Source organism: Paenibacillus suaedae (assembly GCF_032337355.1).
In the GTDB taxonomy this organism is placed as follows: Bacteria; Bacillota; Bacilli; order Paenibacillales; family Paenibacillaceae; genus Paenibacillus_B; species Paenibacillus_B suaedae.
In genome coordinates, this window is record NZ_JAVYAA010000003.1 from 519,042 (window position 1) to 634,384 (window position 115,343).

The 115,343-nt window shown below is 45.3% G+C and carries 97 protein-coding genes and 1 riboswitch (2 of these 98 cut by a window edge); of the genes, 63 read left to right on the forward strand and 34 right to left on the reverse strand.

What is annotated here, in order from left to right:
* Together ade and RQP50_RS15640 are read right to left on the reverse strand one after the other, a co-directional pair.
* On the reverse strand, positions 1 to 587 hold the beginning of the coding sequence (gene ade / locus RQP50_RS15635) for an adenine deaminase (RefSeq protein WP_072729523.1). The gene continues 1,165 nt to the left of window position 1, outside the view; only the first 587 of its 1,752 coding nucleotides appear in the window; it begins with the start codon at positions 585 to 587; its stop codon lies off the left edge, out of view.
* A gap of 162 nt (positions 588 to 749) precedes the next feature.
* Positions 750 to 851, reverse strand: a riboswitch (purine riboswitch).
* Between the two features lie 247 nt (positions 852 to 1,098).
* Positions 1,099 to 1,497 (reverse strand): hypothetical protein, encoded by a 399-nt coding sequence (locus RQP50_RS15640; protein ID WP_072729522.1) that lies wholly within the window; start codon positions 1,495 to 1,497, stop codon positions 1,099 to 1,101.
* Between the two features lie 505 nt (positions 1,498 to 2,002).
* Here RQP50_RS15640 and RQP50_RS15645 point away from each other — a divergent pair.
* Positions 2,003 to 2,329 (forward strand): hypothetical protein, encoded by a 327-nt coding sequence (locus RQP50_RS15645; protein WP_315745970.1) that lies wholly within the window; start codon positions 2,003 to 2,005, stop codon positions 2,327 to 2,329.
* Between the two features lie 140 nt (positions 2,330 to 2,469).
* Here the strand turns inward: RQP50_RS15645 and RQP50_RS15650 are convergent, their stop codons facing one another.
* Positions 2,470 to 2,787 (reverse strand): DUF4870 domain-containing protein, encoded by a 318-nt coding sequence (locus RQP50_RS15650; RefSeq protein ID WP_072729521.1) that lies wholly within the window; start codon positions 2,785 to 2,787, stop codon positions 2,470 to 2,472.
* 554 nt (positions 2,788 to 3,341) lie between these two features.
* A complete protein-coding gene (gene clpP / locus RQP50_RS15655; RefSeq protein ID WP_315745971.1) occupies positions 3,342 to 3,920 on the reverse strand; it encodes an ATP-dependent Clp endopeptidase proteolytic subunit ClpP in 579 nt (192 codons plus the stop codon).
* 240 nt (positions 3,921 to 4,160) lie between these two features.
* Here clpP and RQP50_RS15660 point away from each other — a divergent pair, with 240 nt between their 5' ends.
* Together RQP50_RS15660 and RQP50_RS15665 are read left to right on the forward strand one after the other, a co-directional pair.
* The gene (locus RQP50_RS15660; RefSeq protein ID WP_072729518.1) at positions 4,161 to 4,898 is read left to right on the forward strand and encodes an RNA polymerase sigma factor; all 738 of its coding nucleotides are present in this window, start codon (positions 4,161 to 4,163) and stop codon (positions 4,896 to 4,898) included.
* Between the two features lie 327 nt (positions 4,899 to 5,225).
* A complete protein-coding gene (locus tag RQP50_RS15665; RefSeq protein WP_315745972.1) occupies positions 5,226 to 6,200 on the forward strand; it encodes a phosphotransferase enzyme family protein in 975 nt (324 codons plus the stop codon).
* Positions 6,201 to 6,340: 140 nt separating this feature from the next.
* Here the strand turns inward: RQP50_RS15665 and RQP50_RS15670 are convergent, their stop codons facing one another.
* Positions 6,341 to 7,339: a stalk domain-containing protein gene (locus RQP50_RS15670; RefSeq protein ID WP_315745973.1), complete on the reverse strand. Its 999-nt coding sequence runs from the start codon at positions 7,337 to 7,339 to the stop codon at positions 6,341 to 6,343.
* A 288-nt stretch (positions 7,340 to 7,627) separates the two neighbouring features.
* On the opposite strand from RQP50_RS15670, the gene RQP50_RS15675 reads away from it, so the two are divergent.
* The 5 genes from RQP50_RS15675 (at position 7,628) to RQP50_RS15695 (ending at position 12,511) form a co-directional block, all read left to right on the forward strand.
* On the forward strand, positions 7,628 to 8,398 hold the full coding sequence (locus RQP50_RS15675) for an ANT(4')-I family aminoglycoside nucleotidyltransferase (RefSeq protein ID WP_315745974.1): 771 nt from the start codon (positions 7,628 to 7,630) through the stop codon (positions 8,396 to 8,398).
* A gap of 292 nt (positions 8,399 to 8,690) precedes the next feature.
* The gene (locus RQP50_RS15680) at positions 8,691 to 9,041 is read left to right on the forward strand and encodes a hypothetical protein (protein WP_072729515.1); all 351 of its coding nucleotides are present in this window, start codon (positions 8,691 to 8,693) and stop codon (positions 9,039 to 9,041) included.
* Positions 8,996 to 9,811: a membrane protein insertase YidC gene (gene yidC, locus RQP50_RS15685; RefSeq protein WP_072729514.1), complete on the forward strand. Its 816-nt coding sequence runs from the start codon at positions 8,996 to 8,998 to the stop codon at positions 9,809 to 9,811. The genes RQP50_RS15680 and yidC overlap by 46 nt, the downstream gene beginning before the upstream one ends.
* Before the next feature lie 108 nt (positions 9,812 to 9,919).
* Positions 9,920 to 10,849 (forward strand): aminoglycoside phosphotransferase family protein, encoded by a 930-nt coding sequence (locus tag RQP50_RS15690; RefSeq protein WP_072729513.1) that lies wholly within the window; start codon positions 9,920 to 9,922, stop codon positions 10,847 to 10,849.
* A 207-nt stretch (positions 10,850 to 11,056) separates the two neighbouring features.
* Positions 11,057 to 12,511, forward strand: a complete 1,455-nt coding sequence (locus tag RQP50_RS15695) for an Msr family ABC-F type ribosomal protection protein (RefSeq protein ID WP_315745975.1) — start codon at positions 11,057 to 11,059, stop codon at positions 12,509 to 12,511.
* 128 nt (positions 12,512 to 12,639) lie between these two features.
* Here the strand turns inward: RQP50_RS15695 and RQP50_RS15700 are convergent, their stop codons facing one another.
* From RQP50_RS15700 to RQP50_RS15710, 3 genes are all read right to left on the reverse strand, one after another.
* Positions 12,640 to 12,954: a DMT family transporter gene (locus RQP50_RS15700; protein ID WP_065291783.1), complete on the reverse strand. Its 315-nt coding sequence runs from the start codon at positions 12,952 to 12,954 to the stop codon at positions 12,640 to 12,642.
* A 2-nt stretch (positions 12,955 to 12,956) separates the two neighbouring features.
* Positions 12,957 to 13,304 carry a DMT family transporter gene (locus tag RQP50_RS15705; protein ID WP_394358401.1) on the reverse strand — a complete coding sequence of 116 codons (348 nt, stop codon included), beginning with the start codon at positions 13,302 to 13,304 and terminating at the stop codon, positions 12,957 to 12,959.
* 65 nt (positions 13,305 to 13,369) lie between these two features.
* Entirely contained in the window at positions 13,370 to 13,951 is a 582-nt protein-coding gene (locus RQP50_RS15710) for a TetR family transcriptional regulator (protein WP_315746154.1), read from the reverse strand.
* Between the two features lie 249 nt (positions 13,952 to 14,200).
* On the opposite strand from RQP50_RS15710, the gene RQP50_RS15715 reads away from it, so the two are divergent.
* Positions 14,201 to 15,757 (forward strand): ABC-F family ATP-binding cassette domain-containing protein, encoded by a 1,557-nt coding sequence (locus RQP50_RS15715; protein WP_028532775.1) that lies wholly within the window; start codon positions 14,201 to 14,203, stop codon positions 15,755 to 15,757.
* Positions 15,758 to 15,891: 134 nt separating this feature from the next.
* On the opposite strand, the gene RQP50_RS15720 is transcribed toward RQP50_RS15715, so the two are convergent.
* Together RQP50_RS15720 and RQP50_RS15725 are read right to left on the reverse strand one after the other, a co-directional pair.
* On the reverse strand, positions 15,892 to 17,136 hold the full coding sequence (locus RQP50_RS15720; protein WP_315745976.1) for a glycoside hydrolase family 19 protein: 1,245 nt from the start codon (positions 17,134 to 17,136) through the stop codon (positions 15,892 to 15,894).
* 283 nt (positions 17,137 to 17,419) lie between these two features.
* Positions 17,420 to 17,782: a class I SAM-dependent methyltransferase gene (locus RQP50_RS15725; RefSeq protein ID WP_315745977.1), complete on the reverse strand. Its 363-nt coding sequence runs from the start codon at positions 17,780 to 17,782 to the stop codon at positions 17,420 to 17,422.
* Positions 17,783 to 18,231: 449 nt separating this feature from the next.
* Here RQP50_RS15725 and RQP50_RS15730 point away from each other — a divergent pair, with 449 nt between their 5' ends.
* Positions 18,232 to 19,683, forward strand: coding sequence for a 4-hydroxyphenylacetate 3-hydroxylase family protein (locus tag RQP50_RS15730; RefSeq protein WP_315745978.1), 1,452 nt, complete (start codon positions 18,232 to 18,234; stop codon positions 19,681 to 19,683).
* A gap of 80 nt (positions 19,684 to 19,763) precedes the next feature.
* Here the strand turns inward: RQP50_RS15730 and RQP50_RS15735 are convergent, their stop codons facing one another.
* On the reverse strand, positions 19,764 to 20,159 hold the full coding sequence (locus RQP50_RS15735) for a carboxymuconolactone decarboxylase family protein (RefSeq protein WP_072729506.1): 396 nt from the start codon (positions 20,157 to 20,159) through the stop codon (positions 19,764 to 19,766).
* Between the two features lie 41 nt (positions 20,160 to 20,200).
* Positions 20,201 to 21,403, reverse strand: a complete 1,203-nt coding sequence (locus RQP50_RS15740; protein WP_315745979.1) for an MFS transporter — start codon at positions 21,401 to 21,403, stop codon at positions 20,201 to 20,203.
* Between the two features lie 133 nt (positions 21,404 to 21,536).
* On the opposite strand from RQP50_RS15740, the gene RQP50_RS15745 reads away from it, so the two are divergent.
* A complete protein-coding gene (locus RQP50_RS15745) occupies positions 21,537 to 22,418 on the forward strand; it encodes a helix-turn-helix transcriptional regulator (protein WP_315745980.1) in 882 nt (293 codons plus the stop codon).
* A 111-nt stretch (positions 22,419 to 22,529) separates the two neighbouring features.
* Positions 22,530 to 23,702 (forward strand): hypothetical protein, encoded by a 1,173-nt coding sequence (locus RQP50_RS15750; RefSeq protein ID WP_315745981.1) that lies wholly within the window; start codon positions 22,530 to 22,532, stop codon positions 23,700 to 23,702.
* A 173-nt stretch (positions 23,703 to 23,875) separates the two neighbouring features.
* On the opposite strand, the gene RQP50_RS15755 is transcribed toward RQP50_RS15750, so the two are convergent.
* Both RQP50_RS15755 and RQP50_RS15760 read right to left on the reverse strand, forming a co-directional pair.
* Positions 23,876 to 25,084, reverse strand: a complete 1,209-nt coding sequence (locus tag RQP50_RS15755; RefSeq protein WP_315745982.1) for an MFS transporter — start codon at positions 25,082 to 25,084, stop codon at positions 23,876 to 23,878.
* A 61-nt stretch (positions 25,085 to 25,145) separates the two neighbouring features.
* Positions 25,146 to 25,595: a MarR family winged helix-turn-helix transcriptional regulator gene (locus RQP50_RS15760; RefSeq protein WP_072729502.1), complete on the reverse strand. Its 450-nt coding sequence runs from the start codon at positions 25,593 to 25,595 to the stop codon at positions 25,146 to 25,148.
* Between the two features lie 440 nt (positions 25,596 to 26,035).
* Here RQP50_RS15760 and RQP50_RS15765 point away from each other — a divergent pair, with 440 nt between their 5' ends.
* The 3 genes from RQP50_RS15765 to RQP50_RS15775 all read left to right on the forward strand — a co-directional run bounded on the left by RQP50_RS15765 (position 26,036) and on the right by RQP50_RS15775 (position 27,658).
* Positions 26,036 to 26,302, forward strand: a complete 267-nt coding sequence (locus RQP50_RS15765; RefSeq protein ID WP_315745983.1) for a CD3324 family protein — start codon at positions 26,036 to 26,038, stop codon at positions 26,300 to 26,302.
* A gap of 201 nt (positions 26,303 to 26,503) precedes the next feature.
* A complete protein-coding gene (locus RQP50_RS15770; RefSeq protein ID WP_315745984.1) occupies positions 26,504 to 26,893 on the forward strand; it encodes a GNAT family N-acetyltransferase in 390 nt (129 codons plus the stop codon).
* Positions 26,894 to 27,127: 234 nt separating this feature from the next.
* The gene (locus RQP50_RS15775) at positions 27,128 to 27,658 is read left to right on the forward strand and encodes a GNAT family N-acetyltransferase (protein WP_315745985.1); all 531 of its coding nucleotides are present in this window, start codon (positions 27,128 to 27,130) and stop codon (positions 27,656 to 27,658) included.
* 196 nt (positions 27,659 to 27,854) lie between these two features.
* Here the strand turns inward: RQP50_RS15775 and RQP50_RS15780 are convergent, their stop codons facing one another.
* A complete protein-coding gene (locus tag RQP50_RS15780; protein WP_315745986.1) occupies positions 27,855 to 28,040 on the reverse strand; it encodes a small acid-soluble spore protein H in 186 nt (61 codons plus the stop codon).
* A gap of 78 nt (positions 28,041 to 28,118) precedes the next feature.
* A complete protein-coding gene (locus RQP50_RS15785) occupies positions 28,119 to 28,433 on the reverse strand; it encodes a DUF1904 family protein (RefSeq protein WP_315745987.1) in 315 nt (104 codons plus the stop codon).
* Between the two features lie 316 nt (positions 28,434 to 28,749).
* Here RQP50_RS15785 and RQP50_RS15790 point away from each other — a divergent pair, with 316 nt between their 5' ends.
* On the forward strand, positions 28,750 to 29,352 hold the full coding sequence (locus RQP50_RS15790; RefSeq protein ID WP_315745988.1) for an HD domain-containing protein: 603 nt from the start codon (positions 28,750 to 28,752) through the stop codon (positions 29,350 to 29,352).
* A gap of 320 nt (positions 29,353 to 29,672) precedes the next feature.
* On the opposite strand, the gene RQP50_RS15795 is transcribed toward RQP50_RS15790, so the two are convergent.
* The gene (locus RQP50_RS15795; protein WP_072729498.1) at positions 29,673 to 31,217 is read right to left on the reverse strand and encodes a flavocytochrome c; all 1,545 of its coding nucleotides are present in this window, start codon (positions 31,215 to 31,217) and stop codon (positions 29,673 to 29,675) included.
* 260 nt (positions 31,218 to 31,477) lie between these two features.
* Between RQP50_RS15795 and RQP50_RS15800 the strand changes: the two genes are divergently transcribed.
* Positions 31,478 to 32,302, forward strand: a complete 825-nt coding sequence (locus tag RQP50_RS15800) for a MerR family transcriptional regulator (RefSeq protein WP_315745989.1) — start codon at positions 31,478 to 31,480, stop codon at positions 32,300 to 32,302.
* 73 nt (positions 32,303 to 32,375) lie between these two features.
* Positions 32,376 to 33,398 carry a serine hydrolase domain-containing protein gene (locus RQP50_RS15805; protein ID WP_072729496.1) on the forward strand — a complete coding sequence of 341 codons (1,023 nt, stop codon included), beginning with the start codon at positions 32,376 to 32,378 and terminating at the stop codon, positions 33,396 to 33,398.
* A 13-nt stretch (positions 33,399 to 33,411) separates the two neighbouring features.
* Here the strand turns inward: RQP50_RS15805 and RQP50_RS15810 are convergent, their stop codons facing one another.
* The gene (locus tag RQP50_RS15810; protein WP_072729495.1) at positions 33,412 to 34,209 is read right to left on the reverse strand and encodes a DUF2935 domain-containing protein; all 798 of its coding nucleotides are present in this window, start codon (positions 34,207 to 34,209) and stop codon (positions 33,412 to 33,414) included.
* A gap of 328 nt (positions 34,210 to 34,537) precedes the next feature.
* On the opposite strand from RQP50_RS15810, the gene RQP50_RS15815 reads away from it, so the two are divergent.
* From RQP50_RS15815 to RQP50_RS15850, 8 genes are all read left to right on the forward strand, one after another.
* Positions 34,538 to 35,665 (forward strand): NAD(P)/FAD-dependent oxidoreductase, encoded by a 1,128-nt coding sequence (locus tag RQP50_RS15815; RefSeq protein ID WP_315745990.1) that lies wholly within the window; start codon positions 34,538 to 34,540, stop codon positions 35,663 to 35,665.
* A gap of 275 nt (positions 35,666 to 35,940) precedes the next feature.
* Positions 35,941 to 36,903, forward strand: a complete 963-nt coding sequence (locus tag RQP50_RS15820; RefSeq protein ID WP_072729493.1) for a hypothetical protein — start codon at positions 35,941 to 35,943, stop codon at positions 36,901 to 36,903.
* Positions 36,904 to 37,258: 355 nt separating this feature from the next.
* The gene (locus RQP50_RS15825) at positions 37,259 to 37,765 is read left to right on the forward strand and encodes a sigma-70 family RNA polymerase sigma factor (RefSeq protein ID WP_072729492.1); all 507 of its coding nucleotides are present in this window, start codon (positions 37,259 to 37,261) and stop codon (positions 37,763 to 37,765) included.
* On the forward strand, positions 37,762 to 38,631 hold the full coding sequence (locus tag RQP50_RS15830; protein ID WP_315745991.1) for an RsiV family protein: 870 nt from the start codon (positions 37,762 to 37,764) through the stop codon (positions 38,629 to 38,631). The genes RQP50_RS15825 and RQP50_RS15830 overlap by 4 nt, the downstream gene beginning before the upstream one ends.
* A gap of 325 nt (positions 38,632 to 38,956) precedes the next feature.
* The gene (locus RQP50_RS15835) at positions 38,957 to 41,341 is read left to right on the forward strand and encodes a polyprenyl synthetase family protein (protein WP_315745992.1); all 2,385 of its coding nucleotides are present in this window, start codon (positions 38,957 to 38,959) and stop codon (positions 41,339 to 41,341) included.
* Between the two features lie 232 nt (positions 41,342 to 41,573).
* Entirely contained in the window at positions 41,574 to 43,754 is a 2,181-nt protein-coding gene (locus RQP50_RS15840) for an MMPL family transporter (protein ID WP_315745993.1), read from the forward strand.
* A 457-nt stretch (positions 43,755 to 44,211) separates the two neighbouring features.
* Entirely contained in the window at positions 44,212 to 45,147 is a 936-nt protein-coding gene (locus RQP50_RS15845) for a sensor histidine kinase (protein ID WP_315745994.1), read from the forward strand.
* On the forward strand, positions 45,144 to 45,794 hold the full coding sequence (locus tag RQP50_RS15850; protein ID WP_315745995.1) for a response regulator transcription factor: 651 nt from the start codon (positions 45,144 to 45,146) through the stop codon (positions 45,792 to 45,794). The genes RQP50_RS15845 and RQP50_RS15850 overlap by 4 nt, the downstream gene beginning before the upstream one ends.
* Positions 45,795 to 46,023: 229 nt before the next feature.
* Here RQP50_RS15850 and RQP50_RS15855 read toward each other — a convergent pair whose 3' ends face one another.
* Positions 46,024 to 47,256: a cytochrome P450 gene (locus RQP50_RS15855; protein ID WP_315745996.1), complete on the reverse strand. Its 1,233-nt coding sequence runs from the start codon at positions 47,254 to 47,256 to the stop codon at positions 46,024 to 46,026.
* A gap of 153 nt (positions 47,257 to 47,409) precedes the next feature.
* Positions 47,410 to 48,894, reverse strand: coding sequence for a DHA2 family efflux MFS transporter permease subunit (locus RQP50_RS15860; RefSeq protein ID WP_315746155.1), 1,485 nt, complete (start codon positions 48,892 to 48,894; stop codon positions 47,410 to 47,412).
* A 240-nt stretch (positions 48,895 to 49,134) separates the two neighbouring features.
* Between RQP50_RS15860 and RQP50_RS15865 the strand changes: the two genes are divergently transcribed.
* The gene (locus RQP50_RS15865; RefSeq protein ID WP_315745997.1) at positions 49,135 to 49,725 is read left to right on the forward strand and encodes a TetR/AcrR family transcriptional regulator; all 591 of its coding nucleotides are present in this window, start codon (positions 49,135 to 49,137) and stop codon (positions 49,723 to 49,725) included.
* Positions 49,726 to 50,243: 518 nt separating this feature from the next.
* Here RQP50_RS15865 and RQP50_RS15870 read toward each other — a convergent pair.
* The gene (locus tag RQP50_RS15870; RefSeq protein ID WP_072729483.1) at positions 50,244 to 50,453 is read right to left on the reverse strand and encodes a hypothetical protein; all 210 of its coding nucleotides are present in this window, start codon (positions 50,451 to 50,453) and stop codon (positions 50,244 to 50,246) included.
* A gap of 101 nt (positions 50,454 to 50,554) precedes the next feature.
* Between RQP50_RS15870 and RQP50_RS15875 the strand changes: the two genes are divergently transcribed.
* The 4 genes from RQP50_RS15875 (at position 50,555) to RQP50_RS15890 (ending at position 56,577) form a co-directional block, all read left to right on the forward strand.
* Positions 50,555 to 52,510 (forward strand): putative thiazole-containing bacteriocin maturation protein, encoded by a 1,956-nt coding sequence (locus RQP50_RS15875; RefSeq protein ID WP_315745998.1) that lies wholly within the window; start codon positions 50,555 to 50,557, stop codon positions 52,508 to 52,510.
* On the forward strand, positions 52,507 to 54,456 hold the full coding sequence (locus tag RQP50_RS15880) for a TOMM precursor leader peptide-binding protein (RefSeq protein ID WP_315745999.1): 1,950 nt from the start codon (positions 52,507 to 52,509) through the stop codon (positions 54,454 to 54,456). The genes RQP50_RS15875 and RQP50_RS15880 overlap by 4 nt, the downstream gene beginning before the upstream one ends.
* A 43-nt stretch (positions 54,457 to 54,499) precedes the next feature.
* Positions 54,500 to 56,092 (forward strand): SagB family peptide dehydrogenase, encoded by a 1,593-nt coding sequence (locus RQP50_RS15885; RefSeq protein ID WP_315746000.1) that lies wholly within the window; start codon positions 54,500 to 54,502, stop codon positions 56,090 to 56,092.
* A 338-nt stretch (positions 56,093 to 56,430) separates the two neighbouring features.
* A complete protein-coding gene (locus RQP50_RS15890; RefSeq protein WP_174808331.1) occupies positions 56,431 to 56,577 on the forward strand; it encodes a hypothetical protein in 147 nt (48 codons plus the stop codon).
* Positions 56,578 to 57,189: 612 nt separating this feature from the next.
* Here the strand turns inward: RQP50_RS15890 and RQP50_RS15895 are convergent.
* Positions 57,190 to 59,100 (reverse strand): N-acetylmuramoyl-L-alanine amidase, encoded by a 1,911-nt coding sequence (locus RQP50_RS15895; RefSeq protein WP_315746001.1) that lies wholly within the window; start codon positions 59,098 to 59,100, stop codon positions 57,190 to 57,192.
* Positions 59,101 to 59,512: 412 nt separating this feature from the next.
* Between RQP50_RS15895 and RQP50_RS15900 the strand changes: the two genes are divergently transcribed.
* Genes RQP50_RS15900 through RQP50_RS15920 form a run of 5 tightly spaced genes read left to right on the forward strand, consistent with a single transcriptional unit; the run spans position 59,513 to position 62,966 of the window.
* Positions 59,513 to 59,929 carry a GntR family transcriptional regulator gene (locus RQP50_RS15900; RefSeq protein WP_315746002.1) on the forward strand — a complete coding sequence of 139 codons (417 nt, stop codon included), beginning with the start codon at positions 59,513 to 59,515 and terminating at the stop codon, positions 59,927 to 59,929.
* The gene (locus RQP50_RS15905; RefSeq protein WP_315746003.1) at positions 59,929 to 60,618 is read left to right on the forward strand and encodes an ABC transporter ATP-binding protein; all 690 of its coding nucleotides are present in this window, start codon (positions 59,929 to 59,931) and stop codon (positions 60,616 to 60,618) included. The genes RQP50_RS15900 and RQP50_RS15905 overlap by 1 nt, the downstream gene beginning before the upstream one ends.
* Positions 60,615 to 61,433: a hypothetical protein gene (locus tag RQP50_RS15910; protein ID WP_315746004.1), complete on the forward strand. Its 819-nt coding sequence runs from the start codon at positions 60,615 to 60,617 to the stop codon at positions 61,431 to 61,433. The genes RQP50_RS15905 and RQP50_RS15910 overlap by 4 nt, the downstream gene beginning before the upstream one ends.
* A 13-nt stretch (positions 61,434 to 61,446) precedes the next feature.
* A complete protein-coding gene (locus RQP50_RS15915) occupies positions 61,447 to 62,682 on the forward strand; it encodes a hypothetical protein (RefSeq protein WP_315746005.1) in 1,236 nt (411 codons plus the stop codon).
* 17 nt (positions 62,683 to 62,699) lie between these two features.
* The gene (locus RQP50_RS15920; RefSeq protein ID WP_315746006.1) at positions 62,700 to 62,966 is read left to right on the forward strand and encodes a hypothetical protein; all 267 of its coding nucleotides are present in this window, start codon (positions 62,700 to 62,702) and stop codon (positions 62,964 to 62,966) included.
* Between the two features lie 362 nt (positions 62,967 to 63,328).
* On the opposite strand, the gene RQP50_RS15925 is transcribed toward RQP50_RS15920, so the two are convergent.
* Positions 63,329 to 64,318 carry a serine hydrolase domain-containing protein gene (locus RQP50_RS15925; protein WP_315746007.1) on the reverse strand — a complete coding sequence of 330 codons (990 nt, stop codon included), beginning with the start codon at positions 64,316 to 64,318 and terminating at the stop codon, positions 63,329 to 63,331.
* 218 nt (positions 64,319 to 64,536) lie between these two features.
* Between RQP50_RS15925 and RQP50_RS15930 the strand changes: the two genes are divergently transcribed.
* The 7 genes from RQP50_RS15930 to RQP50_RS15960 all read left to right on the forward strand — a co-directional run bounded on the left by RQP50_RS15930 (position 64,537) and on the right by RQP50_RS15960 (position 70,393).
* Complete coding sequence (locus tag RQP50_RS15930) at positions 64,537 to 64,980, forward strand: MarR family winged helix-turn-helix transcriptional regulator (RefSeq protein ID WP_315746009.1); 444 nt, start codon at positions 64,537 to 64,539, stop codon at positions 64,978 to 64,980.
* A gap of 307 nt (positions 64,981 to 65,287) precedes the next feature.
* The gene (locus tag RQP50_RS15935; RefSeq protein WP_315746010.1) at positions 65,288 to 66,862 is read left to right on the forward strand and encodes a sigma-70 family RNA polymerase sigma factor; all 1,575 of its coding nucleotides are present in this window, start codon (positions 65,288 to 65,290) and stop codon (positions 66,860 to 66,862) included.
* Between the two features lie 392 nt (positions 66,863 to 67,254).
* Entirely contained in the window at positions 67,255 to 67,638 is a 384-nt protein-coding gene (locus RQP50_RS15940; protein ID WP_315746156.1) for a GntR family transcriptional regulator, read from the forward strand.
* Positions 67,635 to 68,501 (forward strand): ABC transporter ATP-binding protein, encoded by an 867-nt coding sequence (locus RQP50_RS15945; protein ID WP_315746011.1) that lies wholly within the window; start codon positions 67,635 to 67,637, stop codon positions 68,499 to 68,501. Before RQP50_RS15940 ends, RQP50_RS15945 begins: the two co-directional genes overlap by 4 nt.
* Positions 68,494 to 69,120, forward strand: a complete 627-nt coding sequence (locus tag RQP50_RS15950; RefSeq protein ID WP_315746012.1) for an ABC-2 transporter permease — start codon at positions 68,494 to 68,496, stop codon at positions 69,118 to 69,120. Before RQP50_RS15945 ends, RQP50_RS15950 begins: the two co-directional genes overlap by 8 nt.
* A gap of 55 nt (positions 69,121 to 69,175) precedes the next feature.
* Positions 69,176 to 69,466 carry a YfzA family protein gene (locus tag RQP50_RS15955; RefSeq protein ID WP_315746013.1) on the forward strand — a complete coding sequence of 97 codons (291 nt, stop codon included), beginning with the start codon at positions 69,176 to 69,178 and terminating at the stop codon, positions 69,464 to 69,466.
* Between the two features lie 60 nt (positions 69,467 to 69,526).
* Entirely contained in the window at positions 69,527 to 70,393 is an 867-nt protein-coding gene (locus RQP50_RS15960) for a CPBP family intramembrane glutamic endopeptidase (protein WP_315746014.1), read from the forward strand.
* 120 nt (positions 70,394 to 70,513) lie between these two features.
* Here the strand turns inward: RQP50_RS15960 and RQP50_RS15965 are convergent, their stop codons facing one another.
* The 3 genes from RQP50_RS15965 to RQP50_RS15975 form a co-directional block, all read right to left on the reverse strand.
* Positions 70,514 to 71,653, reverse strand: a complete 1,140-nt coding sequence (locus tag RQP50_RS15965) for a hypothetical protein (RefSeq protein ID WP_315746015.1) — start codon at positions 71,651 to 71,653, stop codon at positions 70,514 to 70,516.
* A 288-nt stretch (positions 71,654 to 71,941) separates the two neighbouring features.
* Positions 71,942 to 77,383 carry a non-ribosomal peptide synthetase gene (locus RQP50_RS15970; RefSeq protein WP_315746016.1) on the reverse strand — a complete coding sequence of 1,814 codons (5,442 nt, stop codon included), beginning with the start codon at positions 77,381 to 77,383 and terminating at the stop codon, positions 71,942 to 71,944.
* Positions 77,380 to 87,330: a non-ribosomal peptide synthetase/type I polyketide synthase gene (locus RQP50_RS15975; RefSeq protein WP_315746017.1), complete on the reverse strand. Its 9,951-nt coding sequence runs from the start codon at positions 87,328 to 87,330 to the stop codon at positions 77,380 to 77,382. Before RQP50_RS15975 ends, RQP50_RS15970 begins: the two co-directional genes overlap by 4 nt.
* Before the next feature lie 315 nt (positions 87,331 to 87,645).
* Here RQP50_RS15975 and RQP50_RS15980 point away from each other — a divergent pair, with 315 nt between their 5' ends.
* From RQP50_RS15980 to RQP50_RS15995, 4 genes are all read left to right on the forward strand, one after another.
* Positions 87,646 to 88,329, forward strand: a complete 684-nt coding sequence (locus RQP50_RS15980; RefSeq protein WP_072729461.1) for a response regulator transcription factor — start codon at positions 87,646 to 87,648, stop codon at positions 88,327 to 88,329.
* Positions 88,330 to 89,331, forward strand: coding sequence for a sensor histidine kinase (locus RQP50_RS15985; protein ID WP_072729460.1), 1,002 nt, complete (start codon positions 88,330 to 88,332; stop codon positions 89,329 to 89,331).
* A 94-nt stretch (positions 89,332 to 89,425) separates the two neighbouring features.
* On the forward strand, positions 89,426 to 90,109 hold the full coding sequence (locus RQP50_RS15990; protein WP_072729459.1) for an ABC transporter ATP-binding protein: 684 nt from the start codon (positions 89,426 to 89,428) through the stop codon (positions 90,107 to 90,109).
* Entirely contained in the window at positions 90,106 to 92,697 is a 2,592-nt protein-coding gene (locus tag RQP50_RS15995; RefSeq protein WP_072729458.1) for an ABC transporter permease, read from the forward strand. Before RQP50_RS15990 ends, RQP50_RS15995 begins: the two co-directional genes overlap by 4 nt.
* An 87-nt stretch (positions 92,698 to 92,784) precedes the next feature.
* On the opposite strand, the gene RQP50_RS16000 is transcribed toward RQP50_RS15995, so the two are convergent.
* Positions 92,785 to 94,125: a lytic polysaccharide monooxygenase gene (locus tag RQP50_RS16000; protein ID WP_227774670.1), complete on the reverse strand. Its 1,341-nt coding sequence runs from the start codon at positions 94,123 to 94,125 to the stop codon at positions 92,785 to 92,787.
* A gap of 860 nt (positions 94,126 to 94,985) precedes the next feature.
* Between RQP50_RS16000 and RQP50_RS16005 the strand changes: the two genes are divergently transcribed.
* Together RQP50_RS16005 and RQP50_RS16010 are read left to right on the forward strand one after the other, a co-directional pair.
* Positions 94,986 to 95,801, forward strand: coding sequence for a lipase family protein (locus tag RQP50_RS16005; RefSeq protein ID WP_315746018.1), 816 nt, complete (start codon positions 94,986 to 94,988; stop codon positions 95,799 to 95,801).
* 36 nt (positions 95,802 to 95,837) lie between these two features.
* Entirely contained in the window at positions 95,838 to 96,689 is an 852-nt protein-coding gene (locus tag RQP50_RS16010; protein WP_315746019.1) for a lipase family protein, read from the forward strand.
* Between the two features lie 575 nt (positions 96,690 to 97,264).
* Here the strand turns inward: RQP50_RS16010 and RQP50_RS16015 are convergent.
* From RQP50_RS16015 to RQP50_RS16025, 3 genes are read right to left on the reverse strand one after another with little or no spacing between them, the layout of a single operon-like run.
* The gene (locus tag RQP50_RS16015; protein ID WP_315746020.1) at positions 97,265 to 98,272 is read right to left on the reverse strand and encodes an alpha/beta hydrolase family protein; all 1,008 of its coding nucleotides are present in this window, start codon (positions 98,270 to 98,272) and stop codon (positions 97,265 to 97,267) included.
* Positions 98,273 to 98,297: 25 nt separating this feature from the next.
* Positions 98,298 to 98,936 carry a GNAT family N-acetyltransferase gene (locus tag RQP50_RS16020; protein ID WP_315746021.1) on the reverse strand — a complete coding sequence of 213 codons (639 nt, stop codon included), beginning with the start codon at positions 98,934 to 98,936 and terminating at the stop codon, positions 98,298 to 98,300.
* Positions 98,911 to 99,723, reverse strand: coding sequence for a MerR family transcriptional regulator (locus RQP50_RS16025; protein ID WP_315746022.1), 813 nt, complete (start codon positions 99,721 to 99,723; stop codon positions 98,911 to 98,913). Before RQP50_RS16025 ends, RQP50_RS16020 begins: the two co-directional genes overlap by 26 nt.
* Before the next feature lie 376 nt (positions 99,724 to 100,099).
* Here RQP50_RS16025 and RQP50_RS16030 point away from each other — a divergent pair, with 376 nt between their 5' ends.
* From RQP50_RS16030 to RQP50_RS16055, 6 genes are all read left to right on the forward strand, one after another.
* Positions 100,100 to 100,774, forward strand: a complete 675-nt coding sequence (locus RQP50_RS16030; protein WP_072729635.1) for a hypothetical protein — start codon at positions 100,100 to 100,102, stop codon at positions 100,772 to 100,774.
* Between the two features lie 61 nt (positions 100,775 to 100,835).
* On the forward strand, positions 100,836 to 101,195 hold the full coding sequence (locus RQP50_RS16035) for a hypothetical protein (protein WP_072729452.1): 360 nt from the start codon (positions 100,836 to 100,838) through the stop codon (positions 101,193 to 101,195).
* A 50-nt stretch (positions 101,196 to 101,245) separates the two neighbouring features.
* On the forward strand, positions 101,246 to 102,541 hold the full coding sequence (locus tag RQP50_RS16040) for a DUF1963 domain-containing protein (protein WP_315746023.1): 1,296 nt from the start codon (positions 101,246 to 101,248) through the stop codon (positions 102,539 to 102,541).
* A gap of 49 nt (positions 102,542 to 102,590) precedes the next feature.
* The gene (locus RQP50_RS16045; protein ID WP_315746024.1) at positions 102,591 to 104,258 is read left to right on the forward strand and encodes a DUF6138 family protein; all 1,668 of its coding nucleotides are present in this window, start codon (positions 102,591 to 102,593) and stop codon (positions 104,256 to 104,258) included.
* 114 nt (positions 104,259 to 104,372) lie between these two features.
* Positions 104,373 to 104,813: a DMP19 family protein gene (locus tag RQP50_RS16050; protein WP_315746025.1), complete on the forward strand. Its 441-nt coding sequence runs from the start codon at positions 104,373 to 104,375 to the stop codon at positions 104,811 to 104,813.
* Between the two features lie 17 nt (positions 104,814 to 104,830).
* On the forward strand, positions 104,831 to 105,391 hold the full coding sequence (locus tag RQP50_RS16055; RefSeq protein ID WP_315746026.1) for an SMI1/KNR4 family protein: 561 nt from the start codon (positions 104,831 to 104,833) through the stop codon (positions 105,389 to 105,391).
* A gap of 205 nt (positions 105,392 to 105,596) precedes the next feature.
* Here RQP50_RS16055 and RQP50_RS16060 read toward each other — a convergent pair whose 3' ends face one another.
* Entirely contained in the window at positions 105,597 to 106,979 is a 1,383-nt protein-coding gene (locus RQP50_RS16060; RefSeq protein WP_315746027.1) for an SMI1/KNR4 family protein, read from the reverse strand.
* 264 nt (positions 106,980 to 107,243) lie between these two features.
* On the reverse strand, positions 107,244 to 107,675 hold the full coding sequence (locus RQP50_RS16065) for a MarR family winged helix-turn-helix transcriptional regulator (protein ID WP_315746028.1): 432 nt from the start codon (positions 107,673 to 107,675) through the stop codon (positions 107,244 to 107,246).
* Between the two features lie 230 nt (positions 107,676 to 107,905).
* On the opposite strand from RQP50_RS16065, the gene RQP50_RS16070 reads away from it, so the two are divergent.
* On the forward strand, positions 107,906 to 108,544 hold the full coding sequence (locus tag RQP50_RS16070; RefSeq protein ID WP_072729447.1) for a nitroreductase family protein: 639 nt from the start codon (positions 107,906 to 107,908) through the stop codon (positions 108,542 to 108,544).
* A gap of 49 nt (positions 108,545 to 108,593) precedes the next feature.
* The gene (locus tag RQP50_RS16075; protein WP_072729446.1) at positions 108,594 to 108,890 is read left to right on the forward strand and encodes a putative quinol monooxygenase; all 297 of its coding nucleotides are present in this window, start codon (positions 108,594 to 108,596) and stop codon (positions 108,888 to 108,890) included.
* 182 nt (positions 108,891 to 109,072) lie between these two features.
* Here RQP50_RS16075 and RQP50_RS16080 read toward each other — a convergent pair whose 3' ends face one another.
* Entirely contained in the window at positions 109,073 to 109,636 is a 564-nt protein-coding gene (locus tag RQP50_RS16080; protein ID WP_072729445.1) for an SMI1/KNR4 family protein, read from the reverse strand.
* Positions 109,637 to 109,730: 94 nt separating this feature from the next.
* Positions 109,731 to 110,171 carry an Lrp/AsnC family transcriptional regulator gene (locus RQP50_RS16085; protein WP_072729444.1) on the reverse strand — a complete coding sequence of 147 codons (441 nt, stop codon included), beginning with the start codon at positions 110,169 to 110,171 and terminating at the stop codon, positions 109,731 to 109,733.
* A 140-nt stretch (positions 110,172 to 110,311) separates the two neighbouring features.
* On the opposite strand from RQP50_RS16085, the gene RQP50_RS16090 reads away from it, so the two are divergent.
* From RQP50_RS16090 to RQP50_RS16115, 6 genes are all read left to right on the forward strand, one after another.
* Positions 110,312 to 110,893 carry a DJ-1/PfpI family protein gene (locus RQP50_RS16090; RefSeq protein ID WP_315746029.1) on the forward strand — a complete coding sequence of 194 codons (582 nt, stop codon included), beginning with the start codon at positions 110,312 to 110,314 and terminating at the stop codon, positions 110,891 to 110,893.
* Positions 110,894 to 111,051: 158 nt separating this feature from the next.
* Positions 111,052 to 111,819: a GNAT family N-acetyltransferase gene (locus RQP50_RS16095; RefSeq protein ID WP_315746030.1), complete on the forward strand. Its 768-nt coding sequence runs from the start codon at positions 111,052 to 111,054 to the stop codon at positions 111,817 to 111,819.
* Between the two features lie 114 nt (positions 111,820 to 111,933).
* On the forward strand, positions 111,934 to 112,224 hold the full coding sequence (locus RQP50_RS16100; protein WP_315746031.1) for a hypothetical protein: 291 nt from the start codon (positions 111,934 to 111,936) through the stop codon (positions 112,222 to 112,224).
* A 234-nt stretch (positions 112,225 to 112,458) separates the two neighbouring features.
* Complete coding sequence (locus RQP50_RS16105; protein ID WP_072729441.1) at positions 112,459 to 113,022, forward strand: sigma-70 family RNA polymerase sigma factor; 564 nt, start codon at positions 112,459 to 112,461, stop codon at positions 113,020 to 113,022.
* Complete coding sequence (locus RQP50_RS16110) at positions 112,988 to 114,277, forward strand: DUF4179 domain-containing protein (RefSeq protein ID WP_072729440.1); 1,290 nt, start codon at positions 112,988 to 112,990, stop codon at positions 114,275 to 114,277. Before RQP50_RS16105 ends, RQP50_RS16110 begins: the two co-directional genes overlap by 35 nt.
* A 271-nt stretch (positions 114,278 to 114,548) precedes the next feature.
* Positions 114,549 to 115,343, forward strand: the 5' portion of a protein-coding gene (locus RQP50_RS16115; protein WP_315746032.1) for an MFS transporter. The gene runs 693 nt beyond the window's last position; only the first 795 of its 1,488 coding nucleotides appear in the window; its start codon is at positions 114,549 to 114,551; its stop codon lies off the right edge, out of view.

Sequence of the window (115,343 nt, forward strand, 5' to 3'; positions counted from 1 at the left end):
TGCCGATGCGATGATAACAACTTGTCCACCATATCCGCATCACCACGGCGTACAGAAGGGTAATCCATCACTTCCGCTAATCCTAGGACGCGTGGGTGAGTGTAGAAGGGTTCCAGACTGGCAGCATCCAGCTTCGCTCCGGCATGCTCGAATGGCGTACAAGGGACACACGATGGGAGCATGACAAAGACGTCCAGCGGCAGATTTTCAGAGGCATCGAGCATATATTGAATGCCATCCGCTCCCGCAACATTTGCAATCTCGTGGGGATCTGTAATGACCGTCGTAACTCCATGCGGAAGTACAACACGAGCGAATTCGGATGGCGTAACCATAGCAGATTCAATGTGAACGTGCGTATCGATGAAAGAGGGTGCAATATAGCGGCCTCTCGCATCGATGACGCGATCTCCTTCATAGCTGCCGCCAATTCCTACGATAATGCCATCTACAATCGCGACATCACCTTCCATAATTTCTAGATTGAAGACGTCAACGATCTTTCCGTTCGTGATGACAAGATCAGCAGACTTCATTCTGCCCGCTGCGGCAATTCGATTGTTCCAATGCTGCTTGCTCCAATTCATTCGAAATCACATTCCTTTTCTCGTTGTATGAATAGTGTGGGGATAAAGCACCCATATAAATACAAAAAAACTTTAGTTCTGATAACTAAAGTTTGACGGTAAGGAGCAAGAACAGCCTGTCCATGATAGATAGAAGAGTTAGCGCTCAATCCGATCCCACATAGCAAGCATTCTTTTCCTCGTAGTCAAACTGTTTACGGCAGCTCGGTAGAGACGATTGGACCATATTTCCAAAGTTATACGAAGAAGTATACGGTTGTAATTCTCTACATTGTATAGGGCGCCATTATTCCCGTCAACCCGGGAGCTTGTTCCTAGCAGATCAATTGTTTGTAATAAGAGGAAGAGAAAACAACAGGAATGAAGAGCAATATAGGTTAAAGAGGAAATGAGTGATGAAACCATAATTGTAAGGCCATATGGCAAATGGGGAAGTAGAAGAACAGAGGTAGTGAGAATCCCTCTGTTCGTTAGTTGTGAAATCATACATTACCATCGTGATATTACAATTCTAATCCTTCAAAGCATATAGCTGCTGTTGATTCACTGGTGACGTAATTACTGCTCCCGCATAGAAATTCAATAATGCCATCATATCTTGCGTACTTTGACTGGAATTGCTGGATAGATTGTTAACCGGCTGTTGAGCTACAGACGACTCAGCATTGCTAATGAATTCACCAAAAGTCTGTTTTGTTTCGCCTAACAATACTTTGCTGCCGTCTGGTCTGACGAGATATTGCCGAATATAGCCGTCTTCACGGGCCGTTACGAGTTTGCCCTTTTTATTCTCTTTTTCATCGGATTCCTGCTTTTGAATTTCCTTCATTGTGTCCGCAAATAACGGCTCAGATTGTGGCTTGGATCGCTTCGCGGCAGGCGGGATTCGATAATAAGATTCAATACGCATCTATGTAACCCTCCATTTTGTATGTTATTAGTAATTTGCTTTCATGTTATCTATCGGAAAATAACAGCTTATTGCTTAATAATTTTGAAAAAAGAATAATGAAGTTATGTCTTGAACCTGGGCAGCACATACAAAACAGGCGTATTTCACCTCTATTTCTAGCTGCTTGACCGCGTCATCTTTCATTATCATTTCATATAATTGTAATGATAGGGGGGGTAATTTTGTGTAATCATGGGTTTGAAGATGACCACTGCAACAGCTCGATGGAAATATTGCAAAGTACTGCTGATATGGCATTCCGTGTTCCTGTATTTTTAAGCCATCCTAGTACACTAAATAATACACAGTTGAGATTTTTAAGTCGCTTAATTACAGAGATTCAGAACGCGCTTCTCTATCCTCGTACGCTGCCCGATACAGAACAGTACCCGGAGAAAACCTTAACGAGTGTACGCCGTATGATCCTATCCAGCTACGGTTTAATTTGCAGCAGGTGTTCGCAATGTATACGCAGACCAATACTGGCTCACAACCACCAGCGCCGTCTTGGGAGGGAGCACCGTTCTTGCAAATTGAACCTTCTATGGCGTATCTATACGGATTGCCTATGCTGTTGATTAAGGAAAAGGGAGTAAACAGTATCGGAATCTGGAATCCCTTAGTTCAACCTTATTTTATTATCGAATGGGATTCGACGAAGCCGCTCAATGATTTCTTCGGAACTGTAGAATGGAAAGAGTTGTTCCAGAACTGGGTCGCTAGGGTTAGAAATGGTTATTTCATACAGACTGAGCCTTCATTCCAATATGAATGTCGGGAAAATCTGTAGAGAATTAAGGAAAATCTATCATTTGAATATAAATAGGATACGCCACAAAAAGTACCTCTATCCCATTTCGAAAGAGGTACCTTTGTGTAGCGTATATAATTTCAAGTCATGCAGGGCATAAGAATCTGATTCGAAATGAATTAAGAATTGATAACCTGAATCCCTTTGATAATATTCCATACAAAGTAGTACACGCTTATCGCTCCGCATACACAAAATGCGATAATTGCACCGATTCCCCATGCGACGCCAATGTCGCGTACACTAACCCCAATTAAGCCAAACAACATTACCGCAATAATGACCGCGATACTTGGAATAAGGTGAGTCCATAGCGCACGTTTGGCATGGCTTCTTGTTACCGAATCTCCAACAATCCAGGCTAATACAGGGAATAAGATAGGCGCAAAGAGAACGCTCCAGTACGAAAATGCCGATATTACTTTATTTTCTTTCATTTATGTTCACCTCTAGTAGTTATTGTTCTTGTCTTGTTCTGATACATAAATCATACAATAAGAACTTGGCTCTACCTATCGATCAAGCTTTCAATATCATTACGAATTTGTAAGCCTGGGGCAAGTTTCATCATTCGATTCGCCTCGTAGTCCATCCGTTGACTGCTTACATGCATGATTCCTATAATAAGTTCAAGAGAATTCATTTCCAACGAAACTTGTCCATCGCGCTTATGAGACGCATCGCCATGCGATAAAAGGTGGGGAAGAGCTTCATCTGAGAAGCATCGAGGTTGACATGTGGCCTGCCCGGGGATGGGTATCCGATTGTCGGGTATCACGATTCTATGAAGGGGCTGTATCTTGCCGTCATGCATTCCGCCATCATATTAGCTTCGCTTATCAGCTGACTCGCTGCTAAGGAAATTATTGATAAAGTGCAATTGCAGGAATTACAAGCATGTCGATTGGCTAGATTTAATAAAGAAAGCAGATCATAAGCGATCAAGCTGACTAATGCACTTGGATAGCAGCTTGATCGCTCATGTCACGTACTACTTGAGTATCTTGTCAATAATCCCATATTCAAGCGCTTCTTCTGCAGTCATAAAGTAGTCGCGATCCATGTCTTTCTCAATTCGTTCGGCGGGCTGACAAGTATGGCCAGCCATTAATTGCACAAGTCTCTCGCGCATCTTGAGAATGCGTTTGGCGCTGATGGCAATGTCGCTTGCCTGTCCTTGAGCGCCTCCATGGGGTTGGTGAATCATGATTTCGCTATTGGGTAGTGCAAAGCGCTTGCCCTTGGCTCCTGCTAACAGCAGAATCGAGCCATAGGAGGCGGCTAATCCTGTACAGATGGTATGAACCTGCGGCTTAATGTATTGCATTGTGTCATAGATGCCAAATCCTGCAGTGACCGAGCCTCCTGGACTATTGATGTACATATAAATGTCTTTGTCTGAATCCTCCGCTGCAAGAAGAAGGAGCTGCGCAACAACACTATTGGCCAGACTATCATTAATTTCAGAACCGACAAAAACAATTCGATCCTTCAGCAATCGGGAATAGATGTCGTAGGAGCGTTCGCCTCGACTCGTTTGCTCAACAACATATGGGATATAGTTGGACATGGTAATACCTCCTCTGTTTTTCCACTGTGGAATATCCAGAAAACGAATGGATCGCAGCAGAAGATACGGTTCAGAGGACAAAAGTTTTTTTCACAAGGTTGCGTAACGCAATGCATGCTTCATTCGTTTACTGATAAGAAGATAAACCATAATTGCCGCCATGAATGATTCATGTTAGGCATGAAGAAGGCTGATGAAGTGAAAGCGAGAACGAGCGAATGAAGGAGTTGACTGTGAAGGATGACCAATCTAGATCAAGTGCAGAGCGTCGAACAACCTAATCTGAAGCAGTTGAACGACGTACTGAACAGATATTGCCTCTCTCTTACACATTCCAAATGGGATTCTGAGGATCTCGTACAGGATACGTGGGTCAAGATTCTAGCCCGTGACAAGGAGATAGAACACAACAACCCTGAAGCGCTGCTGCTGCGTACGGCTAAGAACGCTTGGATTGACCAAGTGCGCCGAAGACATCGATTGGATCAAATTCTGGTAAAGCAGCAGCTTCAATCTCAAGAACACAATAATCCTATACAGGAGAATAGTACAATTGACATCGAAGCCGCCTTCCAATATATGATGACACACTTGTCTCCTCTGCAAAGAACCGTCCTCCTTATGCGCAGCGTACTCGGGTATTCTGTTGCTGACACTGCAAATAAGCTGAAGACAACGGAAGGGGCGGTGAAGGCTGCATATCATCGAGCACGGAAGGTGCTGCTTGATGTGAAGGAAGATGAATACATGGAAGAAGCGGCCCTGCCAGACAATGTGGAAGCTCAAAGCCACATACGGGCACTCGCTATTGCATTTGTCAATGGAGAAGTCAATGAGGTATTGAGACTTGTGCAGGGAGAACAGGATCTCGTTCCTGTATTAAATATGTACTCTAGGTCGAATCAGATGCGTTATAAACAGAAGCAGCGGGATTATAAGCAGATGTTCCACCATTTCGAAGCCTTACTAGCTGCATAAAGTATGCTCGTATGGAGCAATGCAGCATGCTGTTTCTGGATAATCTGTGAATCGCTTAGCCCGCCTCATGCATACACGTCGATATGGGCAAACGTCTTCAGCATGTGACACGTAACATGGAGCTGAGGGCGCTTGCCCGATTCTCCTTTATGAAAAGGTGAGAAGGGGAGCAATTTAGCTAGTTTAAGCGAGCAATAATAATGATAACCGTGCTATAAACATCTTTGGATTTTCATAGTGTTGTAGACAATCCCAACATTAGGAAGTAGACTGCTTATATAGTATTTTGGACATGTCTACTTATTCATCGATGAGAGGAAATTGAAGATGACAGATGAACAATTACATCACATTCTACACTGTTTTCGCTTCCATAAGCCTGAAATCACTTTCCTGAGGCATAATGAGAATCGGACATATAAAGTGAGCGACGCTGACGGCAGCACTTATGTCCTGCGTGTTCATCAGCCGTTTAAAGAAAGTATGACAGGCTTGCAACATACTTATGAAGGCTTGCTGGGTGAACTGCTCATGCTGGAAGCCTTGGCGAAGGAGAGCAGCCTGCTGGTACAGTCGCCGCTGCGCAATCGAGATGGGGAATTGATTACTGTCATCGAACATGAAGGGCAGCGTTTGAACTGTTCGGTACTAACGTGGCTGGACGGTAGGGATCTTCAGAAGGAGGACGTTCAGAAGCCAGAATTGGTCAGGCTGCTCGGATCTCAAGTTGTTGAACTCCATGAATTTTACCGTCAGTATCCGCGCGATCGGGTAAAGAATCGACCAGAGCAAGGGATTGCATATAATGTTGGCTTGATTTCAACAATACATAAAGGGTTGGAACTCGGTTTATTTGTGCCTTCAGATGTCGCGATCATCGAGAAATGCATTCATCTTATCAACGATAAACTTGAGCAATTCGGAACCGAGGATAGATGGGGACTTATTCACGGTGATTTAGGTTTTGGTAATATGATTATCTCTCCTGAAGGACAATTAAGCTTCATTGACTTCGGATTCTTTGGCCCGGGATACGATTGGACAGACATCGCCATGGGGGCGATGATGGCTCCCGCAGCACACAGAGACATATTCCTAGAGGGATATTACGGAACTGCGAACATAGATGCGGACGAGCTTGTTCTCATCGAAGGCATGATGCTGATTTCGATTATCGGATATTATGCGTTTCAAATGGGGAATGAGTCTGTACATAATTGGATGCGGGAGAAAATGCCTAAACTTTGTGTAGATCATTTTGTGCCATTCCTAGCAGGAGAGCGAATATTTTATCAGGTATAGGAGTAGGTAAGAAAGGCGTAAAACAACTAAATCTTGAAGCAATGACAATAGCTAGATACGATAGCTAAAAGCACCTCCATCCTAAGATAAATACGTGAAGATGGAGGTGCTTTTGTGTTTTGTTGCATATCTACAACTAATTAGTCAGCCGGCACAAGAATAGCATCAGGCGTCAACATAATGTTGCTCTTTGGCTCTTCCATTTTGCCGATCGCAATTAAATATTCTTCGACCAGCTTTTCCGATTCAACCGAATGGATCATTAACCAATCGGCATATAAGTCACCGAACTTCGAATACAGCCAGTTCGACGTATATTGATTACTGAATTCCGAGAAGATGGTGTAAATTTCCTTGACTGTGTTCGTTCTTTTTCGTCCTTTATCATCAACCCATTGTACTTTCTTTTTCAAATCAATCTTGCGAATATCTACTGTATGTGCCGATAGGATTTTACCGTCATACGTATAGTAAATCTCGAAAGACCCTTCATATGGATGACCTTTCAGCTTGCGCCAGCCTTTGAACTCTCCATTGCCCGCGACATCGTACATTTTCGTCTTCTTGGTCTTTGCTTTTTTAGGAGGGTTTTTCACGGAATCAGGTATGGAGCCAATATAAGCCGTTACCGTATTAGCATCATACTTGTACTCCAACTTCAGCAATTGAGCGACACTGCGGAAGGGGATATAGGTTCTTCCGTTATAGGTCATGCGTGTCCCATTAATTTGAGTACCTTGAACGTAAACCTGTACTGCGTTCAATTCTGCTTCTATAGAGCGTTGACCCTTTTTCTCTGTCGCCTCCACTTTCTTTTCGCTTGCCGTTTGGTCTTGACGCCATTCTTCAATTTCTCGATCCGATTCAATATCTCGTGGAAGTTCGCCTAGATAGAAGATATTCATTTTGGAGTGATAATTTAATGGAATCTTAAAGACGTCACTCATTGTCCGAAGGGAAGCATAGGGGGCTCCCTCAATCTGTATAATATTCTGAGTTACTAAGTAGCCATTTACCTTCACCCGTGTTTGATTCATATCGACTTTCACTTTAGCCGTGTCGGCTGCGTATACAGATAGAGGCATAAGCAGAAGCACTACTGCAATCAGCGCAGCTATCGGCTTTTTCATCCTTACCATAGATCATCAACCTTCCAAGTTTAAGAAATATATTACAATCTGATAGTAGGGGAACTAGGTCGAAAAAACCAGTATGAAATTGGTAATTATGTCACGTCGAGTCCTTATATTTTTCTTAGAGGATTGATAAGATAGAGGAAGATCATTTATTTCATGAAAATCAATAAGAGTAAGAGGAGGAGGAGCTCCTATGCACGCGAAGAAAGTCCCCCGTTAAGCCCGAGGCCCTCCATTCATGAATCTGTATCCACTCATTCCAATTACACAAACTAAGGGAGAGATACACAAATGACCATGAATGGACCAGTTGAAATTTCAAGACAAGAAAGACTGGCAACCTGTTGTGAACTTGCCGACCGCTTGCAGAAGGTTTATGGTGAGCAAATTATTGCAATCGGAGTGTACGGCTCCGTATCCCGAGGCACGGACGGTCCTTATTCGGACATTGAGATGTTCTGTGTGCTGAAGAACGCAGATGAAGAGGTAGACTTCAGTTACGAATGGTCATCCGGGCCTTGGAAGGCCGAAGTGAATGTACGAAGTGCAAGTGTGGTTCTGAACGATGCCGCCACAGTGGAAGGGGACTGGCCATTAACACACGGGCCGTTTTTCTCACCACTAAGCCTCTATGATCCGGATGGATTTTTTTCTAAGCTGAAGGAAGCGGCACAATTACCCTCAAGTGTGGATTTCTCGAATGCAATTCATGAAGTGCTCGTGGGAGAAATGTATGAATTCATTGGAAAGCTCCGGAATGCAAATCGAACCGGCACACAAAGCTATCTTCCTTACTTAGCTATGCAATTTGCCAAGTACGGCGCCATGTTAATCGGTCTTCACAATCGGAAGCTGTATTCGACAGGAGCTAGGGTACTTCCAGAATCATTGGAGCTGCCAGAGCGCCCAGATGGCTATGACGCGGTCGCCAATATGGTCATGTCTGGTCAGTTGTCTGAACCGGATCGAATTATTGATACGTGCGAACAGTTCTGGAATGGACTCGTCTCATGGGCTGAAGAGCATGGTTACAAGATTCATTCGGAACGTATTCCATTCTAAGAACTCTTGGCGGCGTTACATGGCGATTGATGACCTGATCATCAAATCACAATATGCACTTCATGTACACAAGCTCTGCTCTAAGCAGGGCTTTTTTTATAATTCAACAGGTGGTAAGCAAATGTACCGTGATAATTCGATCATAAAAAGAAGATGATTCCGCCTGTTTTTGAGATTCATACTCGTTTTCGGGTTTGAATCCAACTGTTCGATTTTTCCTATAAATGAAACTTGTCTCACCATTTGAGATATGTGATACTATTGTTAACTGCAAAAAAGGGAGGTGAATGCATTGCTGTTGGAACTCCAGGATCTGATGTCTTCTGATTTGATTCCGTATTTTATCTCGATCGGTCTAATATGCTCACTGACGTATGCTTACGTTGCACATCTGTATGTCGCAGTCGATCGCTTCTTAGTCCCTGCATACAGAGGCCGAGTCGCGATTGTTCCTCATCAGGAACGGATCGTCGGTCGGACAGAGATACATCACTGGCTAACCAGAAGCGTGAAGCGAAAAGAAGCGCCGGATGGAGATTCAGGAGACTGCCGTTCCTTGATTGGAATCAGAACGTTACCCAATCAAGGAGGACGATTATGGAGCAGTTCAATGTATTCACCTACAAGCGAAAGTTCATTCTAATCGGGGCACTGGTGCTCCTAGTGCTATTAAGCGGATGCGGGGTAAGCGGGCCTAATGCGACCGTTGATGCTAATACGCCAGGCTTTTTTAATCATTACATTGTGTATCCGTTTGTGTATCTGATTCAACATTTTGCGGCATTTTTCGGTGGAAGCTATGGCCTGGCATTGATTTTGCTCACGCTGCTCGTACGATTAGCGCTGATGCCGCTCATGATGAGACAGTATCGCAATCAGCAGAAGATGAAACAGAAGATGGACGTATTGCAGCCTGAGTTGAAGCTTCTTCAAGATGCATATAAGGATAAGAAGGATGCGGAATCAAAAGCAAAGATGCAGCAAGAGATGATGCAATTGTATCAGAAGCATCAGGTGAATCCGCTGGCAATGGGCTGCTTGCCGCTGCTTATTCAGCTGCCTATCTTGTCCGGATTGTATTATGCCATTAAGTTCACACCGGAAGTAGCTGCACACTCGTTCCTATGGTTCCAGCTCGGACGACCAGACGTTGTGCTCCCACTGCTCGTTGGGATCATCTACTTCTTTCAATATAAGGCTACACAAATCGGCATGGATCCGATGCAGAGCAAGCAGTTTGCATTTATGGGATACTTGTCTCCCATTATGATGACCGTGTTTTCCCTGACCACTCCCGCAGTCATACCGATGTATTGGTGTGTAGGCGGCGTGTTCGTTATTTTGCAAACACTGCTTGCGAAGAAGTTGTATCGGACGAAGATAGAACCAGCCGCAACCGTTAGCAACAATTAAAAAGCGTAACAACAAAGCAATCAAAGCTGTCCTGAATGAATTCGTGGGGCAGCTTTTTATCTACTTGAAAATGGATAAAGAGGTATTTAGACAATGGAGGGAATGGGTATGGAGTACCAATCTAGCATATTTACGCAGGAGCAAATCGAAACTATCGTGAAGCGATTTGGAAATACATTTTATGAACAGATGCTGCGCCATCTCGATGATTATGCCGAGAAGTGGTCGTTGTCCTCATTGCAGCTAATCCCATCCTTTTCTGCAAACATAGTGTTCACTTGCTATTCGGATCAGGTTGGGCATGCGGTATTGAAAATAGGAGAACCATCAGAAACGATATGGACGGAAGTTTCAACGATGCGTCTATATAATGGTCAGCGATTCTGTAAGGTGTACGAGGCGGATATTGAAAATGGCGTTATTCTTCTTGAGCTTCTTCAGCCGGGTACTCCGTTACGCGACGAGCAATCCTTACAACGGAGATTAGACATATTCTGTTCCTTATATTCGAATCTACATATCGCGGCTGTTGAGGCGGAAAAGTTCCCAACCTATATCGGTTGGGTTGAGCGGATAACAGATTACATGAACCAGCGCAACGATTGCCCTGAATTATCTAGACATATGCAGCGTGCAAGAGATATTTGCTTGTCCATTGCTTCATCCTATTCGCAAAATCTGCTGCTGCACGGCGATCTTCATCATGATAATATGCTGCTCAGCAGCGATGGGGAATACGTGATCATCGACCCGAAGGGTGTGATCGGTGATCCTATATTCGATATTCCTCGATTTATTTTAAATGAGTTCGACAACGAAATAACTTCAGCATGCTATGAGAAGATAGATGGTATCATGATCACGCTGGCACGCAGGCTATCGATTCCGCATCCTATGATTAGGAAGTGCTTATATGTAGAAACGGCAATGGGAATGTGTTGGTGTGTAGAAGACGGTTCGACACCTGAGGAATATACTGCCCTTGTCCAAAAAGTAGCCTTTGCCGAGGCAATCATGAACGAGCAAGGTACCTGGTAAGAATGATTGATGCAGCGAACCAACTGCTATATGATTGAAATGGAGTCAAATAGGCTCCCATGCTTTTACGCGAGGCAGGAGGGAAGATACATGCAGTTTTTATTGTTCTATTAATACGGGCTTCTTCTTAACCAGATAGAAGCTCGTATCGTAACCATTCCTATGGCTATCGATACGAAATGATGATATTTCGGAGGTAGCAAATAGATGGAACATATTTGTTTTGAACTCGAAAACGTCGAAGTGACGTATTTAGATAAAGAGATACTCAAGATTGCCCGGTTAGCTGTACATCAGTTTGACCGCATTGGCATCGTTGGCAAGAACGGGGCAGGGAAGAACACGCTTCTGAGGTTGATTGCAGGTACTGTTCAACCCACGAGCGGGAACGTGAAGCGGCATGTCGAGTATGGCTTGTTTGAGCAAATGGAGGCGCCTGCAGATGCTGAAGCAGATCCAGCGTTACTAGGCAGATTGGCGGTTCCGAATCGTACTGAGGGTTTAAGCGGCGGGGAGCAGACAAGGCTGAAACTAGCGCACATGCTGACTCATTATTATGAAGCACTGCTCATCGATGAGCCAACAACCCATTTAGATCAAGCGGGCATTGCGTTCCTGCTCGATGAGCTTCGCTATTACTACGGAGCGCTTGTCCTGATCAGTCATGATCGTGCCGTACTGGATGAGCTCGTCACGACGATTTGGGAAGTGCATGAAGGCAAGGTGCGTGTGTATTCAGGGAACTACAGCGATTACGTCGAGGCGAAGCGCCTGGAGCGCGAACAGCAGATGCAAGCACACGAGCAGTTTATCAAGGAGAAAAACCGCCTAGAAAAAGCTGCACAAGAGAAAATGAAGAAAGCCGAAAAGATTGCGCAAGCAGGCAGTATGTCTAAGAAAGAGTCGAAGGCATTAGCAAACCGCATGTTCGAAACCAAATCGAAAGGCACCAGTCAAAAAGCAGTCCATCGTGCCGCTCGCGCTATTGAACATCGTATGGAAAAGCTTCAAGAAGTAGAGGCCGTGCAGGAAGAGAGACAGATCGTGTTTCGCCAAGCGAAAACAGTAGAATTGCACAATAAGTTTCCCATTATGGCAGAAAGACTCACGCTCCAATTGGGTGACACTGTATTACTTAAAGATGTAAATTTCCAGCTCCCTCTGGGGAAGAAAATAGCGATTACGGGTGCAAATGGAAGCGGAAAAAGCTCTCTGTTAGCACAAATAGCAAATGCGGGAGCAGGCTTAACCATTTCCCCAAAAGCGAAAATAGGCTGGTTCCGTCAAATGAGTTATCAATATACAAGCAATGAGTCCGTGCTGCAATTCGTCAAAAATCGTTCCGACTATGAGGAAGGTTTTTTGCGAGGTGTGCTGCATGCTATGCTGTTCGTCGGGACTGACATTCAGAAGAGTGTCCGATCCTTAAGCGGTGGGGAAGCGATTCGTCTCCAGCTGTGCCAGCTATTCCTAGGGGAATATAACATACTATTGTTGGACGAGCCGACCAACTTTTTAGATATTCTTGCTATAGAGGCATTGGAGCGGTTCATTGCCGCATATGAGGGAACGATCATCTTCGTGTCTCATGACAAGAAGTTCGTGGAGCATGCCGCAGATGTACACTTCCATCTCTCGGATCGCAAATTGCATTTAATGTAAACGTAGTTAAGCATTTAAATAAGCCGCCAAGTTCAATTTGGCGGCTGTTATCTTTTCAGCTGTGTCCTCAGTTATGCGTTCAGCATTCCTGCGAAGCACAGCGTGCATAGAAAGCACGCATAAGCTCATCAGGACAAGGCTTTCAGACCCGTAACCCCAATAATAATGGCGATGAGGCTCACGATACGCGCTGGGCTTTTGCTTTCACCGAAGAAAATCATATTGATAAGAACGGCTCCAGCAGTACCAATTCCGACCCATACTGCATAGCTGACACTAACCTGAAGATATAGGAATGAAGTATAGAGTAGGGCAAAAGAAGCTCCGAATCCCCCCAAGAAGATCACTCCATTTTGCAGCGTTTTATGCTGGGAATACTTTTTAAGTCCGACTACACCGACCATTTCACACATTGCCGCTAGGAAAACAAACAGCCATCCCATCGTTACGCAACTCCTTTCTGTTTACGATCCGTGGCAGCTTGATCTGCCAATTTAAGTCCAATTACGCCTGCAACAAGCACGATCATAAAACCAATTTTGCCCATGCTAAGACTTCCGCCGAAAAACAATACATCCATCAGTGCCGTACCGACTGTCCCTGCACCTGCGAAGATCGCATATACGGTACCGGTAGGAAGCTTCTCACAAGCCTTAGCCAAGAAATGAAAATCAACAGTAATGATTCCGAGAATAATGGCCCAATGCCACCACGATGAGGCCATATTAAAGCCGAATACCCACAGCAGCTCGAACAGGCAAGTGAGCATCACATACATCCATGAACGATTCATGATAACACCTCTCTTAATATGAATGACATTCAGTCATTTTGTAGACAAAAAGATAGGCCCTTGAACTACAGGACCTGAATCCCTAGTGCGTGAGTGACGAAGGCGTATACTTCCTCCGCTTGCGCTTGTATTTCTGATTCATCCGCTTGATCGAACAGATACACTTGCTCAGCAGCGGATTCAATGGCCCCAATCACAATTCGCGCCGTTCTAGCAGTGTTGAGCGATTTCCGGATTGATCCGTTAGCTTGAGCCTTATCGAGCAGTGCAGTAACCCAGTCATAATAAGGCTTATAAATGGATTCCCATTCCTTAAGATGCTCACTGGAGGCTAATCCTGCATACAGCAGTGCTAGTTGCTCTCGGCCATCATGATGAAGCTGGAATACCGTTGCAATAAAGGACTTGATCTGATCCCGAAATGGGGCGTTCTGATCTACTGAGCTCTGGAGCGCTTCTATAATCTTCTGCACCATGACTTCTGCAATAGAAGGCATGACAGCCAGCTTAGAAGGGAAGTAAAGATAAAATGTGCCCTGTGCAATCCCGGCTCCCTTCACGATATCAGATACCTTCGTCTTTTCGATGCCTTTGCTGCACAATACTTCGATAGCCGCACGAACAATACGTTCCTTTTTGTCTTCGATGAGTATGACCTCCTCTAACTCGATCACAAATGACTGACTATCATTCATTTTATAGGAGAAGACGAATTGTTGTCAAATGAACAAACATGCTTATACAATATACGCTAGCAACAATCAATTTCATGCAAATATCGGCAAAAAGGCACAATACATTCTTTAAAATTGAAGAAACCTATTTTACGCTTACTTTTAAGCTCGATAACGTTTATAATATATCGAGTACAAAGACTATAAGAAAAGGTGTCATGAATGAGCATATTAAACGTAGAACGACTCAGCCACGGCTTTGGAGACCGTGCGATCTTCAAGGACGTATCCTTCCGCCTGCTCAAGGGCGAACACATTGGACTAATTGGCGCCAATGGAGAAGGCAAGTCCACTTTTATGAATATTATTACTGGCAAACTACAGCCGGATGAAGGCAAAGTTGAATGGTCCAAGCGCGTGCGCGTCGGCTACCTCGATCAGCATGCCGTACTTAGCAAAGGTTTGACAATTCGTGATGTATTGAGAAGCGCGTTCCAATATTTATTTGATATGGAACAAGAAATGAACGACATGTATGGCAAAATGGGTGACGTAACGCCGGAGGAACTGGAGAAGCTTCTAGAGGAAGTCGGTACGATTCAAGACACGCTTACGAATCAAGACTTCTACTTGATCGATGCGAAGGTCGAGGAGACTGCTCGAGGACTTGGCTTGGTTGATATTGGCCTGGACAAAGACGTACATGACTTGAGTGGCGGTCAGCGTACGAAGGTGCTGCTCGCAAAGCTATTGCTTGAGAAGCCAGACATCCTGCTCTTGGACGAGCCTACGAACTATTTGGATGAACAGCATATCGAATGGCTGAAGCGCTATCTGCAAGCGTACGAGAATGCATTCATCCTCATCTCACACGATATTCCGTTTTTGAATAGCGTTATTAACCTGATCTACCATATGGAGAATCAGGAGCTTAACCGCTACGTGGGCGACTATGACAAGTTCCAGGAAGTCTATGAAATGAAGAAGCAGCAGCTGGAATCTGCCTATAAGCGCCAACAGCAGGAAATTGCTGACCTGAAAGACTTCGTTGCACGCAATAAAGCAAGCGTCGCGACACGCAACATGGCGATGTCCCGTCAGAAGAAGCTCGACAAGATGGAAGTGATTGAATTAGCGAAGGAGAAGCCGAAGCCGCAGTTCAACTTCAAGGATTCCCGCGCTTCCAGCAAGCTTGTATTCGAGACGAAAGACTTGGTAATTGGTTACAATGAGCCATTGTCCCGTCCATTGAACCTCCGTATGGAGCGCGGCCAGAAGATCGCCTTCGTCGGCGCGAATGGTATCGGTAAGACGACATTGCTTCGCAGCATCTTGGGCGAAATTCCTGCAATCTCGGGCTCTGTAGAGAAAGGTGACAACCTAGACATCGGGTACTTCGAACAGGAAGTCAAAGACGCGAATTACAATACATGTATTGAAGAGATCTGGAAAGAGTTCCCTTCCTTTACACAATTCGAAGTTCGTGCAGCACTGGCGAAATGCGGACTGACAACGAAGCATATCGAAAGTAAAATTGCAGTGCTAAGTGGTGGAGAAAAGGCGAAAGTTCGCTTGTGCAAGCTCATAAACGTGGAGACAAACTTGCTTGTACTCGATGAGCCGACGAACCACTTGGATGTTGATGCGAAGGAAGAACTGAAGCGTGCCCTTAAAGCGTACAAAGGCAGCGTCCTGCTTATTTCTCACGAACCTGAATTCTATCGCGATATCGTGACAGAGACATGGAACTGTGAATCTTGGACGACAAAAGTATTTTAATTGGATATGTAAAAAACGACTCTGTTGCCACGGAGTCGTGTTTTTGTTCAGGAATACAGACTGACTAAGTTCATTTAATATGGCCGTTCCGTACCTGTTCGAAGAAAAGTTTGTTGTGCAAATCAATTCCAAATCTAACACCTGAGATTGTTTCCTGTTGAGATGCCGAGCAAATTAGCGAAAATCGTGAAGAAATTGACCCGATTTTCTACTGCGGCTGGATTTAAGCCGTTACATTCCTTAGCTCCATTGATCGAACGGATAGTCTCCCCGAATCCTGAGCCGTTGACGATTGCATTATGCGGTGTCATAGTCCCTGCTCCGTTCTGTGTGTTCCAGAACCACAAGGCTGTTTTCCATGCTACTGAGGAATCCTGCGCGACCAAATCTGGATTGGTCAGAAGCGGAAGTCCCAATGCAGCGCCAGCGGCACCATAATTGACGTTCCAGCTTAATTGGATCGGGCCTCTTCCATAGTACTGCTTACCAGGTGCGCATGGGTAGAGAACACTCGTGTTATCGCAATAAAACGGGTAATTTGCCGTATCCAACTCAACGATGTATTTTAAATGTCCCGATTCTTGGGCTACATTTCCTAGAAAAGCTGCTGCCTCTTGTTTTTTGAGTGTGTCGCTTCCTGTATTGGCAAAGGCAGGGTAGGAGGACAGAGCGGATACTAAACCGGAATAAGTATAGAATGGATTGCGGTTAGGGAACATTTGATTGAATTGAGCCTCGGTAACGACAAAGCCGCCACCAGTACCGCCAGACACAGGTTTGCAAGTTTTACTGGAGCTTTGCGGCGAAGTAGTAACAGGAGTTGTCGTGTCATTCTGCGCGGCAACCGTATACGTATAAGTTGTTCCGTTCGTCAATCCCGTATCGGAAAAGGACAAAGCGCTGATCCATTTATACCAATCGCCGTTGCGATAGACGTCGTAGCCTGTAGCGCCATTGATTGCATTCCAGCTTAAGCTGCAGGTTCCATTCGATGCACTTACCGATAAAGTAGGGGCTGGCAATGTGCTGCCGCCTGAGGCGGTTGGCGTGCAAGCTTTGCTGGCGCTATGCGGGGATGTCTCTACCGGACTAGTCTTGTCATTTTGCGCAGCAACCGCATACGTATAGGTTGATCCATTGGTCAATCCCGTATCAGAGTAGGACAACGTATTTGTCCATTTATACCAATTGCCGTTGCGATAGATATCATATCCTGTAGCTCCGCTAATCGCATTCCAGCTCAAGGCACAAGCTGCATTCGAAGAACTAACCGTTAACGATGGGGAAGTTAAAGCAGCAAAGGCAGTAAGAGGAGATACAAGAACGGTTACTATCACAATTGCTAGCATGAATACTCTCTTATCGATCATCTTTTTCATAGAATGCCTCCTTATAGTAAAGTAAGAAGAAATAGAAATCAAACAATTGGTCATCCTTGTACATAGCCTCTGATTCGAAGGAGTCGATTTAACATGGGAATGTGATAGAATGAATACTTCTTTTTCAATAGAAGAGATTAGAACAATTTTCATACATGTTGTGGAAATAAGTTGAGGCCATTATACTGACGGCTTCTGTGCACGATAGGAGCGCAGCGTACCGAATATGGTCGCAAACTGACCGGTTTGCTCCATATTCTCAAATCCACATTCCTGATACAATTCAGGAAGAATACCGTGGATATGATCCCGGGTCGTTGTCTGGAAAAGGGAGATCCGTGGACATGCCTTGCTGAAACTCAATATCCATCTTATTCTGTACTGCCTTATTCTTCGCAATTGCTAATATTTCTGGATCAGCATCAAGCCCTACAATTTCAGCTTCCCCCTGCGCTTGCTTCAACATTAACGTCAATGTGCCCGTTCCACAAGCCAAATCGAGAATACGTTGACATGGCTTTACATTCCCTTGCTGAACCAAATGGGTCTTGAACTTGTTCTCTTTCATCCCCCATTTTAACACCGGATCATATACAGGGGTTAACCAATGAAACTTCATTGCCGGAATATACCCTTTTTGTGTCATGAATGCATAGCCCCTTTACTCCTAAGTTCGAATGCAGAAGTAAGTAAGATGTGTAATGTGGCATTCATCATATGTTTATTCTTATTCTCTGTACTATACTAACATATAAGGGTAAATATGACAGGATATTAGTGTTAACCTCCAGTGAAAAGTTCATTTACATGACCTGGTACGACACGGTTATCCCGCTTATATCCAATGTCCTAAATCCAGGAGAAATTTGAATTCGTCATGCAGAACGCATCTGATGAGAAGCCTCGCTTCATGATCGGTGACAACGGAATATGTATATATACCGATCCAAGACAAACGAATGAGTGGTATTTGAATTGGGATAGTTATTGAATACTTGCCAATATGGCTTGCGCTTCGGGTGTTCGCCCATTTCCAATTCGCCCTGTATGGAATAATGTATCCATAACAACGCAGCGGCGATGGAGGCGGATCCAATGCCCGTGAAGAGCGGCAAGGAATATATAGAACGGATTAACAACAATCTCCCTGATGTTAGAATCGCAGGGAGGAGGGTAAATGGGGAAATTTCCGAACACGAAGCCTTCAAGGGACTTATGGCTACACAAGCGAACATGTATGACATGCAGGTTGCCGGGAAAGTGAAGGCACGCCTCGTGTATTCTTCGCCCTTAACAGGCGATCCAGTAGGTCTGTCCTACATGCAGCCGAAGACGATGAAGGATCTCGTACAGCGAAGAAATATGATGGAGACATGGGCGAATGTCCATCATGGATTTCTTGGTCGTGCTCCCGATTATATGAACACAGCCATTATGGCGTATGCTTCAGCTGCCGGGGTACTTGAAGATGATTACCCTGCGTATGCATCCAACTTGAAACGGTATTATGAGTATTGCCGCGAGAACGATATCACGCTCTCTCATGTATTCATTCAGCCTAAGGCAGCTAGAATATCTACCTTTCTTCGGACCTTCAAAGAACCGGAAGCTGCCCGTATCATGGATAAAAATAAGGATGGAATCGTTGTTCGCGGGGCGTTTCTATTGGATACACAGGGAGCAACCTCAGATGAAATACTCGTATATCCAACTCCTTTCTCTTGGACTGAAACGGAAGACAATCCTTATTCATTCGTATTTGCGGTTCCAAGTAACCTAGAGGGCATCCGATTTATATGCAGAGAAAGCTTCTCAGCAGGCGATTCTTCCTATGATTACCCGCTTAGTTCCCGATTTGAAGAGATGGATACGCTTGTCGTGTTCGATGATGTTACTGTCCCATGGGATCGGGTATTTGTATGCGGGGACGAGAGGATGGCGTCTCGGCTCATGACGGAAAGTCATTTCCACGTTTATGCCGGCACTCAAATTATTTGCAAAAATATTGCAAAAACGGAGTTCATGCTCGGTACGATCGAAATGCTGGTCGAAGCCACAGGGATTAATAACCATGAACATATTATTGAAAAGGTTACAGAAGTTATTGTAGCCGTGGAGACGCTCAAGGCTTTCCAACTTGCAGCCGAGAAGGGAGCAGCTAAGGACAGATGGGGCAGTATGCTTCCTAATCGCAAGCCGATTATTGCCGCCAATGTATATTATCAGAAGATGTATCCTCGTATCATTGAAATCATCCAATTGATCGGCGCCAGCAATTTAATTATGATTCCACAAGAGAGGGACTTCAACACCGATATTCGCGATCAGCTAGATCGTTACATGAAGGGTATCGATCTGGATGCCAAGAAGAGCGTGCAATTGGCGCGATTGGCATGGGAGCTGAGCGTCAGCTCATTCGGCGGGAGGCAGTCTGTCTATGAGCGCTTCTTCTTTGGCAACAGCACAGTTGTAAATAACCGGATGTATGCCGAATACCAAGATAGTCGAGCTAAATATGCAGATCAGGTCAACCGCTTTTTGACATAATTCCTTGAATGTTAATGCTCCCTGAGTACCTTGCCATCACAAGCCAAGAACCCAGGGAATATAGATTTCGTATTGAATTCCTACTTAGCAGCTGCTCTTCGTTCTTCAAAGACTTCCGCTGCTACCTTGAAGATCGTGTTCAGGGCATGTGGAAATCCGGCATAAATGATCATCTGCATAATTACTTCAACGATCTCTTCCTCTGTCCATCCAACGTTGAGCGCTCCATTGATATAAAATTTGAGCTGCGTAGTGTTGCCTAATGCAGTCAAACCTGCCACCGCAGCAAGCAGTCGCGATTTCAAATCGAGCCCTGGTCGCGAAAAGATCTGTCCATAATTAAATTCTACAGCAAGTCGTCCTAAGTCCGGAGCAGGCGAATCCTTGAAGCTGTTTACAATGGCCTCAACATGATCTTTGTCGATACGTGCCAAGATGTCCAAGCCTTTTTGATAGTGGTCTTCACAGCGTGACATGATGAAATTTCCCCTTTGTAAAAAATTCACTTTCCATTTGCTCAACCGTTAGATGTTCCAAATGAGTTCCCTCTGTCAATCAGACCGATGGAAGAGATGAGGAGCATAGAGAGTCCTGTGACACAGACTCCTACCCATTGCCAATGGCTCCATGCAAGCAAACCCAAGTAAGAGCCTAGAGCCCCTCCCAAAAACGTTGCAACCATATATAGTCCATTCAGACGATTGCGAGCTTCGGAAGACTGTTCGAAAAGACGTGCCTGACAAGCCACCTGATTCGCTTGCGTACCAATCGTTAGCAAGAAAGCGGCGAACACTAGTACCAGCAGACTTTCTCCCCATAACAGAAGCAGCAAGTAAGAGAACAGAGCAGCAGCCGTACATACTCTTCCAGCAAACACAGCTCCCATGCGATCGATCACTCTCCCGACAAGGGGAGTTGCGAACGCGCCTCCAATCCCAACCAGACCGACCATACCTACTGCACCAGAACCTAAGGAGTAGGCAGGCGAGGCAAGCAGCAAGGCTAACGTTGTCCAAAAAACACTAAATGCTCCAAATACGAATGCTTGACTTATACATGTCTTGCGCAGTACTTGCTCCTTCCGAATCAATGGAAGAAGAGAGGCGATTAACGCTCGATATGTCATCTCTGCTCGGTCATAACTGCGTGGGAACAAGCTGCGAACGAGTATCATCAGACCGATCATGCAGCCAAATGATATCCAGTACATGACTCTCCAGCCATAGATAGCGTCTATCCATCCACTAACGAACCTGGCACCCAATATTCCGCACACTAACCCGATTGCCACATTTCCGAGCACTCTCCCTCGCTGTTCCGCTATGACCAGAGAAGCCGTCATCGGAACGACAACTTGTGGGATAACAGTGGTTATTCCGATAACCAAATGAATGCTTATTAACCAGTTCATATTCGGGGATACCGCAGCTGCCGCTAAGGAGATACTCACGATCCCGAGAAGGACAAGCATAAGACGCCGTCTCTCTACCATATCAGCAAGCGGAACTAAGAACAGATTGCCCAGTGCATAGCCTACTTGCGCCAATGTTGCAACCCAGCCAATTTGAGTAATCGTCCCTCCGAACGTCTGGGCCATACTGGCAAGCAAGGTTTGGCTCACATACACATTGGCGACCGTAAAGCCGCATGTTAATGCCATTAAGAACAATAATCCTCTTGTTAGCTGTGGATGATGCACATCTGGTAAAGTACGATTCATTGTTTCAATCACCTCCGTTCTTCTTAGTTGAGTTACTTCTATCCGCAGTGATAGAATAAGGGTATTTTCCTGATCCAAATAGGTTCCTGTTAATCATAGTATTGAGAGTAATAGGTATAGGAGTTGAGATAGCTTGGATAAGAAGATCGAACAGGGGCGACGCCAAGAATTAGGGGACTTTCTCAAATCACGGCGCAATCGCCTGCAGCCTGCCGATTATGGTCTGCCGATCGGAACGAGACGCAAAGCGAAGGGGCTTCGCAGGGAAGAGCTAGCACAATTAGCTGGCATCGGCCTATCGTGGTATACATGGCTGGAGCAGGGAAGAGAAATCAATGTCTCCCAAGACGTATTAGAGAGCTTAGCTCGGGTGATGCGATTAAGCGCGGAAGAGAAGAATCATCTGTTTCTACTTGCTCTTCAGCAGCCTCCGGCAGCGAATAAGCCGGAAACGATTCGTGCGGATGTTCAAACTGTTGTGCAGCATTTTCTAGATCATTGGGCAGATTGTCCTGCATACGTAACCGATCATAAATGGGATGTGTTGGCTTGGAACCGCGCTGCATGTGCGGTATTTGGCGATTTTTCCGCCATGAATGGGAAAGAGCGAAATGCGGTATGGCGTTGTTTTCGCTCAGCTTCTTACCGAGAGCTGCTGGTCGATTGGGAAGGTCACGCGAAGCGGCTGCTTGCTTCATTCCGATCTACCAGCACATGTTACGTAGGGGAGGATTGGTACCAGGAGCTTGTCCAAGAATTAATCGAGCATAGTAAGGAGTTCCAGCAATGGTGGCCTCGCCATGACATCATGGGAACCCCGATTGGCACCAAAGCATTGCTCCACCCAAAGGCAGGGCTAATGATGATGGAACATATCACGTTCCAGGTATATGATGCTCCGGATCTGAAGGTGACATTGTACCGGCCGCTTCCTGACAACAACACAGTGGTGACACTCGCCAAACTGCTTGAGGAATATCAGGATACAAACAGCCTGACTGCAAATAGCAGTTGAACATTTACCTGACAGACTTTATTTTTCCTGAAAATTTGAAGCGTCCGTGTTAAAATATTACATGTTCATTTATTCATGCAGTTACATACATTACAGGAGTGATGAAACATCATGTTGTCGAACAAAAGGATCAAAAGATGGAGCAGTGCCTTGTTGGCAGTTGTATTGTGCTTGAGTGCTGTAACTAGTGTCTCAGCTAGTCGTACAAGCAAACCGCTGCCAAAGCCAAGTTGGCAAAAAGACTTGTCTGAGGTAAATCAATTTATTGAGGCTCCATTTCATATTCCGAGCACGAAGACCGTGTATTTGGCTTCAAATACTTATATCGCCTCACAAACGAAAGTATGGGAAGCAGGTGTTGTCACTGCCGTAGATGAGAGCAGCGGCAAGCCGAAATGGTCCTTCACATTCTATCAAAAAGGAACACCTTATCCATGGAATACGAAGATTGCTTATAGCAAGTTAGGCTCGGTGTATGCCCTCGTAAAAGATGGTCAAGGAACGAAATTATTCTCCGTGAATGCCTCTGGCAAAAGCAATTGGATCATCCCTGTTCCAAATGCCGAAGACGTGCATGTGATGAATGATGGTACGATTCTATTAATCGACCCGGATAGAAAGGTTACACCTTCAGCGAAAAGCAAACCTCGTGCATATGCCTATAGTGCAAACGGCAAAAAACTTGCTGAGCTATCACTGGGACAAATGTATTCCGTAATTGGCGGTCAATATGTTGTGTCCCAAATAGGAGAGATCGGCAAGTCCAATTTAGCGGTGTATGGTTCGAAATTAAACAAGCTATTCACTTATAACCTCCCTAGCGGCGCGGTTACCTATGTGAATGAGGCGACTTGGGTCATTAACAACCGCGATATTCTGCTTCGTGTGAATGTGCCGAAGAGCGGAAATAAGTTAATCGCGATGAATGCTAAAGGGAAAACATTATGGGGACGCAGCATTCCAGGAAATGCACGAGTTCAATCCATCGGACACAACTATGTTGTGTATGCAGATGGGGTAATGAGCTTGTTCAATGCCCAAGGACTTGTCACGAAAGCCGAAGTGAAAGTGGATCTCCCGATAGCCATTATTTACGAAACACCAGATCAGCAAATCGAGATACATACAGAGAATGCGAAAAAGGTGCTGAATGCCAAGACCTTGCAAACGATGTATGAGTATCCTAATGATCAAGACAGACAGAAGTATCATTATGCAGGCAATGGATATCTGTACTCGATTAGCCAAGGGAATCAGCTAGCCCAATATAAATTGCAAAAATAACACAATGAATGGGGTTGTCTCAAAAGGATAGGATTAAATGAGTCAGTCCCATAAGATGTGCAAAGACGCTTCCAAAACCACTGAATATGTGGGGATGAAAGCGTCTTTTTTCGTGCATGCTCCTATCAATGTGGAGGCTTCAAATTTAATATTGACCTATGAGACTGTCCCAATTAATCATTGCTTTGGCCATTGAGCTTCAATTGCGATTTGCGATTCCATAAGGTTGACATCACAAGCGCAGCAAGCAGGATTACTGCTGCGAACATGTATGGCGCATTCATGTTCAGGTCGAATAAGAAGCCGCCTATGGCCGGCCCAGCAATAATGCCTAAGCTTGTGTAGGTGGAGTTCATTCCTGCGACGAAGCCTTGATTTTCTCCAGCCATTTTCGAGAGTAAGGAAGTGACGGCTGGACGAAGAATATCACAAGCGAAGAAGACAATGCTCGTCACGACCATTATAGCTAAATAACTGCTTACGAATACCGTGGCCATAATGAATAATGCCGCTATAACGAGGGAAGCGTGAATGATATTCTTCTCCCCAAATTTCGCCACCATCTTCTCAAATAACAGAATTTGCGCAACAACTCCTAGAATTGAGCCGATCGTAATAATGAATGCAATATCTTTGGCCGTAAATCCAAACTTTGCATCAACGAACAGGCTGAACATCATCTCGTATGCTGCCAATCCAAACGCGAGCACAAACACGATGAGGAACGGTACAAAATAGACGGACTGCACTGATTTTTTCATTTCAGCAAAGAAGTTGACGCGATTATGTTGTGCACGGTTATTCTCCATTTGCTCCTGAGATAGCGATTCTTGCAGCAGGAAGATGGAGAAGATCGACGCGATGAATGCAAAGGCTGCAGCGAAGAAGAAGGGGGCACGTATGCCTAATTCGGCAATGAAACCGCCTAGTCCCGGCCCGATAATGAAACCTGCACTAATAGCAGCAGCTTGATAACCTAATACCTTGGCTCTATTCTCAATTGACGTTCGATCTGCAATGTACGTAATAACGGCAGGCATAATGAATGCATCACTAATACCGCCTAATATTCGCGACGCAAATAGAACCCAAGCCTGCGTTCCAATGCCGAACAAGATCTCTGAAAACGAAAACAGACATAACCCGAATACGATCATTTTCTTTCTGCCCAGTGTTTCTACCATTACGCCGGTAAACGGGGAGGCGAGCAACTGAGCAAAAGCAAAGGCCGAAATCATATACCCGACCATTTGTCCGCTTAAGTGCATCTCCTTCGCAATGGACGGCATGACAGGTACGGCAAGACCAATACCGACGTAAGCAATAAATAAATTAAACAATACGAGTGCTAATGACATTTTTTCCTTTGTAACTGTACTCATGTTATTCCTCACTTATTCAATTTTCTGTCTATTCATGTTGTGTGATGATGTTTCATAACCGTTATTGTTCTTCATCAGACCCCGTTATCACCTGGTTGATCTTCTTCATCGTGTGAAGCATCTGTTCCAACTCCTCAAGCTCAATATGAGATGAGAACTTCTGTACAATCGACTCATCCGCTTTGTTAATGAGCTCCGCATAGTTTGTTCCTTCCTCTCCAAGAAGAATAAAGGATTCGCGCAGATTTTCTGGATTGCTCTCACGGATAATAAAGTGTCCAGCCTCCAATTTAGACAGCACCTGACTAACCGCGCTTTTGGAAATCGAAAATGCTTTTGCGATCTCATGAGCGGTCGTCCGCTCGTTTCGCATAATAAATAGCATCATATTTTCTTGTTGCACCGTTAATTGATAATCATCTATTTGTTTAGCTCCCTTGTTATAGACCGTGAAATAATCTTGAAAAGCATCATTGAGCTCGTTCATAACTCTCCGGTATTCCGCAATCATATCAATTCCCTCCATAGCGATAGTATTCACCTCATCCTCAACCAGAATCAATTCCGTTACGTTAGGATAAGTTCCTTTTAGTTTAGTTAAGTTCACTTAACTATATAGATAGAATACGCTATTGTCAATTCATTAATAGGGATAATCAATGAGGTTAAACGTCGATTCATGGAGTAAGCTTGCGATATCAACATAAGATTGAGGGTTTTTGTGGAAATAGATTCATGCTATACTGAATCCGTTACTATAGATAAGGAGGTTGAACCATGTTAAAAAACGAACTCGGGACATCGCTCTGTGCAAAGTCTTACCTATAAACAACGGCGGTTGTTTGTATAGAGCCAAGCACGCTTGAACCGCCTTCATCCGTGACGGTGAGATATGTTTATATTGAGACTTTGCCACCTTACTATCTAACTAATATAAGGGGTAGAGTTATCATGAAATATGTCAACGCGGACATTTTACCACAAGAACTGCTAAAGGAAGTTCAAAAATATACGAATGGTGTCATGCTGTACATTCCGAAACGCGAGGAAGAACGCAAGGCATGGGGTACAAAATCCGGAAGCAGGAAGCTGCTGGCCTTTCGAAATCATGAGATTCGCAACAGATTTGCCGAAGGTGCAACAATCGAGCAGCTTATGGAGCAATATTTCCTGTCCTACGACAGTATTAAGAAAATCGTATATACCAAGTTAAAATAGATGATTCAATGCGCAAGCCACATCAGATTTCGATCTGATGTGGCTTTTTATGTGCAAAGAACGGTTTAGATTCATTTGCTGTCTAACATCTCAGAGGGCATGTTGATACAATCGACTGGACTAGGTTCAATTCGTCTAGATTCGGCCGTTCATGTTTGATCAGTAAATTGAAGCAGATAAATCGAAACGGGAGTGATTTTCATGAAGATCGATGGTGACCGTGTATTTCTTTCAAGGGTTACTTCAGACGACTTAGATTTTGTATGTGAACTAGAAACAAACAACGATATCTGGTTGTTTGAAGAACAAGTTGAATCTGATAAGGGGACAGTTAGGGGCAAGTATCTTGAACAGATGAAGTCAACATCCCAATATAATTTTGTCATAAAGAAGGAAGCCGATGGAAAGTCAATTCCTGTTGGCTTAGCTCAAATTTGGAGTTACACCGAATACCGAAAGAGTTGGGAACTCGGATTTGCGATAATTCGAGAATTCCAAGGACAGGGTTATGGTTACGAAGCCATAAATCTATTACTTGATTTCTCATTCCATCAATTACGAGCTCATAAAGTCGTTGGTATGTGTAATTAAAAAGCGAACATCACGGTCCAACTGTAGATTTAAATATAAATTGCATTAACAAGATGGATTATGACAATTCAACAAACGGGCCATTTTGCGGAACAAAGGTTTGAAATCACAGGGGAAAAAGAGTTAGCTTTGTTGATTATTTTGTGTATCCTATTTTGAGAATTATGGAAAAGATATTCGGGATGTTTGAGGCCATGTGTGAAAGTGGCTTGTCTTAGGAGAGGAGATAAATAAATGATCGAATTACGAAAAATTACCGGAGATAACATAGATGAAGTAATAGCACTTGAAGTAGGAGAAAACCAGAAAGACTATATACAAACTACTAACCTCAGAAGCTTTGCAGACGCTCATATGTTGAACGCAGACGGGATACCAGCGACTCCCATTGCTATTTATGCCGATGGAGTTGCGGTTGGATTTTTGATGTATATTTATGATACGTTGGATCATGAATCATTTGAAAATGAAGTTTTTTACGGGAAGAAGAGCTATTTTATATGGCATATTATGATTGAAAAGAGTTATCAGGGGAAAGGATACGGCAAACTTGCCTTTGAAAAAATGTTGATGGATATTGAAAATAAGCCATATGGGGAAGCAGAATATGTAGCCCTCTTTTATCGAACAAGTAATGTCATAGCTAAAACATTATACGCTTCATTTGGTTTCGTAGATACAGGAATCATTCAGGATAATTCGATGTTGGCGATTAAAAATCTAGATAGGAAAATAACAGAATCCTTAGTAAAACAGGATCTCTAAGAAAGAAATGTTAGCTATCTACGTAGAATCACTACTCCTCCCAATCGGGGATGGAATGACCATTGCCCAGGTAAAGCAATAAGAAGGTGTAACGGAATAGTTCTTTTTAAGTTAGTTCAATCATACAGAACAGTTATAGAAAAAAGTGCCTATCTTGGTGAAGGCACTTTTTGCTGAGCAGGCTCGACTGGACATTTTATCCAAGATGCTCAATTAAGTTCGCTAAAGGAACATCTTGCTCCTGTTCTGGAGCATCAAGTGGATAAATTCGAGCCGATTCGTTATCGGAATCTACATGTTGAATATACACTTGTCTTCCGTTGTAGGTTACGTTAGCCAGCATTGGAGAGCCTGCGATCTCTTGTGCGCGTTGTGCGTTCATGCCGATACCTCCTGGAATCATCATCTTTACACTAGTGTGTGTAAATGAACTGGAAAATAATCGGCATGAAGCTCGTCATCATCTCAATGGCTTGCCTTCTTTATAATAATAGTGCGGATCGAGGATGATGAAGAAAATATGAACGCCTGGATATCCTCGCTCTCGCAACATGTGGTCGATGCTGGCAGCAACGGCGTCATGCGTTTCCTTGTCCCGTTGGAACATCATAATCTCGACCGATAGCGGAGTGTTCGTAATAATATGAACGTTCAGCACTTCAATCTTGACCTTCTCCTGTTCCACGCGAACAATCGAGGCGAATTCCTTTACAATGTCTGGTGCGATCTCTTCCACGAAGGCATCTGGAAAAGTTTTAAATCGAATGTATGGCATATAAATCCCTTCAATCTGTCTAATGTTCAATATTGTGATTTTAGGCGCAAATCTATGAAAAAGTCAATTCCCTTGTATCGGAACAATGCACAATACCTATATTCAGCAGCGGGGGCGTAAATCCTTTTTCTTTCCTTGAAGAGTTAAGGTTCATTTATTTAATCCTATTAACAAATAAACATGACTCGCTTTGATCCTGTTTGAAAGAATAGGATCTTTTTATTACACTTAAGAGATTCATAGCATAAAACAGAGTAGAGAATGACTCACTGGGAGTGAAGAAATGATGGAGAGACAATCGATGAGGACTCAATTGATGAATATACTTAACGTAGTTAATCTTGGTGAGAAGTTAAAGTCTGAACTGCGGCACAGCTGGCTGTCGAACGGCAGACAGGAGAGCGTGGCGGAGCACACGTGGAGAGTATCGCTCATGGCCATGCTGATTGAGCCGTATTTAGATCAAGAAATCGATACCGCCAAAATGCTGAAAATGATCATTATTCATGATTTAGTGGAAGCAGAAGCGAAAGATATTCCTGCATTCGATACAATGAACAACGAACAATTGCGAGAGCAAAAGGCTCAGAATGAAATGAAGGCCATACAACGAATTCGGGAAACATTGAAAGGGGATCTAGGGCGAGACGTATATGACCTGTGGATCGAATTTGAACATAAGCAAACGTATGAAGCCAAGGTTGCAAATGCTTTAGATAAACTGGAAGCTCAAATCCAACACAATGAGGCGGATATAAGCACTTGGATTGAAATCGAATATGAGATGAGCTTTATGATGGGGAAGCATACCGACTTTAGTCCTGTATTGACCCAGTTGAAAGAACTCATTGAGGAGGAAGCAGAGGATAAACTACGACGTGCAGGTATTGATGTAGACAATCGCAAGAGTAAGAAATGAACGGCGGCCAATTTCTAGCCAATTGGAAATTAAAGCGAAAGTCGTAGCGCAAGCGATGGTCCAGGTTGCGAATCAAGACCGTACAGGAATTGCTATCTACACCCCGAATCAAATAGAGAGCGCGGCAATATGAATATATCGCATATCTTCGGGGACTAAGGCTACAAGCTATTTTAATGGGATACAGATACACATCATCTAAAAATGACTATGACCCCGCCAGAACGCCAATGCGTCGGTGGGGTCATTCTGTGATGCAGCAATTTACTATTCAATCCTTGGGTAGGCTAATTTGATATTCCTCATAAAAGCTTTATCGCTTACTTGATCGATTTTGCATATTCAGCGGATTTCGTACCCGCTTGACGACCGAAGATAATGATCTCCGCAACGGAGTTGCCTCCGATTCGATTCTCGCCATGCAATCCGCCTGTCACTTCACCTGCAGCGAATAGTCCTGGGATAGGCTTGCCGCCCTTGTCCAGCACTTCTGTATTCGTGTTGATTTTTACGCCACCCATGGTGTAGTGAATCCCTGGGCCGATTTTAATCGCATAGAATGGGGCAGCTGACAATTCATGATCCATCCCCGTTTTTCTGTCGAACTCCGCGTCTTTCTTATTTTTCACCGCACTGTTCCACGTATCGAGCGTTTTTTGCAGCTCTTCAGCCGGTACCTTAATTTCTTCTGCCAGCGCCTTGATCGAGTCTTTTGTTTTGACAAAACCCATCTTTTCGTACTGTTCGATGGCTTTTGCTCTTGAGCGGACACCCGCGTCAAATATAAGGAACGCGTTTTTCTCTGGCAGCTTTGTAATCGCAGCCGTTACACTGTCTCGGGCAGCCATCTCGTTAACGAATCGCTTCCCTTTGCTCGTAACGAGAATCGCACCTTCGCCGCGCACAACTTCACCAATCAGGTAGGAGTTTTCCTGCTGTACGGTAGGATGCACCTGAATTTGCTTCAAATCAACCGTAGTTCCGCCCATTTTCTCAACCATAGAGATGCCATCGCCTGTGCTTCCCGGTTGGTTCGTTGTGACATAGCCTTTCAGGTCGGGACGAACTTCAGCAATGCGATTCATGTTGGCTCCAAATCCACCAGCTGTAATGACAACCGACTTTGCTGCAATCGTTTTTTCTCCATGCTGGCTGAATCCAACCTTCACTCCGGTTGCTTTGCCATTTGAACTTGTAATTTCTTTAACATCCGCATTTACAAATACCGGGATGCCTTTTTCTTGGACATTTTTAAGCAATCCAGTCACGAGATACTGGCCCACGGCTGAACCGTCTTTGGGACGATGTGTCCGCTTCTCGCTCATGCCCCCGGTAATCGTGATGTTGTTGAGTGTAATACCAATGGAGTCGAGCCAATCGATCGCTTTGGCCGAATTGTCTACGAAGAAGTGGAGCATATCTTTGTTGTTCGTGTTATGTCCACCCTTAAGCGTCTCTTCATAAAATAAGTCATTTTTATCAGAGATGCCTTGTTCCTTCTGGAACTTTGTTTCTGATGCATTCATACCCGAAGATGCTTTACTTGTATTGCCGCCTGCAACTGGCATTTTCTCAAGAATGACGGGATTCATGCCCGCCGCCTTCGCCTCAAGCGCGGCAGTCATGCCGGCACCACCCGCGCCAACGATGACGATATCGTAGCTATTCTTCAATTCCTCAAGCGGGGTATACTTCGCCACTGAAGCACCTGATGTGGCATCTTTTTCTCCCTTATCCTTCTCTTTTTGTACATTTTTGTTCTCGCCCGCATTAGTCTCGGGCTTCTTGCTTGCATTCCCACAGCCTGAAATCATAAGCAGCATAGAGAGCAAGAGAATCATGACAATGGTTGATTTTTTTTGCATGATGCGATCCTCCACTATGGAATCTGTTCTTCTCACTAGGATGAACACAAGGCACCCTAATCAAACTGAGCGTTTCATCACATTTAGCATGTCATTTTCAGCTTTATATTATTTATGAACATCTGAAACCTAGATGGAGAGACATGAACGATAGGAGTTGACTTTGCCCTTAGGGGAAGATGTACAGTGGAGTTGAACCAAGAAACGATACACAATTCATGTTGATGATTGGATAAATGATAAAGAATGGAGGTTATCTCTTGTTATCAATCGGAGAATTCTCGAAAATATGCGGAGTGTCAACCAAAACACTTCGATATTATGGTGAAATCGGTTTAATTAATCCTAGTGAGATTAATCCTGAAAACGGTTATCGATATTATTCCATTAAGCAGCTTACAAAAATGCTATTCATAAACCGCTTGAAATCTTATCACTTCCCGCTGGAGGAGATTAAAGACATGCTAGTGTGGGAGGAGAGTGATTCGGAAGAGAAGTTATGCAATTCCCTAAACCTCAAGCGAAAGGAATTGCAACACAAGATCCAAGCATTAGAACTCACGCTTGCACAAATGAATCATGATATTTCAATTTTAGAAGAGGGCGTATCAATCATGTCGTACCTTGATCATATTGAAGTGCAACTTGTTGAGACTCAGCCTATGAATATTTTGTATATGCGTCGGATGATGAGCAGCGTTGACTACGCTGCTGGATATGGCAAGTATTTTGGTGCGCTCTATGAAAAAATTGCCGCCGATCATCTCACAATGACGGGCACACCAATGACGATTTATCACAGTCCAGAATACAACCCTGCAGGCAACGATACAGAGTTTGCTATTCCGATTCGGGAAGCAGTTAAGGGGACAAGAGATTTGCCAGAAGGACTATGCGCAAAGTCAGTCGTGAGGGGACCATATGCGGAATTAACTTCGGTATATGCCAAGTTAAGGGAGTGGGTAGAAAAAGAAGGTTATGCCCTAGTAAACTCCCCCTATGAAGTCTATGTAACGGATCCAAATCAAGCCGCTGATCCTGAGGCAATGGTTACTGAGGTATATTTTCCTGTCAAGAAAAGATAGAATCTGAGACTGCCATCATCCTTAATTAGGTTAAACAAATTAACTAGGACAGTACTCTTGAAGGAGTTGCGATATGAATAGAAATGACTTAACAATTACAGAATGGCAAGTTGAAGTCCCATCTGTCTTGCGAATGGACGCTAATAAGTTATCAACGCTTGAACCTATCATACAATCAGAGTATAGCAATATAAACGGGATTGTCATTGCGAGACATGGATTCATTGCTTACGAAAGGTATTTCAATAGCTTCGGCCCAGATGATACGCACCATGTAGCCTCGGTGACGAAAAGTGTGCTCTCCACGCTGATAGGAATTGCTATAGATGCAGGCTACATTCAACATATAGACCAGAGGGTGATCGATTTCTTCCCTGAATATGTGCCTGATTCGGCTGACAGACAGAAGCGAGAAATCACCCTTCGTCATCTTCTCACGATGACGGCTCCTTATTCATTTGAGGACTGGCGGGAGCCGCTGGACAAGATGTGTATGCAGCCTGACTGGGTAACTTATTCACTCGATATGTTGGGACAGGATGGTAGCATTGGAGATTTTAAATACTCAACCGCGGGGGCACACTTACTATCGGCCATTATTACACGCAGCACAGGACAAAGTGCCCAATCGTTTGCCAACGAACGATTATTTGCACCCCTCGGCATGAGCATAATTCCTGATTTTGAAATGAAGGAGTATGACTTTGAGCATTTATTCGGGAAGAAGGTAAAAGGGTGGGTGAAAGACCCGGACGGCAACTCTACAGGAGGGTGGGGACTTACATTAAGTCCCCGTGATATGGCTCGGTTCGGTGTTCTGTATTTGAACCGTGGTAGTTGGAACAATCGTCAAATCATATCAAACACATGGATTGATGAATCAATAGCGATGAACCTCAATCATTACGGGTATCTATGGTGGCTGCGTGAAGAGAATGGGGTACTTGCTTATATGGCACTAGGCGATGGCGGCAACGTTATTTGCTGCATTCCAGATCAAGATCTGGTCATTGCCATTGCATCTGAATTCACCATGAATCCTCGGGATAGATGGACACTGATTAAGGAATGCATTATCCCGGCAGTTATAGACTAAGTAAGTTTGAAACTTACGGTTTCACATTCCCCAAGCTATTCTCGAACATATCAATGATTTCAAGGAAGCGTTCAGCTTCACGAAATACATGGTCGGCTAGCAATGGATGAATAATGCTCTTGATTTTACATGCATCAATCAAGTCTCTCGCCGTCTTTTTGAAATCACGCAGGGAGGTTACGGAGACGCGGTTCTGATCCAAAAATTGTTCCAATAGCGGCTTCGTCTGCGATTGTGGTCGCATGTGATCTAAATCAATCGCTTGATAGAGCAGCTGGTCAAAGTCATGACTAAAATTGCGGGCCTGCTCAACTAATTGGCGTTCAGATGGATCAAGCAAATGCCCAATAAACTTCGCGTGATCGGCCATGATTTTCAAGAAGAATACATTTTCATTAATGATTGCATCGGGGAGTGGATCCAACTGACCATTATTCAGCTGTTCCATACGATTTCTGAAATAGTTGGCTTCCCTGCTCGTATGATCAATAAGCAAGGGGAAGTTATTCGCGCCTGGCATCTGGCAAGTGAGCACAAAGCCGAGTATTTTACGTTTGAAGGCCCATATGTACGCCGCTGCGTTGCGCACTTCTGTATTAAAACGAACAATTACTTGTGGATCTGTATCCTCCTTATAAGCATGCGATTGATTTTCAATCTGCTCAAACAAGGAATAGAACTGATTCGCTTCATTGATAAGCTGTGTATCTTCACATCTAAATCCTAGCTTTAAAAACAGAGAATGTTCTTTCATAATGCGCGACCAAAAGCGTATTTCGTCTAGTGAGCGTGAGACAAATAAGTCCGGCACAGTGCACACCTCCAATGGATAAACAATGGAAAGTCCTTAGTTCATCGTATTCTCTGGCATTCAGATTATGTAATATTTCAAACATAGGGAATGAAAATTAGCCCAAGTCGTATTTTTCAGGTATTGTTGAATGAACGTGTATGTAAATAAACAAGAAATAAGCTAAAGTGTCAGGAAGAGCTTGAACCATCAAGCTCTTCTTTTGTTGAACTTTCAGCTCAGGAATTGGTTCTTCGCTGAAAACAGAAACTGGAACCTATCGCTTATGTTATCCTTTCAAGAAAAGTTCGTTATAATAGACTCAGGAAATGAGGAGAGGAAATCAAGTATGAAAAAAGTCATCGTTGTAGGAGCAGGAATTCTTGGGGCATCGACCGCTTACCAGTTGGCTAAGTTCGGAGCGGATGTCCTGATTGTAGACCGTAAGGATCAAGGACAAGCTACAGACGCTGCAGCAGGGATTATATGTCCATGGCTGTCACAGCGACGCAATAAAGCTTGGTACCGATTAGCGAAGGCCGGAGCCCATTTCTATCCGCAGTTAATCCAGGATCTCCAGAGCGAAGGGGAGACGGATACGGGTTATGCGCAAGTGGGAGCTCTCTGTATACATGAAGATGTTGAGAAACTCATCAAAATGGAAGAGCGCGCATACGTACGTAAAGCAGATGCACCAGAAATCGGGGAGATCACACAGCTTGATGAATCAGAAACGCAGGAACGATTTCCTCTGTTGGCTGAGGGATATCGATCCGTACATATAAGTGGTGCCGCTCGAGTAGACGGTCGTGCACTTCGTGATGCTCTGCTCCGATCCGCTCAAAGAAATGGCGCTGTCTTTATAAATGGTGATGCTGCGCTTCAATATGAGTCGAATCGTGTTACAGGTGTATCCGTAGGTGAACAGAGCTACACATCTGAGCTTGTAATTGTATGTGCAGGAGCATGGGCTAACCCGCTTCTTCGACCATTAGGGCTTGACTTTCAGGTAGGCTATCAGAAGGCGCAAATCATGCACTTACGAGTTCAAGGGAAACACGACACTGGCAGCTGGCCTTTAATTATTCCGCCTTCTGATCAATATTTGCTTACCTTTGACCAACAGAAGATCGTGATTGGAGCCACACATGAAAATGATGTCGAAGGTTATGATACGAGAGTAACAGCAGGGGGAGTACAAGAGGTTCTGAATAAAGGATTGCATTTAGCACCACAGTTAGCGGACAGCACAATGGAGGAGATTAGAGTCGGATTCCGCCCTTTCACACCAGGCTTCCTTCCCGTTATCGGCGCTGTTCCCGGCTGGGCGGGGCTTATTGCAGCCAATGGGCTAGGATCATCTGGATTGACGGCAGGGCCTTATTTGGGTAGCCAACTTGCCAAAATGGCACTGAATATGGAGCTTGATATCGATCCGGCTGACTATGATATTCGAAATGCCATGGAGGAAAGCTGAAACTCAGACCATCGATAAGTAGCAACATAATTTAATTTTTAGCAATGATAACAAGATTCAAGATCGTCATAGGTTCATGAGTACAATAACGCCGCTAGCTTCCGCCTCGAAGTATAGCGGCGTCTTTCTATGCCGATGATTTCGTTCCCTTGACACATTACGTCACCATATACAATTCAGCATTCTCCTTGTTCTTTTTATCGAAATCAAACTTTTTCAGATAGCTTATTCGTCTTTCTTATGTACAGCAAGCAAGAATACATGGAGGTAACATAATGAAAAACCAACAAGCAAAGAAAATTCCTTTATTAGCGATGGCGGGACTCATTTGTGCTGTCAGCATCGGAACACCGCAAGTAATATTTGCAAAACAGGCATCCTCAACTCCAAAAGCAGTAACTCAACCGACAAAAAATAATAAGTCATCAAATGTAGAGATTGGCCAAAAATGTAGAATCCCAGAATTAAAACTAAAGGAAAATACGTATGTCCTTGATTATAAGCAATCCGAAATTACTGGGGATAATATTCAAGACAACGTGATATTGGTCGGGACAAAAGAAAAGTTAAATGGAAAACTGGATACTTATGCGAGAGACTTGTCCATTATCATTCAGGACGGAAAAACCAAAAAATACGTGAAATACGATTGGATATTCAAAGGATCGGACGGAAAAATGTATCGAGAAATCGGAAGAGAACCGAATTTGATTATTGGCGACTATACGGGCAATAAAGTGAACGATATTATCGTAACGGCCCCTCAAGGCGGAAATGGCGGATTCGTGGATCATCTTATCTTAACTGGGGAAAACCTTAACCTCAAAGATGTTATGGCGGATAATCAAGCGCTATACGAGAATTCTCAGGCAAAATTCAGCGTTAAACTGCCTGCTTCATGGAATGGACATTACAAGGTAAACCCAATTTCAGGCGCAGAGGCAGATAAAGTTATGCCATTCGCAAAGCATGTCGTGCAGTTCGAATACGTGACGAAAGATAACAAAGATTCGGAAATAATGATGATGATCTCTGTTTTTAACAAGACTGATTGGAGCCGCCTCTCCAATGAAGATGGCCCGCCTGTAGGGAGTGTAATTGCAGAGGCCGACGGTATGGTATATGTATCTACAACGCCACAATCCAATCCATTTGATCCGAAGTCCAAAGATGGCAAAATGTTCGATCAACTCTATCAAGATCTAAATTTGAATAAATCTTTCGAGCTGATTAAATAGGTTTTTAGTTCACACATCTAAGAGATATAGAAAGGTTATCAATACATCTGCAAATTAGATATAAATATCAATGAACCTGCAGGACACGAAAACTCGATTTTCCTTTTAAAGAGGAGATCGAGTTTTTTTGATTTCATTAACAACGTAAAATGTTGAACGATGATGACAGTACCTATATTTACATCACAGAATGATCTTACTTTTGTGATTAAATAAAAGTTGCCCAATGATCTCGATAAAAATGAAAATTTTACATCTACTTTTCACTACTCAAGTACAAACTTTTTGAGTTGCTGTCTTCGTCTTATTCTATAGCAACAAAAAGATATGCGCATATCAAAGGGAGAATCTCTGCATGAATCACAAGTTCGAAAAGTTACTTATTCGTTTCATTACGGAACATAAAGAGGATATATATCGATTGGCTTATAGTTACGTTAAAAATGCTGAAAACGCACTGGATATTATCCAGGATACCATTCATAAAGCTCTGTCATCATCAGAATCGTTGAAATCCGAAGGCTCGATAAAGAGCTGGTTTTACAGAATATTAGTCAATACAGCGATCGATTTCCTAAGAAGGCAAAAAAAAATACAGATTGTAGATGATAAGACATTGGAATTACACACCCCAGCAGGAGAAGATGTCTACCAAGACATTGATCTTGAAAACGCATTGGATGAATTGCCTCCTGCATACCGGACTGTCATTGTACTTCGATATTTTGAAGATATGAAAATAGAAAAAATTTCGGAAGTCATGAATGAAAACGTCAATACGATAAAAACACGGTTATATCAAGGACTCCGCAAACTCCGAATTAAATTGAGTAATGAATTGTTAGAGGAGGTAAAGAAATGAGCGAGCAACTTGACCGTCTAAAAAGAAAATATAAAGATATACCCATCCCTAAAGAATTAGATTCTGTTGTAAAGAATGCGATAAAACAAGGGAAAAAGAAACGGAAACGAGTGAACTGGACGAAGAAGCTGATTGGAGCAGGCGCAGCTGCAACTATTCTGATGATAGCTGGGATCAACACTAGCCCCGCCTTTGCAAAAGCCATATCGAATGTGCCCTTGGTTGGTTCGCTCGTCAGTGTGCTCACGTTTACTGAATTTACTGTGAATGAAGAGACCGCCAAAGCCAATATCAAGGTGCCTGCCATCACGAATATGGATAATAAAGCACTAGAAACTGCCATAAACAATAAATATCTCGAAGAAAATAAAAAACTGTACAATGATTTTAAAGATGAAATGGAAGAAGTAAAGAAAAGCGGCGGGGGACATGTAGGTGTAGAAAGCGGCTATGAGGTCAAAACTGACAACAATCAGATACTTGCCATTGGCAGATATGTTGCAAATACGGTCGGTACATCATCTACTACATTTACGTACAATACGATAGACAAACAAAATCAACTATTAATTACTTTACCAAGTTTATTTAAAGATAATAGCTATATACAGCTTATCAGCGAAAATATTAAAGAACAGATGAAACAGCAAATGAAGTCGGATTCCGATAAGACCTATTGGTTAGATGGTGAAATGGGCTTCAAAACCATAACTCATGATCAGAGCTTCTATATAAACAATAATGGAAAACTCGTCATTTCCTTCAATAAATATGATGTCGCACCTGGCTATATGGGCGTGGTTGAATTTATCATACCGACAAAAGTAATTGCGGATGTACTAGTAAGCAATGTTTATGTCAAGTAAGGGATGTTCAAGATGTACTCCAAGCAACATTACGTCTGCTTGTTGTGCTCTCTTTACGTTTAGGACGTGCTGTATGAGCGCTGTACTATTTGCCAAACGCGATGATTCGAGAATACATTACCGTCGTTGTACTGGCTCGTTAGCAATAACATTCATAAGTTTCCACATAGCTGCCTTCGTCTGGGAAGGCAGCTTCTTCGAGTTAAGAGGTGATGCGCCTAAAATACGTAACCCAAAATATTCTTGTACGTATAATGATAATAATTGTTGACGAGTTGACGCATGCACAATGAATAATCTTATCGAAGTCGAGGGAAGCCACCTGATGAATGAAGCACTTATCGATCATGCCCATACTGCATACCGGCAAGCTGAACAGCGAGCAGAGCAATATTTTGCAGCGTTGTATGAACAGACAGCTAAGAAGACTTACGTCACGAAGTTAACAGAGGATTTTCGATTATGGAAGAAGGGTCATCTTCCTCGTTATTCTTGGCTATCTATTTTTTCGAAGATTAGGAAAAAGCCATCTACGAAAGAGTACTACAGATATATTCAATGGCTGAATCAAACCGGAAGGCTAGATGATTACTTGGATCGAAGCGTATCCTACATGTACATGAGAGATCTGGGCAAGCCATTAGATTCTCCTGAAATACGCGTTCGAGTGATACGCCTCGCTGCCGATATCAAGCAACAGCTTGTTGCCTCTCAGGAAATAAGGAATCAGAAACAACCTCCAGAATTGATGAGCTTATCGGGATTGTATCGGTGGGCTCAGAAGGAGGGAATTGAAGAGGATGTCATCTGGGTAATCAACAAGCTGAATGCCGTATCCTCTCATATTCCGAAAGAGATGAATGCAGAGCATGCCCAGCGCAAGCTGATTAAGATCATGCTCGGGGTAGTTCTGAATATGAAGGAAGAAATAGATGATAATGTGCCCCCAGCAGAACGTGCCAAGCGGCTCGGTGATGCAATCAGACTGGGATATAGCTATGGTCTGACCTACCCGTTCATTGACGACCTTCTGGATTCTGGAGCATTAACGGCAGAAGAACAAGTGCAATATTCACATATGATTCGAGAGGCTTTGATTACTGGAATCGTTCCGGAACTCGGAATGTGGACGGGTAAGCACACCGATATGTTTCACTTTATCCACTCTGAGCTGTGCGAGGCGTTCACCTATATTAAGGGTTACCAAAATCCACGGTCTGAGAACACCTTTTTCGAACAATCCTATGTGTTTTTTCATTCTCAGGACATTGATCGTGTCAAAGATCTAGCAAATGCAAATTATACGAATGAAGAGCTCTATATCCCAATCATCTTAAAATCATCATCTTCCCGCTTAATCGTCCGTTCGGTTATCCGTGCACCTGAAGATTCCGGGTTCGAACACCGGACATTCTATTACGGAATCTATAATCAGCTGGCGGATGATTTCGCGGATATGTTCGACGATATGCAGGAAGGAGCCGTAACGCCCTATACGTATTATTTGAAGTATCATCAACAACGGCCTGATTTGCTGAATCCATTCGAGTTGTACTGGTCAGTGATCTCCCATATTATCCATCAGGTCCATCATTCTGATGCTGCGACGCGCGAGGTCATATTGGATCGGGCAATCAATGGCTTGAAGCGCTGCAGAGAACGAGTTGGGGAAGCTAAGTATGAAGAAATCATGGATATATTCGACTTCAATGAATCGACCTTTCTTTCTCTTGTGCAACAGATGGTGCAGAAGGCGGACAACGTGGATTTCTTCGATAAACTGCTTCGCGATCAGCTCGTTATTCAACTCGCGAACAATCGGAAGGAGAAGGAACACTTCCATGATTCGATTGCGACAATTCGACAAGAGATTAACAGCATCCTGCATGTCACCAAGCCTAGCACACTTCCAATTGAAGATTCACTATTTGACGCAGCCAATTACAGTTTGACAGGTGACGGGAAACGATTGCGCCCTATATTAACTTGGGTCATAGGTGTGAATGAATATGGGCTGCAGTCAACTGCCATCGTACCGCTGCTTCGATCATTGGAATATATGCATACAGCATCTTTAATCTTCGACGATCTTCCGTCTCAAGACAATGCCGATACGCGCAGGGGAAAACCTACGCTCCATAATGTATATAATAGCGCCACTGCGGAACTGACAGCTCTATTGCTAATTCAGAGGTCGATTCAAGAGCAATCCTCCCTAGATAAATTTGATGCTGCAACTGTTCTGAACTTAATTCGGTATTCGGCATGCAAGACAGAAGATTTGTGCAGAGGCCAAGCGATGGACTTGCAGTCAAAAGGAATGCCGCTGACGTTAGAGCAATTGAATACCATCTGTTTCTACAAAACAGGGGTTGCCTTTGAGGCATCCCTCGTCATGCCTGCAATTCTAGCCAAGGCTCCTGAAGCTGAGATTGCGATATTGAAGAAATTCGCCTATCACGCTGGTATTGCCTTTCAAATTAAGGATGATTTGCTTGATCAAGAAGGGAATATGCACGTGCTTGGGAAACCGGTTGGGCAAGATAAGGAGAACAATAATTCGAATTTTGTATCTATCCTAGGTGTGAATGAAGCGCGGAAGATGATGTGGGAACACTATTGTCTTGCAGCGGAAGCCTTGCAGAAATTCCCTCGCAATATTGCATTTTTGAAGCATCTACTGAATTATATCGTTACCCGAGATCGCTAATTCGGACATTGCGTAATCATAATGTATATATAGAAAAAAGGTATAGACATTCTACCGCGTAAACCGCGGTTTTTTTATGCTCTTTTACGCCGTGAGGCTTTCTATTTAGCTTCGATTCACGAAAGGGCATGCCCGAAAGTACATTCTGACTCTGCCCGCATGTACGATTTCAAATGTCTGTTTGATCGCTATAATGACAGATATTCATGCTAGTAGAGGATGGTGATTACACATGGCAGCGTTCTTGTATAAGCTTGGTATATCAGCTGCTCGTAACAGAAAGAAAGTCTTGTTTGGAAGTATAGCAGTACTTATCATCGCCGTATCAATTGGTCTTGGAATGGGAATCCATTTAAACGGTGAAATAACCATTCCTGGCACCAAATCCGAGGAAGCAATGAAAGTATTGAAAAAAGAGTTTTCGCAAGGAACTGGCCTTGAAGGCGGTACAATTCAAGTGATTTTCAAAGCCCCAGAAGGTCAAACGCTTGCATCGAAATCCACGCAAAACATAATCGCCAAGACGCTAAAGTCTATATCGAAAGACTCCGAAATTGCATCGATAGTCAGCCCATACGAGGCAGGTACGATCAGTTACAAAAAAGATATCGGATATGCGGTTATTACGTACAAATCCGAGGCTTTGCAAGTCACAGATGCATCTAAAGAGCTCGTATTGAAAAGTGTGGAGCAGGCGCGTAACGAGGGCTTGCAGGCTGAACTCGGCGGAACCGTCGAATTCTCCGAGCTTGAAATTGGCGGGACGTCCGAGATCATTGGCATTATTGCCGCATTTATGATTCTGGCGATAACATTCACATCCTTGCTCGCTGCTGGTTTGCCTATACTGACAGCAATCATTGGACTTGTGATCGGGGTAATGTCCGTCATCATTGCCTCTAATTTTATTGAAATGGCATCATTTTCTTTGATTCTTGCCATCATGCTTGGATTAGCAGTCGGAATCGACTATGGTTTATTCATTATTTCGAGATTCAGACAAAATCTTGTTGAAGGCAAAGACGTGGAGGAGTCCATTGCGCATGCAAATGCTACCGCAGGCAGCGCTGTTATTTTCGCCGGATTGACAGTTATCATAGCACTTGCCGGATTAGCCGTAACGGGTATTCCATTCATTACGGTCATGGGCGTGGCGGGAGCATTCACGGTACTTGTGGCCGTACTCATTTCCATCCTCGTCGTTCCTGCGCTACTAGGAATGGCAGGTGAGCGGATTCGTCCGAAATCGAAAGCTGCTTCCATTCAGAATCCTTCTAAAGACAACGCGCACTCGAGTCGTTGGGGGCGAATCGTTACGAAATATCCATTACCGATCGCGCTTGCAGGTGTTTTGCTGTTAGGAGCAATAAGCCTGCCTGCACTGCATTTGCAAACCGGTCTACCAGATAAGGGCTCTAAATCGATCGACACAACGGAACGCCGCGGGTATGACTTAATAGCAGAAGGATTTGGGCCAGGTATGAACGGACCGCTCGCTATTATTCTTAAGGCAGAGACAACAGACAACTTGCAAGCAACATTCGCGAAGATAGGGAAGGAACTAAGCAAGCTGCCAAATGTGGCAATGGCAACGCCACCTGTTCCGAATGCAACAGGTAAAATAGCCATGGTAACGATTATTCCTGGAACCGAACCTAAAGATGAGAAAACAACTGACTTGGTTCATTTGATCCGCGATAAGGCGGCTGAATTTATGCAACAGGATCAAGTTGAGGTTATGGTTACAGGTTCAACGGCAGTAAATATTGATATCACCGAAAAATTAAATGAGGCTTTGCCTAAATTTGCTGCTCTGATTGTGGGACTTGCTTTAATTCTTCTCATGATGGTATTCCGATCCATCTTGGTGCCAATTAAAGCCGTGATCGGTTATCTTCTTACGCTTACAGCAACGCTTGGATTCGTCGTATTTATCGTTCAGGATGGCAATCTGGCTAAGCTGTTCGACATTCCTGTAGCCGGTCCTGTATTGAACTTCCTGCCTATCTTGACTGCAGGAATTTTATTCGGATTAGCTATGGACTATGAAGTATTTCTCGTCAGCCGCATGCGCGAAGAATATAACCATTCAGGAAATGCGAAAAATGCCGTATTGTCCGGTCTTAAAAATAGCGGAAGCGTTGTAACGGCAGCCGGTCTTATCATGATTGCCGTGTTTGCAAGCTTCATCTTCGTTGAAGATACCATGATTAAATCAATGGGCTTAGCATTAGCGTTCGGCATCTTGTTCGATGCATTTATTGTAAGGCTGACAATCGTACCTGCGGTCATGACACTAATGGGTCGCTCCGCATGGTACCTGCCGAAATGGCTTGGACGCATATTGCCGAATATCGATGTTGAAGGCGAGTCTATTGAGAGAGTATCGGAGCTAAAGAAAGAAATCGTCTAAAAAGATCGAATAGATATATATCTGGTAGTACATCATTGCCCAATCGTACATGAGGGGATCTGCCCTTATGTACGATTTTTTCATGTTTACAATAGGGGTATAATAGAAAATATAATCGAAAATCGGAAAAAGTTGAAATACTGGATAGAACGAAAGGGGAGGACACATGGAAACGGGAAACGAGTTCAAGCAGAGGTCGCACATAAATCGATATAACGAATTACCCGATGCCATGTTTAATGCCAGAGTCCCGAGCTTGACTTGGGTTTTTTTCATTTATTTCATATCTATGTTTGTACAGATATTACACGGTCCCTCGTTTATTTCTTTATCCTTCTTTTCGGGATTGATGCTTCTCCACGCCTCATTAATTTGGCATTTCTCGTCTCTTACGGCAAAATATCCTTGGGTCTACTTCATGATTCAAGGCCTAATTATTATGGGATGTGCGCTTATTATGGATCAGGCCCTTTTTATGGTCTTGCTTGGGATGTATCCCGTGTTGACGGGTCAAAGCGTTGGTGTCTACGATGACAGAAGTAAAATAGTAATGCTGTCTGTTGTGTATTATGTATTATTTCTATCAACTCTCTACATGATGGGGCAATCCGAATCAATGGTTTTAATGACGATCTTGTATGCGATGATGAACGTCATTCTCGTTTCGTTTGCCGATTTATTTTTAGAACAGGTTCATGCTCGGTTCCGTACCCAAGCCTTTCTTGAAGATCTAGAGCGCGCACATCGCAAGGTTGAGGAATTGACACTGGCTAACGAACGTCAACGAATGGCTCGGGATTTGCATGATACGCTGGCCCAAGGTCTTGCGGGTATTATTATGCAGCTGGATGCTGTCGATGCACATTTGACGAAAGGCAACTCCCAAAGAGCACAAGAAATCATTCAACATTCCATGGTTCATGCGAAGAAAACGTTATCGGAAGCCAGGTTGGCGATTGATAATCTTCGTTCCAAAACGTTTGCAACAGTCGACTTCTCGGATGCGATTCACAACGAGGTAGAACGGTTTCAGAATGCCACCGGCATTCAAGTGCTTCTTAATATGAGCATAAAGGGAAGCATACCTAAGTTGATGATGGAGCATGGACTTTACATTATAGGCGAATGTTTAACGAACGTTGCCCGGCATGCGGAAGCCAATCATGTGTGGCTATATGTTCGAATAGAGGACGGGAACATGAAGTTGGAAATCAAAGACGACGGGATAGGGATTGCTTTGAGTCAAAAGGATTCCTTAACTGGACATTATGGATTAATCGGCATAAAGGAGCGAGTTCGCATCTTAGGGGGAACACTTGTTATTACGAATAATATTCCTCGCGGAACGCTGATTCGGATAGATACACCTGAGAAAAAAGGAGAGAACTCATGACTTACAACGTACTTATCGTCGACGACCATCTTGTAGTAAGAGAAGGGCTCAAGTTTATGATCGAGACGAACGATAATTTTCAAGTCGTAGGAGAAGCAGCGAACGGAGTGGAGACTCTCCGACTATTGGAATCTCTTACGCCCGATGTCATTTTGATGGATTTAAATATGCCTCAAATGAGCGGATTGGAGACGATGAAGGAACTAAAAGAAAGGAACTTCGATATCCCCGTCGTTATATTGACGACTTATAATGAAGATGAACTAATGATAAGCGGGCTGGAATTGGGGGCAAAAGGATACCTCCTGAAGGATACCGGCAGAGATCATTTATTCCGAACGATCGAATCCGCGGTTCGTGGCGATACGCTTCTGCAGCCTGAAATTATGGAAAGAGTATTCGCGGCAAGGAATAAAGGCAATGATAAGCGAGTTACGTCCACAGAACATATGGTACTATCTGAGAAGGAACGAATCGTCCTTCAGGCCATTGCGCGGGGGTATCGCAGCAAAGAAATAGCTAGTGATATGGGTATATCCGAACGTACAGTCAAAGCTCATTTGACGAGCATCTATAACAAGCTAGGAGTGAATTCGCGATCTCAAGCAGTCGCTGTCGCGGTTGAACGGGGCATCGTCCAGTTCTAAGATGCCTGAATAGCCGATTGATGAGCCTCTATAGTAACCCCGCATAACATGTTGAAATTGAGCCGAACTCGCAGAATCAAAACGCCAATCGATAGGTTCATATCGATTGGCGTTTTTTGGAAATAGGTATGAAACAATTTAAATTAATCACTCGCAGTCGAATTCAAGATCAACGGACTGCGCCATTTGGAAGACATCCGATATTCAATCGCTGAATCGGCTAAATAAACTACCAGCGTTTTACACGCATTGGTAAATGAGTCAGCGTCTGCCCGGCAGCAAAAGGCGTCAGATTTTCCTCCAATTTGAATCCGGGAACCGGCTCAATACGTTGAAAATGATCCATAAACAACCTCAGCCCAATGTTTGCCTCCAGCCGTGCGAGTGGAGCACCGAGGCAGAAGTGAGGGCCGTTTCCAAAGGTTAAATGCTGCTTATTATTGGGACGGTGAATGTTCAGTGTAAACGGATCCGCAAACACCGCCTTGTCCAAATTGGCTGCGCTCATCCAAGCGACGACGACATCACCTTTTTTGAGTTCCACGCCAAGCACGTTGTTATCTTGTTTCACCGTCCGATCCATCCTGGTAACATGGAAACGGTAGCGAAGCATTTCTTCGACCATGTTCGGAAGAAGTTCGCGATTAGCCTGTACCTCAGCATACATCTCATCGTTATCATACAAAAAAGAATAGAACGTGTTCGCTAGTAAATGACTTGTCGTTTCAATGCCAGCTCCCAAAATGAACATGGTCATACGGACAATCTCATCATCTGTTAATCGATCGCCGTCGACTTCGGCCCGAATCAAGTCTGAGATGATATCGTCGGTGAGATGAGTTCGTTTGGCAGCTACATGCGGGTAGAGATAGTTGTAATAATTCTGCGCCGCTACTCGCTTCAATTCTTGTACATCCTCAATGTTATCGATCGGGAATGGAAGGAACAGATGATCCACCCATTCCTTGAAGAGGAAGCGATCCTCCGATGGGACACCAAGCAAATCTGCAATAACGATCGTCGGAAGCGCGCTCGTAAAGCTCTTGACGATATCAATGATCGGCTCGTCTCCCATATCCTCAATCAGCTTACCAACCACTTGATGGATTCGCGGCTCCCACAAGCTCAAGCTTCTAGGCGTAAATGCCGCGGATAACAGACTACGGCTTTTGCGGTGCAGCGGGGGATCCGAGCTCAAATTGATTCTTTCAGGAGTACTGCCTACCTCATTGTCGGCCCCGACGCTGATTGTCGTCCTGACTCTCTCACTAGAAAAATACTCGTAATCACTCAAAACTCTTTTGACATCTTCATACCGAAACACGTTCCAGGTATTCGTAGCTTCGTTGTAGTGAATCGGCTCATGTTCCAAATGATGTCTGTACCATTCAAAGGGGCTGAACTCTTCGATAGCTGATCGAAACCGGGTAATTTTAGCTGAAAGGATAATTTCTTTCTGCATGTTACTCCCTCCCAATTTGAATAATAAGGTTTATGTTCAAGTTAATAGAGATTAACTTAACATATAATTGGTAGAAGGCCACGACTAACAGACCTATGCTTTAAGGTTCGCCAGGCAGAGGAGCGATGATGAGCGAGTTATTTAGAATTCTTCTCAGGCCTCTTTTACAACGGCTTTTTTCAAAGCAGCTTCAGGAGCATCCTCTTGGGTTCGAGAAGTACGTTTGATAAAGAATGAGAGAATTAAGCCAATAACCCCAATTCCGATTATGACAACGTAAGCATCGTTAATCCCTAAAATAGAGGCTTCTACGATCACATCCTTTTGAGCTGCACCGGTTGTCCCACTTGCGGCCATCATATCCGCAAGATGCGATTTGGTCTGATCCGTCATAACCGTGACGAGAAGAGAAGTCCCTACTGCACCCGCTACTTGTTTAACCGTGTTGGATATTGCGGTACCGTGTGCGTGTAATCTAGAAGGCAGTTGATTCAGACCTGCTGTCTGAATAGGCATCAGCAGCAGCGCCATTCCGATTCTACGGATCGTTGACATCAGAATTAAATAGGTATAACTAGTTGAGTCGGACAACTGGACGAAACCGGAAGTGGCCGCAATCGTTATGATCATCCCCGTTATGGCAAGCCATAATGCTCCGAATCGATCATATAGCCGCCCAGCAACAGGCATCAGCAGACCCATCGCAAGCGCACCAGGGAGCATGAGCAGACCAGATTCCAGTGCAGAATAACCTCGTGCATTCTGGAGGTACAGCGGAAGCAGCATCATATCTGCGTACATCACCATGGTGATCATGATGTTAATGATGGTTGTGAGCGTGAACATATTGTATTTGAAGGCTCGAAGATCCAGCAGTGGGCTTTCGGAAGTGAGCTGTCTCCATACAAAAAGACCAAGGGTCACGATGCCGACGGCAATAGACAACAGCACCTGGGCACTTTCCCAACCTTGACTTCCTGCAGCACTGAAACCATATAACAGCGTGCCAAATGCAATGGTGGACAGGATAACACTTAGAACATCGATTTTCGTGCGGATTTGCTCTGACACATTTTTTAAATAAATATGACCGCAGATGATGACAAGCAAGGCTAGCGGGATCATGCCGTAGAACATTGTTTGCCATTTATAGTTTTGCAAAATATAGCCGGCTAGTGTAGGCCCAATCGCTGGAGCAAATATAATGGCAAGTCCCATTGTTCCCATGGCTGCTCCCCTTTTTTCGGGAGGGAAGAGCACCAAAATGACATTCATAAGCAGCGGCATGATAATGCCAGCACCTGCTGCCTGAATCATCCGCCCCGTTAGGAGAAAGGGAAAGCTTGCTGCAAATGCGGACACAATTGTACCAGCAAGAAAGATTACCATCGAAGCTTGAAACAGCTGCCGAGTAGTAAACCTCAGCATGAGATAAGCCGTAATAGGGATTAGAATTCCGTTTACCAGCATATAGCCGGTTGTCAGCCATTGCGCCGTGGAAGCCGCGATAGTAAAGTCAACCATCAATTCCGGGATGGCTACGCTCATGACTGTCTGATTCAGCGTTGTAAGAAAGGCGCCCAAGATCATGATAAACATAATCGTGCCCTTCTTTATGGAACCGTTGGTTGTTTCCATGCGTTTACTCAACTTACTCCTACCTTTCGTTTCTCTATAGACTTAATTTACAATGTGTAAGATAATTAACATTGTATAAAATAGATTATAGTTATACAGGTTAGGGCGATCAATCAACGCATTTTCACAAAATGTAAATTAGTTATCATTTGGCTTGCAAAGTGTAAAGTAAGCTGGAGATTTACTGCAAATTATTTATAAATTGTTTATTATCTTGTGAATCGGAAAGGAAAGAGCTGAATGCCGGACAATTCCAAATCTCAAACAGACCCAAGAATTCGCCGTACAAGGCAGTTAATAAAGGATGCCTTTGTTGATATGCTGCAGAAGATGGAGATAGAGAAAATGTCCATCAGCGGTATTGCCGAGCGGGCGACCATCAGCCGCGTTACCTTTTATCTTCATTATCGCGATATCCCGGACATGCTGAACAAGATGGCGGACGAGATGATTGAAGATCTTCAGCATGCCATGAATAGCAATCCTGCTCACCCTAATAGTCCTGAAGACAATGATTGGTTGAAGCTAGTAGGGATGCTTGAGCATATTGCTGAAAATGCGCCATTTTATAAGGTTACTTTAGGATCGAGGCGAACGCCTATTTTTACCGATCGGCTATTAAAAATGCTTACTGGGATAATTACGGCAAAGTTCGAGAATAAGGAGACCGACTCTTCGAATAAGCGAACAGCCATTCAAAAGGATATTGCCATTTGGCATGGGTCCTCTGCCTTAATTGGAACCATCGTAGGCTGGCTGCGCAACGACATGCCTTACACGCCAGCTTTCTTAGCAAAACAACTCTACTTACTTCACTCTCAAGATCTATAAGGTTACTAGCAAAAATCACTTTGGCGACGAATAAATTAGCAAAGGCCTAATTTCTCAGTGTTGTAAACGAGAAATTAGGCTTTTTTATATGGTTTCCCTTAATCGATGCCAGCGAAGAGGGGAACTATGAATCACGCCCAATACGAAGGATCGAAATCCCAATAGCTCATAGTGGAGTTCGGTTATTAGGTATCTTTACTTAACCATCTTTCGGTGGGCGGGTGTCATAGGAACACTAGCGGAACCAATTTCATAAATTATCTAGTCGAGATGGATGATGGGCAGCATGCCGGTCGGATCCAGCTCTAACATTTTCGTTTAACGATAGTCACATGCATGTACAGTGAAATGAATGATGAGGAGGGTATAAAATGAACGATTTTCAGAAGGATCTGCAAAACTTGAATGTCGGCAAGTTCAATTCGACGGGGATGACGTCTGCGTCGGGGCAAAATCAGAACGGAGCAGGGGATTCACGCTTATGTGTTGGCTTTTGCTTTTTTTGTGTAGGGTTTTGTTCATGCAGCAACTGTTTTCGCTGTAGCAACTGCTTCAACTGCGCACGTTGCAGTAACTGCTTTAATTGCGCCCGCTGCAGTAGCTGCGCACGTTGCGGAAGCTGCGCTCGCTGCCGCTGAGTACCAAAAAGCTCCCTTAGCGATACGAAAACGGTATGCCCCTACAGTGTCTCGTCCTGTAGGGGCTGTTCCTTTTTTAGTTTCTGGCATGACGGACAAAATGCTCTACATAACTTATAAATGACGGATAACCGAAGGCCTGCTTACAATGCGGTTTTGCCTCTGGCAAAACCTTAAGGGGGAATAAAAACTTGAATCCTTCTATGCGTCTGAAAGTGAAAGGGGATACGTTCTTTCTTCCAGATTCGAATGGAGGTGTCTACTTTCGCAACAATACAGGTTCGTTCCGAATGGAAGGCGACATGGTTGATCAGTGGATCGAAAAATTGATGCCCATGTTTAGTGGGGATTATTCCATGTCGGAACTAACGGACGGGCTGACGGAACCGTACAGGGTACGGGTTTATGAAATCGCGGAAGTACTGCTCAATAACGGCTTTGTCCGAGATTCCAGCCAAGATCTACCGCACGACCTACCCGAAGCGGTAGAACGGAAATATGCCGCACAGATCGAATTTCTGGACAGCTTGGGCGGTTCGGGCGCTCACCGCTTTCAAACCTATCGCCAGGCTAATCCGATTGCGGTCGGTTCCGGTTCGATATTTGTCTCGCTCGTTGCTGCCATGTTGGAATCCGGATTGCCCCGGTTTCGTATGCTGATCACGAACCAGACGACCACGGATCGGCAGCGGATCTCCGAACTGACGGCGACTGCGCGTCTATCGAACAGCGAGATCGAGGTTGAGGAGATCTTACCGTCTAATGACGGATTCCTCGATTGGCAAGAAGTCGTGCAGCTGGCGGATTCCGTTCTATATGTCGCTCAGGTTGACGATCCCCGAGAGCTTAGAGCATTGCATGCGGCCTGCAGGGACGCGAAGAAGCCACTGCTGCCCGCCATCTATTTGCCACAGTTGGGCATAGCAGGGCCGTTGGTGCACCCGGATTCGGATGTCTGCTTCGAATCCGCATGGCGCAGGATACACCGAACCGCCCTTGGCGATGCGGATCGGCCGTCCGCCGTCTCTACCACGCCGGAAGCCATGCTAGCGAATGTGCTCGTATTCGAATGGTTTAAGACCGTTACGGGGACGGCTTCGGAATTGAACGGAAAGCTGTTTCTGCTGAATCCGGAAACATTAGTTGGCGAGTGGCATTCGTTACTTCCTCATCCGCTAGTCACAGGTCTTCGTCAGGTCGAGCCAACGGATCCGTTTGACCTTCCAATCGATCCATGTGCGGAGCGGCAGGAATCAGACCGACTCTTCTCCTATTTCTATCGCTTGACTTCGACGGAGACCGGCATTCTTCACCGGTGGGAGGAAGGGGACTCGAAGCAGCTTCCGCTCTCACAGTGTCGCGTACAGGCAGTCGACCCGCTGTCGGAAGGCCCCGCTGAGCTTCTGCCGCAGATCGTCTGTTCGGGAATGACGCACCATGAAGCCAGGAAGGAAGCAGGCTTGGCAGGCATCGAGGCGTACGTGTCGCGAATGGCTGGTGTTCTGAAGGCTGCCAGTCCTGCGCAGCCGGATTCTGCTAGCCCGCTCGAGTCGCAGTCCCATGAATATGTAGGGGTTGGAGCGGGAGAGACCGTTGCGGAAGCGGTCCTTCGCGGATTGCGGAAGTGTCTATTCGAGGAGCTGAAAAGTCGTTCCGAATCCAGCATACCCTCCGTTAATCCAATCAAGCTAAGCGAGGTTGAAGACGAATATTGCCGCTATTGCTTGCGTGCATTGACTACGATGCAGGACACCCCGGTAATCGGATTGGGACAAGAAGCGGCGGGCTTCCCAGTCTTCTGGGTCGGTACGAACGGGTACTGGTACGGCGGGGTCGGAGTCAACCGCACGATGGCACTGCGAGAAGCGCTCCGACAGGCGCTGATGAAAATACAAAACGATCCGGCGGACATCCAAGGCCAAATCCTAGAACGCTCTTCGGTCATGGTGGAAGATGCCTTGGCGCAGAGTCTGACGATCCCCGGCTTCGATGAGTCGGAATACGGCACGATAATGCATTCTATACGGCAGATTCTGCACTGGAACCGTAAGCGGATCGCGGTCGTTGATTTGTCGACAGAACCGTTCATGAAAGAAGAGCTGGCAGGCGTATTCGGCGTGTCGTTGCGAGAGGAGGAGACGCATTGAGCGCGATTGTAACGGTCATCGGGGGAGGACAGCTCGCGGATTTGGTAACCAAGCAATTGTCTGCCGATGACCGCTATCGACTAATCCGGCAGAAGAACATAGAGTCTGGAGAAGCAGCAACGGGAGACTTGGCGCTGGTGTTGAACGATGCTTGGGATCCTTCCTCTCATTCTGCGGCAGAAGATCGGTTCAGACAGTCGGGAATGCCTTGGCTGCGCGGATTTGTTGCATTCGGAGAGGGGATTGTCGGTCCACTGGTTCGTCCAGAGGGGCAAGGGTGCTCACAATGTGCGGATACCCGGCTCCTGATGGCGGGAAGTGACCGTAGGGAATCGTGGAAACTGCAGCAGAAGCTGGCGTCAAATGGGGGAATCGCCCGGGACGCTTGGGCGTCTCGCACGGGATTATTGCAGGTGGCGCGCCTTGTTGCAGCTGAAGCCGTGAAGATGCTGATGGGCGGGCAGCCGGAGACGGAAAGCAGGATGTACTTGATCGATATGCGTACGTTGAAAACCTCATTGCACTTCTTCCTGCCCGTTCCGCTATGTCCAATCTGCGGCCGATTGCCGGAAGACGATGAGGAGCTGGCCCGCATTGCGCTGAAGCCAAGCAAGAAAATCGGCACCGAAACGTATCGCAGCCGCTCGATGGATGAACTGAAAGATGTTTTAGCCAAAGAATACTTGGATGCCAGGACCGGATTTTTGAATGGGAAAATGGTGGATCTTGTGTCGCCTTTCGCTGATGCGAGCATCAATTTGCCCTTGTTTGGCGGAGATGAGGCTTGTGCAGGTCGAACCCACTCCTATGCGGTTAGCGAAATGACAGCCATCCTGGAGGGGCTGGAGCGTTATTGCGGTCTGTCGCCCCATGGGAAACGATCCGTCGTTCATGACAGTTTCCTCAATGTACAGCACCATGCGCTCGATCCTTTCCGTGTAGGACTATATGCTAAGGAACAGTATGAACGCTCTGACTTCCCGTTCAAGTCATTCGACCCCGAAAGGCCTATAGATTGGGTATGGGGCTATTCGTTTCTGCAGGAGCGTCCGATTCTTGTACCGGAGCAGCTGGCTTATTACAGTTCGGGCTGCGGTCACGGATTCGTCTATGAAACCTCCAATGGCTGCGCGCTGGGCGGAAGTCTGGAGGAAGCGATCTTCTACGGGATGCTGGAAGTGGTGGAGCGCGACTCCTTCCTCATGACTTGGTATGCTCGTCTGCCCCTGCCTCGCCTGGATCTCCGTTCTGTTCAGGATCGGGAATTGAATTGGATGACGGAGCGACTGGAGACAGTGTCGGGCTATGAACTGTATTTGTATAAATCGACAATGGAGCACGGCATACCAAGCGTGTGGGCGCTCGCGAAGAATAAGAAAGAGCAGGGCGTGAACCTCATTTGCGCCGCGGGCGCCCATCCGGATCCGATTCGTGCGGCAAAGAGCGCGATCCACGAGCTGGCAGGCATGCTCCTCACGGTTAGCGAGAAATTCGAGGAAAACCGTCAGCAGTACGAACGGATGCTTCACGATCCGTACCAGGTTGTTCAGATGGAGGATCATTCCATGCTGTACGGGTTGAAACAGGCAGAGGAAAGGCTCGATTTTCTGCTGAATGACGATCGTCCGATGCAAACGTTCGAAGAAGCATTTGAACCGACGAGCTGGAACGCCGATCTGACTGATGATCTGAAGGCCATGCTGCTTGTTTTTCGCCAATTGAATCTTGAAGTGATCGTGGTCGACCAGACGACTCCGGAGGCCCTTCGCAACGGACTGCATTGTGTGAAAGTACTCATTCCCGGCATGTTGCCGATGACGTTCGGGCAGCATCTCATCCGGTTGACGGGACTGGATAGAGTGCTCAGGATTCCTGCAGAGCTGTCTTATTCGCCAGAGCCCTTGTCACCCGAGCAGCTTAATCCATATCCGCACCCGTTCCCATAAATACGGCTATCGAACGGCACGAATGAAACCAGGGAGGAAAGCGATGAGTCTAATGAATCTGGACGTTTTTCTTCACCATTTGCAATATGATCCGGATAAGGTCAAGCCCTTGGATTGGGAGACGGATTGGGAGTACGCGCCGCTTCCTTACAAGCTTTATCGTGACTTGCCAATGTTTCCACTATCTAGGGAAGTGCCGATAACGCTCGAAGGAATGGATACACCCGATGTGCCAACCCTTCGCAATATTGGACATTTCCTCTACTATGTATACGGGCTTGCACAATTGACCCAGTCCGTCATGGAACGGGATGCGTCGGAGGAATCGGGAGGCGTCTTGCAGATGTGCCGGCGCTTCGTTCCTTCCGGAGGCGGGCTCTATCCGAGTGAACTGTATCTCTATCTTAAGCTCGATGAGTTGCCTGCAGGCGTATACCATTACGATGCGGCACATCATCGGTTGGCGTTGCTGCGCAAAGGGAATTTCGACGATTATTTGGCGAGGTCGCTCGGTAATCGATGCGACGCGAACGGCTGCTTCGGAGCCGCGTTCGTATCTACGGTATACTGGAAAAATTTTTACAAATACAATAATTTTTCATACCGGCTTCAGGGACTGGACGCCGGTATTTTGATTGGACAGCTGCTCGAAATCGCAAAACGATTCAGATTTTCGTCTGGCGTGCATTTTCAATTTCTTGATCAAGCCATCAATCATCTGCTCGGTCTATCAGAACAAGAGGAGAGCGTATATGCGGTAATCCCGTTATCGGTGAATCCGGCGATCCGGTGGATGGAAAGTGGGAACGAGGATACGGACATCGTGTCCGCCTCCGAGCTGTGCCGGGAGTTGTCGCCGGTCAATCATGATCACTATATAAAGTCGCGGAGGAGCGCCGATTATCCAATGCTGCTCCGGATGAGCGATGCGTCCCGATTTGATTCGGCGCGATTGTTTCAACAGATCCGGCAAGATGAGCAAGCAATTCCGAATCAAGCGCCCGCACTGCCTCTGCCGCCTGTAGATCGCTTATCATATGATTTGGCGGCGGTTTGCCGCAACCGTTTCTCACCCGAGACGGAATTTATCTGGAAGCCGATCGGTATTTCGCGGCTTGCATCTCTGCTTCGGGAAGCGACGGCTTCCTTCACGTATCGCAACGACCTGGATGACCCGCAGAAGAGGCCGGAACCCCGTGTATGTCTTTACGGCTGCTTCTACGGGGTCGAAGACGTTCCGGATGGCGCTTATCGGTACGATAGCACTGCGCATGCGCTGCAGTCGGTGTGCCTTGGAGATCACCGGCAACGGATGCAGGAGGGAATGCCGCTTCCCAATATCAATTTGTTTCAAGTACCACTCAGCTTTCATGTGGCAGGGAAGAGGAGTTTCTATCAATCGCAGCTCGGCAAGCGGGGATACCGCATACAGCAAATGGAAGCCGGGATGCTCGTGCACCGATTATTGCTGGCAGCATCCGCTCTCGGTATGGGAGGGCGTCCCCTTCTCGGGTTTGACGCCAATTCCAGCGATGCGCTTTACGGGACGGCTTCCCGAGATGAGACGGGACTAATTTTTATACCGGTCGGTCCCTACCGTCAACGATTGCGATTGGTAGGCAGCTTGAGCCGTTAAAAAAAATCATCGCTAATGACATTGACGCGAACGGTCATGTCCTCAGCGATGAAACCACCCTTTCAAGAAAGGGAGACTGGACTTCTCTTAGCAATGATAGTTATCCCACGGATGATGGCAATGCAAGTGGCTATGATCCCATGGATGGAACCAATCATGATGGTAATCGAGCTCGCAACAGTCCCACCCTGAATACTGATAAGGATGAAGGTGGTCATCCATATACGGATTCCATGGATGATGCATGCATGGATGGATCATGCATGGATAGTGTTCATGCTCCCAGGGGTGAACCATATCGGGGTGCTGCTCATGCTCCAGGGGCTGAAATTTCGTAGGTGAGTGCATATTCTCACAGGGATGAGCCATTACGGCTTGATGCTCGTTACCACAAGGACAACACATCATGGGGTGATATCCGTGATGATAAGGAATATGGCACCAAGGATAGTGTGACGCTTGAAAACCGTCATCGCGAGGTCTAATTTGATTATTAGATTGCTGCTCAAATGCTTGCTCGGACGGATTGGGCACGCCGGCCGGGTTCTGAACGTAAGGTTGATGGTATATCATCGTTTTCCTCCTAATCTTTTGAGGGGCATTGCATCGTGAATCCTCTTCTGGCAAAGCTCGCTTGAAGCTAGCGCTAGGCATAATTCACAATATGCTGAGATTGGGGAAAGGGCACTTGCCCCTATAAAATGGGCAGCTACCCAAGAGGAGGAGAAGCAAGGAACGAAATTGGTGTCGAAACGAAGTCCGAGCGTGTGACGGTGATGATAAGGTTGTAGCAAATAAAATTGTGATACCTGATCCTGATCCCTAAACTTTCTCAGATGAATCAGGTCATCAGATTATCTATCCGTATTCTGAATAAATGGGTCAGTTTATTTTATGTCCCCAAGTTCTTATCATTTTTATTTGACAAGAACTTGGGGACGTTCGTTTTTGATAAGAACTTAGAGACATTTTTGAGTAACCTATAATTATACAATATCATTTCAAGCAATATCTGAGAGAAGAGCATTGCACGCGTATGGGATATAATTTATCCTTACACGCAATACAGCCGCCATTCTCTTCTTCGTTTACGGATGTTACCGCACCTTCTCGACATCAGAAGCTTTCACAAAGGCGAAGCGGTGATTGAAGAAGATGCGATAGAATGCCTCTTTGCCTTTAATGTGCTTATTCGTCGCATAAGGATCCTTCGTGAATACTGGGGCTTCGTAATAATCGCCATTGACCTTCTCGACGGCAACATACGATTGTCCCTGTGCAATTGTGTACTGCAGCGGTACGAGTTCGTTCGGCTTTACATCGGCAGGGTAAGCTGCCGCTTCTGGATAGGCCGCACCATAAACCGGAATAGAAGCTGTGCCCGCTTTCGGAGTAATGAGCTCTCCTGAACCCGCAACCGCATTGCTTCCTGCCGGATTATAGAACCATGCCTTTTGTCCACCGTACCAGATTGCTGTCCAGTTCCCCAGCTCTCCTGCGAGCGAGAAGGTTTGCCCTGTCGTAGCTTTAGCACCTATGCTCAGTCCGTCTTTCTTGTTCTGAACGGCAAGGGCAGGGTCATCAATTAAATCAGCATCAAACTGCGGCTCCTTATACAAATAAACGAAGTTCGTCGGCTGGAGCGGAGCATCCTGAACTTCAGGTAAATTACTCTTAAAATTAGGCTTGATTGTCACGATGTCCTTGAGGCTATGCGTGGCGCCAAGTGGTGCTCCAACCAGCTCCATATAATGCTCCCAATCCCAGAATGGACCGGGATCCTGATGCATTGCCGGTGTTCGCTTCGGAGTAAGCCCCGGAATTTCGTTGTGCCCAATGATATGCGCTCGATCCAGCGGAATATCATACTTCTCTCCCAAATACTTAACGAGTGCGGCAGAAGAGCGATAAAGCCGTTCGGAGTACCAGGTTGCTCCTTCCATCGCATAGCCTTCATGCTCGATGCCGATGGAGTGCATATTGAAGTAATAGTTGCCTGCATGCCATGGCACGTCTTTGTTGTTAACCATTTGCGTTACATCGCCATCAAATGAGCGAACAACGTAGTGGGCGGCCACGCTCTTCTTCGGATTTGCAAAAATGCCAATGGTGTCTCGATATGTTTCTTCCGTATCATGAATGACAATAAAGCGAATATCTGGCCCGAATTTAGGACGGTCTGCAAGATCATAATTGGAATAGTCTGACGGGTCATCCCCATTCTGCTGATAGGCTGCAGGAATAGACCTGCAAGGTAATAGGGAAGGGCAATCGACGTTGCTTGATATGGTTGAATGCAGTTGCAGACTCTGCAAAGTACCTTGGTTTGGCTTTACTTCCTTGGATGTGAGGCGCAGCGCCTGACCTTCCGGAGTTTGCCGCGCGATCCCTTGCTGTATCGTGTGGAACACTTGATCGGCGAAATCCTGTGCATAATACAATTCTTGAGAGCCGCTATATTTGGCAACAGCACCATACCAATCGGATTCCGTTACCGGCAGTTTGCCTGCAATGTCCTTCGCATATTTTGCCAGCAGCGCAGCTCCGCCTCGAATGTTCTCTACTGGATCCTTCTTCAGAAAGATTGGATTTACCTTCAGGAGTTGAGATGCTGCAGCAAGAGTATGATGGCTTGGATCATCAAGCGAATCCGATGTGCTGCCTTGTTCAGCGGTTGCATTCTGTTCCTCTGGCTGCTGCTTCGGTATGTCGGTCAAATGCATAACGCCGAAGCCACCAGATGTGCTTGGTTCACCATTATGTTGCTCCCACCGTGTCAGGTTGTAGGAGACGGACATCAGAATGCTCACAGGTACTCCGAATTCTTTCGCTGCAGATTCGAAGGCTTGTTGCAGCTGCTGCGAATTCGACTTGACTTGCTCTGCATAGACAGACGGTACAACATTGAATGGAGCAGGCAGCGAAGGCGCAAATCCTGCGGCCGCCAATGAGGCGACAGTGAGAGTGAGCGATAGCTTTTTCCATTGGATTGTTTGAAGTCGTTTCAATTATTTCCCTCCCAAAATGATAATCACTAAGACAAGATGACACCGCTTTCAAAACACAATTGGCATCCACATTTGCGCTTCCTTCTTTATCACCTTCATTCCATAATATGGGGATTGGTAACTATTATATTATCTTTCGATTAAAATTTTCAATATATTTTTAAAAGATGAAATATTTTTTCAAATAAAAGAGGACGCTTCTCCTATTAATTTCACAGGTACCATATACGTAAAAAGAGAGACGAACATTGGCAACAAATCGAAAAGTGGGTAGGTTCGTGCTGTCAATTAGGGAAAGGGATAAAATCTAACTATTGACATTTGTGGTGTATTACGATCATAATACACTCATGAAGTGTATGAACTACATAGTACACACACTTGGCGATAAATGCGAGGGGTGATCATAGAGATGAATGAAGGGTGGACGAATGTGGTCTTTAATAACCGTGACCCTGTCTATTTGCAAGTCGTAAGGCATTTCAAGGAGCGGATCGCAACAGGCCGATTAAAGGCAGGGCAGGTTATTCCTTCCCGCAGAGAGCTCGGAGCATTGCTCAAAATAAACCCAAATACGGCGCAAAAAGCCTACAAGGAAATGGAGGAGCAGCGGTTGATTATAACGGAAGGGAACTCACCGAGTCGGATTACAGAGGAAGCGGATATCCTGCGTGCAATTCGTTCGGAACTTTTAGAAGGTGCAGTAGAGGCATTTGTCGTGTCAGTAGGGAGAATTGATGTGCCTGTCGATGAACTGCTGGATCTTGTCCGGGCGAAGTATATCGAGGAACGTTCGCGTTCGAACCAGGCAGAAGGGGGGGGGCTCTGATGATTGAGGTTGTCGATTTACATAAGCGTTATCGTGGGCGCAAGGTGCTGAACGGTATATCCTTCACAGCCGAAAAGGGGCAGATTACATGCCTGATCGGAATCAATGGAGCTGGGAAATCCACGATTCTGAAATCAATTATGGGACTTACCCCACCAAAGAGCGGCACGATTCGCATTGATGGCAAGCCTGTTGGGCCAGCGATGTATGAGAAGGTTGCTTTTGTACCAGATCATCCGACAGTACCTATGGGGATGAAGCTGTCCGACGGGATGCAATTTATGAAAGATTTCTACCAGAATTGGAATGAGGCGCGAGCGAAGGAATTATTGGATTTTTTCAAGTTGGATCGGTCGGAGCGCGTAGGTAACCTGTCTAAAGGGACAACTGCGAAATATTGTCTGCTGCTTGGTTTATCGCAAGATACGGATTATATCTTAATGGATGAACCATTCTCAGGCATTGATATGTTTAGCCGTGAGATCATTGCTGAAGTATTCTCGTCGGATCTTATCGAGGATCGAGGCGTGCTGCTGACGACACATGAAATAGACGATATGGAGCATTTGATCGACAATGCGATTCTGCTGCAGAATGGGACGGTTCATCTTGCGTTTGACTGCGAGGACATGCGTACGACGGAAGGGAAATCCGTCATTGACGTAATGAGGGAGGTGTATATGGGGTGAATCGCTATTTGAAATTGGTTCATATGGAAATCTATCGATTCCGATATATTTTGGCATCCTTAATGGTGCTGACGATGGTCTGTCAGTTCAGCTCATTAATTCTGACAATCAATCGTACTTTATCGTTCAAAGCGGAAAATGGGATGGGTTATGATGATATAGGTTTACCTGATATCCTCACCTTCCCATGGGTTATCCTCGATACAAAGGATTGGTTCATTCTTCCGATTTTGCTTAGCATAACGGTTCTGGTGCTGTATACCCTCCTTATCTGGTATCGGGATTGGTTCGGGCGATCGACGTTCATCTATCGGCTGCTGATGCTTCCATCGAAGAGATGGATGCTATACGTATCGAAGCTTACAGCTATTATTATGTTTGTATTTAGTATGATTGCCTTTCAATTGGTGCTGCTCGTCGGCGAGAATATGATCTTCAAGGCGATGGTTCCGGCAGAACTGCGGGCGGATTCGACATTCGTCGAAGCGATTTCGATGAATGAAGCATTAAAAATGCTACTGCCCAAACAGTTTGAGCAATTTATATATTGCTATGGCTTAGGCATTGTTGCTGTAATGGTGATCTTTACTGCAGTTCTACTCGAACGAAGCTATCGGAGAATCGGTGTTCTATACGCGTTCGCGTATTTCGCAGGTAGTGCGATCCTGGTTGTGTATCCAATATTATTCTTACGCATGGATGGATATTGGTATCCGATTGAAATATTCGGAATGCATCTTGGTGCCTGCTTGCTCGTTGCCGTGATCTCCGGCTGTCTCGGATTCTGGCTTCTTCGCAAGAAGATTACCGTGTAAAGGAGGAATTACGATGAAACGTTACTTATTATCGATCATTCTCGGACTTTGTACGTTAGGGATATTGTGTACCTATTATACTTACGGTGCGGCGGATCATCTGCCGACATACAAGCTCGTAACGGAACAAGGCGACCCGAAGGAGGGAGCGGGTATCGAGCTTTCCGCTATTTACGGAGGAATACGGTTGGAATCATTATCCATTAGTATGGAAGGAAGCAAATATCGGAGTCGGGAGACATTTCGCGACGAGCTCTTGTCCGTACGACCATTGAGAAATAATTCGGAAGGCATGGGGCAGCTCTTTCGGGATTATCGCCAATTTATGAGGGGCAAGAGGGATCCTAATGGATTTTATAAGGATAATGAATGGTTGATTTATGCCAATAGAAATATAGGATCAGGTCAGTCTCCAAAGAAGGAATTTCAACTGCATGTAGACCTGTTGAATAGGAAGACGAATGAAGAGAAGCAGTATGTCATCGAAATCCCTACTGACAGCACATTTGATTATATCTATATCGACGATGTTCAACGCATCAATAGTCAGCTGCATGTACTCATTCAGCACGGTAAGAGGGATGAATCGTTTCTTCAATCTTTTGACTATGTGTTGGACATGAAGAGCGGCGCACTTATTGAGGGTAAGCAAGTAACCCATTGGAAGAACAGCGCAAATAATGATATAGAAATTGAGGTTGGCTCATTAAGTAATGGCATTGCTCCGAATGAATATATGGTCTTTCAAGTTCAAGAGAATAAGGTCAAATCAAATGGAGATTATATGAATTCTTATGAACTCATAGCCATACATAGATATGTTTATTCATATCGAACAGGCAAGCTGAATGCCTTGCCAGACCCAAAGCAGTTAAACGCAAAGCAGAAACTTAATCCTAACACGCACTATTATCTAGAGAGCAATTCCTTGGTCTACGCAAAATTCGATGAAAATGCCATTCAGTTATCACGCTATAACTTAGACACAGGTCTTGAAGAGAGAGATTATGTTCAGATCACAGCATCGGAGCTTGGCGTTGATAAGATCCAATCGTTTGTTCTCTCTCACAATCGTGTCAATATCTTGAGTAAGAAAGGCTCAACACCTCTCGTAGTTATTCTTGATACATCCGATGGGAAAACACGCTACGTGGGTCAAGTAGTCTACGAAGGGCCTGAATCTGAGCGTGATAAAGAGATGGGGTTTTTGCGGTTAAATAGCTTGCAGATTCGAGAGACAGCTTCTTAGAAAAGAGGTACAGCCCGATGAATCGAACGATGAGCTTTGGGCAGAAAGTGCAGGTTTTAAGAGGGGTGGAGACGTACGGATACCAAGCAGCGCATTATCTGCTGCAAGAGGAAGAGCTTGCTTGGGATGCGGCCAAAGCAGCCCTGCTGGAGTTGAGCTCAAATGATGATTTTTTCGCTGAAGATTCTTCATTGCAACGAGCAAGACTCTGCAGAGCTGTTATACGTCATGCACTTCTTTTGAAACAAAAGTGTCTGAGAAAAGAACAAGGTATCATAAGCTGAATTAGATAGTTATTATCCCTTGATCATCAGGGTTTGAAATGCTTCGCTTAAAGAAGTAAAAAATGACTACGAAAGTCTATAGTTCCCGCCTGTCTGAGGATAGGCGGTTTTTTAATTACGGAACTTCTACTTTTTCGTTCGTCGGATTAGATCTAAGTAAAGTAGTTATAGTGCATAAAAAGAAACGGATTGAGATTCAGATCTCCTCTGACCCTCTATCCGTTTTTATTTAGCCAATAGCCAATAGAATGTCTAACATTATATTAAATCACTTATTATTGGCTTTATTGGACATCCACCGGCTTTCAATAAAATTGATGAACCGGCTTTCTAGAACGATACAAAAATAGAGAAGAGGACGCTTATTCCATTAGCATATCCATCAATTTTTGGCCGAGCGCCGCTGTATTCGGCGTTACGATATTGCTCAGTGCAATAACGGTTAAATTCTGTTCGAGATGTCGGACAAAAGTTGAGGTAAAGCCATTAATTCCGCCATGATGGAATACTACAGGAATGCTAGGGATAAACCAACCATATCCGTACGGCTGGTGATGATGAGCATACATATTCCCCGATACATCTCCCGCATCTTGTTCGAACCAACGCTTGCTGCGCATAGCGAAATTCAAACGATAGAGGTCATCTATCGTAGATAGGAAACCTCCTGCTGCATGCGCATTCGACATATCAATATGGGATGCACGTTGCAGACTGCCTTTCGGATCCACTTCATACCCGACTGCGCGGTTCGCAATGATCGTGGTCGAATCCTCAAGCATTGTATTCTCCATTCCCGCAGGGAGGAGCACGTATTCCCTTACGTAATCGGCGTAGCTCTTGCCGCTGATCGCTTCAATGACTTTCCCAAGTAAAATATAATTCGAATTCGCATACTCAAAACTTGTTCCTGGTTCGAAGTTCAACGGAAGAGCAGAGAATGTAGCAATAAGCTCATCCACGGTATGCGGCAGCAGGGAAAACTGCGGGAACTCTGGAAGTAAGACCAAGTTCGGGATACCCGAGCGATGGGTCAGCAATTGCTCAATCGATATGTGCTCCCATTGAGAGAATTCTGGTAAATAAGTTGTCAACTGCTCTTCAAGACGCAGTTGGCCCTGATAGGCAAGGGTCAGGATGGCTTCCGCTGTAATTGGCTTGGAGTTTGATCCAATTCGATATACGGTCTCACGTTGATTCGGTACGTTCAGCTCCACATTTGCAAACCCGTATCCTCTGGCGAGAATAACTTCTCCTTGTACAGCAACAAGCACGCTTCCATTGAAATCCCCACGCTCATGCATGGATTGGATGTATGAATCAATCTTTCTGTTCAATTGGTTACTATTCATGTTGAATCTGCCCCTTATCTTTGTGTTTATGAGATAAAAGGCTTAAAATTAGGCTGTGTGTCAATCAATCGACATCCCGCCTTTCCGGGTGATAGATAGGTAATAAACAAAAAGTATTCAAACTGCTACATAGTAAACAATTATTTACTAAATACATAGTTATCACGATTTTATGCATATTGTCAATGCCTGAATCGATAACGAAGGGGTATTATGCCATGCGAGCAGCGATTATGGATGAGATTATTAAGTCATGGGGTGAGATAATGCCCTTATTTGAACGCAGAATGATGAAGCTATTTGAGCAAACGGTGATGCAAAAGCTGAGCCCGCTGCAATTCTATGCACTTGTTGCAATCGAGAGCAATCAGCCAATCGGAATGAAAGAGCTCGCACAAGAACTCAACATGTCCAAGCAGCAGCTCTCCAAGCTTATTCAAAAATTAATCGAAATGACATTCGTGGAACGGACTCACGACGAACAGGACTTGCGATCCTTCAATCTCCACTTAACAGCAGAAGGATCGGCATTTATCAAAGAGTATAAAGAAGCCATTGGACGGCTGCTCCGTGACAAGATTGACGTGTTCAACGATGAGCAGCTCCTTCGTTTCCATCGAGCTTTGTTCGATCTGCACGAAGTGCTAAAAAGCTGGGCGTAATCAATCATGAGGATCATTTGCATTTGGAGGCTTAGCTTGTAGCAGAGCCATGCTCTGCTACGTACTTCGAACTAGGTACGATAAATACCTCGAAAGGCTGCCGTTCACTCTTGAATCGGTGGCCTTCTTTCTTTCTCAATCGATCCTATAAAAGCCTAACAATGTGTATGCTATCATCACCTATGAACATATTCGAGCAGGGGTTGAACAAAATTTCATGTTATGAAGTTAAATCTCATTTGAAGTAACCTTTTGGCCGTTACATGGCACTAGTGTATAGATGGATAGAAAGAAAGGAGTTGGGGGCGTGCACCATTGGATAGAGGCAGCGAAGCAAGGAGACTGCGAGTCGTTCGATCCCATCGTCCGACAGTTCACTTCAATGGCTTATGCTGTAGCCTATGAACGGCTGCACGACGTTCAGTTGGCGGAGGATGCCGTGCAAGAGGCATTCGCGGAAGCATTCATCAGCCTCAGTCGCCTGAAAGAAACCGAAGCATTTCCGGGTTGGTTCAAGGTGATTGTCGTTCGCCAAGCGAACCGCATTCTTCGGCGCAAACGTCATCCGTCTGTCCCGTTGGATGATATGACCGGCTTAGCTGGAAGCGGGAAGAGCATCGCTGACATCGTCGAGCAAAAAGAACTGAGAAGGCTGCTTCATGAATCCGTATCGTCATTGTCATCAAATATGCGTGTGGCGGTACAGTTGTTTTATTTTTACGGCTATTCATTGCAGGAAATCTCTGCGTACTTAGGCACATCCGTCCCTGTATTGAAAAAACGGCTATTCGACGCGCGACGCAAACTGAAAGGAATCCTGCCTGTTGCTGATTTTGCTCATGTATGCAACAGCTTATATGAAGGGGGAAAACATATGCTGCATATTGTAAATGGAGATCACGTAGCGAGCACTTTGCGTAAGGTTTTACATAAAGGGGATATTCTCGTGTGGAGGGAAGTGTACCCGGAAGGGCCGAACTTCGCAAATCCCACAGCAGCCTCCAATCGGCAGGTACGGGCTCAATACTTGGAGCAGGCGCTCGGCATTCCCGCAGCAGAATTCACACGTCTCTCTGGCGAACAAGAACAGCAGCTCACTCGCTTTTCCGAATACGGAGAGATTGTGTTGTGGTTCGAGCATGATTTATTTGACCAGACGATGCTCTGCTACTTGCTCCATTGGTTTGCACACCAGCCGCTTGGCCGTACAAAGCTAAGCTTGCTATGCATTGGATCCTTCCCAGGCATTGAATTATTCCGCGGGCTTGGCCAATTAAATGAAGAGCAGCTGGCGTCACTATCAGGGACGTGGCAAACTGTCGGTCGTGAACAGCTCGATCTAGGGTCAGCATTATGGGAGGCTTATACATCTCCTGATCCTAGCAAACTCGTACAGCTTCTGCGAGAGGATACGTCGGCATTGCCCTATGCGAATGCAGCATTCCAGCAGCATCTTGCCCATTTCCCATCTGTCCACAATGGGCTCGGCATTGTCGAGCAATTCACTTTGGAGCAGATTGATTTTGGCATTGCTTCTCCGTATGAATTATTTAAGCATGTCTGCAATAAGCTGCATGAACTTGGAATGGGGGATTTGCAATACTGGCATGTGTTGGACAAGCTGACTAGCGGTACCCATCCACTTCTGCACGTTGAGGGAGTAGAGACCTTCCCGAATTTCCAAGGCACACCGCCTTCATTCCGTGAATGTACGGTGTCGTTAACGAAAGAGGGGCAACAAGTTCTGGAAGGTCAAGCAGACCGGGTAGCTCTGAACGGCATCGATACGTGGCTTGGTGGTGTTCACCTGAAAGGCCAATCTGTACCGTGGCGCTGGGACACAGTAGCGAAAACACTCATCAACGATAACCAAGGAGCGTAGCAAAGCGGAGCAAATTCATCGTAGGGTGACCAATTGCCTACATTTGAACAACTGAACTCGTAAATTATGCCTTTCATAACAAAAACGGCTGAGCAGTCGAATAATGACGCTCGGCCGTTTTATTATTTCATCTCATTCTTTTCTACATAGTTGTTTAATTCCTTCGAGGCATCCAGGGATTAATTGGAGTGGGATATTCTCATCCGTTGTATTAAAAGTATTAAAAACATAGCTTGTTATTAGATGCTGCACCCGAATCGGTATAGGCACATTGGGTTTAACAGTGTATATAATATATATATACACTAAATACTCTATTGACACTTACCACAACAGTGTATATATTGTATATGTACACTATATGGATATAAACAGCATTGAGGTGATAGAAGCTGAAAATTATTATTTTCAATGCCTCGAGCGATCCGATATACATGCAAATATTGAACCAAATCAGACAGAGCATTCTGAGCGGGGAATTGCGTGCAGGCGACAGTCTTCCTTCTATTCGGCAGCTGGCTAAGGATTTGCAGGTTAGTGTCATCACAACCAAGCGTGTATATGAGGAGCTGGAGAAAGAGAAGCTGATCGACTCCGTGGTAGGGAAGGGATCTTTTGTATCGGGGGCCAATAAAGACTTCATTCGGGAGCAGCGTATGAAACAATTAGAAGAAAAAATGATAGAGATCATTCGAGAAAGCAAGGAACTAAGCATGAGTCAACAAGATGTGATAGATCATATCAAGTTATTGTTCGAGGAGGAGCACACATCATGAATGTAATCGAGATACGTAATTTAACGAAAACATATCCTGAATTTACAGTTGATCAGATATCTTTGGATGTGAAGCAGGGCTACATTACCGGGCTCATAGGTCCGAATGGCGTTGGGAAGAGCACCTTAATCAAAATGATGCTTGGCATGATTCGCCCTGACTCCGGGAGCGTAAAGATACTAGGCTGCGATATGCCTGCACAAGAAGTGGAAATCAAGCAGCGCATCGGCATCGTGTTAGATGATTGCTTCTATTATGAACACCTTACGATACGTGACATGAAGAAGATGATCGCGCCTTTCTATAAAAAATGGAACGAACAGAAGTTTAACAGCTATCTGGAACAGTTCGAGCTGTCCCCGAACAAGAAGATTGAACAATTATCCAAGGGGATGAAAGTGAAGTTTGCCCTAGCTGTTGCGTTCTCACATGAGGCTGAACTCCTCATCATGGACGAGCCAACCTCCGGACTAGATCCTGTGTTCCGCAGGGAGATGCTCGATCTGCTTGCGGACATGATGCAGAACGAGCGAAATTCGATTATTTTCTCAACTCATATCACGACAGACTTGGATCGCATTGCCGACTACATTGCTTTCATCAATCGCGGAAAGCTCGTATTCAATGAAGCGAAAGATGATGTACTCGATAGATACGTAATCGTGAAAGGTGACTCCCAACTACTAGATTCCGATGTTAGAAAGAAATTTGTCGGAATTCGTGAGACAGCCGTTGGTTTTGAGGGCTTAATAGATAATCGGCAGGAGGCCGAGTATTTATTTGGAAATTATGCGGTTCTCAACAAACCATCATTAGAAGACATCGTGTATTTCACAACCAAGGGAGGACGCGTACATGCTTAACTTGCTTCGGAAAGAATTCATCGCTTTGAAAAGCTCGCTGTGGACACCTCTCATGTATTTTGTTGTATTCAGTGTTGTTTTTATACCAAAGCATTCATCGTCTGTTCACCTTGTGGGTATTTATACGGCTTTCGCTACGCTTAGTCACGTTACGCTGATCGATATAAAGAATCATAACCACAATTTTCTGGTCACGCTGCCGATTAGCCGTAAAAATATCGTAAAAGCGAAATACATAACGGGCATTATTATTAGCCTTATCAGCGTCCTAGCATCTTATGGCATTCACATGTTCGTTACAACTGTATTCCCGGCATTTAACAAGCCAGAATTAACGGTCATGGATATACTAGGACCAGCAGCCATCACGCTAGCCCTGGCTTCCATTTATTTGCCGCTGTTTTATACGCTAAGTAAGAAAGGAGCGTCTATTATTCAAGGGGTGTTCACACTAATCCTAATTGCACTGGCGCAGCCTACGGCAATATTTATGCAAATGATTAACGAGAACAGATTACACAGTGATTCTACTTTATATTTTATTTTAATCGGAATCATCTTGTTGTTCATTGTTTCCTACTATATAGCTGCATTTCTATTTACTAAAAAGGAATTATAAGGGGCCACACTGTTGAATGATCAAAACAATATTCGAAAAGGGGTCTTGAACGTAGATGCAAGCACAAAAAAGTCGTCCAATTCAAATAAAAGGCTGGATGATGCCCCTTGTGGGATTTATTCTGGGGCAGCTTTTTTTAATCGTCTGTGATAGGTATTCGTGGACGCCGTACAGAGAAATCAAAGCGGGATCAGTAATGGGCAGAATTTCGAATTCTAAACTTTTTACAGAATGGTTCACTCCTTATGACTTACCGATGTCTAATGTAATTACGGCATTATTAATCGTAGCCTTACTCCTGCCTGCGCTAATAGGTGCGATGAAGAGTATTTTTTTCAGAAAATAAATCGACTTATGTTAGGAATGAAAGGACTGTGATGTAATGATAAAGAGAGAAAATCAGAATATGAAATGGATAGGTTTATTGTTCGCAGTATGGTTTACAGTAAGTGCTGCCCTGTTTTTAGCCGTCCTTTCCGGTGATGTTTCAGAGCATTTGTTTGGCTCATCAAGGCATGTTCGGAACCTAATTCAGAGTCTTGTGATGAGCGGCCTGGTTGTTCCTATTATTTTGTATTTATATCAGCGTCTCTATCGGATGACTGGTATAAAACCGAAGACACCGGTATATTCCTGGAAAAGGGGATATCACTTTTTTACTGGGGTTCTCTTGGCAGGTGGACTGGGTGTCTTGGGCTTCGTTATAGCAAGTGTTCAAGGTTGGATTGTCATTGAAAAATGGCATGCCCCCGATCAGTGGTTTGCTGCGCTGCTTATCAATGTATTGTTTGCCGTGTTTTTTGAAGCTTTGCCGGAGGAACTAGGGTTAAGAGGGCTGCTGTATGATGTGTTACGTCATCGATTCCCAGCTTGGTTATCCGTATTCTTTCAAACCATACTATTTGTATGCGTCACGACAGCGGTTGCCCTATTTCAAGCGTTCGTTGGACAGACACCCGGATTAACGCTTAATATCATTTATATCGTAGTCATTTTTTGTTTTGGAATAGGCTTGCAGTTACTCCGTTTATGGACCGGAAGCCTCTGGGCGTCAATTGGTTTTCACCTTACCTACTTAGAATTTATGCGGTTTGTCGCTCTTCCGCATGGCTATGGCGTACCCCCAATTATAAGCTACCAAGAATCAGCGCCCTTACTCGGCTACTTAATCTCTATTAGTATGATTCAAATCGGGGGCATTATCGTATCGCTTGTTATATTAAGTGCGAAGCGTAGCATACGGAAAAAGCATCCGCTCGAACTGGTGAACTAAGCAAATGAAATACCTGATATGCATAGATCCGATCCATCCATGATTAATTAGATTTAAATCAAATGCATAGATTGATATAAAAAAAATAAGTACAGTTGAAGAGAGCGACCTACGCTCTCTTCATTTCTTTCTGGGGCTCACATTCCTTATTTTCCATGGAGAAAGAACCGATTCCCTTGCAAATTCAAATCGAATGGCTATGCTCTTTTCCGACATATTCTTCTGTTTCATGAAAACAGGTAGTTCTAACACTGTAGTTAATCGATGCCCGTTGTCTGGGTCGGGGATTTCTTTTCTTTTCATCATCCGATATGTCGTACCGTTCTCCATCTGCTTAAGAAAGTAGTTTACCGTTTCAGAATGCGTGCCTTCAGACACTGCTATAAGTAAATTATTATCTCGTTGAGACAATGCTCCGATAAATAGCTCCGACAGCATCTCGGGCGACAAGCTATGTAAATACGCCTCCCTTTTCCCAGCAGCCGTGTAAACCATCACCTGATGCAATAAATCCGGATGAGTGGATCGATGCGTACTGCTGTCTAAATAGTGTACGCAGAAGTGTCCTGAAAATCCATTGTCCGGAATCCCATCGCCGCCATGAGGCATTCCGTTCATAGAAGCAGCGATTTTTCGATTGTCATCAGTAACGGCGATTATCGCTTTCCGATTCCAGCTCCAATGATTATCATACATCTGCTTCATCGTCTTCGTATCCTCTTTGGTTAGCGGCTGCACATCAGCATGCCTGCTTCCCGCACGACGCTGAACACGGAATTTCAACCCTTTCTCCAAATCAATAATTGAGAAAGTACTTTTTCTAGGAAGCAAGGCTTTCGCTTCACTCCAAGGAACAATCGTCCCATAATGATGTTTTCTTAGAAAATTTGCATGTACCAGTAACTGCTTGGTCGCTTTAGGTGTAAGGATAAGACGTGTTGATTCAGCCTCGTTCCATAAGGAACCGGATTGATCCATACGGAAATTTTTAGTTCCATTATTTTTTGTAATCGTTACATATATGTCGGAGAGTACAGGGCGATATTCTATTTGTTCTTCCTTGCTATCCTGATATAAACGAATGGCGTCCTTATTTCTCAAAACCATTTTATGTTCATATGTTGCGGAGGGGCTTGTCCGTACACTTATGTTCATTTCAGCAGATGGCGCCTTGTAGTCAGCATGAACAATCAAGCTGTTATCAGATAAATAGGTAAGGAGGAGAAGGAATATCATGGAGCGGGTCACGAACAAGATCATTTTCAAGCCTCCAAATAACTGTTGTTGTTTGTTAAAATCAATATTTCTGGGCTTCGTCCTGACCTAGAAATTGGATGACGCATGTGTAGAATTCATCTTATGTACGATTTTTATTCAGCATCCTCTATATATGCAGTGGCACGTCGTGTACCGAAGGTTAAAAGTCGTTTGCTTATCGTTTGAACAGAAACGATTTCCTCCAATTTTATAGGTGATAAACCAACGGGATAAAAAGGGGAGTCTACTGAAAAGAATTCAGCAAACTCCCCATGTTCCTCCATTCATGTTTTACTTGCGTAAAATAGATCCGGTATTGACGCATTCGATCTCTTTTCGAATTGCCGTCAATAGCTGCTCCGGATGAGAGTGCAAGAAAAAGTGTCCTCCTGGAAGGAGCTTGCTTGAAAAATCGGAATTGGTCAAGCTGCGCCAGGATGTCAGCGATTGTTCGGACAGAAATTCGTCGTCTTGTCCACCTAATGCAACGATGGGACAAGGTACGGTGCCATGAGTATATTCATACGTCTCGCATACCGAAAAGTCGGCTCTCAAAGAAGGGGACAGGAGTTCCAGCAATTCTTCGTCATCTATCAGCTCTTCTGGAATTCCCCCGTTCAGGCGAAGCCGCTTGCGAAATTCTTCCTCGGGCAAATCATGAATGGGAGATACCGGACTCTGAACATACGGGGCATTCAATCCCGCGACAATAAGCTTTAGCGGAGGACGATTCAAGCTCTTCGATAATAAGATCGACAATTCATAGGCCAATAAGGCTCCCATGCTGTAACCAAACAGAATATACGGTTTGTCCAATAAGGGCCTCATCGCATGTGCGACTGCTTCCAGCAGCGGCGGCATGCTTGTGTAGGCAGGTTCGCGCAATCGCGCGCCTCTGCCTGGATATTGAACTGCGCAAACCTCCGCGAACGCTGGCAAATAGTCGTGCCATGCGCGGAAAATGGATGCGTTCCCTCCAGCATACGGCAAACAAAACAGCCGTATTGCGTCTTTCTGATTCACCTTATTGCGAGCGAACCATTTGCTGCTTGTATCAAGACCGCTCACATCGCTCATCTTCCGCTCGTTTACAGATGAATGAGATTTTGATTGCTGGCATAATCCGATCATGATTCGAAGCTCTTCCTCAAACCTTTGAGCCAGATTTTCGATCGTTTGCTTACGATGCACATTTTCGCTGTATGACAAACTTATGTGCAGGCGGCCTGACGTCACCAATGCCGCCACGTCGACATAATGGGTCCGTTCGGAATCAGGTGCAAGATCCTGTCCTGCTGTATCCGCAACCAGCGTGAATAAAGCTTCCTTTTCCTTACTCCATTCAGCATTGAATTGCCCCAAGTAATTAAAGCTCATCATTGGACGTGGAAGCTTGCGAAGCTGATTCGCAATTCCGTCATCTTCGATCATATAACGAAGTAAGCCATAACCGACTCCGCGATTTGGAATACGATTCAGTCGCCCTTTTACCCCCTGGATGTCCGCGTATATATCCGCGCTATCTGTCACTTCAAGCATGACTGGATACATGTTCGTAAACCAACCTACTGTACGCGAGATATCAAGGTCAGTGAATAATTCTTCTCTGCCGTGCCCCTCTATATGAACATACATTTTCCTTTCTCCCGACCATCCAGAGACAGCGCGGCCGAGTGCGGCCAACAGAATAGCATCAATTTGCGCGCCGAATGCTGATGGAGCCTCCTGCAGCAGAATCCGCGTTTCTTCAGAAGACAAATTCGATTCCGCAACTGCCAAAGAGGCCGTCGTATTGGCTCCGTCTGGGAAGTCGAGCGGAATTAGGAGAGGGGGAGGACTGACTTGATGTAACCAGTATTCCAGCTCTGCCCGCAATTGATCCGTAGCGGAGTAGGCAGCAAGGCTGTGTGCCCAATCGCGATATGAAGCAGTTTTCGACGGCAAGCATATGGCTTCACGGTCTACTAATTGCTGACAAGCCGTGCTTAGATCATCCAGCAAAATGCGCCATGAAACACCATCTATCGCCAAATGATGAATAACCAAGGCCAGCTTTCCTGCCTGTCCGGTGCCATAGTCAAAATAGATGGCGCGCAGCAGCATGCCTTCGCTTAAGTTGAAGCCGGTTTGGGCCTCTGTGATCGCGGCAGCAAAAGCATCTGCCTGTAAGTTTGCAGCCTGATCGCGAAGATCAATGCGCTTCAGAGGCGATTCGTCCGTATAAGCGGCATATGCCTGTTCCCAACCGGATCGACCCATCGTAAATCGGAGGCGCAGCGCATCATGATGTGCCACGAGATGGGCGATCGCTCTCTGCAGGACTTCATAGCTTATTTGGGAATTCACGGACAAAATCATGGACTGATTGAAATGCTCGGGAACGGACATCTCCTCGAATAACCAGCGTTGAATCGGTGTAAGCGGCAGCGAGCCCGTCACTTCTTGCTGCCCGATTTCATTTGGCTCGAGCGGCTTCAGAGCTTCTAACATGGGAGCCAGCTCCGCGATCGATTGATATTGAAACAGATATTTCGGCTTCATTTCCAGACCCAATTGACGTACTTTGCTTGTAATTTGAGTGCTTAAAATGGAGTCGCCGCCTAAGCTGAAATAATTATCATGGATGCTGACGAGTTCAATGCCAAGCACCTGCGACCAAATGTCAGCCAACTTTTTTTCGGTCGGCGTTCGGGGAGGCACATATTCTTCCTCCTTGTCCGTAAAATTCGGCGACGGCAACGCATTGCGATCCACTTTACCATTAGGAGTCAATGGGAGAGCATCCGTAACGACGAAGGCGGCAGGAACCATATAATTCGGAAGCCGGGCCTGCACATACCGTCGAAGCTCGCTTATATCCAATCCGTGAGTGATATCGGCTGACGGGATCACGTATGCAACCAGCCGCTTGTCTTCCGGCCCAGGCTCCTTTACGGAAACGATCGCCTGCTCAACAGCCGGATGTAGCGTAAGCGCCGCCTCGATTTCTCCGGGTTCAATGCGATATCCCCTTATTTTTATCTGATCGTCGGCACGCCCCATAAATTCAATGGATCCGTCCGGTAAATAACGGGCAAGATCGCCAGTTCGATACAATCGTTCCCCTGGAAGGGAAGGAACGTACCCGAACCGCTCAGCTGTAAGCTCGGGCCTTCTCAGATAACCGCGAGCCAAGCCGTGGCCTGCAATGTATATTTCGCCAACAACGCCGATAGGAACGGGATGGCGATGCCGATCCAGCAAATAAATTCTCATATTGGCGATCGGTCGTCCAATCGTCGGAGCTGTAAGCTCCGCGGAAGACCGTGATTTCGCAGGCACGCGGCATGCCGTGGAGACAACGGTTCCTTCACTCGGCCCGTAATGATTGAACAGGGCAAACGGCAACGTCTCCGGTGGAAAATAACGCAGTCTGTCACCTCCGGTAAGCATGCACCGCAGCGAGCACTTGTCAGGCCAGGTCAGAGAGAGAAGCGCCTCAGCCAGCGGCGTGGGCAAAAAGCTGACGGTAATGCGCTCATTCACGAGCCAATCCCGCAGGCAATCCGGATCCAAGCGGGTATCCTCGTCTGGAATATGAATTGAGGCGCCGTTGGCCAAATAAGGCCACAGCTCCCAGACGGAAGCGTCAAAAGCGGGGCCTGCCAGCCATGTTGCCCGATCGCAGTTGGATATGCGATACGCATTCTGATGCCAGGACACTAAATTGAGTAAGCTATGATGTTCGATTTCGACTCCCTTAGGGCGGCCCGTCGAACCGGAAGTGTATACGACATAGGCTAAGTTGCCGGGCGCAGCGCCGCTGTCGGGAGCCGATTCATCACCATCTTGCGGATTGGCGCCGATTCCGTCCAACGGAAGAACGGTCAAATTCGTGTGCCGAACCCGCTCTGCATGCCGTTTGTGAGTCAACAGTACATGAATTTGGGCATCTTCGATCATATAAGCGATCCGTTCGTCAGGGTACGCCGGATCGATCGGCACATAAGCCCCGCCGGATTTTAATATGGCGAGCAATCCGATAATTTGCTCGGCTGAACGGTCAGCCAGCAAGCCTACCAGTACTTCTGGACCAATACCGAGCCGCTGTAGATGGCGGGCCATCCGATTCGCGCGAATGTTGACCTCCCGATAGGTGAACTTCTCGAATCCGAATGTCACCGCAATTGCATCTGGGAATAAGGAAGCTTGTTTCTCTACAAGTTCATGGATGCACATATTGCCTAAATCTGCGGCTTCTGTCCGATTCCATGCCGATAGCAAAAGCTGCCGCTCGCATTCGCCCATAATCTCCAGACTGCTCAAGGACAAGTCAGGATTGAGCACGATGCTCTCCAATAGATGTTGGAGATGATCCAGCATCCTCTCCACGGTCTGTGAATCGAAAAGATCCGTGTTGTACTCCAGCTCGGCAACGATTCCGTGATCCCTAACACGGCTCATCACCAGGGACAGGTCATATTTTGACGTCTTGTTGACAATCGGAAATAGCTTTACCTGCAGTCCGTCCGATTGCACCATATGCTGAAACGAATCGTCATTCATTGCGAACGTGACTTGAAATAACGGACTATGGCTCGTTACGCGATCAGGTTGCATTGCCTGCACCAGTTGATCGAACGGAAGATCCTGATGCTCATATGCGTTAAGAACCTGTTTCTTGGTTTGCTGCATCAGCTCGCGGAACGTCGGGTTAGTAGACAGGTCGCTTCTGATCACGAGCGTATTTACAAAAAAGCCGATCAATCCTTCTATTTCCGACATTCCGCGATTGGCTATCGGAGTGCCAATGCAAAAGTCATGCTGTCCCGAATAGCGATGCAGCAATGCTTGAAAAGCCGCCAGCAAGGTCATGAACAATGTCGAGCCTTCTCGGCGGCTCAATTGCAGTAGCGGTTGCACTACGGCCTCCGGTATGCACAATTGAGAGGCATCGCCCCGGAAAGTTTGCGTAGCGGATCGGGGACGATCCGTGGGCAGCTCTAATGCCGAAGGAGCATGATGCAGGGTGTCCAGCCAATATTGCAATTGCTTATCCAATTCTTCTTCCGACAACCATTTGCGCTGCCAGATCGCATAATCCGCATACTGGAAGGTGAGCTCGGGCAGGGGAGACGGCTTCCCCTGCGAATAACAGGAATAGAGCGTAAGCAGCTCCTGTTGAAATACGCCCAGAGACCAACCATCAAACACGATATGATGGAAGGCAAACAGGAGAAAATTCTCCTGTTTGCCGGTTTTGATGAGCAAGCTCCGGCACGGATGCCCATGCTCCAAGTCGAACGGCTTGGCTGCCTCTTCATCGATGATGCGGCGAGCTTCCAGGTATTTGTCCTCGACGCGTTCATCTGCGAACAAATCGATTTCTTTCATTGGTTGAACGGTGTCGATCGGCTCAATGATTTGTACTGGCGCATTTTCCATCGTTGAAAAGCGCGTTCTCAATGATTCGTGGCGGCGGATGACTTCGATCCACGCCCGCTGTATGGCCGTTATGTCCAACTCCCCGATAAATTCGAACGCTAACGGAATATGATAATGATTCATGCCCGGTTCAAGCTGATGAAGCAGCCATAATCGTTGTTGAGCAAATGACATAACGGATCCCGTGGGCTTCCTAGACTGCGGCTTAATTGGCGGTTTGCGCGGTGCCTTGTCCTTGGCCAGCCGGGCTGCCAACATTCTTTGCTGCTCGGGAGTTAACGAGGCCAAACGATCCCGCAAATCCGTCATACCCATGCATCCTCCTTATGGGGCAGTTCGCGCATAACAGCTTCTCGTTCTTCTTCTGGCAATTTTTCCAGCTCGGTCAGCAGTTCGGACAGGAGAACGGGATCCATTTCCGTTTCCGATTCCATTTCAGTCATTCCCATGTCTTCAAGCTTGGCGGTTAAAGCCGCAACAGTAGGCGCATCGAACAGGGCATGTAAAGGAATCTCTGCTTGGAACGCTTCCCGAATGCGGGAGAGAAGCCGGGTAGCGAGCAGAGAATGGCCTCCAAGCTCGAAAAAGTTATCTTCCACGCCCACTTCTTTTACTCCGAGCACATCTTCCCAGATAGCGGCCATTTTCATTTCGGCCGAATTGCGCGGCGCCACATAGGTCGGCTGCAGATCCGTTCTTTCGTAACCAGGCTTCGGAAGCGAATCGCGATCGATTTTCCCGTTATTCGTAAGAGGCATCGATTGCAGCCACATAAAGAGGGAAGGGATCATGTAATCTGGAAGCCTGCTTTCGAGATGCGCTCGCAGCACCGGCATAATATCGCCCGATTGATCCGTTTCCACGTAGGCAATCAGACGCTTGTCTCCATGTGGATCAACGTCCGCTATAACGAGAGCTTCCCTTACAGACGGATGTTCCTTCAGCGCAGCCTCGATTTCCCCCAATTCGATGCGATATCCCCGTATTTTCACCTGATGATCCGCACGTCCTACATATTCGAGTTCCCCGTTATGCCGAATGCGGGCCAGGTCGCCGCTTTTGTACATGCGTGCATCAGGATCATTAGCGAACGGATCGAGCACGAAGCGCTCGCTATTTAATTCGGCCCGGTTCAAGTACCCTTTAGCGACTCCGGGGCCTCCTACGTACATTTCGCCAGTCACACCAGGAGGAACGGGCTGCATATGACGGTTAAGGACATACAGCTTCGTGTCCGGAAATGGAATTCCGATCAAGCTTCCCGTGTCCTGCCCGATATCCTCAGCGGTTATTCGGCGGTAAGTAGAAACTACCGTCGTTTCCGTGATTCCGTACATATTGATAAATTGAGGTGAACGATCACCGTGTCGATCGATCCAAGGCTTTAATGACTGAAAATCCAGCGGCTCTCCGCCAAAATTAATATAACGCAGGCTTAATTTTGACGAGTCTTGTGATTCCTCATATTGAGCCAATGGCCGAAATGCCGACGGCGTCTGGTTGAGGACGGTAACCTTGTGCTGCTCCAGCAAGTGATACAGGTTCTCCGGTGAACGACTCGTCAGATGGGGCACGACCACCAACCGTCCGCCATAAAACCAGGCGCCCCACATTTCCCATACGGAAAAGTCGAAGGAATAGGAGTGAAACAGGGCCCAGACATCGTCTTCATGAAAACCGAAAATGGATTCGGTAGACGTAAACAGCCGGACGACATTCTCATGCGAGATCATTACGCCCTTCGGCTTCCCGGTGGAACCGGAGGTGTAAATCACGTAAGCAAGATTGGTGGAAGTCAGCTCCACGTTCAAATCTTCGCCGGATAGCTTCTCTATCGTATCTCGCTCTTCATCCAGGCACACCGTTGTGAGTTCATGCTGCGGCAAGGAGCGCAAGAGATGAGATTGGGTGAGGAGAATGGCCGGAGCCGCGTCTTCCATCACATAACGGATGCGTTCCGCAGGGTACGCAGGGTCAATCGGCACATAAGCGGCGCCCGCTTTGAGCACGCCGAGGATACCGACGAGCATGTCCAGGGAGCGCTCGACCAATATCGCTGCCAGAACGCCGGGCCCTGCCCCCAGCGTCCGCAAATGACGTGCAAGACGATTGGCTCTCACATTTAGTTCGCCGTAGGTTAGTTGTTGATGATCATATACGGCGGCGACGGCATCGGGTTTGTGCCGGGCCTGCGCCTCAAACACTTCTTGAAGGCAGCGATGATCGCGCAGGAGATTCGCTGGCTCTGCAGCAAAAAGCAACCGTTCCCGCTCTGCATCGTTAAGGAGAGGAAGCAAAGCGATTGGCGACTTTTCGGCAGACGGTTCAATAATGGCCTGCAATATATTTTCGTAATAGGTTAAAAATCGTTCGATCGTATCTTTTCGGAACAGATTTGAATTATAAGTCAGATCCAAAAGAATATTTCGGTTGAAATCCATGACATTGAAACTGAGCTCATATTTCGTTGCCGTAATCGGAGTAGGGATGGTATCGACTTCAATATTGCCAGCATCCGGGATATTGACTCTTCGCTCATAGTTAAAAACAACTTCAAGTGGTGATAGACGATGAGAGGCATCGGGATTTCGAAATACGCTGCTGAATGAAAACTCGCCGTGCTCCTGGGCCTCCAAAACAGAAGTCTTCACCTGGCTTAGCAAATGTGTAAAATCAGCGTATTCATCCATTTCGATGGATATCGGCAATAATGTGACCGCATATCCAACATAGCTGGAGCCGCCAGGCAAAGAGCGCTGGGCAAAAGGCACCCCGACGGTCAGATCCGTCTGATGCGTCAAACGATTGAGAAGCAGGGCATAGGCACTTAAAAATGTAACGAAAGGAGTAACCTTATTGCGCTGTGAAAAGCGGTTCACTCGTTCAGCAAGTGTAGGATCGACCATATGCCGAACAATGTCGCCATTATAGGTTTTTTTGTGCGGACGCCTCATATCGAACGGCAAATCCAGGGTCGTATTGCTGCCTGTTTTGTTCAACCAATACAGGTTATTGGCTTGACGCTCCTCACTGGATTCCAGCCCCGCCTTCCAGTCCATGTAGCTTCTTAATTGTAAAGGCTCTGGCAAATGAATGGGCATGCCTTTCAACAATGAGGAATAGGCGGCGAACATTTCTTCAAGAATAATTCCAATAGCGTATCCGTCTATGAGAACGTGACTTGCAGTAAATACGAGATAATGCCTGTCGGTCGTTAATTTGAGCAGCGTGCAGCGATATAAGCTCCCTGATGCAAGAGGGCGCTCCGTCTCATCGCGAATCCAATCGATTGCAGCAGATTCCGGACTCGAATCAGTTGCGGAGCTCAAATCCAGCATCGGCATATCGATGTGAACCGTCCCCCGAATTGGTATCATATTGCCTTGATGATCGAATGTCACCCGCAAGGAATCGTGCCGCGCCACAACACTGTTCATTGCCTCTGTTAATAATGAATGGCGTAGCGTGCCTTTAAGGGAAAGCACTACGGTTTCATTGCATGCGATGGCTGCCTGATCGCCTAGCTGCGAAAGCACCCATAACTCCCTTTGATCCTCGGATACGGGGATAAGTTCCTTATCGGAAGTCTGCTGTCCAGCCGGAATGCGGGCACCCGGAAACATTTGAGCGTCAATAAGCTCTGTCATCGTATCCTTGATTATCCCAATCAACTTGCGGATGTCCTCGTCTGAATGTTCCGTCGACAGGAAGCAGTTGCGTCCTTCCCAGATATACACGCCCTTTTCCAGTAGGCCATAGAAGAACAGATCCATGTTCACTTGATAGACGAACCGGAAGAGGGAGCCGAAGTGAACCATCTTCATAGGGATATTCGCGGATTCGAAAAAGTCGTTCAATTCGCGCACCAAATAGGCTGTCTTGGCATTGACGTTCTCTTGCAATTCCGGGCCGAACTCCAACAGATGAAGCAGAACGGCATGCGTGCAGGCCATCGTAATGGGATGCTTGCAGAACGTGCCTGCGATTATGGTTGTTTCAGCTTGCGGGTAAGAGCGGTCACCAAAATTCCATTGCCCTCCATCCACGGCATCCAAGAACTTCGCGCTGCCGGCCACTACTCCAATGTGCATGCCTCCGCCAAGGACTTTCCCGTAAACGCACATATCCGGTCGAATCCCCGATATGCCCTGGAACCCGGCAGGATGAACTCGGAAGCCGGTAATCACTTCATCAAATATCAGCGCCGTATTGCTGCTCCGCGTGATTTCGCGAAGCTCTTCCAAAAATGCGATAGGAACGAGGTCAGGACGACGGCTTTGTACAGGCTCGACCAGTACTGCTGCCAGCTCACCCGACATAGATCGTATAATCTCCAGCGATTGTGGATTATTATATTCGAGAATCATGACGTCTTCCGTAATCCCGGCAGGAATGCCTGGCGCCATAGGGGAAGCTCCGTTTGAACCGGGGCGATTGAACATGCTGGCCAGAACACCGTCATACGTGCCGTGATACGATCCTGCGAACATGGCAATCTTATTCTTGCCGGTTACAGCGCGCGCAAGCCTTAGGGCAGCCATTACCGCTTCCGTCCCTGAATTGCAGAAGGTACTTCTGTCCAAGCCAGTAATCTGGTGAATGAGATCTGCTACTTCCCCTGCGATGCCGGATTGCGGGCCTAGAGCATAGCCGTTTTGAAGCTCACGCTTAATAGCTTCGTCGATGAACTCAGGAGCGTGACCGAAAAAATTCACGCCGAAGCCCATCGTTAAATCGATATATTCATTTCCGTCCTTATCCCAAAAACGCGAACCTTTTGCATGATCGACAACGGGCAAATAATGAACTTCTTTCGTTGAAAACCGGAAACCAGATGCACCGCGATAATCGGCGAACACGGGGCGATGCTTGGCTATCCACTCTTTCGATTTTTTTGTTTTATCGGCCAATCGTGCCACGAGCGATCTGGCATATTGTTCTTGCATACCAGTTACGCTTTCTTCTTTCTGATCCTGCCATCTTTGATAGGGAACCCAGGCTTTTTCAGAGATTGTCGGCAGTGAAGGCGCGGCAGGGGATTCCGGTCGGATCGCCATTGTACTCGGATGAACAGTTGATCCATTCAGCGAATGGTTGATTGCCGTTGTACTAGGATGAACAGCCGTTCCATTCAGTGGTTGATTGTGGATGAAGGATAATTGATGTTGGATGACACGTTCCATGGAAGCCAGTTGTTCGCTCATTAATCCAAGCAGCCCTGATTCGTTGTGCATCGAATTGGAGAGCACTGGGGACGGCGAATCAACGGCTGTCGATTTGGAGAGTGCCAGAGACAGCGAATCGACGGCTGACGAGCTCGGCAACTGTTCGGTCAGCGCTGGCAGCGCATCATGCGACATAACCGATTCGATGGCTGCGCATAGCTTGGAAATGCTCGTGATTTCGGTGAAGAAATCGCGCGCCGAAAAGGTTACTCCGTATTTGTTTTTTACTTTTTGAATCACGTCCATCAGAATGAGCGAGTCAGCGCCCATTTCCAATAAAGGCAGGTTCTCATCGATTCTTGCCACGTCTTGATTCAGCAACTGGGCGAATATTCCCTTGATCTCCATCATAATAGAAGTTCTGATATTGCTATCTTGGATTGTTTTCACCAACTTTTCCTCCTTTGGCGATTCCGGATTCATATGACCGCCTTGCCAGCATTTTGTATAAGCAAACGGATAGTTCGGCAATTGCGCGCATTCATGAGTGTCCAATTGGTAGAGTGCCTCAAACTGGACTTGTCCGCCGACGACGTACAGATTGCCTACAGCTTCGAGCAGCGAATATTCGTCATCCCTTCCTTTTAGGAGAGAAGGAATCCATTTATAGGTACCATTATTGAATTCTCGCTGTCCAATCCGTGACAGTACGGCATGAGCACCGATTTCCAAAAAGATATTGCACCCGTCATTTACCAATGTATATAAAGAGTCTTTGAACCGAACAGCTTCCCGTGTATGCCTGATCCAATACTCGGCAGTAATTGAACCGATAAATTCGCCGGTTACGTTAGAGACAAGCGGAATTTGGGGAGGATTGAATTTTAATCGTTTTATGATATCGTAATAGTCTTGCAGCATTGGCTCGACTAATTGAGAATGAAATCCATAGTTTACCTCAAGCGGTACGGTATGAACGCCTGCTCGTTGCAGATGGTTCGTAGCTTCAACTACATCATCCGGGGCGCCTGCAATGACAAAATTGTTGCTGCTATTAATGGCGGAGATTTCTACGTTCGGATGGGCGCAAAGCACGCTTTCCAGTTCCTCCGCATCTCCCATGACTGCCGCCATTGCTCCAGGATCGCACTTTTGTGTCATGAGCTTTCCTCGCTCGGCAACTACAGCCAACGCATCTTCAAGAGAAAATACCCCTGCAATGCATGCCGCCACATATTCGCCCACGCTATGTCCGACTACCGCAGCAGGTTCGATTCCAAGCGATAGCCATACTTGTGCTAGAGAGTACTCCAATGCGAAAAGAGCGCACTGCGTGTAGTCTGTACGATGAAGGAGAGCTGACGCAGATTCATTTTCTACATCATAAATGACATCCAGTAGAGAATGATCCAATCGATCCTTTACTAACTCGGCGCATCGATTCATGTTCGAGCGAAACACTTCTGAGCTTGCATACAAGCCGCGGGCCATATTAACATATTGGCTTCCTTGTCCCGTAAACATAAAGACGATTTTGGGAGAGTGGACGGGACTGCCTGCAATGCCGTTGACCCCGCGAGCGGAGAAACTGCGGACTTTCTCATGTATCTCTTCAAGTGAGCCGCCAACGAATGAAGCTCTGTGCAGGAATGCTGGTCGGCGGGTATTGGCCGTTCCGCATATGGCTCCTAATTGCTCTGAGGATGCGTGCTGTAAATAGGAATCGTACGTGGAAGCGAGTCTAACTAATCCTTCCGCGGTAGGGGATGATAATGTCAGCAGATGCGCTCTCGATTCCATGGCATTGTTAGCTCGCTTATCGGTACGGGATGGTGCCTCCTGCACAATAACGTGGGCATTCGTTCCGCCAAATCCGAACGAGCTTACCCCGGCTGCTTTTACAGGTTTGATCCAGCTTTCCGTCTCAACAGGGATGCGGAGGCGGGAACGATCGAGACTTATGTATCGATTTAGCTTGGTCATGTGCAAATGGGCAGGAATTTCGCCGTGCTGAATCGCCAGCACCGTTTTGATAAGTCCGGCAATGCCAGCAGCCGCTTCGAGATGTCCGATATTCGTTTTGACGGAACCGAGATAGCAGATGTCGTCGTCATTTATCCCTGCCGACGGACAACCATAAATCTCTTTAATTGCCTCAGCTTCGATGGGATCGCCCAGAGGCGTACCGGTGCCATGAGCCTCTACATAGCCGATGTCCGCAGGTTTCAGCTGAGCCTGCTCGATCGCTCTGCGTATCACTTGTCTTTGCGCGATCCCGTTAGGCGCGGTTAAGCCGTTGCTGCGACCGTCTTGATTAACGGCCGTTCCTTTAATGACGGCATGAATCCGGTCACCGTTTGCAATTGCATCCTTTAAGCGTTTCAGGATAACGACCCCGCAGCCTTCTCCGCGGACGTAACCATTGGCCCTGTCGTCGAACGTCTTGCATGATCCATCCTCAGACAGCATTTTGGCTTCCTGCAAACCTTCCGTGATGCTGGCGGAAAGCAATAGGTTTACCCCTCCGGCTACAGCCGCATCGCATTCCCCGCTGAGCAGGCTTTGGCATGCATAATGAAGGGCCACTAATGATGACGAACAAGCAGAATCGATACACATGCTCGGACCGCGGAAATCATAAAAATACGAAACCCGATTGGCGATAATACTCAGCGCACCGCCCGACACTTGATATGGCTCAGAATCATTTGTTGTGCTTGGTTTCGGCAAATAGATATAATCGGTTGCGCTGGCCCCTATAAATACACCTGTTGCGCTGCCCTTAAGATGAGCGAGGTTGATGTTGGCATTTTCGAATGCTCTCCATGTCACCTCCAGCAACAGCCGTTGTTGGGGATCCATGCTTGCCGCCTCTCTAGGGGAGATGGCGAAGAATTCACTGTCGAATAGTTCGATGCCATCCAGAAATCCGCCGAACATATGAAAATTCGGATTTATGCCGCATAGCGCTTTCCTTTTGTCGTCCATGTCGGATATTGCGTTTTTTCCGCCCTTCAAAAGTTCCCAATATGCCGCGATGCCGTCCGCCCCAGGAAATTTCCCTTCCATGCCGACGATAGCGATTGAATCATCAATCGATCCGCGATCTGCATCAGGCTCTTGGACGGAAGGTTGGCTTGCGATAGAGTCTAGGTATTGCGCAAGCTTATTTGGCGTCGGATAGTCCCAGATCAAGGCAGGGGACAGCGTCATACCCAACCGGTCGGCAACATGATCGATCATTCTGACCGCCTCTAACGAATCCAGGCCGAATCTGACAAAGGATTCATGTTCGTTCAGATTGGTCTTGGCATTGCAATGATGATGCAAATAGGACATGATCAGTTCTAGGCTTGAAGATTTTCGCTCCGTGGAAACAGGGGCAGGACTGATGTTGTCGCTTTCCTTCGCCTGCGAAGCGGCATAATTCTGTGCCAACTTGTACCTTTGCACTTTACCGCTTGTCGTTTTCGGCATTTGCCGAATCGGTATTACCTTTGCGATTTTCCAGCCTCCGCGCTGGAATAAATGTTCTTCTAAGCTTTCAGACAGCGAGGCGAAGTGAGCATCATTTTTTTTGCTAACGACAAATACGACGATATCATCCTCGCCTCTCTCTTTGTTGTATACGCCGCAGGCAGCGATCTTCCCTAATTCCACGCCCTCGACTTCTTCCGCTGTCCGTTCAATATCATGCGGATAAATATTCTGGCCGTTCACAATAATCATGTCTTTGTAACGCCCTGTCATAACTAGACTTCCATCGATGAAAAAGCCTAGATCTCCCGTTCTGACCCATTGATCCGCCGTGAACATGTCGGCAGTAGTCTCTCGGTTATTGTAATAACCGGCAGTTACATTTTTTCCTTGTATTTGAATATGGCCGATTACCTTATCCGGCAGAATGCGATCATGATCGTCGCAGATTCGGATCGCACAGTCATCAATTGCATGTCCAACTTCGACAAAGGTAAGAGTATGTTCAGTGGATCTGTCCGAAATGACAATCTCCTGGCCAATGTTTAATAAGGTGCGATCCAGATGAATCGGTACAAACTCAGTTTTGCCATCAGTGAGGGAGACGGCAACAGTTGCCTCGGCTAGGCCATAAGCTGGCCTTATGCTTGTCCGCTGTAATCCATATGGAGCCATCTTATCCAAAAACTCATTGCAAAGCTCTGATGAAATGGGTTCGGCACCATTTACAATAATTCGAAGTCTAGATAAATCCCAATCGGCGGCAATCTCAGGCTTGAACATTTTCAGAAAGTATTTGTAGCCGAAATTTGGGGAAGAAGTGATAGTAATATTGTGGTCGTTTATTTTTTTGAACCAAAGCGTCGGTCTGCGTATAAACACGGATGTTGGCATGATGTATTGATTTACACCTTTGATGAGCGGGGTGATATGGAAGGAGATCAGCCCCATGTCATGAGTTAACGGCATCCATGACAAAAAGGAGTCGTCATCCCTCGTTTCGAACCGATTATTGATCGCACGCGTGTTGGAGTATACATTTTCATGCGTCACAATGACTCCTTTTGGATTGCCCGTTGAACCGGAAGAGAACTGAATGAAAGCAATCGTACGGGACGAACCTTGATGAATCGTTCCGTGGGCGGGGACGGAGCACTCCAACGCTTCCAGATACACGGTCTTATCGGCTATCATGTCCATGTCGTGCAATGTATGTCGGTTATCGGAGGCGTGCGCGCGCAATCTTTCCATTACAGGCGGCGAAGTTGCAAGGTAAGGGTTTTGGAGTGTACCCCAGATTTTAAAAAACTTGTTTTTGTGCTCCGCATTGCTGCCGACCGAGACGGGTACGGCAATGATTCCGCCTAGTATGCAGGCCCAGAACAAAAAAATAAAGTGCTCCGATTCGTCATCGTTCAATTGAAATACAAGCTCGTCGCCAGCACGAATACCGTGAGCTTGCAAGGTATGCAAATACATAAGGGCATTATCAAAGACTTGCTTGTAACTGTAAAATCGTTCTTGCCGATCTCCTGTAATGAGCGTTACGCCATGTACATGCTTCTCCCGGACATCTCTTACTGCCTGAATAAGCGCAGATTCAGATTCGTTCATTGATTATCCTCCTTTGTGAAAGTGAAAGGGACTTGTGCGACGACGGAAAACTTTATTTCTCAGTAAATAGCATGTAAACCATGAAATGGTTCCCCATTATTTACAACCCTTATTCTAGTTTATGATACAAAAATTGTATATCGATGATTTTGTCGCAATTTGGTTTTTTATGTCATAAATAATATATATTTTTATAATGTATGATAAATCCTGTTGATTACGCATAAAACCTCTTCCCATCAGAAAATGATAGAGTATATAATGTCGACACGAGGAAGAAAGAATGAATTCAGGCATAGAGTAGGGGAACTAGTGATGAAGATATTAGTTGTAGAAGACGATAAAACGATCGCGTCTGGATTGGAATATTCACTGCAGCAGGATCAATTTGATACTGTGTTGTGCCACGATGTCGCATCAGCTAAGAAAATGCTCACTGAAAACATGGATCAATTTGCGTTATGTCTGTTTGATTTGTCGCTTCCAGATGGAAGCGGGTATGAACTGTGTAAAATGGTGAAGGAGCGGCAAGATATTCCGGTTATCTTCTTAACCGCGATTGACGATGAGGTCAACGTCGTCATGGGTCTGGATATGGGGGCCGATGATTATATTACGAAGCCTTTTCGAGTTCGCGAACTTCTGTCACGGATCAAGTCGGTGTTGCGGAGATACCATAAACCATCGCAGGCAAAAACAATCATTGATATCGGGACTGTGCGTATCAATACGCTGGAAGGCAAAGTGTACAAGGATCGGGCTGAAATCCTATTGACCGCATTAGAATACCGCTTGCTGCTGATCTTTGCCAATCATATTGGGCAGGTTCTCACGAGAAATCAGCTGTTGGAGCAGATTTGGGATGTGGCTGGCGAATTCGTAAACGATAATACGCTAACTGTGTATATCAAGAGGCTGCGTGAAAAGCTGGAGGATGATCCGCAGCATCCGGCAATGATTAAAACGATCCGTGGATTCGGCTACAAGGTGGGTGATTAGATGCTCCGCAATCGAGAAATACAAATCCTATTGACAGTTATGGTCACAATCAGTGCAGCAGCGATCGCCGTCGCTGCTTTTATATCGTCTGCTGCATTGGCACTTGTTGTTATCTTGTCGCTTCTGCTTATAGGAAGCAGCTTGGCATTTACGAGATGGAGATATCGAGAACTTGAGAAACTTTCAATTTATTTGCGCGAAATTAGCAGCGGCAATGATTCGCTCGACGTACGCGATAACCAAGAAGGCGAGCTCAGCATTTTGAAGAACGATATATACAAAGTGACACTTATGCTTTCCGAGCAGCGCTCGCTGCTGCAGCGGGACAAAATGCAATTGACGGACGCCATTTCGGATATCTCGCATCAGCTCAAGACGCCGCTTACTTCCATGACGGTAATGGCCGATTTGTTAAGCAGCGCTGATCTGCCGCCAGTCAAAAGAATGGAATTCACCCACAACATTCGAATTCAACTGGAGCGAATCGATTGGCTTGTGTCATCTCTCCTAAAGCTCTCGAAAATGGATGCCAAAACAATTCCATTCAAAAAAGAGCCAGTATTGGTTAAACAGCTTATCCAGCAGGCGCTAGAGCCTGTCCTGATTCCGATGGATATTAAGGAACAGACAGTTTCGATCAATGGAGATGACAACGTCTCATTTATAGGTGATTTCAATTGGACAAGTGAAGCGCTCATCAATATTTTGAAAAATGGCGTCGAGCATACGCAGGAAGGCGGAGCAATCGCCATTTCATTTACAGAAAATGCGCTATTTACGGAAATTGTCATTGCCGACAACGGCAAGGGCATACCAAAAGAAGATTTGCCTTACATTTTCAAACGGTTTTATAAAGGGAAGCATGCTAGTGAGGGGAGTATCGGCATTGGTCTGGCCATGGCTCACAGTATTATCGCAAATCAGGGCGGAGTGATCGATGTGAGGAGTGACGGCGGAAACGGAACCGAGTTTCGGATTAAATTGTATAAGCAAGTCATTTAACCGAAAGTGACTAAATCGTCACTTTCACAGTCACTGGAGAGTCATGTTGGACAGATAAAATGATATCCATCAGCAAAGCTATGGAGGTTAACACATGGAAATTTTACGAATCGAACATCTGTCTAAACAATACGGGAAAGGTGAATCAGCAGTAACAGCACTGGATGATGTATCTTTTTCCGTGCGAAAAGGGGAATTCGTCGCGATAGTTGGGCCCTCTGGGTCAGGAAAATCAACACTTCTACATATGCTGGGGGGTGTGGATCGGCCGACTAGCGGCAAAGTGTTCGTTGAGGATACAGACATGTATGCCTTGGACGAAACGCAGCTGGCCATCTTTCGACGGAGACAAATCGGCCTGATTTATCAGTTTTTCAATCTCATTCCCGTCCTGACCGTGGAAGAGAATATGACGCTGCCGCTTTTGCTGGATAAACAAAAGGTAGATAAAAAGCAATTGGACGTGCTTGTAGGGACATTGAATTTGAAGCATCGGCTAAACCACCTGCCTAACCAGCTATCTGGCGGGCAGCAGCAAAGGGTCTCGATCGGCAGAGCACTCATTAGCAATCCTGCGATCATGCTTGCAGATGAGCCGACAGGGAATTTAGACAGCAAAAATAGCAGTGAGATCGTTGATTTGTTAAAGATGTTAAATAAGGCCTATCAGCAGACGCTGATCGTAATTACACACGACGAACGAATCGCCTTGCAGGCCGATAGGATCATTTCCATTGAAGATGGAAGGATTGCCAAGGACGAGGTGATCCGTCCGTGAACATCGTCAATACACTTACGATCAGACATTTGATGCAAAATAAACGGCGTACACTGGTCACGATCATAGGCGTCATCATTTCGGTTGCCATGGTGACGGCTGTGGCAACGCTTGGATTTTCTTTTTTGGATCTCATGAAAAGGCAAACCATCGCAGATGGTGGGGAGTGGCATGTCCTTTATAAAGATTTAAGCAAAGAACAGCTTGCAGCAATACAGAACGATGATGCAACCAAAGTCGTCACGATCACCCAAGATCTCGGCTATGCTCCGTTAGTAGGGAAACAAAACTCTAGTAAGCCCTATTTATTTATCCAGGCGTATAATGCACAGGGTTTCACGCATTTTCCCATTCAGTTGAGCAAGGGACGACTGCCTCAAACAGACAAGGAGGTCGTGATATCGGAAGCCATAGTGAAGAACGAAAAGGTCAACTATAAAATTGGCGACCACTTAACCTTGTCAGTCGGCGAACGATTCGAGAAGGGCAACGAGAAACCGCTGGATCAATTAGAGATGTTGCGACGTGAAAATGGAAAATTGTCTGAATCCTTACAGCTAATCACGAACAAGGAATACACGGTAGTAGGCTTCATCAAACGTCCGGTCATGGAACCGGCATGGGCGCCTGGATATACCATTATAAGCTATATCGATGAAACCAGTATAAAGGCAACAGATCGAGTCAACGCAGCAGTTGTCCTGAAAACCGTTGATCGTTCCTTGTTCGATCATGCGGAACAGTTGGCGAAAAGCAACAACATCGAAAACGTCCAATATAATCACGAGTTGCTTCACTATTATGGCTTGTCGAAAAACAAAGCCTCTAGCAGCATGTTGATTTCTTTATCAGTTATCATTATGGCGGTCATCATCATCGGCTCGATCTCGTTGATCTACAATGCATTTGCGATATCCGTCTCAGAGCGTTCACGTCATCTTGGGATGCTTGCAAGCGTCGGGGCGACCAAGCGGCAGAAGAGAAATTCGGTGTTCTTCGAAGGTATTATCATAGGAGCAATCAGCATTCCCATCGGGATCCTCTGCGGTCTTGCCGGGATAGGGATAACCTTCTTGTTCATCAATCCCATCATTCAAGGGGCACTTGTGACTACGGAAAAATTAACACTCATCATCACGCCAATGTCGCTCCTGATTGCCTGTGTTGTTTCGATGTTGACGATTTTCATTTCGACATTTGTCCCAGCAATAAAAGCTTCCAAAATCTCTGCAATTGACGCAATTCGCCAAACTGCCGATGTGAAGCTTACAAGGAGAGCCGTGAAAACGTCGAAGCTCATGCGCAAGCTATTCGGCATCGAAGCCGAGATCGGATTGAAAAATATAAAACGAAATAAACGAAGATACCATGCCACCGTATTTTCAATCATAATCAGCATCGTCCTGTTTTTAACGGTGTCATTTTATACCGCCAATCTCAAGCAATCTCTAGCACTCTCACTGGAAGGTGTTAATTACGACATTCACATCTGGTACAACAATGGGAATCAAATGGACGATACGACGGTTCAATCGATTGTATCCCTTGACGGTGTGACCGAATACAATGTGACGGAAATGTACAGGGTTAACGCCTGGATCGGAGAAGCTGCAATCGCCAATGAGCTGCAAGAAGCGGTCAAGAAGGATAGGAGTGTACTGAAGGAAGGGAAATACCTTTATGACATAAATATTAATGCCATGAACGATTCGAGCTTGCAAGCCTATGCCAAAGCGGTTGGCGCAAATGTCGAACAGCTGATGAATCCAGATCATCCCGCCGCGATCGTGGTGGATACGATTCAATATAAGGACGAGGCGACCAATAAATTTGTGCAAACGAAGAATATTCATGCAAAAATCGGTCAAAGTCTTCAGTTGAGCTATATAAGCGAAGAAACAAATAAAGAAACAGATTTAAAAGAGGTAACCATCGCTGCGAAGACGGATCAATTGCCTATGGGGATACGTTCATCAGCAGTAGGCGAGTTAGATATTGTCGTATCAAAACGTGTCTTGGAGCGACTCATTGATGAAAAGATTGGGGCATACGGTCAGTCTCAATTATTTTTAAAAAGCAAAGATCCTTTGAAGACACAGCAGGAGATTGAAGAATTCAGAGATTCTAATCTGTCCTTTTTGAATGAATACCAGTCCAGAACCGTGGAAGAACAAAGAATTTTGATCATGTCCGTATTCTCGTACGGCTTTATCATATTGATTTCAGCTATTTCTATTGCGAACATCTTCAATACAATCTCGACGAGCATATCGCTTCGGAAGCGGGAATTCGCGATGCTGAAATCAGTAGGTATGACGCCTAAAGGCTTTGCGAAAATGATGAACTACGAGAGCATTTTTTATGGAGTGAAATCTCTCTTGTACGGCCTTCCTCTAAGCTTCGTCGTCATGTATTTCATTCATAGAACATTGTCGCAACGTTATCTTTTTGAGTTTACTTTTTCTTGGGTTAATATTCTCACTGTCATTGCTGCCGTATTTGTTATTGTCAGTGCGGCTATGCTATATTCCAGTGCTAAGGTAAAGAAAGAGAACATAATTGATGCGTTGAAGCAGGAGAATATATAAGATCCCGAACAACCCAAAAATAGCCGACAGCAACTCGAAATGAGATCCTGTCGGCTATATGCATAGATTATTGATGGCGCGCCGATTTTAAGGGATTACTTTCCACACATCAGCGCCTGAAGAACCTGGTGTTTCGCCTTGCGTCCACCATTTTGCTTCATAATTCACACCGTTATGCGTTACTTTATTACCGGCTACATACACTGTCGTTGCGCTCCAAGACGGATATGTAGTAGGGGCGGACGGTGTAGTGACGTTTAGAACGTTGCTTGCTAACGATACGTTGCCAGCAGCATCAATCGCTTTAACGGTAAAGGAATACGAAGTGTTTGCCGTCAAACCCGTAACAAGGTATTCCACAGTTGAACCTGAGACAGTCGCTATCAACGTCGTGCCTTGAAATACTTGATAGCCTGTAACTCCGACATTATCCGTAGAAGCGTTCCACATTAATGGAACTGTTGTGGAAGTTGAGCTGCCCATGACATGAAGGCTGCTTGGCGCTGTAGGGGCTACTGTATCCGGACCGGTCACAGGAAGCGTCGTGAAGGTTACCGCATTGCTTGCTGCGGATATATTTCCTGCGGCATCAACAGCTTTTACCGTAATCGTATACGAAGTATTCGAAGTTAAACCTGTCAAGTTGGCAGTTATCGCTCCGTTTGTCGTTGCGATTTGGTTGGGCCCGTTAAAGATCTGGTAGCCGGTTACGCCAACGTTGTCCGTGGAAGCGCCCCAAGTGATAGTTGCATTTGTCGCCCCAATATTGGATGCCGCTGCACCGGTTGGAGCAGTCGGAGCTACATTATCAACGTTCCCACCAAAATTAACGTCAATTACATTATAGAAGGCATTCAAGGTATCGGAAATTTCCCAAACTGCAAGAATAACTTGATACCCAGTTCGGCTCGGAACGTTGCAAGTGTCGGAATATGTGTTGCCAGGCAATTTACCGTTGTAAGGCACGTTGCAGAAAGGAGTTAAATCGAAGGAGTCGCGAGTAAGCGGTGCATTAGGATTCCAGTTTTGCTTTGTGATGTAATATTTCCAGCTTGTCGTTGCGTGGGGCACTTTAATTTTCCAATTAAATGTCGTCGGTCCCGGGCTTATGTTAACCTTAGTCCAACGCGTCGCGGATTGCTCGTCAAGAGGCGCAAATGCGCCATTAGCACTCGCAATTTTCCCATCGGCAGGGCCTCCCGCCGGGAATCCCTTATGTGCTTCCAAACTATAAGGTTCATAAATAATCAGACCACAGTTCTTATTCACGCCGTCTGCACAAAGACCTGCACGGCTATTGGTCACGTTACCGTGTGCGAATGCCTTATCCCCGAGTATGAGGGACATCGCGAAGAGAAGCACGAGCACGGTGCCGACAGCAAAAAGAAAGTTAAACCGTTTTGCTCCAGATGAACATAAAGTAGACATCAAGAATTTCCTCCATTTCATTCATTTTATTGGCAATGTATAACCGCTGAAATTAATCAAATGACACCTCCTTCATAGGCGGATTATATATAAACTCTCTTAGGAGCTTATATCAGTTCCTAACATAACGAATAATTCTGTTAACCAGCTTGATAGAAAAGAAATGCATCTTGATATTGTCGAATCGTGAGAGATGCATTTTAGAGTAGTGGAAGCGGATTCATGAAGTAGCAGTAGTTGATTCTTGTTTTTGGGTGATTGGGTGTTAATGTGAGGGATTTCGGAATCGAGTTGCGTTATAGTGAACGCGGACAGTTCGTTCAATCGTTGATCATAGGGTAGGTCTCAAATGGATACGTAATTAGGTAGGATGTATCCGAGCAGAACTAGGTAGTACCTTGTGACAACAACATAGTTATACCCATAAATTACTATGCATTAAAAATATATCATTATATGTTTTCTGTGGCAATTAGTTTGTTTCTGGCAGCATAACTTTGTGCATTTTCACCATTTCACCTACTTGCGGACTTAGCATATTTTCTCAGGCCTCACAGACGTATGGCGAAAGTGATAAATAAAAAAGGAGAGCCCGTCAATGTCGAAGCAGGAGAGTATATAATTGGAAATGCACTCCAAACCAAAAGCTTACATTTGCATGCACGACAGGGTACCAGTGGTGTATACAAAAACTTGTAGGGTAGTGTCGTATGGTCCAACAGGCATATATACGAAGAACACCATATCAATCAGCTGGGCATATACTCAGAATAGGGGAGAATCGAGTTCATTAACCCCATTAACATTTAAGTTCATCATAAGAAATTGATTGCCTTGGACATAAGAGAGGAATTATTGATATGGGATCTTCTTTTCATAGCAAGACTGCAATCTTGCTTGCTGCTATGTGCTATCAGACGTATCCATTATACCTAGAGGGAACGCTTGTCCTGCCATCGGAATACAAGCTTATCTATACGATTCATGCACTTGCAAATGTTGAGAATCCTACTGAAATCGTGTTTGGTTTTATTGCAGAGTCCCCAGATCAAATTATTATCGCGTTCAGAGGATATGCGGCCTATCCGGCAGATTTGTTAGCAGCCTATGACATCCTTCAAGTACAGTATCCCTTCGTTCCAAATGCGGGGAAGACCTCGCGTGGTTTCACCTGTATTTATCAATCAACTAGAACAAAACTAATTCAAGAGCTTAATCAGATGTCTGCCACAAAGAAACTATTTATTACCGGCCATAACTACGGTGGGGCTCTGGCCACGCTAGCCGCGCTGGATATTGCGGTCAACACCAAGTTTAATAATCCTGTTGTATATACGTACGGGAGCCCTCGTATTGGAGACCCGCGCTTCGCTAACCAATTCAACAATGTGATTAGAAATAAAGTTAGGATTGTGAATATTCATGATTCATTTCCTACGTTTCCTGCTCAGCATTATCCGCCTCCGTTTACGAAGCAGGGGATACGATATCAGCATGTCAAAACTAAGTACCCGCTTGCCTTTCAACTGAATACGGTTACTCGAAATGACAGCATTGCATGTTACTTTACATCTCTCAGCGAGAAAGACCCTGTTTTCGCCGGTGTGTTATGCAGCAACAATCCCGGTTTTTGCCCCAATCCCGATATATGTGTTCCGTTTGGGGGAACATGCTAGAGGATGAAGATTTGATGAGAAAAGGGAGCTGCCTAGATGAAAATATCCGAATTAGAACATCGTTTTGTTGCAGAAGACGCCATCTTACTATCAGCCATGATCCATCAGGCCTATCAACTATTTGCACAAGAACCATTTGTACTCCCCAAGGGATTTTCCGTATCATTGATCATTCGTGCTCTTGCTGGCGTGGAAGAGCCGGAGGAGGAAGTGTTCGGTTATATTGCGCAATCCAGTCATCGAATCATTGTCGTCTTCAGAGGAACCCGAACATTTAAGGACAACGAGTCGGATCAAGATTTATATCAGATTCCGTATCCTTTTGTCCCCGAATCTGGACGTACTCATCGCGGATTCACATGTATCTATCATTCAGCAAGGGAAGCGTTGATTAGAGAACTTAGCAAGCTTTCTACATCGAAAACACTGTTCGTGACAGGCCATAGTTTAGGAGGAGCCTTAGCCGTACTGGCTGCTTATGATATTGCAGTTAACACTCCCTTTACGAAACCTATTGTATATACGTACGGAAGCCCGCGTGTCGCAAGCCCTGCGTTTGCATCAAAATTCGATCTAACGGTTAAGAACAGCATTCGCATTGTCAATATTCATGACATTATTCCAACCTTGCCGGAGCGATCGTATCCACCTCCGTTTACGAAGGGCGGATTAACCTATGAGCATGTGAAGACGAAGTATCCGGTCTCCTTTCAATTGAATAGTTTGGCCAATCGCAATCACGAGATTGTCTGTTATTTTAAAAATCTCAGCAAAAAGAATCCTTATTACGCGAGCTTACTTTGTGAAGAAAATCCAGGTTTGTGTCCGGATACAAGTTGGTGCGTACCGTTTAAAGGAATATGCAGTCCAGTGGAGGAGGAAGGGTAAGCCGACATTAGCCGACTTGAAAGACGGGAAGTTCCAGGAGTTCCCCTCCAGATTGCTGAACGAACTCCTTAATATAAGTCGGAAGACAGTGGAGGGGCTGGCTATACCACAATCATATCTAATTGAAAAAATTGATATTGGCGTAGAACATAAGACCAGCCGGGTTGCCGGGAGTGAAAGGCGGGTTAGGACCCAAGTAGTTCACGACAGTGAACGAAGCGAGAATCCCGTATATTCCTCCTGCTGGCAGCGGGTTACTGGAAATGTTATAAATGCGAATGCTCTGCCAATTATAAGGTAGAATTTCAACCAATCCTGTATTGGCATCCATACTGCCATCAGTCAATACGGGAGGAGTGAGTGTTGTGATAAAAGCGGGATTCTGGCCTGAGAGATCGCAGACATCGAGACGTGCAACATGAGCATTATCTGCAAATACAGTAAGACTAACGTCAAGCGATACTGAACTTGCTTCACTACCAACCCCACCACTAAAGGCAGCAAATGCTCTCACATAAAAAACGAATAGGGTCGGGAATAACCCCGCCCCATCTATTCATATCCGGGTATGTTGTTTAGTAAGGAAGTTTCCTCAGAAACTGCTCTATCGCATCCATATAGCCTGGTATCGTAATTTGTCTGGGAGCGAACAGACTAATGAATGTTGCATGTAGATTCGAGTTCACCGTCTGCTTGCTGAGCATCGAGTGATCTGCATCAGGGAAGACTGCTACGGTCAACATCTCTGGCTTTACGATGTCTCGATAGACCCGATCCGTATTTTTCACATCAACATTTATATCCTCTTCACCCAGAATTAATAATACAGGCGAGTTGAAGTTGCGAAGATCTTCTGTGGCATCCGACAAAAAATTTTTGCCGGCGAATATCCATCTGTCTCTCGACATCAAGCTCTTTTCACGTGCGATTTTGACATACTCTTCATAGGAGGCGTGTTTCTCTAACAGCTGTCGTACTTGTCGGTTATAGGCCAGTTTGTCTTGAATCTCTGCTTCTGATTTTCCATCAGCCAGCATTTCACTGCGTGTATTGTATTCACCTTGACTAATCCAGTTGATTGCAGGGGATAGAAGAAGGCTAAACGCGAGCTGTTCCTGCTTGGCAAGCTTCGGAATAACCCAGCCCGCTTGACTCGCTCCCCATACCCCAATCTGCTTACCGTCGATCATCGGCTGCTCTTTGGCCCAGGCAATCGCCTGACGGGCTTCTTCCACACGGTCATCTATACTTTGATGCTCCCAATTTCCTTCCGAACCGTTGATGCCTCTTTTATTAAGAGACAAAGAAGCATACCCAAGGGAAGCAAGCCGCTCCCATAGCGGCTTATAGCCATCCTCATGCGTAGCGTCAATAGGGCCGTCCCCATGAATGAACAACACAAGTCCCAGCTTGTTTGTGTATTTTTTAGGCAGTACGAAGCTGCCTGTTAATTTGCCTTGGGGCGTCTGGATTTCAACAGCCTGTTCATCCATGTCAAAGTCGTGCTGATTCAAAATATACAGCCCAGTACCGCCCAATATCAGAACGATCAATAGTAAGGATATCGCTAGTTTCTTTTTCATCTACTATTCTCCTTGTGTGAAGCTCTCAGCTATAGGTCTTCAATTTTCGGGTCATATAATGCCATGTTCCTTCATTGAAAAAGAAGTGACGCAGAATACTATATTCTTGTATATGGGTAGAGAAGGATAACTGCTCATACAGCTGTTTTGCCCGTGGATTCGTACCTGCGACATGCAAGCTTAGTATGCTCAGGCTTGGTTCTGCTAGGGCATACTGCTGTGCCCATTCCAACAGCAATCTTCCAATTCCCTTGCTTCGATGATCAGGGTGGACAGCCACGTCAGCAATATAACATTCTTCAGCTAACGGCTTATGCTCTAGTAGGGACAATCCGATTACCAGTTTAAGAAAGGTCCATTTTCCAATGAAATGATAATCCTTCCACGAAGGAAAATTGCTCGTTGCCTGTTGAACTTCTGCATTCGCACTCCATTTAATCGACAGAGTTCCGATCACTTCTCCCGCTTGCAGCGCGACAACCCTCAAGCTTGCCGGTTCAGCAGGAAAGGAATCCAGCATCTTCTCGAAAAAAAGAGCAAGATTCTCCTCACTCAAGTTCGTAAGGTGTTGGAATTTCCCGCGAAACCCGTGGACGAGCAATCGGCCAACGTCGGCATTGTACTTGGGCTGCATCGGTTCAATCGTTATCCGCGCTACAGTCATGTTCATAGCCTCCTTCGGATTTGACAACTGGCTTTATTAACGTTTGCAGCTCGTAGTGAAGCTGGTTGTTGCTGAACAGAGACAAATATGATTTCTCAATAACGATCAAAGGTCCCCATACAACATAAGATTGCGCAGCAGCATATTCATAGAACTGTTCTACAACTTGATCAAGCTCATCGACTTCTTGAATGGCGCACTGCATCGCCAGGTAATCTCCCTCCGGCACAGAAAAATCGCCAGGGGCTTGCGTCTCCAGACATAAGGTGCTCAGTCTAGAACCATCATCGATGTAGTGAATATCCATTTCAAATAAGTTCGGAATAGATTTCTGCTGCTCTACCAATTGTTTGGCCGTAAGCTTTGTCTGGGGATACATCTCGATCCACCGTGTGAAATACCTAGGTTCTCGCCGCTTGATTTGGTATGTGCTGGTCGAGTTCATGACGTTCTGCTGTTCGTGCAGCACCTTTTGGATGAACTGTTGGAGTTCCCTAAGACGCTGCATTTCCACTTCGATATCTCTCAGGGATGAATGAAGCAGCTGTCGGTATTGAGCTCCAGAATAAGAGGTCATGCATTCCTTAATGGATGAGACAGGCACCTCCAGCTTGCGAAGCAGCAGAATTTGCGCCAGCTGGTATACTTGCTCCATGTCGTACATGCGATACTGGTTGTTATCTGTGTAGCTCGGTTGAAGTACGCCTTTCTCTTCAAAATACCGGATTTGATGAACGGACACATTCATCAGCTTCGCTAACTCGCTAATTGTAATTTCACTTTTCATCACGTCCACTCCTAGGGGGGAAACTTGGAATAACTCAACGATACACCTTAGGTCTGACCTAAGGTCAAGTATTTGTTGTAGATATATTTCATAAAACACAAGTTGATGTGTCTTTTGATCTAATGGCTGTATCAACATTTATAAGGAACAAAGACGCAATCAAGTAGGACTAAGGTATCTTTCCCTAAATACTAGTGGGCTGTAAGGTTGATTGCTAACTTCCTTACCCCGTATACTATCCATAATCAGGAATGGAATCCTTTCCTTCTACTTGATCTATCAATGGAACATAGGACTCCGATTTCCTGATTTTTTTATCTGTAGTGTGAAGATGAAGGGATTGATCCTAATGATTAGCGACATGGGGAAGGTGCAAATGGATAAACAGTCATACGCGAGATATTTACTCCAGCTCATGGATGAAGATGTAGAATCCGATGATGCGGTCATCGAAGATAATGAGCTGTATGGATATTTTCAAATGTATATGCCAAGTGGGAAAGGGGTGGAGGCTACCTTTGCGCCGCTGCAAGATGGAGAGGCCTATTTACAGCGGATTGTACAGATGTATGACATCCTCGATCCCGCGGATTTTGGCGGAGACACGGTGCCAGGCTATTTTAATAGTAAAGTTGCAAATGTGCCTGAAGAGCTGCTGAGAGAACATGGCGAACAGTTTATTAAAGGGCTGAAGGAACTGCTTGAAGAGTTCGAGCAAATTGAAGGTGCGGCAGATGCAGCAGCATACCTGTCTAGAATCAAAGAAGTTCAGCTGCTGCCGCATGGGAAAATAGACAAGATCCGTCAATCTCATGATCCTGATGTGTATGAGGCGCTGTTTGAAGTTGTGAGTGAACACAAGGATTACGATGCACCGATTGAAATTCTGGATGAGGCCTATTACTCGATTACTTGCGATTATTGGATCTCTTATTATTTGCAGTGGCATCGCTACGGACTAAAGGGCGACCCGTTCGCACCTTATTTCGAGCTGTATAGGCTCGGATATTCCGCAATCTTCTCAGAGCACAAGTTGCTCATCGGCTCGTAAGAAGTTGTATGCTGATGCGTTAGAACGAGAGACAAATAGATTTGAAAGAGGCGAAATTGCGTTGATAACACCAAATGAAATCTTAACTATGATTCGTGCTGACGGTTTCTTCGAACGAGTTTTCGAAAAAGAAGAGGACTGGGATGCACAATTAGACGCTAGAGAATCGACTGCATTCGATGCGGCATGGAACTCTAGCTACGAAACCATACATAAGAAAGACCCCACTGAAAGTGCAACAATTCGAGATATTAGAGAATATGTATTCAAGCAAACGTTTCGGCTCACGCAAAATTCCGAGCTGGCTAGTTATGTGTCTGACGACCTCGGTCTCATTGCTAAGGCTTTCGATAGCAAGCTCGCCAATGCATTTGTTAGTAGACTCTGGAATTCCTATCTTCAAGGGCAGTTTCCGAAATGAATCGATTCGTGATCGATATATAAAAGACACCATATGGAGGGTACTTAACTATGGCAGAACGCATTCCATGCAAAACGGAAGGCTGCAGCTCGACGATCCTGCCCGCTACGGCGGCTAAAACAGGCGGCATCTGCATGCCCTGCCAACAGGAACAGGAACGGCAAAAAAAGCAAACGTATATTAAGCAGCATCGTAAAACGGTGAATTTGTATGAAGGCTTGACGAACCCGATAGACATTTTGAAGGTTATGCATGCACAAAGAACATATAGTCCGCTAATTCAATATGTCGATTACCCGCATAGCAAGGAACACATCTATGTATCCTTGACGGCTGCAGAGGCAGCGCAAATGCTGAAGTATGCGGTGGAGCTACTGGATGCTGGGAATGAGGATGAAGCGGAACAAATTCTACTATCTCTCGTATGTTACCGGAATGATGATATTTCCAAAGTTCTGCCCAAACTCATAGAGCGTGACATGTATTATCCCTCGATCTTATTTAAGGATGCGCCGCCTGAAATCCGGGAGCGACTCCTCCAGCAAGTAGAATGGGACGACGACAACCGCAATCATATCCTGCTCATACTGAGCTGGATCGGTGACACAGAGGTTGTGAGACAATTTGAGCAATGGCGGCTGCATCCGCCGAAGTGGGCTGGTCAGTTGTTCGTCAATCCTGACGTGTATGCCCTGGAGGGGGGCTGGGAGCTTGCATCGAATGGGGAAAGACGCGAATTGATTAGTGAGCGATGCTATGCGATTCGGTTAACGGATGAACAGCCGATACTTTCAGGAGCAGAAACGTCTACTGCGCACTTCCTACAGACGAGCAATTCCAATTGTCCATGGTGCAAGAGGAAGCTCACTATCTTGATGGACGCGGACACCACTCATCCATCCTTGGCGTATCTCTTCCTGCCGATGGAACGCCTGCAAGTGGCAACATGCGAACACTGTGGAGGCTTCAGCACGATTTACATGGAGCTCGATCAACAGGGAGAACCGGTCTGGAGCCGATATAATCAGAAGCCCGATTATTTGCCTAATTGGGATGACGAGGACAGCAGCGTTACGGTTGAAGAAATTAAACTTACTCTATCATCCGAGCCACACTCTCCGTACTATGCTGCGACTTGGACATTAACTCAGCAAGATTCGCAAATCGGAGGTCATCCAAGTTGGGTGCAGGATGCCGACTTCCCGCATTGTCCTTGCTGCGCCCAAAGAATGCGGTTTATCGGTCAGCTGGACTGGGCTGATTTCGACAAGTATGGTGAAGGCATTTTCTATATGTTTATTTGTATAGAGGATAGGATGACGGCAACATTATATCAGCAGAGCTGATTCATAGAGGCTGAAAGCATATTCACTTTTTAATCAGGAGGAGACACCGTTGAATCACGCTGTAGAAGCTTTTCTGAATGATGTGTGGGAGGAAGTCACATCGATTTACGCAAAAGAAAGCAAAAGGCTGAGCGAGTTTAAGGATAAAAGAAGTTTACAAGCCGGAGTCAAGGATTATCTTCGAGTCGCATGGAGAAAAGGCAAGTTTACATGGGCTAATGGAAACATCCATATCGATATCTATGAGCCATTATCTTGGAGCGACAGCTCGTATAAAGTGGAAGCTGGCGCCTACATTACGGAGTTAACGGATGAACTTCTCATTGAGGAGTTCTTTCCTGCCTTATGCGAAAGAGTAGAGCGACTGTTCCGCTCTGAGGAGCTGGGAGCGCGTTTCTTTGATTACAAGTTTGAGGTTGTATTGGATTTTGAATGGGAAAATTCTAAGTTATCGCGTAATCAACAGTTCATCAATGAGCCAAAGCTAAATCAACTGAAACAGACCCTAGAGCAATTTATTCAAACTAAGGTATTATCTGATCCACCAGTGCAACCAGCAGTAGATGACTATTTCTTTTTTGCCAGCCATGTGGTCAATCCTGATCTAATGAAACAGGAAGTAGAAGAGATCGAGCCGTTAATCCGACGACTCAATGACAAGCTGAAAGAGAACCAAGAACGCAAAAAAGAATGGACCAGCCGATATTCTTATTCCTTCAAACGTTGGGCGGAGGATTACTTTTTACCGCAGCATTTTAACCAAACCGGTTATTATCGAAACGAATGGGTGTTGAAGGAGGAAGCGATTCCTTCTTCCGTAGATGCAGGAGAATTGGAGTTCTTTATTTATGCAGCCGTACAGATTGGCTTCACTGATCCGGATAATCGGCTGAAATATCTGGAACTTGCGGCGCAATTGGGTTCAAAGCGGGCAGCAGATTATTTGAAAATAGGCAGCGGTAAATTTGAGAGCACCTATCGGGGAGAGAAAATAGAGGCCCACAACAATGACGTGACGAAAACGATCGACATCCGGATTCTATCTGAAGAGGAGGCAGCATACGGTGAAGCGCTCGATTATATCATTAATCTGTTGCGGCAGGATTTCCCCAAAGAATACAACCTTAAACTGAAAAGCAGCCAAAAGCATGTGCTTCCATATAAAAAGCTGGCGAAGTCCAAGCTGCATCGTTTTTTTGCCAATGCACTCAGCTATCCGGCGTTGTTCCCCAAAGTTGCAGAGTATGCAGAAACGGCAATGGAGGAGTTCGCATGGTACAGCGATGTGGAGCCAAGCGAGAAATCGGCTATGCCGGGCACTTATGCCGTACTAGGCCTCGGCTTGTACAGTGAGGATTATTTCTCATTGGTATCCCGTTATATGGGCATGGTGGATACGGAACACCAAATGGTGCAGGACGGCTATCCGCAGGCATTTATCGAGGCGCATGGCGTCAAGGCAGAGCATATGCCGGTGATCGTATCCATGTTGCTGGGAGGAATTGACGAGGGGACGAGGGTCAAAAATCTGACTATCGACCGGCCTGAGCTTGCCGAGGCGCTTATCGAGGCATTGCAAGATAAAGAAAATTATCAATGTGAGATGGTTGTGTGCCGAATCTTTGGAAGCGTGAAGAAGCTGGAGGGAGCGGCACGAAAAGCAGAGTCGCCGCTAAAAGAAAGACTGGAGCAGCTATTGACTCTCTCGAACTGTTAATTCTATTGAATATTAACCTAATAAATGATCAGGTAAGCAGCGACGTTCCATGTATAAATGAAGCGTATAAATGATGTTCTGATCTACAAGGCACACATTAAAGGGGGAAACAAAATGGAGAAGACGGATATCTGCGACATTTGGTTCGATTTTGCATCGTCATTTGTGGATAAGAAGAATGATTCAGGCTGGGATGCCTTGACTCCAGAGGAACAAGAGATCACTTCCTTGTGGCTGTTGGAAGTTGACTTATATAACGGCGGGTTTATCCAGTTTTTCTGCAATTGGGGAGAAGCGGCATATCTCCATGCAATTCGAGCGTTACAAGCAATTGGAGCGGTTCATGCACTTGACATCATACAATCCGGATATGCCTGTATCGAACGTTTGTCGGGAGACAAGCGCCTTACAGAGCTCTGGGATATTCCTCGGTTCCTTACTGAGGAAGAGATAGAGAGACTGGATAAGTTGGATAAGCAATTTTGGGAAGATCCAGATAAAATCGCGGAAATCGCACATCGATACTACGTAGAGCAGTTGGAAATACATACTTAATGAGAGGAAGCTATGTATTGGATAAACGGGACTATATCAAAAAAGGATTTGAAGATTATTATCGCCGATATGAGCAAGTAACGGAGGATGGATTTGGTAGATGGATGATGCCAGACGTTCCGGATGAAATGAAGGCAACCGACTCTAATGAGGAGTGGTCGATATGGAGATTAGTTCCTTCAACCGTTACTGATGGCGACATTTGTGCGCTGGAAAAAGAATTCGGGCTGGACTTTCCGGAATGGTATCAAGCATTCATTTCAACCTATCATCACTATTTCGACATCGTGCCAGCACAACCGGTCGATGAGCCGTTACGCCGCATTCAAGATATGTATAATCCACTATTGTGCAAGTGGGGTTACCTTCCATTCGCCTGGGACTCCGAGTATGGTCATATTTTATGTATGGATCTTACTGGTCCGGATGAGGAGCACTATGCAATCTATGAGATTGACCATGAAATATTATTTGATTTTGATGAAGAAAAGACAGGGCGCGATCAACTGAAAGCGTCGATGGAATTTTTGTATCCCAATTTCAAATCATTTTTTGACTATGCTTTTGAATTGAAATAGAGAGACATGTTATTTGATTTAAGGTAAAGTGACGAATTAGCGTATTGTAGCTTCCCAAGTCGCGGAGCACGATATTCATAACTATTATTTAAATATACTTGAGAGGTATGTCGAAATAGCGAATCTCCCATTTCTAAGAAGAAGAAGAGCCCTCGTCCGAACGTGGGCTCTTCTGATTGGTTGCATGATGCTTCCTCGGTCTTTTTCAGGCCTCTTGCAGCTGCCGAACCAGTTCCTCAATTGACTGTTCCGTAAACCGAAGGTGTCCATTCACCTGTACGATCCGTCCTTCCTTCTTACGGCGATCCAGCCAATCCGAAATAAAGGATGGGCCGTAACCGCCTTGACCGAACTCGCCGCCGAAGGCGATCATTTTCTCATAGATTCCTAGGTACTGCTCGCGGCTGGTCTCGGGATATGACATTGTATATAGCCAAAACTGCACATCATACATCAAATACGAACGTTCATCCGAATGAAAGGAAAAATGGCCTTTCGCTTCAACAATCTGTGTACAGATCCGGCGAATTCTCTGTTCAATCTGATCCACTTCGATTACATTAGCGCATAGCTCCTCCAACAACGGAGAAAATTTGCCGTGAGCTACCCTATGAAGATCTTCTAGCTTATCCTCCTCAGAAGTATCATACTCCTCTGCGCTTACTAGACCTCTAATAAACGCTTCGAAATTATCGGCTAGGAACGTAATTTCATAATCGTCCTCCTGATCAACATGAATGACTTCTGGTTCGCCATCTCTTCCGCAAGCTCGGTAGTCCAGCATAACGACGTCATGGCCTGCTGAAGGACAATCGCAGATCACGACGCCAATGTCAGGGTATCCCCAATCCTCAATCATGAACTGACTGCCGAGATCCCCGCAGAGCGAATAGCTCTTCTCACGGCCAATACCCAGAATTCCTGTGATTGCGATATGATCCTCTGCCCAAGAAGTAGCGTCCTCAGTCGGGAAACAGGTGTTCTTCGGAACCCCACCATTACGCTGCTTCATCAGTGTGATATAGGAGGAGGGGAGCTTGTATCCCAATTCTTCCTCAATTGAGGCGATCAGCTCATCCGTAGGCGGCTCGGATTGATAAGTTTCTCTCGCATACTCGCGATCATCCCAAAAATCATCAAGAGACATATCCGAAAAAGGCTCTACTACTGCCGATCCACTCGCTTTCAAGGCTGCTTCTTTCTTAGCTGCAATTCGGCGTTCTTGTCTTTGTTGTTTCTCCGCTTTTTGAACACTTAACTGCAATAAGAATTCGATATGCTGATCACCAGGCTCTAACCGTTCAGCGGTACGCAATGCCTGAACGGCTTCCTCATAGCGCATTACATGATAAAGAGCAAAACCTACCCGGTAGTGCCACCGCGGATCGTGCTGCCCCGCTTCAGCAATGCTATTAGAATGATGGAGCGCTTCTTCATAGAGTTCCAAGTTATTATAGGCTCTGGCCAGTCGGCTTATCATTTCATAATCCCGTTCGTTCTCGGGTATGGCTAACAGTGTGTCCACAATTCGCTGGTGTTCATCATCTTCATGCCATTGGTTCAATTGATCCATAAGTATTTGGTTCATTGCTGCCTCCATGAATTTATAGAATCTACTTCTCCAGTACGTACGTTCCAATAGGTAATGATCGCATACAAAATCAAATTGGACAAGGTAAAAAAGACCAATAGTATTAACTTGATTTTGTCCTGCGAGAACCTTTGTTGCGAGGAATTGTTTGGAGCCAACCCGACTAGGTAAAAGACAAATCCCACAAAAACGACGCTACCCATAAACACACATTGGATCGTGTTCGACTGCTCCCGCCATCAAAAGCAAAAATGTCAAGACTTATGATAATTTTTCTACGTTATGATCAAGCTTTTTCACTAAAATCTGCAGTTGCTTTACCTCTTGCTCTGAAAACCCACCAAACAATTCAGCGATAAATTGGTTTTTATCTACATCACAGTTCCTTAAAATGTCCTTGCCTGCCTCTGTAATCTGAACAATCACTTCACGATTATTCTGCTCATTGCGATTGCGGGTAACAAAGCCTTTTCCCTCAAGTATTTTTAAATGTCTTGTAATTGCAGCTTGATCAATCTTCATCTCTTGTTGTAAACCGATCTGAGAAAGCAAGCCCATTTCAAGTAATTTGTACAGGATTTCATATCTCGTTAAGCTAATGCCTAATCGTTTCTCAAAGTGCTGAGTGACATGTCGTTCCATATTTTTGAACATGAGAAATATTTGCTTCATTTCCTGATGAGACACTTGCATTGTTTTTCCACCTCTATAGATGATTAATCAATCATTGATGCGTCAATTATAGAATACATAACCTCATTCTTCAAGGAAGACAGCAGGCATTCGTCTGAGTATATCTATAGAAATTCACTTGACTAAATGTTAGTCATGATATATATTGTTTGACATATCAATCGTTGACTAATCAATTGTTGATTGATCAAAGGATTTACATTTATATAGATTAAGGAGTAGATCACATCATGTCTAACACAACAAAGAACAATGATTTTCAAGAAATACTGGTAGGACGCCGCTCTATTCGCAAATATGACTCGTCCGTAAAAATAAGCAAGGAAGAAATGACAGAAATGATTGAAGATGCTACTCGTGCACCATCATCTGTCAATATGCAACCATGGCGTTTTCTAGTCATTGAAAGTGAAGAGGGCAAGGCAACATTAGCACCTCTCGCTCGTTTTAACCAGCTGCAAGTTGAAACTTCTTCAGCAATGATTGCAGTATTCGGGGATCTGAATAGCTTTGAAAATGGGGAAGCGATCTATAGCAAGGCTGTAGAACTAGGATATATGCCAACTGAAGTGAAAGAAAAACAGATGGCAGCATTAACAAACTACTATGCAAATCTGTCTCCTGAAGTAAACAAAGAAACCGTGCTTATTGACGGCGGACTCGTGTCGATGCAGTTCATGCTAACAGCTCGTGCTCATGGATATGATACTTGTCCAATTGGAGGGTTTGAAAAAGATCAGATCGCAGAAGCTTTCGGTATGGATAAAGAGCGCTATGTTCCGGTAATGCTCATTTCCATTGGAAAAGCAGATGGAGCAGGATACCAATCCGTACGTCTTCCTGTGGAGACAATAACCGAGTGGAAATAAATTTTTGTGTGAATTATGAATGAAAATTAACGAGCAGAGGGGGATTCAAATGATCATTATTCATGCTGTTTCAAGTGTAAATCCAGAAAAAGAACAAGCTTACGTTGAAGAGATTCAATCTCTAGTGAAAGCTTCTAGAGCGGAAAGTGGAAACATTGCTTATGATTTCTATAAAAGCGTAGAAACAGAACATGTCTATATCATGGTGGAAGTATGGAAAGACCAAGAAGCGGTGGCAGCACACAATTCAAGTGAACATTTCACTTCTTTTGTTGCAAAGGCTAAAGCTTATTTAACAGCTCCGCTCGAAGTGAAAGTGTATAGTGGATCTGAAGTAAAAGCGTAAAAGAATAGGACTATGATTTATAAAAAATGACCTCTAAATCCACCACGGTATTGTGGAATTAGAGGTCATTTTCCTTATAACGTCGTCCTGAAAAAGAAAACACACAGTCCAATATCGCTGGCGCTTCATCTTGACGATCAAGCCTTCATTTGTGTAAAACAAATCGAATGGTCTTCCTGCAATCATTCATCATTACCGTAAAGTAAATCTTCAGCCGAGATTGTTCCCATACATAGTTCTATGAAGGTTGAAGCAACTTGTGCGCTGTCCGCGTATCCTAAATTTCCCGAGTGAGATACAAGAATGGGATATTCATTTTCTTCTGAGCTGCTGCGCATATCCCAAGCATAATGAATCCCGCAGCCATCCATAGCAAAGGGGATCGCCTCTGGCATATACTCGGGAAATTCATAGGCCAGCATCATCGCTCGTAACTCATCAGCACTGAAAAACTGAAAATGCCGAACACCATTTCTGAATTCACCGCCATTGGAAAAACGCAGTAAATCAAGATAAGCGGCGGGAAGACACTTGTTCGGAATAGACCATTTTGCCGGATCGAACGGCTGGTATAGCTTATGTAAAGGATCGGTTACAGGAAAGGGATTGCGCTGCCTTTCCCGTATTTCCGCAATCTCCTCCTCAGATAGAGGGTTGTTCCAATGACTAATAAAATGTTCCGCTTCTTGCTCCGTCAAACCAGGATTTTTCTGGTAACAAACTTCGAATACAGATGCCCAATTCATCCGAGCATTCCTCCTTTTAATCTGCCCGATTGATTACATATGAATAATTCAGGAGAAAGTATCGCTACTAGCTAACTGATTATACCGCGATTTTTCATTCTTCTTCACTAGTATAAGGGTCGATTACTTTTTGTTCATAGGAAGATAACACGATATTTGTTGAGGGCGTACCATATTGCATGGAATCATCAATAAATTGTTCTAAACTCTCTACAGAATACGTTGCTATTTTGACAATATAGCTAATTTCCCCTGCTACCCGGTGACACTCAAGTACATCTGGATGGTTACGACAAAAGCTTGCTAATGATTTACAATCCTTCGATTCAAACAAAATAAGTGCAGAGATTGGACGGTTCATTTTTTTTAGAGAAACGCGTGCATGGTAACCCTCAATAATTTGTTGCTCCTCTAACTTTCGTACTCGCTCAGTTACGGATGGGGAAGATAAATGAACGGCTTCTGCTAAATCCTTCATGGAAATTTTTGCATTCGACTGTAATATTCTCACGATATTTTTATCAATTTGATCCATAACTTATCCAACCTTTTTTTATAATATAGAATAACCAAAATAATTAATAAATTAAAGTCAAACAATAAAATATCCTTTTCTAGCCTGTTCATGAGCCTTCTATATTTTTATAAAATAAGGATATGGAGGGGATTTAGAACATGAAAAAGATATTATTATTATTAGCTAACGGATTTGAAGCTGTAGAAGCTAGTGTATTTACAGATGTGCTAGGTTGGAATAAATGGGAGGGAGATGGCTCAACTGAGGTAGTAACAGTTGGACTTCGGAATCAATTGACCTGTACATGGAATTTTACTGTTATCCCTGAAAAAACGGTCAATGATATTCAACTAGATGAGTTTGATGCACTCGCTATTCCAGGAGGATTTGAAGAAGCTGGATTTTACGAGGATGCCTTCAGTGCGCCATTTTTAAGTATCATTCAACATTTCTATTCCAATCAGAAACCGATTGCTAGTATCTGTGTTGCATCATTAGCACTTGGCAAAAGCGGAATTCTTAAAGAAAAAAAAGCTACCACATACAATCATTCAACGAGTAAACGAAAAGAGCAGTTAAAGAATTTCGGCGCAGTTGTGCAAAATGATTTAATTGTTCAGGATGGAAATATTATTACATCTTCCAATCCAGGTACAGCTTTTGATGTTGCATTTCTATTACTCGAAAAACTAACGTCTAAAAAAAATGCGGAACATGTGAAGGATCTTATGGGATTTTGAATCATTCAGAAGCAAGTGAATGTGCAGAAAATAAATAAAGGAGTATTCAACATAGTAAAAGCAAAACTTTTCATTTACAGTTTGGCATAGGGCTTCTTATATTAGGAAGCACATGCAAATGAGTAGGGAAAAGTCTAAAGAAAAGGGAAATGATCAAGATGCCAAATCAACAAAATCAACCACTCCAAACGACAAGCATGCCTATATTTTCAGAGATGATTGCTGCCTTTTGGCGGGAGCAATTCGGAAACGGGGAAGTCCTTTACCACGATGAAGTCCTTACGCTCACCATCAACCCTGACCTGAGCGATGACAACCGGGTTATGGTATTGGCAATGACCGACGGGAAGGTAATGGCGGTTCTGACGCCGGCAATGGCTGATAAGGCGGGCCTTACTCAGCAAGCAGAACTGACTGAAGCCACCTTGAGACAAAAATTAAATGAAGCAGGGGTTACGCTGCATGGGGCAGATTATCTCTTCTATTTTACAGAAGCCGATAAGAACTCATTGATGCAAGAAGCCGTGGACGGTGATTTGCGGCAATTGACAGAGCAAGACCATGCTGTATTTTCCGAATTCCAAGCCTCTGCCTCGGAACAAGACTTGGATGACGCTTATGTGGAATTGGATCACTGGGCTGTGTTTGGCTCGTTTGAGCATAACCGCTTAGTGAGTGCCGCCAGCATGTACCCATGGCTGAATTCGCATATAGCGGATACCGGAGTGCTCACGCTGAATGATTATCGAGGGAAAGGCCATGCCTGCAAAGTAGTGCGCTCCATTAGCAAGTTCGCCTACACACAAGGGTACGAACCCCAATACAGATGCCAGCTTGATAACTATGCGTCTACGTCCTTGGCTAAAGCCGCAGGTTTAACACTGTTTGGCAAGTGGGAAATCATTTCTCCTGACTCTGTAAACTGAATTATCCTTTAAAACGAACCTGTCAAATGTGCGTTGATCCTTAAACAGAAGGAGAGGATTATAACAGATAAACATCCGAGTAATTATGAACAGATTTTCAATGAAATTGAAAAATTGCCGTTGCTATTGAATGATGTAGATTATTACCCTTTAGTAAAGCGCGGATACGATTTTCTAGTTATGCTGCATGATAGCGGCTTGGATGAAAGCATGGTTTACAACCGCCTCTTAGCAATTCATCAAAATTTAAAAAATGAGTGGCAACAAGACTTTATAGCAGAACTCTTAGATTTTGTTTGCGGTTTTATCGAGAACCAAGCGTATTATATTTGGCGCCATGATGGAGCATTTTCAAGGGAACTCTCATCCGTAAATGTAAAAACAGAAAGATCAAATCAAGATTAATCGAATCGACTCTCTACAAATCGCAATTTTTGCGAAAAGAGTTTAAAATTGGTTGTTCGTCAGAACGCCACGCGGCGTCAAGCTAGTGCAGCAATCTACAGTGTAATCAGACGATTAATAGAGCCCTCATCTGTGTAACAAGGTGTGGGCTATTTGACGTTTATGTATAATTTTTTATATAAAATGAACTTTTCTGATCCCCGCGATCTCTTATCTATGAAAAGGGGAGTGAACATGAGAGTAAGCCATCTTGTCAAACAAGCCAAAAAAGGCAACAAAGAGGCATTATTACAGCTCATTATGGCCGATAAGGACGCTTATTACCGACTTGCCTATACCTACATGGGCAATGAGCATGATGCGATGGATGCAATGGAAGATATGATAGTCGCACTATATGAGAAGATTGGGCAATTGCAGATGAACGAAGCGTTCTACAGTTGGAGCAAGACGATTCTCGTCAATCGCTGTAAAGCATTGCTTCGCAAAAAGGATCGGTTCGTACCACTGGAAGACGAGCAAGAGCCATCACTAGCTGCATTAACAGATGATAATCCTTATCGTGATACCGAGTCCGAAATGGACATGCAGGTGCTGCTATCCCATCTGAATGCACAGCAGCGGGAGGCGATCGAGCTTCGTTATGTTCATGATCTTCCGTATCAGACGATTGCAGATATGACCGGCGCGCCGCTTGGAACGATCAAATCAAGAATCTCACAGGGTATACAAAAACTAAAAGTGATGATCGGAGGTGATCGTTATGACAACGATCGAGGAGAAGTTACAGGAGCATAAAGAGATATTGAATCAAATCCAGGCTCCGTCAGAACTTGAGGGCAGACTTCGAGATGCGCTTCAACATGTTCCTGTCAAGAAAAGAAACAAGAATAAGACGAGAGCATGGGTTGCATCGGCAGCGGCAGCAGTCATTCTCATGGTCGGGGTATACGAGTATCCAGCCTTAGCTTATTACGGCAGCAAATTGTTTGGCGGCGTCAACTTCAACAGCATTGCGGATGTGATGAAGCAGGGAGTCGCACAAGAAGTAAACAAAAGCACAACGCTTAAGGATGGAACTGTCCTTGCTATTAATGGCGTAATTGCGGACGATAACGTATTCCGCTTATATTATACAATTGATCGACCCGCGGGCACTGAGTATACGGACCACGACTTTGTACGGTATAGTTTTGAACATGTGAAAGGGTTCTTGACCGATTCCAGCCCAATTGAGGGGGGCGGAAGTCCCGGAAAAAATAAAAGCCAGTTCGTGGGAGATGCTGATTTCGAACCAGTCAGTCCATTTTCTCGTACATTAACCCTTACATTCACTGAGTGGCTGGACAATGGGGAGAAGATATCCTATCCCATCTCCTTCGATTTTGAAGCGAACAAAGCGATGAAGAGTATCATTAAAGAGGATATTTCCGAATCCATCGTTGTCGATAAAGGAACCATTCATTATGACTACATTACGGCTTCCCCAACCTCAACCATCGTGAAGGGACATTATGAATTAGAGGAATATCCGAGATTTTCAGGCCAAACCAAGCTCTATGTGAATGGAAAAGAAGTTAGTTGGACTAGAGGAGGGGGAAGTAATCCAGACTTCGAACTGAAATTTGATCCATTCCCTACAGACAATATTCAGTCCATTGAGCTTGAACTCGTCAATTTTGAAGGATATCATAACATACAAGAGCCTATCTCGCTTGCATCACCATCCGATCGCTCCATTCAAATTGGAGATGAAAAGTTCTGGATTCGCAGCGTTACCAAAACGGCTACAGGTCATGATGTTGTCATTGCGAGAAAACAATTTACTTTCTTGAAGATGGACACATTGTCCGTACAGGCTGGCAGCAAAGTTATTCCTGTATCGTCAATATCGAAAGAAAGACAATGGGATTTGAAGAACGGCAACATTCTGTGGGAACAGACGTATTCGTTTAACACAACCGATAAACCAGAATTCCTACTGGTGGACGGCTACCAATATATAAAAACCTATAAGAAGAAAATATCGATTCCTTTAGATAATAAAAAATAAAATCACGCTGTACAGCGGTTCATAATCATACGTTACACAAACCAAAATAGAGGAATAACCAGATTTAGAGTATATGAAAGCCCAGAAGATAGACACTTGTGACAAAGAGTGGGTATTCGCCGGGTTTTTATACTTTGCACACAAAATACTGCGCGTGCATTTTATAACGCAATGTATATTAATTATAAACTTTACAGGATATGGTGATAACAATGCATGCAAAAAATGAGCTTATTGTCATCGAGGGCTACGGCCATGTAGGAAGAACCATTTGCGCAAAACTTGGGCCGGTATTCGATACCCGGCAAGCCGCTCTTCCGCTGAAGGGGAGGGAAAACTGTTGAGCGTTGCTGCACACGAAAGACTAGGAACAGCTGACGGAAAACGGGCATGGATGATGACGGCGATTTGTCTCAGCGCATTCTTGTCTCACTTTACCGCCGGGGTAGTGAATGTGTCGCTTCCCCGATTCGTCTCCGTGTTCCAGTCCGATATTGGGACAGTGCATTGGATGACGACTGGATATCTCCTCGCTATTACGTCGCTCCTCCCCTTGATGGGCAAGTTAGGCGACCGCTGGGGGCATCGCCGCATCCATAACTGCGGCATAGCCCTATTCACAATTAGTTCTGTTCTGGTTGCGCTCTCGCCGAATCTCACCGTGCTCCTCTTCATGCGGGTTGTGCAAGCGACAGGTACGGCAATGTTCCAAGCGACAAATATGGCAATTATCACGTTTCATATGCCGGGCACGCATAGAGGGCGGGCTCTCGGTTTTGTGAGCACCGCTGTTGCCCTAGGCGGCATGGCGGGACCGGTTGCAGGCAGCTTCACCGCGGCATGGTTGAGCTGGAAATGGGCGTTTCTGATTCATGTTCCCGTGGCGGTCGCGGCAACCGGGTTAGCGCTGCGCTTCATCCCTGCTGATCAGAAGAAAGAGACGAGGAAAGCCTCATTGGACGTAATTGGAGCCATTTTGTTCATCTGCAGCATCAGCATTGGAATATACGCCATTGTGAACGGAGGCGCGATAGGGTGGCGATCTCCGAATATGCTTCTACTGTAT

Coding starts and splice junctions, on each gene's coding strand:
- RQP50_RS15640 (WP_072729522.1), bottom strand. CDS start 1,497: ATGCGTATTGAATCTTATTATCGAATCCCGCCTGCCGCGAAGCGATCC.
- RQP50_RS15645 (WP_315745970.1), top strand. CDS start 2,003: ATGTATACGCAGACCAATACTGGCTCACAACCACCAGCGCCGTCTTGG.
- RQP50_RS15650 (WP_072729521.1), bottom strand. CDS start 2,787: ATGAAAGAAAATAAAGTAATATCGGCATTTTCGTACTGGAGCGTTCTC.
- clpP (WP_315745971.1), bottom strand. CDS start 3,920: ATGTCCAACTATATCCCATATGTTGTTGAGCAAACGAGTCGAGGCGAA.
- RQP50_RS15660 (WP_072729518.1), top strand. CDS start 4,161: ATGACCAATCTAGATCAAGTGCAGAGCGTCGAACAACCTAATCTGAAG.
- RQP50_RS15665 (WP_315745972.1), top strand. CDS start 5,226: ATGACAGATGAACAATTACATCACATTCTACACTGTTTTCGCTTCCAT.
- RQP50_RS15670 (WP_315745973.1), bottom strand. CDS start 7,339: ATGGTAAGGATGAAAAAGCCGATAGCTGCGCTGATTGCAGTAGTGCTT.
- RQP50_RS15675 (WP_315745974.1), top strand. CDS start 7,628: ATGACCATGAATGGACCAGTTGAAATTTCAAGACAAGAAAGACTGGCA.
- yidC (WP_072729514.1), top strand. CDS start 8,996: ATGGAGCAGTTCAATGTATTCACCTACAAGCGAAAGTTCATTCTAATC.
- RQP50_RS15690 (WP_072729513.1), top strand. CDS start 9,920: ATGGAGTACCAATCTAGCATATTTACGCAGGAGCAAATCGAAACTATC.
- RQP50_RS15695 (WP_315745975.1), top strand. CDS start 11,057: ATGGAACATATTTGTTTTGAACTCGAAAACGTCGAAGTGACGTATTTA.
- RQP50_RS15700 (WP_065291783.1), bottom strand. CDS start 12,954: ATGGGATGGCTGTTTGTTTTCCTAGCGGCAATGTGTGAAATGGTCGGT.
- RQP50_RS15705 (WP_394358401.1), bottom strand. CDS start 13,304: ATGAATCGTTCATGGATGTATGTGATGCTCACTTGCCTGTTCGAGCTG.
- RQP50_RS15715 (WP_028532775.1), top strand. CDS start 14,201: ATGAGCATATTAAACGTAGAACGACTCAGCCACGGCTTTGGAGACCGT.
- RQP50_RS15720 (WP_315745976.1), bottom strand. CDS start 17,136: ATGAAAAAGATGATCGATAAGAGAGTATTCATGCTAGCAATTGTGATA.
- RQP50_RS15725 (WP_315745977.1), bottom strand. CDS start 17,782: ATGACACAAAAAGGGTATATTCCGGCAATGAAGTTTCATTGGTTAACC.
- RQP50_RS15730 (WP_315745978.1), top strand. CDS start 18,232: ATGCCCGTGAAGAGCGGCAAGGAATATATAGAACGGATTAACAACAAT.
- RQP50_RS15735 (WP_072729506.1), bottom strand. CDS start 20,159: ATGTCACGCTGTGAAGACCACTATCAAAAAGGCTTGGACATCTTGGCA.
- RQP50_RS15740 (WP_315745979.1), bottom strand. CDS start 21,403: ATGAATCGTACTTTACCAGATGTGCATCATCCACAGCTAACAAGAGGA.
- RQP50_RS15750 (WP_315745981.1), top strand. CDS start 22,530: ATGTTGTCGAACAAAAGGATCAAAAGATGGAGCAGTGCCTTGTTGGCA.
- RQP50_RS15755 (WP_315745982.1), bottom strand. CDS start 25,084: ATGAGTACAGTTACAAAGGAAAAAATGTCATTAGCACTCGTATTGTTT.
- RQP50_RS15760 (WP_072729502.1), bottom strand. CDS start 25,595: ATGATTGCGGAATACCGGAGAGTTATGAACGAGCTCAATGATGCTTTT.
- RQP50_RS15765 (WP_315745983.1), top strand. CDS start 26,036: ATGAAATATGTCAACGCGGACATTTTACCACAAGAACTGCTAAAGGAA.
- RQP50_RS15770 (WP_315745984.1), top strand. CDS start 26,504: ATGAAGATCGATGGTGACCGTGTATTTCTTTCAAGGGTTACTTCAGAC.
- RQP50_RS15775 (WP_315745985.1), top strand. CDS start 27,128: ATGATCGAATTACGAAAAATTACCGGAGATAACATAGATGAAGTAATA.
- RQP50_RS15780 (WP_315745986.1), bottom strand. CDS start 28,040: ATGAACGCACAACGCGCACAAGAGATCGCAGGCTCTCCAATGCTGGCT.
- RQP50_RS15785 (WP_315745987.1), bottom strand. CDS start 28,433: ATGCCATACATTCGATTTAAAACTTTTCCAGATGCCTTCGTGGAAGAG.
- RQP50_RS15790 (WP_315745988.1), top strand. CDS start 28,750: ATGAATATACTTAACGTAGTTAATCTTGGTGAGAAGTTAAAGTCTGAA.
- RQP50_RS15795 (WP_072729498.1), bottom strand. CDS start 31,217: ATGCAAAAAAAATCAACCATTGTCATGATTCTCTTGCTCTCTATGCTG.
- RQP50_RS15805 (WP_072729496.1), top strand. CDS start 32,376: ATGAATAGAAATGACTTAACAATTACAGAATGGCAAGTTGAAGTCCCA.
- RQP50_RS15815 (WP_315745990.1), top strand. CDS start 34,538: ATGAAAAAAGTCATCGTTGTAGGAGCAGGAATTCTTGGGGCATCGACC.
- RQP50_RS15820 (WP_072729493.1), top strand. CDS start 35,941: ATGAAAAACCAACAAGCAAAGAAAATTCCTTTATTAGCGATGGCGGGA.
- RQP50_RS15825 (WP_072729492.1), top strand. CDS start 37,259: ATGAATCACAAGTTCGAAAAGTTACTTATTCGTTTCATTACGGAACAT.
- RQP50_RS15830 (WP_315745991.1), top strand. CDS start 37,762: ATGAGCGAGCAACTTGACCGTCTAAAAAGAAAATATAAAGATATACCC.
- RQP50_RS15835 (WP_315745992.1), top strand. CDS start 38,957: ATGAATGAAGCACTTATCGATCATGCCCATACTGCATACCGGCAAGCT.
- RQP50_RS15840 (WP_315745993.1), top strand. CDS start 41,574: ATGGCAGCGTTCTTGTATAAGCTTGGTATATCAGCTGCTCGTAACAGA.
- RQP50_RS15845 (WP_315745994.1), top strand. CDS start 44,212: ATGGATCAGGCCCTTTTTATGGTCTTGCTTGGGATGTATCCCGTGTTG.
- RQP50_RS15850 (WP_315745995.1), top strand. CDS start 45,144: ATGACTTACAACGTACTTATCGTCGACGACCATCTTGTAGTAAGAGAA.
- RQP50_RS15855 (WP_315745996.1), bottom strand. CDS start 47,256: ATGCAGAAAGAAATTATCCTTTCAGCTAAAATTACCCGGTTTCGATCA.
- RQP50_RS15860 (WP_315746155.1), bottom strand. CDS start 48,894: ATGGAAACAACCAACGGTTCCATAAAGAAGGGCACGATTATGTTTATC.
- RQP50_RS15865 (WP_315745997.1), top strand. CDS start 49,135: ATGCCGGACAATTCCAAATCTCAAACAGACCCAAGAATTCGCCGTACA.
- RQP50_RS15870 (WP_072729483.1), bottom strand. CDS start 50,453: ATGCCAGAAACTAAAAAAGGAACAGCCCCTACAGGACGAGACACTGTA.
- RQP50_RS15885 (WP_315746000.1), top strand. CDS start 54,500: ATGAGTCTAATGAATCTGGACGTTTTTCTTCACCATTTGCAATATGAT.
- RQP50_RS15900 (WP_315746002.1), top strand. CDS start 59,513: ATGAATGAAGGGTGGACGAATGTGGTCTTTAATAACCGTGACCCTGTC.
- RQP50_RS15905 (WP_315746003.1), top strand. CDS start 59,929: ATGATTGAGGTTGTCGATTTACATAAGCGTTATCGTGGGCGCAAGGTG.
- RQP50_RS15915 (WP_315746005.1), top strand. CDS start 61,447: ATGAAACGTTACTTATTATCGATCATTCTCGGACTTTGTACGTTAGGG.
- RQP50_RS15920 (WP_315746006.1), top strand. CDS start 62,700: ATGAATCGAACGATGAGCTTTGGGCAGAAAGTGCAGGTTTTAAGAGGG.
- RQP50_RS15925 (WP_315746007.1), bottom strand. CDS start 64,318: ATGAATAGTAACCAATTGAACAGAAAGATTGATTCATACATCCAATCC.
- RQP50_RS15930 (WP_315746009.1), top strand. CDS start 64,537: ATGCGAGCAGCGATTATGGATGAGATTATTAAGTCATGGGGTGAGATA.
- RQP50_RS15945 (WP_315746011.1), top strand. CDS start 67,635: ATGAATGTAATCGAGATACGTAATTTAACGAAAACATATCCTGAATTT.
- RQP50_RS15950 (WP_315746012.1), top strand. CDS start 68,494: ATGCTTAACTTGCTTCGGAAAGAATTCATCGCTTTGAAAAGCTCGCTG.
- RQP50_RS15955 (WP_315746013.1), top strand. CDS start 69,176: ATGCAAGCACAAAAAAGTCGTCCAATTCAAATAAAAGGCTGGATGATG.
- RQP50_RS15960 (WP_315746014.1), top strand. CDS start 69,527: ATGAAATGGATAGGTTTATTGTTCGCAGTATGGTTTACAGTAAGTGCT.
- RQP50_RS15965 (WP_315746015.1), bottom strand. CDS start 71,653: ATGATCTTGTTCGTGACCCGCTCCATGATATTCCTTCTCCTCCTTACC.
- RQP50_RS15970 (WP_315746016.1), bottom strand. CDS start 77,383: ATGACGGATTTGCGGGATCGTTTGGCCTCGTTAACTCCCGAGCAGCAA.
- RQP50_RS15975 (WP_315746017.1), bottom strand. CDS start 87,330: ATGAACGAATCTGAATCTGCGCTTATTCAGGCAGTAAGAGATGTCCGG.
- RQP50_RS15980 (WP_072729461.1), top strand. CDS start 87,646: ATGAAGATATTAGTTGTAGAAGACGATAAAACGATCGCGTCTGGATTG.
- RQP50_RS15985 (WP_072729460.1), top strand. CDS start 88,330: ATGCTCCGCAATCGAGAAATACAAATCCTATTGACAGTTATGGTCACA.
- RQP50_RS15990 (WP_072729459.1), top strand. CDS start 89,426: ATGGAAATTTTACGAATCGAACATCTGTCTAAACAATACGGGAAAGGT.
- RQP50_RS16000 (WP_227774670.1), bottom strand. CDS start 94,125: ATGTCTACTTTATGTTCATCTGGAGCAAAACGGTTTAACTTTCTTTTT.
- RQP50_RS16005 (WP_315746018.1), top strand. CDS start 94,986: ATGGGATCTTCTTTTCATAGCAAGACTGCAATCTTGCTTGCTGCTATG.
- RQP50_RS16010 (WP_315746019.1), top strand. CDS start 95,838: ATGAAAATATCCGAATTAGAACATCGTTTTGTTGCAGAAGACGCCATC.
- RQP50_RS16015 (WP_315746020.1), bottom strand. CDS start 98,272: ATGAAAAAGAAACTAGCGATATCCTTACTATTGATCGTTCTGATATTG.
- RQP50_RS16020 (WP_315746021.1), bottom strand. CDS start 98,936: ATGACTGTAGCGCGGATAACGATTGAACCGATGCAGCCCAAGTACAAT.
- RQP50_RS16025 (WP_315746022.1), bottom strand. CDS start 99,723: ATGAAAAGTGAAATTACAATTAGCGAGTTAGCGAAGCTGATGAATGTG.
- RQP50_RS16030 (WP_072729635.1), top strand. CDS start 100,100: ATGGATAAACAGTCATACGCGAGATATTTACTCCAGCTCATGGATGAA.
- RQP50_RS16040 (WP_315746023.1), top strand. CDS start 101,246: ATGGCAGAACGCATTCCATGCAAAACGGAAGGCTGCAGCTCGACGATC.
- RQP50_RS16050 (WP_315746025.1), top strand. CDS start 104,373: ATGGAGAAGACGGATATCTGCGACATTTGGTTCGATTTTGCATCGTCA.
- RQP50_RS16060 (WP_315746027.1), bottom strand. CDS start 106,979: ATGAACCAAATACTTATGGATCAATTGAACCAATGGCATGAAGATGAT.
- RQP50_RS16065 (WP_315746028.1), bottom strand. CDS start 107,675: ATGCAAGTGTCTCATCAGGAAATGAAGCAAATATTTCTCATGTTCAAA.
- RQP50_RS16070 (WP_072729447.1), top strand. CDS start 107,906: ATGTCTAACACAACAAAGAACAATGATTTTCAAGAAATACTGGTAGGA.
- RQP50_RS16075 (WP_072729446.1), top strand. CDS start 108,594: ATGATCATTATTCATGCTGTTTCAAGTGTAAATCCAGAAAAAGAACAA.
- RQP50_RS16080 (WP_072729445.1), bottom strand. CDS start 109,636: ATGAATTGGGCATCTGTATTCGAAGTTTGTTACCAGAAAAATCCTGGT.
- RQP50_RS16085 (WP_072729444.1), bottom strand. CDS start 110,171: ATGGATCAAATTGATAAAAATATCGTGAGAATATTACAGTCGAATGCA.
- RQP50_RS16090 (WP_315746029.1), top strand. CDS start 110,312: ATGAAAAAGATATTATTATTATTAGCTAACGGATTTGAAGCTGTAGAA.
- RQP50_RS16095 (WP_315746030.1), top strand. CDS start 111,052: ATGCCAAATCAACAAAATCAACCACTCCAAACGACAAGCATGCCTATA.
- RQP50_RS16105 (WP_072729441.1), top strand. CDS start 112,459: ATGAGAGTAAGCCATCTTGTCAAACAAGCCAAAAAAGGCAACAAAGAG.
- RQP50_RS16110 (WP_072729440.1), top strand. CDS start 112,988: ATGACAACGATCGAGGAGAAGTTACAGGAGCATAAAGAGATATTGAAT.